Source organism: Methylobacterium aerolatum, assembly GCF_022179085.1.
Lineage (GTDB): Bacteria > Pseudomonadota > Alphaproteobacteria > Rhizobiales > Beijerinckiaceae > Methylobacterium > Methylobacterium aerolatum.
Genome location: NZ_BPQE01000009.1, coordinates 1 through 111862, shown reverse-complemented (window position 1 = coordinate 111862; position 111862 = coordinate 1). Strand labels below are relative to the sequence as shown.

Below are 111862 nucleotides of genomic sequence, written 5' to 3'. Positions count from 1 at the left end.
TCGAGGTACTCGTCCACCCGCTGCACCGGGGGCATGAACACCCGGATCACCCCGTCCCGGGGCTCGATGGCCAGCGCCGTGCGCACCGCGACGCCGGTGACGCCGGAGCCGTTGGCGACCGGCTTCGCGCCGTCCGTGAGGGAACCCCGCTCCTCCAGCGGGTCCTGCGGCTGGTAATAGGGGTAGTGCTCCGGCGGCACGTAGGGCAGCGAGGACAGGGGCAGCCGGAAGCCGAGGGGCGAATCGCCCGGCACGAGGAAGGCGTGGCCGCGGCCGAACTCCCACCCTTCCGAGATCCAGACGCGATCCGCATCGCCGTCCTGGCCGGTGGGCAGGCTCGCCAGCGGCAGCACGTAGCCCACCGCCTCGCCGAGGCCGCGCTCGTAGACGCGCTTGATCCGCGCATCGAACTCCACGGAGCCCGACTGCGCCGCGCCCGGCGTGACGTTGACGGGCAGCTCCTCGCGCTTCTTCTCCCAGACGTCGCCGTCCTCGAAGGCGGGGAAGACGTAGTGCGCGAGGCCGAGGCGCGTGGCGAGCGCCTCGGTGAAGGCCTTGGCCTGGGTGATCGTCGCCGAGCCGGTGCCCGCCTCCGGGGCGATCAGGGCGGGATCGCGCCAGATGGGCTTCCCGTCCTTGCGCCAGTACAGGGCGAAGGCCCAGCGGGGCAGGCTCTCGCCGGGGTACCACTTGCCCTGGCCGTAATGGAGCAGGCCCCCCGGCCCGAATTTCTCGCGCAGGCGGCGGATCAGTTGGTCGGCCAAGCCGCGCTTGGTCGGCCCGACCGCCGCGATGTTCCACTCCGGCGCCTCGAAGTCGTCCACCGAGACGAAGGTCGGCTCGCCGCCCATGGTGAGCCGCACGTCCTGGGCGGCGAGGTCTTCGTCCACCTTCTCCCCGAGGCGGTCCATCGCGGTCCAGACGTCCTCCGCGAAGGGCTTCGTCACCCGCGGCGCCTCGGCCACGCGGGTGAGGCCCATCGCGAAGTCGAACTGCGTCTTGGCGGGCTCAAGCGGCCCCGAGATCGGCGCGGCCGAGCGGTAATGCGGCGTGGCGGCGAGCGGGATATGGCCCTCGCCGGTGAGCAGGCCCGAGGTGGCGTCCATGCCGACCCAGCCGGCGCCGGGAATGTAGACCTCCGCCCAGGCATGGAGGTCGGTGAAGTCGGCCGAGGCGCCCGCGGGGCCGTCCACGGCGGTGGTGTCGGGCACGAGCTGGATCAGGTAGCCGGACACGAACCGGGCCGCGAGGCCGATCCGGCGCAGCACCTGCACGAGGAGCCACGCCGAATCGCGGCAGGACCCGCTCTTCAGCGTGAGCGTCTCCGCCGGGGTCTGCACCCCCGGCTCCATCCGCACGCCGTAGGCGATCTCCCGGGCGATCATCCCGTTCAGGGCCACGAGGAACAGGACGGTGTTGGTCTCCTCCGGGAGCCTTCCGAGCAGCGCCTCGATCTCCGGCCCCCCCGCGTCCACGGGGGCGAGGTAGGGGGCGAGTTCCTCCCGCAGGTCCGGGTCGTAGGCGAATCCCCGCGTCTGCGCGTAATCCTCCACGAAGAAGTCGAAGGGGTTGATCACCGCCATCTCGGCGGTGAGATCGACCTCGATCTTCAACTCGTCGGTCTTCTCGGGGAAGACGAGGCGGGCGAGCCAGTTGCCGCTCGGATCCTGCTGCCAGTTGATGAAGTGATTCGGCGGGCTGACCGTCAGGGCGTAGGCCGGCACCTGCGTGCGGGCGTGGGGCGCCGGCCGCAGGCGGATCACCTGGGGCCCGAGGCTGATCGGCCGGTCGTAGCGGTAGTGCGTGACGTGGTGCAGGGCGACTTTGATCGACACGTCGACTCCGTCGGAAGGATCGCATGGGCGCGGACCGGCCCCGGTTATGGGGCAAGGGCCGGGAGCAAAGCAATTTTCGTGCGGCGGGGCGGTGGCAGGAACTTTGCCCCCCGGCTCCGCTTGATCGCAGGGGGAAGCCGGCGCGCCGGTTCCCGGGACCGCCGCCGATGAAGATCTTCCAGTGCCAAGCCTGCGACCAGCCGGTGACCTTCGAGGCGACGGCCTGCGAAAGCTGTGAGCGTCGTCTCGGCTACGTGTGCCTCCGCCACGAGGTCTCCGCCCTCGAGCCGGCGGGCTTCTCCGGCCATCCCCTGATGGGCGGCGCCCCGGTCTTCCACGCCTATGCCGATCAGGGTCGGCGCTATCGCCTGTGCCAGAACGCCGTGTCGGGCGGCTGCAACTGGCTGGTGCCGGAAGAGGACGGCGACATCTTCTGCACCTGCTGCCGCCACAACCGGGTCGTGCCCGACCTGACCCTGCCGTGGAACCTGACCCGCTGGCGGCAGATCGAGGCGGCCAAGCACCGGTTGTTCTACTCGCTCCTGCGCCTCGAACTGCCGCTGGCCACCCGCGCGCAGTACACGGACGGGCTCGCCTTCGACTTCCTGGTCGATCCCTCGGAGACCTCCGGCGGCGGGCCGCCGGTGCTGACGGGCCACATCAACGGCCTGATCACCATGAACATCGCGGAGGCCGACGACGTGGAGCGGGAGCGCCGCCGGATCCTGTTCGGCGAGCATTACCGCACCCTCCTCGGGCACTTCCGCCACGAGATCGGGCACTACTTCTGGTACTTGCTGGTGATGAACAGCCCGTACCAGGGCTCATTCCGGGCGCTGTTCGGGGACGAGAGCCTGAACTATGTGCAGGCCCTCCAGGCCCACTATGCCGGCGGCGCCCCCGCCGACTGGGAGGAGAGCTACGTCTCGGCCTACGCCACCGCCCACCCCTGGGAGGATTTCGCCGAGACCTTCGCCCACTACCTGCACATCGTCGATACGATCGAGACCGCCTCGACCTTCGAGTTGCACGTGCGCCCGCGCCTGCGCCGCCCCGTCGGTTCGCTGCCCCAGGCCCCGACGGTGATCGACTTCGATCCCTACGACACGCAGGATCTGGACAGGCTGATCGAGGCGTGGCTCCCCCTCACCTACGCGGTGAACTCGCTCTCCAGCAGCATGGGCCAGCCGGCGCTCTACCCCTTCACCCTCACCCCGGCGGTGATCGCCAAGCTCGCCTTCGTCCACGAGCGCATCTACGCCGCCCGCGTCGGCGTGGTGCCCCATCCCGGCGAGGCCGAGGCGGACATCCTCCGCGCGGTGATCACCGGGCTGCGGCGGAAGGTGGCCGCGCCGGTGGTGTGAGGGGGTGGACGGTCGCCGGAAAGCCTCGCGAAAGGATGTGCGCCCCCTCTCCCGGCAGGGGATCGTTGCGAACCTTCTTCCCGCCCTCGACCTCATCCTGGGGTGCCGGAGCGCAGCGGAGGCCTCGAAGGAGGGCTCCAGGGATCGGGGACGCCGACCGAATTCCACCACGATCCCCGCAGGCGGGGGTGGGGGGTGGACGGGGTCTTTCGGCTCTTCGACCCTGCCGGTCCGCCTGCAAGCCCCTACCCCCGCCGCCCCTCGGCGAAGGCCCGAAACGCCTCCAGCGTCTCGGCGCTGACATGGTGCTCGATGCCCTCCGCGTCGCGGCGGGCGGTCTCGGGGCTGACGCCGAGCGCGCAGAGGAACCGCTCCACGATCCGGTGGCGCTCCCGCGCCTCGCCCGCCAGCCGCTTGCCGGCCTCCGTGAGGAACACCCCGCGGTAGGGCCGCTGCTGCACCAGCCCCTCGTCGCACAGGCGCCTCAGCATCTTGGCGACGGTGGGCTGGGCGACGCCGAGGCGGGCGGCGATGTCCACCTGCCGGGCCTCGCCGCCGTCGCCGATCAGGTCGTCGATCAGCTCGACGTAGTCCTCGACCAACTCCAGCCGCCGCGCCTCCCGGGCCTGCCGGAAGCTCTCGACATGCCGCTCCGGGTCGACGAGGGCGGTCTCGCTCCGCTCCGAGGCTTCCGGTTCCTGCATCCGCGCGGCCTCCTCCGGGGCATCGAAGCCCGTCTCTAGAGCCTTGCCCGTCGGCGTTGCAATGACCTCCCCGTCACCGACCTTGCCACGAGCCTCGGCTTTTCTATATAGCAGGAGCTATATTCGAGGGACGGGGTGGGATGGCGTCAGGAGAGGTGGTCCCGGCGGAAGTCCGCGAGTCCGGAGGCCTCAGTCGCACGACGGAGGACGGGATCCGCGCCGTGCTCGACGGGCGCGCGAACGGGCGGACCCGGTTCCTGCTGTTCGTGGGGCCGGCGGTCACCGCCTCCATCGCCTACATGGACCCCGGCAACTTCGCGACGAACATCCAGGCCGGCGCCCGCTACGGCTATACCCTGCTCTGGGTGGTGCTGGCGGCCAACCTCACGGCGATGCTGTTCCAGGCCCTCTCCGCCCGCCTCGGGATCGTGACGGGCAGGAACCTCGCCGAGCATTTTCGCGATGCGCTGCCCCGCCGCTGGCGGCTCGCCGCCTGGGGCGTCAGCGAGGTCGCCGCCATGGCCACCGACCTCGCGGAGTTCCTGGGCGGCGCCATCGGCCTGTCCCTCCTCGTCGGGATGCCGCTGATGGCGGGGATGGCGGTGACGGCGGTCGTCACCTACGCGATCCTGCTTCTGGAGAACCGGGGCTTCCGCCCGCTGGAGATCGCGGTGGGCGCGATGGTCGGCACGATCGGCCTCTGCTACGCGGTGGAACTGGCGATCGCCCCCGTCGCCTGGGGCGAGGCGGCCAAGGGGCTCGTCACCCCAAAAATCCCCGATGCCGAGGCGCTGACCATCGCGGTGGGCATCATCGGCGCGACGGTGATGCCCCACGCCCTGTTCCTGCATTCCGGCCTGACCCAAGGGCGGGGCGCTCCGCGCAACGAGGCCGACCGGCGGCTCCTCGTGCGCTTCTCGGATCGGGAGGTGATCGTCGCCCTGGCGCTTGCCGGCCTCGTCAACATGGCGATGGTGATCATGGCGGCCTCCGCCTTCCACCTCGGCCACAGCGAGGTGGCCGAGATCCAGGAGGCCTACAAGACCCTGACGCCGCTGCTCGGCCCGGCGGCGGGGGCGGCCTTCCTCGTCTCCCTGATCGCCTCGGGCCTGTCCTCCTCGGTGGTGGGGACGCTCGCCGGGCAGATGGTGATGCAGGGTTTTACGGGGTGGCGCATCCCCCTCCTCGTCCGCCGCCTCGTGACCATGGCGCCCGCCTTCGCCGTGGTGGCGATCGGCGTGGACCCGACCCGCGCGCTGGTGCTGAGCCAGGTGGTGCTGTCGCTGGCCCTGCCGGTGCCGATGATCGGCCTCGTGGTGTTCACGGGCCGCCGCAGCCTCATGGGCGCCTTCGCCAACGGGCCGTGGACCAAGGCCGCCGCCTTCGCCGGGGCCGGCGTGGTGTTGGCGCTGAACCTCGTGCTGCTGGCGCAGGCCTTCGGCGTGCCGGTGCCGGGGTTGGGGGAGTAGGGGCCCGCCACTCACCGCCGTCCCTGCTCTCGCAGCAACGGGGAAAACGTCGCCTCACCCCGCCTTCACCACCACCTCCACCAGATTCGCCCCGCCGGAGGCGATCCCCGCCTCGATCGCCGGGGCGATATCGGCGGCCTTCGTGACCCTCCGGGCGGGGACGCCCATCGAGGCGGCGAGCGCCAGGAAATCGATGCGCGGGTCGGTGAGGTCCATGGCGATGAAGCGGTTGGCGCGGGCCGAGGCGTAGTGCGACTGGCCCTTCATGTAGTTCTTCAGGATGTTGTACTCGGCGTTGTTGATCACCACGAAGGTGACAGGCAGCTTCTCGTGGGCGGCGGTCCAGAGGGCCTGCGGCGAGTAGAGCGCCGCGCCGTCGCCCACCACGCAGACCACCGGTTCCCGGTCGATCCCCAGCGAGAACCCCACCGCGGCGGGCATCCCCCAGCCGAGCACGCCGCCGCGCATCGCCGCGTATTGGTGGGGCGAGGAGCTGTCGAGGAAGGTGCGCAGGCGCGTGAGCGTGGCGGGCGCCTCGTCGATGATCGGGGTCTGCGCCCCCACCGCCTTGGCGACCTCGCGGGCGGCGACGAGGGGGTCGATCACCGGATCCTCGAAGGCCGCATCGGCGGCGGCGTGGAGCTTGCGGCGGCGCTCGGCCTGCTCGGCCACCGCCACCTCCCGGAGCTTGGCGAAGTCGTGGGCCTTGTCGGTGAGGCGGGGCGCCAGCAGCGGCAGCAGGGCATCGAGGGAAGCGCGGATGTCGCCCACCGTGGAGAGGGCGGTGGCGTAGGTCCGGCCGAGGTCGCGCACGTCCGCCGAGAGCTGGAACACGGCCGTGCCCGGCGGCACCGCCGAGCCCTCGGAATAGAGCACGGTGATGAGCGACTTGCCCCCGAGCGCGAAAACGGCCTCGTAGCGGCCGAGGATCGCGGCGATGGAATCGGCCCGCGTCGGCAGGTTGCCCGCCCAGAGCGGGTGGCTCGTCGGGAAGGGGATGTGCGCCGGCCAGGAGGAGCCGTAGACCGGGGCGGAGAGCAGGTCGGCCAGCGCCACGGCCTGCGCGGAGGCGTCCGACGAGTCGATCTCGTCCCCGGCGATGATCGCGAGCCGCCCCGGCGCCACGGCGGCGAGTTTTTGGGCCAGGAGGTCGAGGGAGCCCGCGACCGCCCGCTGGTCGATGGTGGAGGTCTCGCCGGCCGGCACGTCGGTCAGCGCGTCCATCACGTCCATGGGGAGCGACAGGAAGACGGGGCCGGAGGGCGCGGCGGCGCAATCGTGGAAGGCCCGGCGGAGCAGGATCGGGATCTGGTCCGGGCTCGTCACCTCGCGCGCCCACTTCATCACCGGGTCGGCGATGGCCACGAGGTCGCCCATCAGCAGCGGGTCGGTGAGCGCGTGGCGCAGGTCCTGCTGCCCGGCGGTGACGACCAGCGGCGTGCCCGAGACCTGCGAGTTCACGAGGCTGCCCATGCCGTGGCCCAGCCCCCCGGCGGTGTGCAGGTTGAGGAAGGCCGAGCGCCGCGCCCCCTGCGCATAGCCGTCGGCCATCGCCACGGCGGTCGCCTCCTGCAGGGCCAGCACGTAGCTCACATCGTGCGCCTCGGTCAGCGCGTCGATGAGGGGCAACTCGGTGGTGCCGGGATTGCCGAAGATGTAGCGCACCCCCTCCGAGCGCAGCACCTCCACCAGAAGCTCCGCGCCCCGGCGCCGCCCGGCGGCCTCGACGGTGGTGATGGTCATCGTGGATCCCCTGTCTCTCCACGAGGCTAGCCAGGGGATCCCAAAGGGCAAGCCCTTCGGTGGGGTCCAGGGGTAAAGCCCCTGGGACGACGCGGGGCGCCGCCCTGCACCCGCCAGAGGGCCCAGCCCTCCGGACACCCTATCCTACCGCCGCAGCACGTCGATGAAGTCGCGCACGAAGGGGGGGAGCGCGGAGAGGTCGCGCAGACACAGGGTCAGGTCCCGGCGTGCCCAGGGGTCGGAGAGGGGGACGACCGTGATCCCGAGGGTCCGGGCGGCCCGGAGCGCCGTGCTCTCGGGCAGGATCGCCAGCCCGACGCGCGCCTCCACGAGGCGGCACACGGCCTCGAAGCCGCGCAGCTGCGCCCGCAGGCGCATCGGCCGTCCCAGGCGGGCGGCCTTCTCCACGAGGAAGCGGCTGATGGCGCTGCGGCGGTCGAGGCCCACGAGTTCCCGCTCCAGTACGTCGGCGAAGGCCACCGCGCCCCGCCCCGCCAGGGGATCGCCCCGGGCGGCCACGAGGGCGAAACGGTCCTCGCGGAACGGGATGGTCGCCAGCGCCCCCGTATCCACCGTGCCCGAGAGGATGCCGAAATCCGCCGCCCCCTCCGCCACCAGCCCGACGATCTCGTCCGACGTGCGTTCCTCGATCTCGACGGCGATGCCCGGATGCGAGGCGAGGAAGTCCGCCAGGGGGCCGGGCAGGAATTCGATCAGCGCGTGGGTGTTGGCCACCACCCGGATCTGCCCCGCCGCGCCGCCGGAATAGGCCGCCATCTCCTCCCGCAGGCGCTCGGTCCCCGTGATCACGCTGCGGGCGTGGGCGAGCAGCGCCCGCCCGGCGGGGGTCGGGCTCACGCCGTGGCGGGTCCGGGTCAGGAGCGGCGCGCCCAGGCTCTCCTCCATGCCCCGGATCCGGGCCGAGGCGGCGGCCAGCGCCAGGTGCGCCCGCTCCGCCCCGTGGGTGATCGAGCCCGCCTCCACCACGTGGCGGAACAGGCCGAGATCGACGAGATCGAAGCGGATCATGGCCGGGCGGGCCCGGTCAGAACGGGCTGACGGGGAAGAAGCGCAGGTACAGCTCGGTGTACTTCCCGTCGTCCCACACCCGCTGCAGGGCGTCGTCGAGGGCGCGGGCCAGGGCCGCGTCCTCCTGGCGGGTGACGAGGCCGATGCCCTCGCCGAAATAGCGGTTCTCGAGGTAGTCGCCGCCGATCAGGGCGCAGCAATTCTCCGCCTCCTGACCGCCCACGTACAGGGCGAGGTTCAGCCCGTCGGCGAAGAGGTAGTCGATGTCGCCGCGCTTGAGGGCGCCCTCGGCGGCGGCGAGGTCGGCGAAATCCCGGAGCACCGCCTTGGGGAAGAACGTGCCGAGGTAGGCGGCATGCGCGCTGCCCGCGATGACGCCGACGCTCCGCCCCGCGAGCGCGGCGGCGGAGGGGACCGGCAGGCCCCGGTCGGCCCGGGCCGCGAACCGGGCGGGCCAGCGGAAATACGGCCGCGTCGCCAGGAATTTCTGGCGCAGGGCGGCGGTGAGCGGGATGGCGGCGGCGACCACGTCGCCCTGCTTCGCCTCGAGGGAATCGAGGAGGGTGTCGAAGCGGCGCGCCTGCACGGTGCAGGGGATGGCGAGCTTCTCGCAGACCGCCCGCGCGAGCTCCACCACGAAGCCCGTGGGCGTGCCGTCCGGGCCGGCGAAGTGCAGGGGCGGGAACTCGTCGTCGGTCAGGAAGCGGACCGCCCGGCCGGTCTGGGGCGCCTCGATCCGCTCGCCCCGGCTGCGCGGATTCCAGAAATCCGGCACCGCGACGGCGGGAGTGTCGGCGGGGGCCTGTCCCGTCGCGGCGGCGGCGGGGGGGAGGGCGACGGCGAGCAGGAGGCCGAGGCCCGCGAGGGTCCGCCCGGCGGCGCCCACAGGCCATCCGGCGGCCGATCTTGACCGGAATGGGCGGAGGATGCTCCGTCCGGAGCGGGCAGGCGGCGGCGCGATCACCGCCCTCCCCTAGCACGGCTCGCGCGTCCTGCGGGAGCGGAACCTTCGGTGTCATCCCCGGTGACGGGCTCCCGTTTCGCCTCGCGATTCTTCCCCGATATCGCCTTCCTCACGGAGCACGGCGTCCCGCTCCGGCGTCTCGCCCAGGCGATCGTGCTGGCGCGGCGCTCGGGGACCGACGCGGCGAGCGCCCTCCTGCGGGCCGGCCTGACGGACGAGGACACCTACTACCGAGCCCTCGCCACCCGCCTCGGCCTGCCCTTCCTCGACGGTGCGATCCCCCTCGACCCGGCCTCGGCCTATCCCGAGTGCCTGCGGGACGGGGTGGCGTCGCTGGCCCCCGGCCACGGCGCCGCGGTGGTCCTCGCTCCGCGGGGCCGCGACATCGGCGACCTCCTCGACGAGGAGGCCGCACACGGGCCCGCCGCCCTCGCCGGTTGGGCGATCACCACCCCGACCCGCCTGCGCCTCGCGGTCTACGGGACGATGCCCGCCCACGTCGCCGCGCACGCGGCCGGGGAGCGGGACGGCCCCGCTCCGGAACGGGCCTTCGCCCGGCGGCCCGCCAGCCACCGCCTGCTCGCCCTCGCCGTCGCCCTCTCCGCCGCCCTCGCCGTGGTCGCGGCGCTGCCCGAGACGGCGATCCTGCCCAGCGTGGTGGCCGCGCAGGTCCTGTGCCTCGCCGCGATGGTGTTTCGCCTGGGCGCCCTCGTCATCCCGCCGCCGGAGGTGGAGGCGCCCCCGCTCCCGGACGCCGCCCTGCCGGTCTACACGGTGCTCGTCGCCCTGCACCGTGAGGCGGCCGTCCTGAGGCGCCTCCTGCCGGCGCTGGCGGCCCTCGACTATCCGGTGGCCAAGCTCGACATCAAGCTGCTGATCGAGGCCGACGACGCCGAGACCGCCGCCGCGCTGGCGGCGATCCCCCTGCCCGCCCGGTTCGAGGTCGTCACCGTGCCGCCGGGAGACCCGCGCACGAAGCCCCGCGCCCTCAACGCCGCCCTCCCCCTGGCCCGCGGCGATCTCCTCGTGGTCTACGACGCGGAGGACGTCCCCGAGCCCGACCAGCTGCGCCGGGCGGCGTCCGTCTTCGCCCGGGCGCCCTCCGCGACGGCCTGCCTCCAGGGGCGCCTCGTGATCGACAACCACGAGGGCTGGCTCCCCCGCCTCTTCGCCCTCGAATACGCCGGCCTGTTCGACGTGGTGAACCCGGCCCTCGCGGCGCTGGGAATGCCGATCCCCCTCGGGGGGACCTCCATGCACCTGCGCACCGAGGTGCTGCGCCGCCTCGGGGGCTGGAACGCGTGGTCGGTCACCGAGGATGCCGAACTCGGCCTCCGGCTGGCGCTGGCGGGCTACCGGATGGGCGATCTGCCGAGCGCGACCTTCGAGGAGGCGCCCCTCGGCGCCCGGTCGTGGCTGCGGCAGCGCTGCCGCTGGATGAAGGGCTTCCTCCAGATCAGCCTCGACCACGGCCGCCGCCCCCTCGCGACCCTCTCCCGCCTCGGCCCGTTGCGCAGCCTCTGCGCGGTGGCGCTGGTGCCGGGCGCGGTCCTGTCCGCCCTCGCCTATCCGGTCTGCTTCCTCGCGACGGCCTGGGTCTTCCTCCGGGGCGGGATCGAGGCTTCGCCCTCCCTATTGGAAAACGTCGCGACGGGGCTGGCGGTGACCGTCTTCCTCGTGGGCCTCGTCTGCCTCGTGGGGCCGATGGTCCAGGGCTGCTGGAGGCGGCGGTGGTTCGATCTCCTGCCGTTCTTCGTCCTGCTCCCGTTCTACTGCCTGTTCCTCGGCGCCGCCGCCGGGTGCGCGCTGGTGGAGTTCGTGCGGGCGCCCTACCGGTGGAACAAGACCGAGCACGGCCTCTCGCGGACGACGCGCAGCGGCTGGCTGACCCCCGTCGGGCCCGGGTGACCCGCGCTCGGCCGCCCCGGCCCTGCGGCGGCGGCCCGCCCGGCGCGGATCCGACGGAGGGCGCCGAGGTCCAAATGGCCGCGGCGGCGCGATCCGGCGCAACGGATCGCCCCCCTTCGCCGTTGAGGGAACATGAGCGAGCCCAGCGCCACCGTCGCGATCCTGATCGGCACGCCGGAGGGCGCACGCCTCCTCGCGGCGTCGAGCGAGCGCGAGGCCGCCCGCGTCGCGGAGCTCTTCCTCCTGCGCCTGCCCGCCAAGGCCCTCCCCGCCCCGCTCTGGGTCCAGTGCGCCGACCGGGCGCTCGGCCACCGAATCACCACCTACCTCGCCGACTTCCAGGACGAGCGGGTGCGTGAGCGGGATGCGATGCCGGTGTTCCCCGGGCGCGGGGCCTGACAGGGCGTTTCCCGTAACACCCCGAATCGCGGGAAATGCCCTAGTTCGTTGTTTCCGGACTATTTTTTCAAGCCGAACCGGTATCCGCTCCGTCGGACAATGGTCTACAGGCGAGCCTTCACCACACGGAAACGGATAGGCCCGCGTGACATCCCCTTCGGACAGTCCGATCCGGACGCTCCTGCGTCTGATGGCGGACCTGCGCGATCCCGTGCGCGGCTGCGCCTGGGACGTGGCCCAGACCTACGCCACCATCGCCCCCTACACGATCGAGGAGGCCTACGAGGTCGCCGACGCCGTGGCGCGGGGCGACTCCGACGACCTGCGCGACGAACTGGGCGACCTGCTGCTGCAGGTGGTGTTCCACGCCCGCATGGCCGAGGAGGAGGGCGCCTTCGCCTTCGACGACGTGGCCCGCGCCATCGTCGCCAAGCTAATCCGCCGCCATCCGCACGTCTTCGCCGCCGACGGCTCCCTGCTGCCCGAGGGCTCGCCCCGCCGCGACCCGGCGCAGGTCGAGGCGCAGTGGGCGGCGATCAAGGCCGAGGAGCGCGCTGCCAAGGAGAGGGCGGGCAAGGAAACGGCCAAGGGGCCAGGTCGGGGGACGGACAAGCCCGTTCCCGGGCCCGATCCGCTCGGCGGTGTCGCCCTGGCCCTTCCGGCGCTGACCCGGGCGGAGAAGGTCTCCCGCCGGGCGGCCGCCTACGGGTTCGACTGGGACGACGCCGCCCAGGTGATCGACAAGGTCCGCGAGGAGACCGACGAGGTCGCCGAGGCCCTGGAACGGGGGGAGAAGGAACCCCTCGCCGAGGAGATCGGCGACCTCCTGTTCTCCATCGCCAACCTCGCCCGCCATGCCGGCATCGACCCCGAGGCGGCGCTCCGCGACGGCACCCTGAAGTTCGAGCGCCGCTTCCGCTCCATGGCGGAGGCGCTGCGCGCGCAAGGCGGCGACCTCGGCCGCTCGGACCTCGCCGCGATGGAGGCGGCCTGGGCCGCGGTGAAGCGGACGGAGAAGGGCTGAGCCCGCCTCACGCCGCGATCCCGTCGAGAAGCAGCAGAACCAGCGGCAGGGCCGCGCCCGCCAGGACCGTCTGGAGGGCGATGATGCCCGCCATGAGCGGGGCATCGCCGCCGAGTTGGCGGGCCATGATGTAGGAGGACGAGGCGGTCGGCAGCGCCTGGAACAGCAGGGCCGTGGCTGCGGCGGGGCCCCGCAGGCCCAGGGCGAGGCAGGCCAGCACCGTCGCGAGGGGCATCAGCCCGAACTTGACGGCCGAGCTGACGGCGAGGGGCCTGATCCAGGTTCGCGCCGTCCCGAAATCGAGGGCTGCGCCGACGCAGAGCAGGCCGAGCGGCAGGGAGGCTTGGCCCAGCGCCTTGAGCACCGGCTCGATCCCGACCGGCAGGGGCAGGCCCGTGCCCTGGAGGACGATGCCGACGACGCTCGCCATGACGAGGGGATTGAGGACCAGCTGGCGGGCGACGGCCACGGGCGCGAGCCGCCCGGCGGAGCCGAACCGGGCGAAGACGAGGACGCAGAGGATGTTGACGGTGGGCACGATGGCCGCGTTCGCCACCGCCGCCAGGGCGAGGCCCTGGGCTCCGAACAGGCCCACCGCCGCCGAGACCCCAACGTAGTTGTTGAAGCGGATCCCGCCCTGGAACACCGAGGTGAAGGCCGCCCCGTCGAGCGCGAGGCGCGGCCGGAGCGCCAGCAACAGCAGGGCCACGGCCACCGTCGAGGCGACGAGCACGACGGCCAGCCCGAGGACCGGCACTCCGTCGAGGCGGGCGGTGGCGAGCCCGTCCACGAACAGGCTCGGCAGCAGCACGTAGTAGCCGAGCCGTTCCGCCTGCGGCCAGAAGCTCTCGGCCAGGAACCCCGCCCGCCGCAGCGCGGCGCCGAGCCCGATCAGCAGGGCGATCGGCAGCAGGGCGAGGAGCAGCGCGCCGGTCACGGGCGGGCCTGCGGGCGGAGAGGGAAAACTGAGGGGCGCATGGATCCGGGGCCGGTGCGGGGCTCCCCCTCATAGGACCGGCGAGCATGGCTGCAAATGCGGGTCATTTCCTGTGGCGCGTCAGTCGGTGTTCCGCGCCCGGAAGCCGGAGAGCTGGCGTTCCAGCATCCCGCCAAGCAGGTCTTCCATCTTCGCAATGTCGAGTCGGCCTTCCCTCCATGCGGCGTCGGCGGCATCGAGGGCGTCGAAATAGGGCTTCCGGTTGTCGACGATCTGATCGGGGATGGTGGGCATGCCGGGCAGCAGAATCTTCGCTGCGATCGACAGCACCACATACGATGCGATGCGGGACGTGCGCCCGTTGCCATCCGCGAAGGGATGAATCCAGTTGAGCCGCCACATCACGTAGGCGGCGAGATGCAGTGGAGTCGCCCGCTCCCATCGTTCGTTCACGTAGTCGCAGAGGTCTTCCACGTGTTCGGGAACGAGATGCGCGCCGGGCGGGACGTGCCGACTGCCGTTGATTTCCACATCACCGGGCCGGAAGTTGCCGGCGTAGAGGCTGATTCCGCGCAGCGCTTCCCGGTGGAGGCTGAGGATCAGCGAGGGCCCCAGCCTGAACGGCCCCTCCCGCTCAAGCGCATCCTGAATGGCCGCGATACCGGCATCGTACTGGCGAAGGCCGTTGAGGGCTTCGGCTTCCGCCCTCGCCTGCGGATCCCGGATGAGGTCGGGTTCGAGGGCGCGACTGTCGCGCCGCTCACCCTCGCCCGTGCTCACCCTGTTCCTTCGCGAGCTTGTCGGCCTGACGGTCCACCATCTCGCGCGTGATGAGCCCGTTCTCGAAATGCGTGTTGCCGTAGGCGAAGCTCCGGCGCTGCGCCTCGCGATGCTGGGGCGAGGGCTGGGCCCGCCGGGCGGCTTCCAGAAGCTGTGTCAGCGCATCCGTCATCGATCGAATCCGAGCCGCGTCACCGCATTCTAACCCGGGCGTCCGCCTCAGGTCACGCTGCCGTACAGGTCGTACGCCTCGGCCCGGTCGATCTTCACCGAGACGATCTCCCCCACCCGCACCGGGCGGCGGAAGCTGGCGTGGACGGTGCCGTCGATCTCCGGGGCGTCGGCCTTGGAGCGGCCCTTGGCGATGTTGCCCTCCACCGCATCGACGATCACCGGCATGCGCTTGCCGACCTTGGCCTTCTGCAGGCGGAGCGAGATGGCGTTCTGCGTCTCCATCAGGCGGCGCTTGCGCTCGGCCTTCACCTCCGGCGGCACCGGCCCGCTGAGCGCATTGGCGGTGGCACCCGCCACGGGCTCGAACTCGAAGCAGCCGACCCGGTCGAGCTTGGCCTCCTTCAGCCACTCCAGCAGTTCCTCGAACTCCGCCTCGGTCTCCCCGGGGAAGCCGACGATGAAGGTCGAGCGGATGGCGAGATCCGGGCAGGCGGCGCGCCAGGACCTGATGCGATCGAGCTGCTTCTCCTGGTTGCCGGGGCGGCGCATCCGCTTGAGCACCGTGGGGCTCGCGTGCTGGAGCGGCATGTCGAGATAGGGGAGAACCTTCCCCTCGGCCATGAGCGGGATGACCTCGTCCACGTGCGGGTAGGGATAGACGTAGTGGAGCCGCACCCAGGCCCCGAGGTCGCCGAGTTCCCCCGCGAGGTCGGCGAAGCGGGCCCGGACCTGCCGGTCCCGCCAGGGGCTCTCGGCGTAGCGGATGTCGAGGCCGTAGGCGCTCGTGTCCTGCGAAACGACGAGGAGTTCCTTCACCCCGGCCTTCACCAGCTTCTCGGCCTCGCGCAGCACGTCGGCCGCCGGGCGGCTCACGAGGTCGCCGCGGAGCGACGGGATGATGCAGAAGCTGCACCGGTTGTGGCAGCCCTCGGCGATCTTCAGGTAGGCGTAGTGCCGGGGCGTCAGCTTGATGCCCTGGGGCGGCACGAGGTCCACGAAGGGGTCGTGGGCCGGGGGCGCCGCCTCGTGCACCGCCGCCACCACCGATTCGTAGGCCTGCGGGCCGGTGACGGCGAGGAGGTCCGGATACTTCTCGCGGATCTCCTCCGGCTGCGCGCCCATGCATCCGGTGACGATGACGCGGCCGTTCTCGGCCATGGCCTCGCCGATGGCGGCGAGCGATTCGGCCTTGGCGGAATCGAGGAAGCCGCAGGTGTTCACGATGACGAGGTCCGCCCCGTCGTGCTTGCGGGCGAGTTCGTAGCCTTCGGCGCGCAGGTGCGTCAGGATCCGCTCGGAATCCACCAGCGCCTTGGGGCAGCCGAGGGAGACGAAGGAGATCTTCGGGGCGCCGGCGGGCGTGCCGGTGAGCGCGCTCTGGGCTTCGGGCGAGGCGGTCTGGGTCATGAGGTCGGCATCGGATGCGGCGGCGCCCGCGCCGCGGTGGCGCGTCGAGGACGCTGGCAGTCTTCGGGATTGGCACCGATATAGCCGGTTCGGGCCGCCAGTGCGAGCCTGCCTGTTTTCGACCCGCACGGCGGCCTGCCCTTCCCCCGCGGCATCGCCTGTGCGAGGGCACCCGCTTGCCGCCGCGACACCAAGGCTTGAGCTCGGTTCATGTGGTTCCGCGACCTGCCCCCCCTCGACGCGATCGCCGCCGCCGCGCGGCTGCGTGTCCTGCCGGGGCTCGCCCTCCTCGACAGCGCCATGCGCCACGACGCGCTGGGCCGCCTGTCGCTCGTCGCCGCCGACCCCTTCGCCCGGTTCCGCTTCCGCGACGGCCAAGCGACCCTCGACGGGCGTCCTGTCCCCGGCGGGCCCTTCGAGGCCCTGCGCGCCTGCCTCGCGCCCTATCGCCTCGCCGCCGACCCGGCCCACCCCTTCCCTGGCGGGGCCATCGGCTACATCGCCTACGAGTGCGGCGGTGCCCTGGAGCGGGTGACGCCCCCCGCCCGCCGGGCCGGGCTGACCGACGACATCGCCCTTAATGTCTACGACACGGTGCTGGTCCTCGACCACGCGGCCGGCACGGCGAGGCTCATCTCCACCGGCTTCCCCGAAACAGCGCCGGCGGCCCGCGAGGCGCGGGCGCAGGCCCGGCTGGCGCAGTTCGCGGACCTCATGCGCGACGCGCCTCCGGCGGATCCCGCCCCGGCCTGCGGCGACCTCACATGGCGGTCGAACTTCTCACGCCAAGATTATGAAAAGGCTGTCGAAACGGTCAAGAATTACATCCGCGCGGGTGACATCTACCAAGCGAACATCGCCCAGCGATTCGAGGCCGGCCTGCCGGAGGGGTTCGACCCCTTCGCCCTTTACCGGCGCCTGCGCGGGACCAACCCCGCCACCTTCGGTGCCTACCAAGAGTTCGACGGGCTGACGGTGGCCTCCTCCTCGCCGGAGCGGTTCGTGCGGCTCGACGGGCGCCACGTCGAGACCCGGCCGATCAAGGGCACCGCCAAGCGGCTGCCCGACCCGGCGGAGGACCGGGCGGCGGCCGAGGGCCTCGCAGCGTCGTCCAAGGACCGGGCGGAGAACGTGATGATCGTCGATCTCCTGCGCAACGACCTGTCGCGGGTCTGCGAGCCCGGCAGCGTCGCCGTGCCGGTGCTGTGCGGGCTGGAGACCTATGCGGGCGTCCATCACCTCGTCTCGGTGGTGACGGGCACCCTGCGGGAAGGGCTCGACGGGCTCGACCTCCTGGAGCGCACCTTCCCCGGCGGCTCGATCACCGGTGCGCCGAAGATCCGCGCCATGGACATCATCAGCGAGATCGAGGGCGACGCCCGGGAAATCTATTGCGGCGCCATCGGCCGGATCGGCTTCGACGGCGACCTCGATACCTCCATCGCCATCCGCACCGTGTTCATGGACGACCGGAGAGCCGTGCTCCAGGCGGGCGGCGGCGTCACCCTGCTCTCCGAGCCGGGGCCGGAATACGACGAGACGCTGGCCAAGGCCGAGCGGGTGTTCGAGGCGTTCCGATGATCCTCTCTCACGCCGTCATCGCGAGCGCAGGGAAGCGATCCAGGGTCGAGGGACGCGGCGAGACCTCGTGGTGTCCCGGATCGCCTCGCGACGCTCGCAAGGACGGGGGGGCCGCATGATCCTCGTCCTCGACAACTACGATTCCTTCGTCTTCAACGTGGTCCGCTACTTCGAGGAGCTGGGCGAGGCCGTCCGCGTCGTGCGCAACGACGCGCTGGACGTCGGCGGCATCCGGGCGATTGCGCCCGACGCGCTGGTGATCTCCCCCGGCCCCTGCTCGCCCGCCGAGGCGGGGGTGTCCCTGCCCGCGATCCGCGAGCTGTCGGGGAGCCTGCCGATCCTCGGCGTCTGCCTCGGGCACCAAGCCATCGGCGCGGCCTTCGGCGGCAAGGTCGAGCGGGCGCGGCGGCCCCTGCACGGGCAGGCGACGCCCATCGCCCACGACGGCGAGCGCCTCTTCGCCGGCCTGCCCGCGCCGATGCCGGTGGCGCGCTACCATTCCCTGGTGGTGACGCCCCAGCCCGGCATGGCGGACCATCTCACCGTCGATGCCGTCTCCGACGAGGGCGAGGTCATGGCCCTCTCCCACCGGCGGCACCCCACCTACGGCGTGCAGTTCCACCCCGAATCGGTGCTGACCGAGAACGGCCACGCCGTGTTCGCCAACTTCCTCGATCTGACCCGCGCGTGGCGGCAGGGAGCGCGCGATGCTGTGGCGTGACGGCCGGGTGCAGGAAGGCACCACGGCGCCCTTCGACCATGTCGACCGGGGCCTGACGCTGGGCGACGGGCTGTTCGACACCGCCCTCTCCATCGGCGGGCGGATCGCCTTCGAGGCGGACCATGTCGACCGCCTCGTCGCCTCGGCCGACGGCCTCGGCATCCCCGCCGACCCGGACACGGTCCGCAGCGCGATGCGAGAGATCGCCGAGCGCGGGCCGCGGCTGGCGATCCGCACCACGCTCACCCGCGGCGCGGGGCCCCGGGGCCTGAAGCCGCCGGACCTGCCGCGCGCGACCCTCTTCGTCACCGCCGCCCCGACCGGGCGGGCCATCGCCTTCGCCCCCCTGCGGCTCCGGCCCACCGCCATCGCCCGCAACGACACCTCCCCGGCCGCGCGGATCAAGACGCTCGGCTACCTCGACGCCGTCCTCGCGGCGGGCGAGGCGGCGCGGGCCGGGTTCGACGAGGCGCTGTTTTGCAACACGCGGGGCGCGGTGGCCTGCGCGGGGACGGGGAACGTGTTCTGCGTGATGCCCCCGCCATCGCGAGCGCAGCGAAGCGACCCGGGACAGCGGGACGACTCCGACGATGGCGCTGCTGGATTGCTTCGCTCCACCCGCCATGACGGAGAGGGGCCCCTTACGCTCCTCACCCCGCCGCTGACCGACGGTGTCCTCCCCGGCATCACCCGGGGGCAACTCCTGGCTCTCGCCCCGGCCTGCGGCCTCACCGTCGAGGAGCGCTCCCTGACGCCGGAGGACCTGCGCGGCGCGCAGGCGGTGTTCGTGACCAACTCGCTCCGTCTCCTCGCCCCCGTGACGGCCGTGGGGGAGACCGCCTACGACAGCGCCGGCCATCCCGCCTTCCCGGCCCTGCGCGAGGCCGTGCGCGGGGCGGTGGCGAGAGCCTGCGGCGTCCCGCCCGAGGAGGTCGCGTGAACGACCATCATATGCGAGACGGACGGGGCCGGGCCGCCCTGCGCTGGCTCCTGGCAGCGGTCTACGCCTTCATCGGCGTGGTCCATCTCGTGGCCACGGACGCGATGCTGCCGCTCATGCCCGACTGGGTGCCCGAGCCGCGCCTCGTCATCCAGGCGACGGGCCTGTGCGAGCTCGCCGGGGCGCTCGGGCTGCTGATCCCGGCGACCCGGAGGGCGGCGGCGGTCGGCCTCGCCCTCTACGCGGTCTGCGTCTACCCAGCGAACCTGAAGCACGCCTTCGACCACATCCACATCGACGGCATTCCGGACTCGTGGTGGTACCACGGGCCCCGGCTCGCGTTTCAGCCGGTCTTCGTCTGGGCCGCCCTCTGGGCGGGCGGGCTGATCGACTGGCCGTTCCGGTCCGACGCCGACCGGAGCCGGCGCTCTTGACCGACAGGAGCGATGGCGCGATCTTCCGGGAGTGGCCGGGCGGCCTTTCGACCGCCCGGCCCGTGTGACTGAATCAGCCGAGCGAGACGCGGAGGACCAGGTGCCAGCTGGTCCCCCGCACTCGGCGGAATAGCACACACACGCGGATGCGTGGAACGAACCACATCATCATCGTGCTCCTTCGGTGACCGAGCGAGGCCGTCGCCCGCAGGCGCCCGGCGGCTGACCGGGCACGGGGCCTGTGCACACCCTGGCGTGTCCGCACGATCACGCAGCCTGATTCGCATGCCGGCAAAGGGCTCTCAATCGGCGCCCGGCCTTGTGGCCGCGTGGAGGGCGGCTCCATTCACAGACAATCATCCTCCATGCACCCTATGCGTGAAACCCTGAACCGGCTGGGGATTGGACCGTGTGGCGACGGCCAATCGCGCACCTCGGCTTGACCCGTATCCCTTCCCCTTGGCATTGAACGAAGCGGGAACATCCAGGGCCGAGGCGATGCAAGCGGAGGATGCCCTCCGGAAGATCATCCACATCGACATGGATGCGTTCTACGCCTCCGTGGAGCAGCGCGACGACCCCGCCTTGCGCGGCAAGCCCCTGGCGGTGGGCGGGTCGCGGGAGCGGGGTGTCGTCATGGCGGCGAGCTACGAGGCCCGGCCCTTCGGCGTGCGCTCGGCCATGCCGGCGGCCACCGCCCGGCGGCTCTGCCCCGACCTCGTCTTCGTGAAGCCGCGCTTCGAGGCGTACCGGGCGGTCTCGGAGCAGATCCGCGCGATCTTCGCCCGGCACACCGAGATCATCGAGCCGGTGGCCCTGGACGAGGCCTATCTCGACGTCACGGAGAATTTGTTGGGACTGCCGACCGCGACGGCGGTGGCGAAGGCGATCCGCGCGGAGATCCTGGAAAGTACCGGCCTCGTGGCCTCGGCGGGGGTGTCCTACAACAAGTTCCTGGCCAAGGTCGCCTCGGACCACCGCAAGCCGAACGCGCTCTTCGTCATCACGCCCGCCATGGGGCCGGACTTCGTGGCCGCCCTGCCCATCGGGCGCTTCCACGGCGTCGGTCCCGTCACCGAGGCGAAGATGAAGCGCCTCGGCATCCACACCGGCGCGGATCTCCGGGCCTGGGACCTCGACCGGCTCACGGCCACCTTCGGCTCGGCGGCGAGCTACTACCACGCCGTCGCACGGGGCATCGACGGGAGGCCGGTGCGGGCGCACCGGATCCGCAAGTCGATCGGCGCAGAGACCACCTTCTCCGACGACACCGCCGCCTACGACGTGCTGGCCGAACGCCTCGCGCCGATGATCGAGAAGGTCTGGCGCAGCGCCGAGGCGAAATCCATGCGCGGGCGCACGGTGACTTTAAAGCTGAAATTCTCGGATTTCACCCTCGTCACCCGCGCCCGGTCCCTGCCCGCCCCGGTGGCCGACCGGGAGAGCCTGGAGCGGATCGGGCTCGACCTGCTGCGGGGCCTGCTGCCGCTGCGGCGGACGGCCCGGCTGATCGGCATCGCGCTCTCCGGCTTCGCGGCGGACGAGGCCGGGGAGCCGGCCCAGCTCGGGCTCGGGTTGTAGGTGCGGGGGAGGCCCGCCTCCCCCGACCCGGCTCCTACTTGTTCTTGCGAGGCCGGTGGTTCGGATCGACGCCGCCCTCCGGCGTGGTCTCGTTCTCGACATCGCCCTCGAAGGTGGAATCGGCCTCCAAGTCCTCCGGGTCCGCCCCGGCCATGCCCTTCGAGGTGCCGATTCCGGGATTGCCCTTGAGATCGGCGTCGGTCGGTGTCGTGGTCTTCGGGTGCTTGTCGGACATGTCGCCTCCTGTGAACCGGGGCAACGCCGGGGCATCGCGCCGGTCCCGGCCCTGCGGCGGTTGGCCTCTTAGGCGAGGTCGGCCGTCTTGAGCCGCCCGATCCCGGCAGCCTCCATTCGCGCCCAGGCCGCCGCCACGGAGCCGCCGGCCGACGAGGGGATGTCGATGCCCGCCACCGCATCCTCCACCACGAGCACCTCGAACCCGGCCTCCCGGGCATCGAGGGCGCTCCAGAGGACGCAGAAATCCGTCGCGAGGCCGCAGAGGACGACCCGGCGAATGCCGCGCTCCCGCAACGCCCCGGCCAAGCCGGTGCGGGTCGTCCGGTCGCCTTCGAGGAAGGCGGAGTAGCTGTCGATGCCAGGTTGCAGGCCCTTGCGGATGACGAGGGCCGCGCGATGGGTCTCCAACGCCGGGGCGAAGGCCGCCCCCGGAGTGCCCTGCACACAATGGTCCGGCCAGAGGGCCTGATCACCGTGGGCGAGCCTCGCCGTTTCGAAGGGCGCTCGGCCGGGATGGCTCGTGGCGAAGGAGACGTGCCCCGGCGGGTGCCAGTCCTGGGTCAGCGCGACGTGGCGGAACCGGCCTTGAAGTCCGTTGATCGGCCGGACGACGGCATCGCCGTCCGGCACGGGCAGGGCTCCGCCGGGGAGGAAATCGACCTGCACGTCGACGACGAGGAGCAGGTCGGTGGGCCCCGGCGTCACCGGATCGGCCTTACGGCACCATCACCGTGGAGCCGGTGGTCTCGCGGCCGGCGAGGTCGCGGTGGACCTCCACGGCCTCGGAGAGCGGGCGCACGGCATTGACCGCGATCTTCACCGCGCCGGAGCGCACGGCGTTGAACAGGCTCGCGGCGGCCTCCTCCAGCACCGGGCGCTGGCTCGAGAAGGTCATCAGCGTCGGCCGGGTGACGAACAGCGAGCCCTTGGCCGCGAGCAGGCCGAGGTCGAGCCCGGAGATCGGTCCCGAGGCCGAGCCGAAGCTCGCGAGCAGGCCCGTGGGGGCGAGGCTGTCCAGCGAGCCCATCAGGGTCGCCTGTCCGACGCCGTCATAGACCACCGGCACGCCCTTGCCGTTCGTCAGCTCGCGGACGCGCTTGGCGACGTCCTCGGTGCGGTAGAGGATGACGTGGTCGCAGCCGTTCTGCCGCGCCAGCTCCGCCTTCTCCTCGCTGCCCGCGGTGCCGATCACCGTGGCGCCGAGATGCTTCGCCCACTGGCAGGCGATGAGGCCGACGCCGCCGGCCGCCGCGTGCCACAGGATCGTGTCGCCGGGCTTCACCTTGTAGGTGCGGTGCAGGAGGTACTCGGCGGTGAGGCCCTTGAGCATCATCGCGGCGGCGGTCTGCGCGTCGATGCCCTCGGGCATCGGGACGGCGGCGGAGGCGGCGATCACCGGCTCCTCGGCGTAGCAGCCGTCGGCCACGGAGCCGTAGGCCACCCGGTCGCCGACCTTGAACTGCGCCACGCCCTCGCCGACGGCGGTCACGGTGCCCGCGCCCTCCTTGCCGGGGGTGAAGGGCATGTGCGGCGACTTGTAGGCGCCGGAGCGGAAGTAGATGTCGATGAAGTTGACGCCGATCGCCTCCTGGCGAACCCGGATCTGGCCCGCGCCCGGCTCGGCCAGGGCGACGTCCTCCAGCTTCATCACCTCGGGGCCGCCGTACTCGTAGACCCGGATCGCCTTCGGCATCGTTCTCTCCCGTGATGTCCCGCCCCGCTCCGCAGCGAGATAGACCGGGCCGGGCGGGATGCAATCGGAAAATCAAGGATCCCAAAGGACGAGTCCTTCGGTGGGGGCCAGGGGCCAAGCCCCTGGATGACGCAGGGCTCCGCCCTGCACCCGCCAAAAGGATCCGGTCCTTTGGAAACCCCCTACAACCCCAGCATCAGCGATAGGTTCTGCACCGCCGCGCCGGAGGCGCCCTTGCCGAGGTTGTCGAGGCGGGCGACCAGCACCGCCTGCCCGTGCTCGGCCGAGCCGAAGACCCGCAGTTCCAGCCGGTCGGTGTCGTTGAGCGCCTCGGGCTCGATCTTCTCCTGGTGGGCGCCGGTGCCCGCGCCCTCCACCACCTGCACCAGGGGCTGGCCCCGGTACCAGTCCACCAGGGCGGCCTCCAGATCGGTCGCTCTGGGGCGGCCCGGCAGGTCCGCGAGGTGGAGCGGGATGCTCACCAGCATCCCCTGCCGGAAATTGCCGACGGAGGGCACGAAGATCGGGCGGCGGGCAAGGCCGCTGTAGCTCTGCAATTCGGGCAGGTGCTTGTGGCCGAAGCCGAGGCCGTACAGCAGGAAGGGCGCGGCGCGGCCCGCCTCGTAATCCTCGATCATCGCCTTGCCGCCGCCGCTGAAGCCGCTGACCGCGTTGACGCTGATCGCGTGGTCGGCCGGAACCAGCCCGCCCTCCACGAGGGGGCGCAGCAGCGCGATCCCGCCGGTGGGGTAGCAGCCGGGGTTGGCGACGCGCCGCGCCTGCGCCACCGCCTCGGCCTGGCCGGGCGCCATCTCCGGGAAGCCGTAGGTCCAGCCGGGCGCGATCCGGTGGGCAGTGCTGGCGTCGAGGATCTTGGGGCCGCCGCCGGTCAGGCCGTCGGCGAGTGCCACGGTCTCCTTGGCGGCCGCGTCCGGCAGGCACAGGACCACGAGGTCCACCTGCGCCAGGAGATCGCGCTTGGCGGCGGGGTCCTTGCGGTGCTCGGGGGCGATGCTCACGAGGCGCACGCGGCCCTCGCGCTCCAGGCGCTCGCGGATGCCGAGGCCGGTGGTGCCCGCCTCGCCGTCGATGAACACGCTCGGCCGTGCCGTGTCGTCTGCGCTCGCCATGGTCGCTCCGCATGCCGGATCGAGGGTCCGGCCTGTCGCCGGGCAGGTGGGGGAAGGGCGCGGCTCCTGTCAACGCCCCACGCGGCGTCCCTCGCGTGCCCCAGCCATCCACAGGCGGCCGATCGGTCGCGGGAACACGCGCGGGAGCCCTGCTTTGACGGCCTAATCGCACTGACACATGAAGGAGTTGAGACGATGGCCGGGACCGCGAAGAAGACCGATCCGAAGCTCTGGGAGAAGGTGAAGGAGAAGGTCACCAAGTCCGATAAGGGCGGCAAGCCCGGTCAGTGGTCGGCCCGTAAGGCCCAGATGGCCAGCACCGAGTACAAGAAGGAAGGTGGCGGCTACGAGGGCAAGAAGTCCAAGGACAACCACCTGAAGCAGTGGACCGACGAGGAGTGGGGCACCAAGTCGGGCAAGGAGAGCGGCAAGACCGGCGAGCGCTACCTGCCGAAGAAGGCCCGCGAAAAGCTCACGGACAAGGAATACGCCGAGTCGACCGCCAAGAAGCGCGCCGACACCAAGAAGGGCAAGCAGTTCTCGAAGCAGCCGAAGGCGGCGGCCGAGAAGTCGGCCAAGGCGCGCAAGGAGAGCAAGACGTCGGACAAGAAGGCGCCGACCAAGGCCGAGCTGATGAAGAAGGCCAAGGCGCAGGACATCTCGGGCCGGTCGAAGATGTCGAAGGCCGAGTTGGCCAAGGCCGTGCACGCCTAAAGGGAGCGTAGCGGCAACGCCTCTCCTTCATCATTGCCAGTGTCGGCAAAGCAATCCAGGGATCCGCTCCATTCGGGAAACGTCCCGCTGCCCTGGATTGCTTCGCCCCGCTCGCAACGCCGGCGAGAGCCTGAGCCATTCGTAGACGGGGACGGCGCACCGACGGCGCTCGTCATGACGGCCACGATGCTCTACCGAGCGGAGAGAGTGCCGACGCCCCGATGATCCTCGAAGACCGCCTCGCCCATCTGCCCCATCGCAAGCGCCGCGACCTCGCGCGGGCCGTACAAATTCTGTTCGACGAGTTCGAAGCCTTCCAGACGGGCAAGATTTCCGACAAGAAGAAGCGTGGCCGTATCGTCCGAGTCGTGCTCTACGGCTCGCACGCCCGCGGCAGTTGGGTCGAGGACCGGGACTCGGGTTACTTCTCCGATTACGACCTGCTGGTCGTCGTGAACCACGACGATCTGGTCGATGAGCTCGACCTATGGGAGCCGGTGCGGGACCGTTTCATCCAGATCGCGCTGCTCAAGTCGTTCTACACGGCGTCGGTGAGTCTCATCGTCCACAGCCATCAGGACGTGAACGACCAGATGGCCCGGGGGCGGCCGTTCTTCGTAGATATTTTTCGCGACGGCATCACGCTCTACGAGGCGACGGGCTTTCCCCTGGCCGCGCCGGGGGCCTTGACGCCGGAGATGCGCCACAAAGAGGCATGGCTCCACTTCGAGACGTGGTTTTCGGGAGCGGACCGTTTCTTCATCACGGGCCAGGAACAGATTCCGAAGGGCCGTCAGGACCTCGGCTGGCGGAAGAGTGCGGCCTTTTCGCTGCATCAGGCCGTCGAAGGCTATTATCACTGCACGCTGCTCGTGCTGACGCTCTACAGCCCCCAACTCCACGCCCTGCGCGAATTGCGCCGGATGGCCGAGGGGGCCGACCGGCGGCTGGTGGAGGCATGGCCGCGCAATACTCGCCGGTTGCGCAAGCCGTTCAACCTCTTGCACGACGCCTACGTGAAGGCCCGCTACTCACGGCACTACACGATCACCGCCGAGGAGCTTGACTGGCTCGCCGAGCGCATCGGCGCGCTCCAGCGGATCGTGCGGAAGGTGTGCCTGGAGCACCTCGGCCCCCGGCCCGCAGGCGCGTCCCCTCTCCCCGTCTTGCGGGGAGAGGGCTGAGCCCCCCTCGCAGGGGGGCGAAGCGAGGCGGCAGCCGACGGTGAGGGGGCTCGCAGAACGAGTCTCATCCGGCCTGCCCCCTCACCCCCGGCTGCCGCCTCGCCGCGCCGACGACGGTCGTCGCGGCTCTCTCCCAGAAGGCGGGAAGAGGGGGAAGCGAACACGAAAAAGGGCGGCGCCTGCCGGCACCGCCCTCTCTCTCCGAGCATGAAGCCCGAACTTAGCGCTTCGAGAACTGGAAGCTGCGGCGGGCCTTGGCGCGGCCGTACTTCTTGCGCTCGACGACGCGGGCGTCGCGGGTGAGGAAGCCTTCGCGCTTCAGCGGGCCGCGCAGCTCCGGCTCGTAGTAGGTCAGGGCCTTGGACAGGCCGTGGCGCACGGCGCCCGCCTGGCCGGAGAGCCCGCCGCCGGCCACCGTGACGGTGATGTCGTACTGGTCGACGCGGCCGGCGATCTCCAGCGGCTGGCGCAGGATCATGCGCAGCACCGGACGGGCGAAGTAGGTCTCGACCGGGCGCTTGTTGATGACGACCTTGCCGGAGCCCGGCTTGATCCAGACGCGGGCGACCGCGTCCTTGCGCTTGCCGGTGGCGTAGGCGCGGCCCTGAGCGTCCAGCTTCTGGACGTGGACGGGCGCCTCGTCGGCGGAGTCGAACGAGCCGGTGTTGGCCCGGTTCAGGTCGGCGAGGGACTGAAGGGTCGCCATGATCACGCGCTCACGTTCTTGCGGTTGAGGGCGCCGACGTCGAACGTCTGCGGCTGCTGGGCCTCATGCGGATGCTCGGCGCCCTTGTAGACGCGCAGGTTGCCGAGGATCTGGCGGAAGAGCGGACCACGGGGGAGCATCCGCTCCACGGCCTTCTCCACGACGCGCTCCGGGAAGCGCCCCTCGAGGATGAACTTGGCCGTGCGCTCCTTGATGCCGCCCGGATAGCCGGTGTGGTAGAAGTAGCTCTTCTGATTGTACTTGCGGCCGGTGAACTTCACCTTCTCCGCGTTGATGACGATCACGTTGTCGCCGCAGTCGACGTGGGGCGTGTAGGCGGCCTTGTGCTTGCCGCGCAGGCGCATCGCCACGATCGAGGCGAGGCGGCCGACCACGAGGCCTTCCGCGTCGATCACGATCCACTTCTTGTCGACCTCGGCGGGCTTCAGCGAGGTGGTCTTCATAGCCTAATCCCGTCAGGTGCCGGAAAAGCAAGCCGCCGCGTGCGGACACGCGGCGGCGATGGCGGCTCAATAGCCGCGCCGCACCGCCGGGTCAACCACAAAAGACGATCCGCAGCGCCGAAAAGGCGTGTCCTGAGAGAGGGTTCGGCAATACGGTATCTCAATACCGCATGAGCGCCCGCGATGCGTCGGGGCGCGGCGACGGTGCCGGTCAGGACCGCGGCCCGCGCCGGTCGGCGATGGTGAGCTTCTGCACGCCGCCCTTGGCCAGCACGGGCTTGCGGGCGCTGAGGATGCGGGAGTTGACGCCCGTCCAGCCGATCTCGCCGGAGAGGCGGCCGTACTCGATCTTCGGGCAGCGGTTCATCACCACCGTCACGCCCCTGGCCTCGGCGCGGGCCGCCGCCGCGTCGTCGCGCACGCCGAGCTGCATCCAGATCGTGGCGGGCAGGGGATCCAGCGCCAGCGCCTCGTCCACCAGGGGACCGGCGGCGGCGGAGTTGCGGAAGATCTCCACCATGTCGAGCCCTTCGCTGCCCCCTCGGTCGCCCCCTTCGCTGCTCCCTTGGCCTTTCCGCGCGGCCTGGGCCTCGGCCAGCGTCGCGACCACCCGCTGCCCGAGGAGGTCCTGCCCGGCGAGACCCGGATTGACCGGGGTGACGGCGTAGCCCCGGGCGAGGAGGTACTTCAGCACGATCCAGCTCGGCCGGGCCGGGTTGGCGGAGGCGCCGACCAGGGCGATGTGCCGGGTGCGGTCGAGGATCGCGCGGATCGCGGCATCGGGGTAGCGCGCGTGCCGGGCAGCGAGGTCGTCCGGAATCTCGGTCATGGTCGGGGCATCCGCGGAAGCAGGCGGGCCGGGGCTACGCCCCACCCGCACCCCCGTCAACGCGCGCGCCCGGTCCCGGGGATCCCCTTACCCCTCGCGCACGCCGGGCTTCACGCCGGGCTCGAAGGTGAAGATCACGCCGACCTGTTCCAGGGCCCGGCGGACGGCCATCACCGTGTCGTGCCGGGGGCGGACGACGGACTGCGCGTCCTCCAGCCTGACGACGGTGGAGATCGAGACGCCCGCGAGCTTGGCGAGTTCCTCCTTGGACAGGCCGGTCATGCCCCGGGCGGCGCGCACCTGCGCGGCGGTGAGGGCGCGGTCCGCCGTGTCGGTGGCGGCCGGATCGTCGAGGGCCACCAAGCCCTGCCCGCCGTACCGGCTCTGGCCGGGGATGTTGAGGCAGATGCCGACCCATTCCCGCACCGAGCCGTCCTTGTTGAGGACCGGCGCCGCCCGCGAGTTGAACCAGCGGTAGATCCCGTCCGCGCAGTGGATCCGGTACTCGGTGTTGTAGGCCGAGGCGTGCTGCACGGCGGTCATCCAGGCGGCCTGGGTGCGGGCCTTGTCCTCCCGGTGCACGGCATCGAGCCAGCCGAGGCCCCGGGTCTGGTCGAAGGTCTGGCCGGTCAGGGCCATCCACTGGGAGCACTCGCTCAACTCGCCGAGGGCGGTCGTCGTCCAGAAGGCGGCGGCGGTGACGGTCACGAGGGCGTTGAGGCGGTCATGGCGCTGCAGGACGGACTGCATCGCCTCGTGGCGGCTGGTCGCGTCGAACACCACCCCCATCCCGTGGCTCGCCCTACCGTCCGGCCCGAGGGCCACCTCGCCCCGGTGCTGGATCCAGCGCTGGGTCCGGTCCGGACGGATGATGCGGAACTCGCGGTGGATCGGCTGACCGCCGGAGAGCACCGCGAACTGGTCGCCGTGCACCGCCCGGTCCTCCGGGTGGATCATGTCGAGCAACAGGGCCGCCGGAAGCTCGCTCGCCGGCTCCAGGCCGAGGATCCGGTAGAGGCCGGGCGTCGCGTCGAGATGGCCGGAGCGCAGGTCGGCGGACCAGAAGCCCACCTCCCCCGTATCCTCGATGATCTTGAGGAAGTTGCGGGAGGAGAAGAACCGCGAGGCCGTGCCCTTGCCGGAGGACGGATCCGCCTGGAGGCGCATGAGCGTGCGGGTGGGCATGGGCGGAGTCCGGGTTCCGGCGTTCTGTAACCGTTCGTCAGGGCGACACGCGAGGCGAGCCGCCGAAAATGACCGGTCCTGACGCATCTCACGCGTCTTATCGCGGCCGATCCATCCGTTCTTGTCAACCGCACGTTGGATAAGCCGACTTATGAAGTGAATCGTTTGAAATCGGCGCTACCGGCAACCTTTCTCGCCCGCGACATCGAGTCGCGCGGAGGGCTCCGGCGAATCCGGGTGGGACGGGCGTGGTCGCGTCGGGGAGCGGGAATCGCCCTACCGGTGAACGGGCGGACGACGATGCGCGGGCCGCTGGTGGCGCCACCGGAGATAGGCATAGCGAACGCGGCCGATGTAGGTCGTCAGCCGTGAGCGATGGGCCCGCCGGTAGGCGAGCCGCGCGCGCAGGCCCTGGTTCGGCCGGGCCGACCGTCGCCGGACGATCCTCGGCGCGGCCGCGACCGTGGACCGGATGCCCGGCTGGCCGGTGGGCTGGGTGGAGGCCACCACGGTGATGGGTCCCTCCCCGACAGGCCGTGCCCTGACGGGCCGCGATGCGAGGAGGCCCGTATCCGACGGCCTCTCCACGACGGGTCTCTGGGCCACGACCCGTGCCGCCCCGGCGCTCGCCACGGCGGCGCCTGCCGCCACGGATCCTGCCGCCACGGACCCTGCCGCGACGCCACCGGCCGTCGCCGGACCCGTCGCCGCCGTGGCGGTGCCCGGCGCCGCGCGCGGAATGCGGACGCTCGCGGTGGCGGTCCTGTCGATGGGGGCGACCGCCGCCTGACGGATGGGAGCGAAGCGGGCCGTGGCCGGCTTCGCGTTCAGGACGGCGATGGGATCGACGGTGGCGACCCGGCCTCGGCTCCGGGTCTCGCCGCCGCAGCCGACGCACATGGTGCCGGACAGGCGGCCCCAGGCCTTCTGCTCCTGCGCGAGGGTGCGCCGGTCCCGCTCGTCGGAGAGTTCGATCGACTGGCCGAGGAGGTTCCCGCGATCCGCCTTGTCGGGGCGCCGGACCCGGTTCACGGGATCCGGGACCTCGATGCGCGGCAGCCGGACCTCCCGGGGCGGATCGACCTTGAACGCGTCGGTGCCGTAGACGCCGGGGCTCGGCGCCGCCGAGGTCGGCGCCTCGGAAGGAGCCGCCTCGCCCGTCTGCGCCCGCCCGGCCGATGGCCAGACCGCGCCGGCCATCGCGACGACCACGAGGGCTGGCCTCACTGAAGAACGCGACATCGTCGTCTCCCGGTTTCGTCGAGGGGGCTCGACCCCACGGGACCCTGCGTCTCTCTTGCGAGTGATGCGGCCGGATCGGAGGTGGCGCAACCCGAGCACCGGACTCGCGCGCCGTTGAAAAGTACTCAAGTGGGACGGGGCGGTCGAGACTCTTTCGAGAGTCCGGCGGAATAATTGGAAATCGCCCTTAAGATCAGTCCGGCCAGGCTTCCGAGCCGGATTTCCGGTCCGCGGCGGCCCGGGTCGAGCGGTGTTCCACATGCCGCGCCGGTGCCTGCTCTCGGCGAATTCGGTCCGCGCGGGACCGGGCCTCCCGATGGCCGGGTTCCTGCAACCTGTGCGAGATATTCGTGGGAAAACTCCCGCGTTAATTGACTGCCCGGTCCTGCGCCGCAACTCTCGGCTGAATGCAGCCGGGGCGCGACAGATGGGCCGGAGGCAAGTCGCCGGACGAGCGCGGCCGGGTCCATCGGGCGGGGCGAGGGCCCGCCGGAGCAGGGGGCGCGGCGCGCTCCTCCCGTTCGGACTCCTGGCCGTCCCGGTTCTGATCCTCGCGCTCCTGTCCGGCGGGAAGGACCCGTCGGTCCCGCCCGCTCCGGCATCCCGCGACGCGGTCCCGACCGCGCAACCTGTCGCACTGCGATCCGCGTCCCCGGACCCCGCGCCCGCTCCGCTCGTTCCGGCGGCCTTCGCCGCGCCCGCGCCCGTCGTCCCGGTCCGCATGGGAAGTCCGGCGCCCATCGCGCGGGCAGCCGGCGAAGTCCGGTATATCGCGGGACGCGGGGTCCCGCTCCGGGCCGAGCCGCAGGACGGGGGCGCGATCCTCGACCGGTACGGGCCCGGTCAATCCGTCGAGGTGCTGGGCCGGAGCGGCCCCTGGACCCATGTGCGGCACACGCTCACGCGGCGGGAGGGATGGGTCCAGGCCAGGCGCCTGCGCGACGCGCCGCCCGAGCCGGAGGCCGGTAGCGGGGCCGCGCCGGAGACGCGGGCGGCGAAGGCCGCTCCGGCCGCGGATGCCGCCGCCATCGCCAAGCTGCTGATCGCGCGATCCATCGCCGCCTATCCCGGCCCCTGCGCCTGTCCGTATCAGAGCGCCCGCAACGGCTCGTCCTGCGGCAAGCGCGCGGCCTATCTCCGGCCCGGCGGCTATGCGCCGCTCTGCTATGCGAAAGATATCACGCCCGGGATGATCGCGGCCTACCGGGCGGAGCGTTGAGGGCGATCGGCGGGAGGGCGTACCATCCGCGTGGCGGATGGGCAGTTCGGGACGGGCCCGTTGGAGATGGTGGAGACGACAGGGATCGAACCTGTGACCTTTCCCATGTCAAGGGAATGCACTACCGCTGTGCTACGTCTCCGTTCCGACCGTCGCCTGCGGCGACGCGACCGGGCCGGCCGCCGTTCGGTGCCGGTGGGCGGGGGCTATAGCCGGTGATGCCGGGGGGCGCAAGCGGGAACCTGCGAACCGGATCGGGCCGGCGGGATGCGGGCCGGTCGTATTGTGGAGGCCCGCCCGCTCCTATAAGTCCGCGCCTCGGCGCCGCCGCCCGGGCGAGGGCGCCTTCCGCCCTGCGCCAAAGCCCCGCCGAAGGCCGGCCGTCGATGGCCGATCCCCGCTCCGGCGCGGCGCGGACGAGGTGAAGATCGGAGCATGCGGTTTCACATCGATCACGACGACGGCCAGTCCATCCGCTGCTGGATCGTGCCCGACAACCCCCTCGCCATCAGCCGCATGGTCGTGGTCGGCGAAGGGCGGCGCATCGCCGAGATTCCCGCCTCCTTGGTCGATGAAGCCTTCCGGCAGAGCGGCTGGCACTCGACCGGCCAATGCACCTTCCAACTCACCGAGGCGGAGGTGCCCGGCCTCTCGACCCTGCGCGACCTCGAACTCTACGACGCCGACACCAACGTGCGGATCTACCGGCGCTCGCCGCAGACGGAGTGCGTGGAGCAGCGGGTTCTGCTCATCAACACCGGCATCGAGCCGGAATCGACGCTCCAGGCCGTCCTCTTCCCCCATTTCCGGCACAGCTATTTCGGCCTGCACCGCCTCTCCGACGAGATCGCCACCAGCATCCTCGCCACGCGGATGATGCCCTCGTGCTTCATGTCCGGCGCCGTCACCGTGCCGCGCTACGAGGGCTTCATGACCCCGGACCAGATGCTCACGGGCATCCTGCTCCACGAGCCGATCGTGGAGATGGCGAGCCGGATGCTCTGGCTGAAGGCCCGGGCGGAGGAGGCCGCGGATCCGGACCGTGCGTGGCGCCTCGGGGGCCTCACCGAGGCGGTGCGCTTCACCGCCGCCTGCGACCTCACGGACCCGCGCAGCCTGAAGCACTACTTCCGCATGTTGCCGGAGCCGGCCTACCGCCTGCTGTACAACCCCCTCACCCGCCAGCTCGGCACCCGGATGCCGGAGGACCCGCTCTTCCCCGGCCACTCGATCGCCGCCATCGAGGTGCTCGCGCGGATCGGCATCGTCGGGCACCACGGGCGCTTCGAGGCCTTCGCCTCGGCCCTGATGGACCGCCTCGGCCTCAGCGGGCCGACGCCGCCCGCGCCGCTCGCCTCCCCCGAGACCCTGGCGCTCGCCGACCGGCTCCGCGGCGTCAAGGCGGTGCAGGAGATGCTGGTCTTCGACGTGGCGCTCTCCGATGCGGTGAAGGACACGATCGACAAGAGCTGGAAGGCCTGAGCGATGGCGCTCCGGGTCCTGCCCGACCGGTCCCTCCGGCAGGAGGCGGACGGCCTCCACCTCGACCTGTCGGGCCTCGGGGGACGCTGGATCGACCTGATCCTCTCGACCGATCCCGCCCTCGCCGTGCCGGGCTTCGCCCTCAGCTTCCTCGACGCGGAGGGGCGACCGGGGGCCCTCCTCGCGGAAGAAGCGCGGCGGGGCGGCGTCTTCGCCTGGACCGGCCGGGTGCCGCCCGAGGCGGCGGCCCTGCGCATCGCCACCCGCCTCGGGCGGGGTCCCCTCCCCCTGGAGGCCGTCCGGCTCCGGCGCCTCGGCCGCCTCGCGCTCCTCGGACGCGCCGCCCGGCGGGATCCGGGGCTCGCTCTGTCCGCCCTGTCCTGGCGGGTCCAGGGTAAGAAGGTCCGCGCCCGGGGGTTCGTGGAACGGGCCCTGCACCGCCGCCGGGATGGCGGCTACCCAGCCTGGGCCCGCGCCCACCGGCGGGATGCCGCGGAGCGGGCGGCGATCCAGGCCCTCGTCGCGTCCTGGCCGGATCCAGCGGTCGTCTCCGTCCTGATGCCGGTCCACAACCCGGCGCCGAAGGTCCTGCGGGCCGCCATCGCCTCCCTGCGCGCCCAGCTCTATCCCCATTGGGAGTTGTGCGCCGTCGACGACGCCTCGACCGATCCGGCCGTGACCGCCCTCCTCGCCCGCGAGGCGGCGGCGGATCCGCGGATCCGGGTCGTCCGCCGGCCGGAGAACGGTCACATCGCCCGGGCCACCAACGATGCCCTGGCGCAGGCGAAGGGCCCCTGGTGCGTCTTCCTCGACCACGACGACGTCCTCGCCGAGGATGCCCTGTTCGAGGTCGCCCGCGCGGCGCGGGAGGATCCCGGCCTCGTCCTCATCTACAGCGACGAGGACAAGATCGACGGGCGCGGCCGCCGGTTCGAGCCGCATTTCAAGGCGGATTTCGACCGGGAGCTGCTGTACGCCCAGAACTACATCAACCACCTCACGGCCGTGCGCACGGACGCCCTCCGGCACCTCGGCGGCCTGCGGCCGGGCTTCGAGGGCAGCCAGGACCACGATCTGCTCCTGCGGCTGACCGCCGGGCTCGATCCGGCCAGGATCCGCCATATCCCGCGGATCCTCTACCACTGGCGGGCCGCCGGGGGGTCCGGCACCTTCTCCGACCGGGCCCTCGCCCAGGCGGAGGCGGCGCGGCTGCGCGCCCTCGCCGAGGTCGTCGCCGGCTCGGGGGCCCGCGCCGAGCGCGGACCGGAGGGCTTCAACCGCCTCGTCCACCCCCTGCCCGCGCCCCCGCCCCCGGTCTCGGTGATCATCCCCACCCGCGACCGGGCCGACCTCCTGGCCGTGACCCTCGACGGGCTCCTCGCCCGGACCGACTATCCGGCGATCGAGGTGGTCGTCGTCGACAACGACAGCCGCGAGCCGGCCACGGCGGCCCTCTTCGCCTCCCTCGCCGGGGACGGCAGGGTGCGGGTCCTCCCCGTCCCCGGCCCCTTCAACTTCTCCGACCTGTCGAACCGCGGCGCGGCGGCGGCGACCGGCCCGGTTCTCCTGTTCCTGAACAACGACATCGAGGTCATCGGGCCGGACTGGCTCACCGAGCTGGTGCGGCAGGCGGTGAGGCCGGAGATCGGCGCGGTGGGCGCGAAGCTCCTCTACCCGGATCGGACGATCCAGCATGGCGGGATCGTCCTCGGCATCGACGGCGTCGCCGGGCACAGCCATCTCGGCGTGCCGGATTCGGAGCCCGGCTACTTCGCCCGCATGAGGATCGCCCACGAGGTCTCGGCGGTGACCGGCGCCTGCCTCGCCATGCGGGCCGAGGTGTTCGCGCAGGTCGGCGGGTTCGACGCGCAGGCGCTGAAGGTGGCCTTCAACGACGTCGATCTCTGCCTGAAGGTCCGCGCGGCCGGCTACCGGATCGTCTGGACGCCCTTCGCCAGCCTCATCCACCACGAATCGAAGAGCCGCGGCCCGGAGGACACGCCCGAGAAGAAGGCCCGGTTCGAGGGCGAGACGCGCGTGATGCTTGGCCGCTGGGGAGGGGAATTGCGGGCCGATCCCTACTACAACCCGAACCTGTCGCGGCTCTCGGCCCATTACCGCGTGTGACGCGGAGACGGTTCGCCGCGGTGCATTCACCTCCGCCCGAGCTTGTGTGGGCGGCGCGGTTGGCGAACAATCGTTCATCCCGCGGGTTGGACGGCTGAACAGTCGAACGGGCGGCTTCGCCCGAACTCGCGAACACATTGTCGCGTATGCCGCGGTGCGCACAGCGAATGCGGGTCCGCCATGCTTGCAGCAGCGGTTGCGGCCGGGCACGAGTTGCATCAAGAGGCATCCGGTCGGAATCGCGACGGGCGACGAGGGCAGCAGCCGGCGAATGAGCGCGAATTCTTCCCTTTCCTCGAGCACGGGCCTCGAGCGTGACGCACAACGCGCGATGGCCGACCACCGGGTCGCGCCGAGCGAGATCGCCATCGGCGTCGTGATCGGCCGCACGTCCGAGTATTTCGACTTCTTCGTCTTCGGCATCGCCTGCGTGCTGGTGTTCCCGAAGGTGTTCTTCCCCTTCGTCGATGCGCAGACCGGCACGCTCTACGCCTTCGGCATCTTCGCCCTCGCCTTCGCGGCCCGGCCCTTCGGCACGGCGCTGTTCATGGCGATCGACCGGCGCCACGGGCGCGGGGTGAAGCTCACCACCGCCCTGTTCCTGCTCGGCGGCTCCACCGCCGCGATCAGCTTCCTGCCCCGCTACGATTCGATCGGCATCTCGGCGGTCTACCTGCTGGCGGGCCTGCGCATCCTGCAGGGCCTGGCGCTGGGCGGCGCCTGGGACGGGCTCGCCTCGCTGCTCGCCCTCAACGCGCCGAAGGACCGGCGCGGCTGGTACGCGAGCCTGCCGCAGCTCGGCGCGCCGATCGGCTTCATGGTCGCGAGCGCCCTGTTCTCCTTCTTCATCGTCAACCTCGCGCCCGACGACTTCATCGACTGGGGCTGGCGCTTCCCCTTCTACTGCGCCTTCACCATCAACGTGGTGGCCCTCTTCGCCCGCCTGCGCCTCGTGGCGACGGACGAGTTCGTGCGGATGATGGATGCCGACAGGCTCCGCCCGGTGCCGGTGCTGGATCTGTTCCGCAGCCACCTCAAGGAGGTGCTGCTCGGCGCCTTCGTGCCGCTCTCGGCCTTCGCCCTGTTCCACCTCGTGACGATCTTCCCGATCGCGTGGCTGACCCTCAACACCGACCGGTCGCCGGGCGAGTTCCTGATGGTGCAGTTCTCGGGGGCGATCATCTGCGCGGGCGCCGTCGCCGCCTCCGGCCTCATCGCCGACCAGATCGGCCGCCGCGCCTGCCTGATGATGAGCGCGGGCCTGATCGGCCTCTTCGCCCTGGGCTCGATCGGGGCGCCGCTGCTCTTCGGCGAGAGCGCCATCGGCCAGACCATCTACGTGACCACGGGCTTCATGCTGCTGGGCCTCGCCTACGGCCAATCCTCGGGCGCCGTCACCGCCCGCCTCGGCAAGCAGTACCGCTACACCGGCGCGGCGCTGACCTCGGACTTCGCGTGGCTGTTCGGCGCGGGTTTCGCGCCCCTCGTGGCCCTCTACCTCTCGGAGAAGTTCGGCCTCGCCGTGGTAGGGGTCTACCTCCTCTCCGGCGCGGTCTGCTCGTTGGCGGCCCTGTTCATCGACCGGTCGGAGCTGCGGCAGGTGTGACGGAGCGGACGTCGCGTGGGGGAGCCGGCGGCGCGGTCGCGCCGCGGATGTCGCGGGGCCGGATCTCCCGGCCGCCAAGGCCGCAGCCGCGGCATGGGATGATGAGACGAGAGCAGTGAGTGTGTCGACCCTTCCACCGGACCGGAATGAGGCCGCTGCCGGTGCGGCCGTGCTTCGGGGTGCCGTGCCCCGGCCGGAGGCCCCGCGCGGCCTCGGGCGCCGCCTGAGGCCGCTCCTCGCCCTGCCGGCGCTGGCGCTGCTCGGCGGCTGCAACATGGTGGTGATGCAGCCGGGCGGCTTCGTGGCGGAGCAGCAGCGCAACCTCGTCCTGGCCTCGACGGGGCTGATGCTCCTGATCATCGTGCCGGTGATCGCCGTGACGCTGTTCTTCGCGTGGCACTACCGGGCCACCAACGAGAAGGCGATCTACGATCCGGACTGGCACCACTCGACCCAGCTCGAGGTGCTGATCTGGACCGCGCCGCTGCTCATCATCATCGCGCTGGGCGCCCTCACCTGGATCGGCACCCACACCCTCGACCCGTTCCGGCCGCTGACCCGCATCGACGCCAAGCGCGAGATCCCGGCGGGAGTCGAGCCGCTTCAGGTCGAAGTGGTGGCGATGGATTGGAAGTGGCTGTTCATCTACCCGCAATACGGGATCGCCACGGTCAACGACCTCGCCCTGCCGGTGGACCGGCCGGTCGCCTTCAAGATCACCGCCACCGACGTGATGAACACGTTCTACGTGCCGACGCTCGCGGGCATGATCTACGCCATGCCCGGCATGGAGACGAGGCTCCACGCCGTCATCAACAAGGTCGGCGATTCCGAGGGGCGCTCGGCCCATTACAGCGGCGCCGGCTTCTCGAACATGTTCTTCAAGTTCCGCGGCCTCGCGGAGAAGGACTTCGACGGCTGGGTGGCTAAGGCGAAGGCTGACGGGTCCGACCTGAGTCAGGAGGCTTACCTGAAGCTCACCGAGCCGACGGAATCCGAGCCCGCCCGCTACTTCAAGTCCTATGCGGACGGCCTCTACGGCAAGATCCTCGGCCTGTGCCCCAAGCCCGGCCAGATGTGCGTCTCCGAGATGATGGCCATCGACGCCCGGGGCGGCCAGTCCGGCCCCGAGGCCGAGGAGGCCTACAAACGGCTGCGCTACGACAACCACTTCGCCCGGGAGGGTCACGAGGCCCCCGGCGCGACGGGGCCGGCCACCGACCGGGGCGCCCACGGGCAGACCCAGCCGGAGGGCATGAAACCCCGGCCCGACATGGGCAACCCCGACTCGCGCGGCCCCGAGCCCGGGAAAGCTCAACCGGACGCGGGCGGTGCGCCGTCCAAGGACGGGGCGAAGGACGGTGCGGTCGCGCCGAAGCAAATCGGTCAGTAGCGGCACTCAACCAGTGACGAAGTGAACCAGTGAGGCGGGCCGGCGCGAGGGATATCTATCATCCGACGCGACGGTCGCCTTCGAACCTTCTGAACGGTCGGATTCAATGTTCGATAACGTCAATCTCCAGCAGCTGATCTTCGGTCGGTTCACCCTCGACCAGATCCCGTATCACGAGCCGATCCTCATCGGCACCTTCGCCGCCGTGGCGGTGGTGGGTGTCGCCGTGCTCGCCACGATCACCTATTTCCGCTTCTGGGGCCCGCTGTGGCGGGACTGGGTCACGTCGATCGACCACAAGAAGATCGGCATCATGTACTGCATCTTCGCGATGATCATGCTGCTGCGCGGCTTCGCCGACGCGCTCATGATGCGCTCGCAGCAGGCCATCGCCTTCGGCGACCAGCAGGGCTACCTGCCGCCGCACCACTACGATCAGATCTTCACCGCCCACGGCATGATCATGATCTTCTTCGTGGCGATGCCCTTCGTCACGGGGTTGATGAACTTCGCCGTGCCGCTGCAGATCGGCGCCCGCGACGTGGCCTTCCCGTTCCTGAACAACTTCAGCTTCTGGATGACCGTCTCCGGCGGCCTGCTGGTGATGACCTCGCTCTTCGTGGGCGAGTTCTCCCGGGCGACCTGGCTCGCCTACCCGCCCCTGTCCGGGGCGGCGATGAGCCCCGGCGTCGGCGTCGACTACTACATCTGGGCCCTGCAGATCGCGGGCGTCGGGACGACGCTGTCCGGCATCAACCTGATCGCGACCATCGTGAAGATGCGCGCGCCGGGCATGACCATGATGAAGCTGCCGATCTTCGTCTGGTCCTCGCTGTGCACCAACATCCTGATCGTGGCCGCCTTCCCGATCCTCACCGCCGTCCTCGTGCTCCTGTCGCTCGACCGCTACCTCGGGCTGCACTTCTTCACGAACGACCTCGGCGGCAACACGATGTTGTACTTCAACCTCATCTGGATCTGGGGTCACCCTGAAGTCTACATCCTGATCCTGCCGGCCTTCGGCGTGTTCTCGGAGGTTACCTCGACCTTCTGCGGCAAGCGGCTGTTCGGCTATACCTCGATGGTCTACGCGCTGGTGGTCATCACCATCCTCGCCTACCTCGTGTGGCTGCACCACTTCTTCACCATGGGCTCGGGCGCCGACGTGAACTCGTTCTTCGGGATCACGACGATGATCATCTCGATCCCCACGGGGGCGAAGATCTTCAACTGGATGTTCACGATGTACCGGGGCCGCATCCGGTTCGACGTGCCGATGATGTGGGTGGTCGCGTTCATCGTCACCTTCGTCATCGGCGGTATGACCGGCGTGCTGCTGGCCGTGCCCCCGGCCGACTTCGTGCTCCACAACTCGCTGTTCCTGATCGCGCACTTCCACAACGTGATCATCGGCGGCGTGCTGTTCGGCATGTTCGCGGGCGTGACCTTCTGGTTCCCCAAGGCCTTCGGCTTCAAGCTCGACGAGTTCTGGGGGAAGATGGCCCTCTACCTCTGGGTGTCGGGCTTCTACGTCGCCTTCATGCCGCTCTACGTGCTCGGCCTGATGGGCGTGACCCGCCGGATGCAGCATTTCGACGATCCGTCGCTGCAGCCGTGGTTCATCGTCGCCGCCTTCGGCGCCCTGCTGATCGCCGCCGGCATCGCCTGCCAGGTCATCATGTTCGTCGTCTCGATCCGCCGTCGCGAGGAACTGCGCGACCACACGGGCGACCCGTGGGGCGGCCGGACGCTCGAATGGTCCACCTCCTCGCCGCCGCCGGACTACAACTTCGCCTTCACGCCGGTGGTGCACGATTCCGACGCGTGGTGGGACATGAAGGCCCGCGGCTTCAGCCGTCCGCTCACCGGCTACCAGCCGATCCACATGCCGAAGAACACGGCCTCGGGGGCGATCCTCGCCCTCCTGAGCTTCATCTGCGGCTTCGCGCTGGTCTGGTACGTCTGGTGGCTCGCCGCGCTGTCCTTCGTGGCCCTCGTCGCGACCGCCATCGTCCACACCTTCAACTACGACCGCGACTACTACATCCCCGCCGAGGCCGTCTCGCGGGAAGAGGCGAAGCGGACGCGCGAACTGGAGCTGGCGTGATCCGATGATGCACACCGACACCGCACCCCCCGGGACGGCTGCGCCGGTCTTCTTCGTCACCGACGAGGAGGGCCACCACAGCGAAGGCTCGACGATGCTCGGGTTCTGGCTGTACCTGATGAGCGACTGCCTGATCTTCGCGACGCTGTTCGCGACGTACGGCGTGCTCGGGCGCAACTACGCGGCGGGTCCGGCGCCCAAGGACCTGTTCGACCTGACCGGCATCGCGGTGAACACCGCGATGCTGCTGTTCTCCTCCATCACCTACGGCTTCGCCATGCTGGAGATGGACAAGGACAACCAGCGCAGGACCCAGATGTGGCTGGCCGTGACCGGCCTGTTCGGCGTCGCCTTCGTGGCGCTGGAGATCCGGGAGTTCGTCCACCTGTTCCACGAGGGTGCGCCGCCCTGGCGCAGCGCGTTCCTGTCCTCCTTCTACACCCTCGTCTCGACCCACGGGCTGCACGTCTCCTTCGGCATCCTCTGGCTCGTGACGCTGATGGTGCAGGTGCAGAAGTACGGGCTCGTCGCGGCCAACAAGCGCCGCCTGATGTGCCTGTCGATGTTCTGGCACTTCCTCGACCTGATCTGGATCGGGGTGTTCACCGTCGTCTACCTGATGGGAGTGCTCGAATGAGCGCCGAGACCGGCCACCTCGCCCCGGGCCACGCGGCCCACGGGCACGGATCGCACGACCACGGGCACGTCCACACCGAAGGGGGGCACGGCTCCGTCAAGTCCTACGTGACGGGCTTCGTCCTCTCGGTCATCCTGACCGTGATCCCCTTCTGGCTGGTGATGGGCAACGTGCTCGACAACAGCCTCGTCACCACGCTGGTCATCCTGGCGCTCGGCGGCGTGCAGATGGTGGTGCACGTCGTCTACTTCCTGCACATGAGCACGAAGTCGGAGGGCGGCTGGACCTTCATGGCGCTGATCTTCACGATCACGCTCGTGGTCATCATGCTCTCGGGCTCGGTGTGGGTGATGTACCACATGAACCGGAACATGATGCCGATGTCCGGCCACGAGATGATGAACAAGATGCGGTGACCGCCCCGGTCCCGCGCCCGGCGGAGGGGGATGCCCCCTCCCCGCTCCGACGGATCGTGTTCGGCCTCGGCGCCGCCCTCGTCTGCCTCGTCCTCGTCGGGCTGGGCACGTGGCAGGTCCAGCGCCGCGCCTGGAAGCTCGATCTCATCGCCACGACGGAGGCGCGCGTCCACGCGGCCCCCGTCCCGGCACCCTCCCCGCCCGTCTGGGCCGGGATCGGCCCCGGCGACGCCTACCGCCACGTGACGCTGTCGGGTCGGTTCCTCCACGACCGGGAGACGCTGGTTCAGGCGGTGACCGATTACGGCGCCGGCTTCTGGGTGATCACGCCGCTTCGCCGGGACGACGGCACCCTCGTCCTCGTGAACCGCGGCTTCGTGCCGGGGGACCGCAGGGAGCCGGCCGCCCGCGAGGCGGGGCAGGTCGAGGGCCCGGTGACGGTCACGGGGCTCCTGCGCCTCACCGAGCCCCATGGCGCCTTCCTCCGCTCCAACGCTCCCGCGCAGAACCGCTGGTACTCCCGGGACGTGACGGCCATCGCCGCCGCCCGGGGGCTCGCGGAGGTCGCCCCCTACTTCGTCGATGCGGATGCGGCGCCCAATCCCGGCGGCTGGCCGGTGGGCGGGCTGACGGTGGTGTCCTTCCCCAACAACCACCTCGTCTACGCCGTCACATGGTACGGTCTGGCGCTGATGCTGGCCGCCTTCGGCCTGTTCCGACTGGCCGGGCGCCCGGCCGGACCCTCGACGGGGGGGCCGACGAGAGGACAATCTTTGGGGGAGTAGCCCGCGCCCGAGGCGCGGCTATAATGGCATGACAAGAACCGACACGAGTCACGCCATGACCTCCCGCATCCCGGATTTCGCCGCTCTGCCGCTCTCGGGCGACCCGCTGGCGATCCCGACCCCCCCCGCGGTCGAGCCCTGGATGACGCCGGAGGGGATCCCGGTGAAGGGGCATTACGGCCCCGAGGACCGCGAGGGCATCGAGTTCCTCGACACGTGGCCCGGCCTGCCGCCCTTCCTGCGCGGCCCCTACCCGACGATGTACGTCACCCAACCCTGGACGATCCGGCAATATGCCGGCTTCTCCACGGCCGAGGATTCGAACGCCTTCTACCGGCGCAACCTCGCGGCGGGACAGAAGGGCCTCTCGGTGGCCTTCGACCTCGCCACCCACCGGGGCTACGATTCGGACCATCCCCGCGTCTCCGGCGATGTCGGTATGGCGGGCGTGGCGATCGATTCGATCTACGACATGCGCACGCTCTTCTCCGGCATCCCGCTGGACGAGATGACCGTGTCGATGACCATGAACGGCGCGGTGCTGCCGATCCTCGCCCTCTACATCGTCGCCGCCGAGGAGCAGGGCGTGCCGCCCCACAAGCTCGCGGGCACGATCCAGAACGACATTTTGAAGGAGTTCATGGTCCGCAACACCTACATCTACCCGCCGAAGGGGTCGATGCGGATCATCTCGGACATCTTCGCCTATACGTCGAAGAACATGCCGAAGTTCAACTCGATCTCGATTTCCGGCTACCACATGCAGGAGGCCGGGGCGACGAACGACCTCGAACTCGCCTACACGCTGGCCGACGGCGTCGAGTACATCAAGGCGGGCCTCGCGGCCGGCTTGACCATCGACCAGTTCGCCCCGCGCCTGTCGTTCTTCTGGGCGATCTCGACCAACTTCTTCATGGAGGTCGCCAAGATGCGGGCGGCCCGCCTGATCTGGGCGAAGCTCGTGAAGGAGTTCGATCCGAAGTCGGACAAGTCGCTGGCCCTGCGCACCCATTCGCAGACCAGCGGCTGGTCGCTCACCGCGCAGGACGTGTTCACCAACGTCACCCGCACCAACATCGAGGCGATGGCGGCGACCCAAGGGGGCACCCAGTCGCTCCACACCAACGCGCTGGACGAGGCGCTGGCCCTGCCCACCGACTTCTCGGCCCGCATCGCCCGCAACACGCAGCTCTTCCTCCAGCAGGAGAGCGGCACCACCCGGATCGTCGATCCGTGGGGCGGCTCCTACTACGTGGAGAAGCTCACCGCCGACATGGTGGCCCGGGCCTGGGAGCACATCCGCGAGGTCGACGGCCTCGGCGGCATGGCCAAGGCCATCGAGGCGGGCATCCCCAAGCTGCGCATCGAGGAGGCCGCCGCCCGCGCCCAGGCGCGGATCGATTCCGGCCGCCAGACCATCGTGGGCGTGAACAAGTTCCGGGCCGACGACGAGATGGCCATCGACCTGCTGCGGGTCGACAACGGCAACGTCCGCCGCCTCCAGATCGACAAGCTCAAGCGCCTGCGCTCCGAGCGCGACGAGGCCGACGTGACGGCTCGGCTCGAGGCCCTCACCAAGGCGGCCGAGGGCAGCGAGAACCTGCTCGAACTCGCCGTCGATGCGGCCCGGGCGAAGGCGACGGTGGGCGAGATCTCCGAGGCCCTGGAGAAGGCCTGGGGCCGCCACCGGGCCGAGATCCGCTCGATCTCCGGGGTGTACAAGCGCGAGGTGGGAACGATGTCGCCGGTGGTCGAGGAAGTCCGCACCCTGGTCGAGGCCTTCGAGGAGGCGGACGGGCGCCGCCCGCGCATCCTCGTCGCCAAGATGGGTCAGGACGGGCACGACCGTGGCCAGAAGGTCATCGCCTCGGCCTTCGCCGACCTCGGCTTCGACGTGGATATCGGGCCGCTCTTCGCCACCCCGGCCGAGGCCGCCCGGCAGGCGGTGGAGAACGACGTGCACATCGTCGGCGTCTCCTCCCTCGCGGCGGGCCACCTGACGCTGGTGCCCGAACTGAAGGCGGCGCTCGCCGAGCAGGGCCGGGACGACGTGATGATCGCGGTGGGCGGCGTCATCCCGCCGGGCGACTACGACGCCCTGCGCGCGGCGGGCGCCTCGGCGATCTTCCCGCCGGGCACGGTCATCGCCGAGGCGGCGGTGCACCTGATCCGCGAGCTGAACGGGCGGCTTGGTTACGAGACGCGCGAGGCGGCGGAGTGAACATCCCCTCTCCCCGCTTGCGGGGAGAGGGCCGAGCCCCCCTCGTCGGCGGCGAGGCAAGGCGGCAGCCGGGGGAGAGGGGGAGAGCCGGAGGAGTCTCGCCCGGGAAGCCCCCTCACCGCCGCTCCGGCTTCGCCTGCGCGTCCCGTTCGCACGACAGGGTGCAAACGGGCTTCTCCCCGCAGGCGGGGAGAGGGGATACGGCGGCCCTCGCGTGCGAAAGGGCGAATGCTGGCCCGTAACCACCCTCAAGGATCGTTCAGGAAACATCCGTCATCACGGGTGACGCCGTCCCTGCGGCCGGGCACAAGAGCCCCGATCCATCAGGCCGAACGCCCGGAGGCCCGTGCCCATGACGCTGACGACGATCGAGACGACGCCGTTCCCCGACCAGAAGCCCGGCACCTCGGGCCTGCGCAAGAAGGTGCCGGTGTTCCGGCAGCGGCACTACGTCGAGAACTTCGTCCAGGCGATCTTCGACTCGATCCCCGACAGGGAGGGCAAGACCCTCGTGCTCGGCGGCGACGGGCGCTTCCTCAACCGCGAGGTGGTGCAGACCATCCTGAAGCTCGCCGCGGGCAACGGGTTCGGGCGGGTGCTCGTCGGGCGCGGCGGCCTGCTCTCCACGCCCGCCGCCTCCTGCGTCATCCGCAAGCACAGGGCGATCGGCGGCATCATCCTCTCGGCGAGCCACAATCCCGGCGGGCCGGAGGGTGATTTCGGCATCAAGTTCAACGCGGCCAACGGCGGCCCGGCGCCCGAATCCCTGACCGACGCCATCTTCGCGCGCGCCAAGGCAATCACGAGGTTCACCCTGGTGGAGGCGCCGGACCTCGACCTCGACACGCTGGGCGAGACGCGCCTCGGCGCCATGGCGGTGGAGGTGATCGACCCGGTCGCCGACTATGCCGAGCTGATGCGGGAACTCATCGACTTCGCGGCGGTCTCCAAGCTCTTCGCCTCCGGCTTCCGCATGCGCTTCGATGCGATGAGCGCCGTGACCGGCCCCTACGCTACGGCGATCCTCGAGGGCATGCTCGGCGCGCCGCAGGGCACGGTGGTCAACGCCGTGCCGAAGGAAGATTTCGGCGGCCACCACCCGGACCCGAACCCGGTCCATTGCCACGACCTCTACGACCTGATGCAGGGGCCCGACGCCCCCGATTTCGGCGCCGCCTCGGACGGCGACGGCGACCGCAACATGATCGTGGCGCCCGGCCTGTTCGTGACGCCGAGCGACAGCCTCGCCCTGCTCACCGCCCACGCCCACCGGGCACCGGGCTATGCGGGCGGCCTGAAGGGCGTCGCCCGCTCCATGCCCACGAGCCGCGCCGCCGACCGGGTCGCGGCCTCGCTGAACATCCCCGCCTACGAGACGCCCACCGGCTGGAAATTTTTTGGGAATCTTCTCGACGCGGGCCTCATCACCCTGTGCGGCGAGGAGAGCGCGGGCACCGGCTCGAACCATGTCCGCGAGAAGGACGGCCTCTGGGCGGTCCTGCTCTGGCTCAACATCCTCGCCGCCACGGGCGAGCGGGCCGACGCCCTGGTGCGCGCCCACTGGCAGCGTTTCGGGCGCGACTACTACGCCCGCCACGACTACGAGGAGGTCGATGCCGACGCGGCCAACGGCCTGATGCAGGCGCTGCGCGAGAAGCTGCCTGGCCTGCCGGGCACGCGGATCGGCGACCTCACCGTCTCGGCGGCCGACGAGTTCGCCTATCGCGACCCGGTGGACGGCTCCCTCACCGAGCGCCAGGGCCTGCGCATCGCCTTCGCGGAGGATGCGCGGGTGGTGTTCCGCCTCTCCGGCACCGGCACCGCCGGGGCGACGCTCCGCGTCTACCTGGAGCGCTACGAGAACGACCCCGCCCGCCTCGACCGGCCGGTGGCCGAGGTGCTGGCCCCCGTCGTCGTCGCCGCGCAAGCCATCGCCGAGATCGCGCCGCGCACCGGCCGGGCCGAGCCGAGCGTGGTGACGTAGGCGGATTTCGGACCCGCCGCCCGCTCCGTCTTTGTGAGCGGCAGCGAAGCAATCCAGGGTGAGCGGGCCGTTTCCAAAGGCGACGCAGCCCCCAATCGCTTCACTTTGGCTCGCAAGGACGATTGAGTTCGCAAGGCAGCGATGGGTCCCGAATGGCGCCCGTATCGCCCCTGCGTCCTTTTAATCCCGCCTCTGACGGAAAATTTAATATCGCCGCCCAGGTTGAGTCCTAGATGACGGATCGACGACACCGGCTCCCTGAGGCGGGCGTCGGGTACGGGGGCTCAGGCGCGCGATGAACGTCCATGTCCGGCCGGAAATCGGCCGCGAGGCGGAACTCCTGCGGTCGCGGCGGCTATGCAAGATCGCCGCCTCGCCCCTGTCCTACGTGCGCGGCTCCACCGCCCGGTTCTACGAGTGGCTGGCGGACTTCCCCCCGGGCACCCTGCCCGAGGGACCGCCGATCTGGATCTGCGGCGATTGCCACCTCGGCAACATCGGGGCCTTGGCCGATTCCGAGGGGCGGGTGCGGATGCAGATCCGCGACCTCGACCAGACGGTGATCGCCAACCCCGCCTACGACCTCGTGCGGCTTACCCTCTCGCTGGTGACGGCGGGCCTCACGGCGCCCCTCTCCGGCATCGCCGTGGCGCGGATGATCGAGGCGATCGCCCTGGGCTACGTCGCGGGCCTCGCCACGCCGGACCGGGAGAGCGAAGACGACGGGGAATCGGCCATCGTCGAGACCACCCGCCGCCAGGCGCTGGGCCGCCGCTGGCGCCATCTGTCGGAGGAGCGCCTGCGCGGCAAGTCTGCCCGCCTGCCCCGGGGCAAGCGCTTCCTCGACCTGTCGGCGGACGAGAGGGCGGCCTTCGAGGCGCTCCTGGGCACGCCCGGCTTCCGCGACCGGGTCCTCGGCCTGGGGCCCGACGGCGGCGGGGAGCTGAGCCTCATCGACGCCGCCTACTGGATCAAGGGCTGCTCGTCCCTGGGCAAGATGCGCCTCGCCGGACTCGTGCGCGTCGCGGGGGCGAAGGACCGGTCCAAGGTGGCGCTGATCGACGTGAAGGAGGCGGTGCCCTACCTCGCCCCGGCGGCCGAGGGCGCGCTCCTTCCCGACGACCTCGCGCAACGCGTGGTGGAGGGTGCCCGCGCCCTGTCCCCGGCGCTGGGCGAGCGGATGATCGCCGGCCGGATCGGGGAGACTCCGGTGATCGTGCGGGAACTGCTGCCGCAGGACCTGAAGATCGTCGCCGAGCAGTTCTCGAAGGACGAGGGGGTGCGGGTGGCCCGCAGCCTCGCGGCGGTGGTCGGCCGGGCGCACGGGCGGCAATTGTCCCCGGAGGATCTGCGCCGCTGGCGGGCCTGCGTCGAGGCCGACGGCTGGCACGAGCGGGCCCCGCACTGGCTCTGGTCCTCCGTCACCGACCTGATGGGCCTGCACCAGAGCGGCTACCTCGCCCATTGCCGGGACGTGGCCCGCGACAAGAGCCTCGCCGCCTACCTCTGAGGTCGATCCCGCCACGATGCTCGTCGATCCCACGATCGAGGTGTTCCTCACGCGCCTCGCGCTCAGCTTCGGTGCGGCCTTCCTCCTCGGCTGGAACCGGGAGGAGGTCGGCCACCCGGCGGGCCTGCGCACCCATGTCCTGCTCTGCGTGGCCGCCTGCACGGCGATGCAGCTCGGCGTCTGGCTGCTGGCCGAGACCGGCACGACCGGAAACGCGCTGTTCCGCCTCGACCTGATGCGCCTGGCCCAGGGCGTCCTCGCGGGCATCGGCTTCATCGGCGCGGGCACGATCCTGAAGCAGGGCAGCATCGTCCGGGGCGTCACCACGGCGGCGACGGTCTGGCTGGTGACGGTGATCGGCCTGTGCTTCGGGGCCGGGGCGTGGCGACTCGGCCTCTGCGCGACGGGCCTGACCCTCGTCACCCTCCAGGGGCTCGGCTGGGTCGAGACCGCGCTCAAGCAGCGCAGCTACGGCACGGTGACGGTGGAGTTCGATCCCCGCGAGATCTCCCATGCCGCCCTCCTCGGCCGCCTCGAGGCGATGGGGCTCGGCATCCGCTCCCGCTGCCTAGAGGAAGCCGCCGGGACAGCGCGGCTGCGCTGCGTCGGCGCCTTTCGCGGCGAGGAGACGGCGTGGTCCCTCCGGCTCGTCGAGGGCCTGCGCGCGGCGCCCGGCGTCGGGCGGGTGTCCTGGGAGGAGATGGGCTGACAGTTGACCCGATGCCCTGTCTCCCGTATGGAACCGGCCGTCGACGGGGCTCCTCAACGGGGCCCCGCGGCGTTTTTGCACGCGCACCCGTGGGCCGGCCTCGTGCCGCCCTGTCGTCCCGGGCCCCGAGGCTCCGGGAAGAGGAGGGCGCGTTCCTCCTATCTCGTCACGAGAGGACGCGAAGTCATGTCGAAGCGGATTCAGGCCAAGCACAAGCTCGACCGCCGCATGGGCCAGAACATCTGGGGCCGCCCGAAGAGCCCCGTGAACCGCCGCGAGTACGGCCCCGGCCAGCACGGCCAGCGCCGTAAGGGCAAGATGAGCGACTTCGGCACGCAGCTGCGCGCCAAGCAGAAGCTCAAGGGCTACTACGGCAACATCACCGAGAAGCAGTTCCGCCGCTACTACGCCGAGGCGATTCGCCTGCGCGGCGACTCGGGCGAGAACCTGATCGGCCTGCTCGAGCGCCGCCTCGACGCCGTGGTGTACCGCTCCAAGTTCGTCGCCACCCCCTTCGCCGCCCGCCAGTTCGTGAACCACGGGCACATCAAGGTGAACGGCGTGCGCGTCAACATCCCGAGCTATCAGGTGAAGGCCGGCGACCTCATCGAGGTCAAGGAATCCTCCCGCCAGCTCGAGATCGTCATCGTGGCGAGCCAGCTCGCCGAGCGCGACGTGCCGGACTACATCGAGGTCGATCACGCCAAGATGACCGCCCGCGTCACCCGCGTGCCGGGCCTCTCCGAGGTTCCGTACCCGGTGCAGATGGAGCCGAACCTCGTGATCGAGTTCTACTCGCGCTGAGGTCCTTCCCAGCCTGACGGATACAGGGGGCTGCCTTCGGGCGGCCCCTTTTGCTTTGGCGAGCCGGCCCTCTCGATCCGGCATTGCGAATGTATCTGCAAAAGCACTACATCTTTGGTTGAGGGACGGGCCGGATCGAGGCCGATGGTTTCGATTGGGATGAGGGTAATCGGGACAAGTGCCGTAAGCACGGCCTGTCGATCCCTGAAATCGAGGCGGCTTTCGCAGGCGTCCTATGGGTCGGTCCGGACTCTTATCCAATCAGGGAGGTTCGCTTCCGTGCAGTCGGAAGGACCCTGGAGGGGCGGTATGTCTTCGTGGTGTTCACGTGGCGTCGCCGGAGCGGGTTGCAACTCATCCGACCGTTGAGTGCCCGATACATGCACAGGAAGGAGATCGACCATTATGAAAATGCCGTTTCCGGTTCTGGACAGCGATAAGGCTGCCGAGGAGTTCGTGGCTTCTGCCGATCTGGCCGACTACGACTTCTCGGACATGGTGCCTGTGCGCTTCGAACTGCGGCGCAAGGATAAGTCCGTGAGTTTGCGCCTGCCCGAGAGTCTCCTCGATGCGGTGCGCGCTCGCGCCGAGCAGGCGGGGATGCCAACCCAGCGATTCATGCGTTTGGCGATCGAACGGGCGTTGCAGGAGCCGCCGCACCGGTCGTGAAGCCGCCCCCTCGACCGACGGTACCGGACCGCCGCACCGCCGTGACGGAGGCCCTCGCCCGCCTTGCCCCGCGCCTGCCGGCGTTCGAATCGGGGGCGGTGGTGGACCGGGCGCTGGCGAGCCCCGGCCTGCGCAAGGCCGCGCCGGAGACGGCCGCGCGCCTCGCCCTGATCGCCTATGCCCGGCACGTCTTCACCGATTACGACGACCTCCTCGCGGAGGGATACGACCGGGACAGCGCCAGGCACTTCATCCTCGACGACCTCAACCAGACCCTGGACGGCTGGGGGGCCAAGCCCATCCCGGAGGAGGAAGGCGAGGAGCCGGGCGAGGACGAGATCGACGCAACCGGCGCGTGAAGGCGCGATGGCGCGCACGGGGCGGGTCGCCCCCCGCCGCCCGATGGGGTAGGACCCGCCGCGACGCCGCCCCGGCGCGGCTGAGGGAACCCCGACACCATGAAGATCAGCGCACGCAACGTTCTCAAGGGCACGGTCGTCTCGATCGAGAAGGGCGCCACCACGGCGCATGTGAAGATCGAGATCAGCCCCGGCCAGGTCGTCACGGCCGCCATCACCAACGAGGCGGTCGAGAGCCTCAAGCTCGTCACCGGCGGCCCGGCCTATGTCGTGGTGAAGGCCTCCGACGTGATGGTCGCCGTCGACTGATTTTTGTCCATCCGACCGCCCCGTCTCCGAATGGAGCGGGGCGGATGCGCACAATCCGGGGTAGACTGGCGCCCGGACGCCCGGGGAGTTCGCGACGTGAAGACCGTGCTCGGCATCGAGACCACCTGCGATGAGACCGCCGCCGCGGTGGTCTCCGTCGATCCCGACGGGATGCCGCAGATCCGCTCGAACGAGGTGTTGAGCCAGATCGCCGAGCACGCCGTCTATGGCGGCGTCGTCCCCGAGATCGCCGCCCGCGCCCATGTGGAGGTGCTGGACCGCCTCGTGGCCCGCGCACTGGAGCGGGCGGGGACGTCGCTCGCCGACCTCGACGGCATCGCCGTGGCGGCGGGGCCGGGGCTGATCGGCGGGGTGCTCGTCGGCCTCGTCACGGCCAAGACCCTGTCGCTCGTCGCCAACAAGCCGCTGCTCGCAGTGAACCACCTGGAGGCGCACGCGCTCACCGCCCGGCTGACGGACGGGCTCGACTTCCCCTACCTGCTGTTGCTGGCCTCTGGCGGCCACACCCAGCTCGTCGCCGTGCGCGGGGTCGGCGATTACGTGCGCCTCGGCGGCACCATCGACGACGCCATCGGCGAGGCCTTCGACAAGGCGGCCAAGCTCCTGGGGCTCGGCTATCCCGGCGGCCCGGCGGTGGAGCGCATGGCGGAGGACGGCGACCCCGAGCGCTTCGCCCTGCCCCGGCCGATGCTCGGGCGGCGGACCGCGGATTTCTCCCTCTCCGGCCTCAAGACCGCCCTGCGGATCGAGGCCGAGCGCATCGCGCCGCTGGCCGAGCGCGACGTGGCCGACCTCTGCGCCGGCTTCCAGGCCGCCGTGGTGGACGTGGTGATCGACCGGGCGCGGGTGGCCCTGCGCGGCTTCTCGGACGTGGCGGGGCGGCCCACCGCCCTCGTCGCCGCCGGCGGCGTCGCGGCCAACGGCGCCATCCGCCGGGCCCTCGCCGCCCTCGCCGGCGAGGCCGGGCTCGCCTTCGTGGCCCCGCCCCTCGCCCTCTGCGGCGACAACGGCGCGATGATTGCCTGGGCGGGGCTGGAGCGCCTGCGGCTCGGCCTCGTGGACGACCTCACCGCGCCGGCCCGGCCCCGCTGGTCCCTCGCGGTGGAGTCGGCGCCCGTGACCGCCGCATGAGCGCGGCGCCCGTCTCCGACCGGCGCGCCGTGTGGCGCGACCTCGCGGAGCGCCGCCTGCCGGAGGCCGCGCGGAGCCGCCCGGACTGGCCGGTGCGCCTCGACCATTGCTTCGCCCGCATCCTGCTCGACCATGCCTGCGGCGGCCCCTGGCGCGACCACGTCAGGCCGCCCGCCCACGCGAACATGCCCGCCGACCGGCTGGAGGCGGCCATCGCGCTCGGCGAGAGGGTCCTCGCCGGTGAGGCCGACCTCGCCGCCCTCAACCGGCGCTCCCTGGCGTGGCGGGGGAAGCTGCGGGTGGCCCCCCCGCCGACGACTCTCGAAGGCGACGGGTTTCGGCTGCGCCGCTGGAAGCCGGACGATGAGACCGCCTTCGCGGCGCTCAACGCCGATCCGGAGGTGATGGCTTATTGTCCTGCGCCCTTCCCCGAAGATGTGAGCCGGGCTCAAGCCAGGTTCCTCGACGGATCGTTCGCTGAGAACGGGTTCGGGCCGTGGGCGGTCGAGTGGACCGGGCGCTTCGTCGGCTTCGTCGGTGCCGCGCGACTGCGTCACCCCCTCCCCCTTCCGGGCGGCCGGGAGCGCGACTCGCCCGTCGAGTTGATGTGGCGGCTGGCCCGGGATGCCTGGGGACAGGGGCTTGCGACCCGTGGCGCCCGGCTGGCCCTGGCGGACGTTTCGACTCGCTGCGGCGTCGGTGCGGTGATCGCCTTCACGGCCGAGGGCAATCGGCGTTCGCGGAAGGTGATGGAGCGCCTCGGCATGAGCTTTTCCGGAACGTTCGACCATCCTGCGGTGCCGGTGGGGCCGCTGAAGGCGCACGTCCTGTACAGACTGGATCTGCCCGCATGAGCACGTCCGTGAACGTCGTCGGCGGCGGGGCCTGGGGCACGGCGCTCGCCAACGCGGCCGCCGCCGCCGGCCATCCCGTCACCCTGTGGCTGCGCGATGCGGAGGCCGCCGCGCGGATGCAGGCGCAGCGGGAGAATGCGCGCTACCTGCCCGGCGTGCCGCTGCACGGGTCCGTCCGGGCGACGGCGGGGGCGGAGGACCTCGCGGGGGCACGGGCCACCCTCCTCGTCGTGCCGGCCCAGACCCTGCGCGGGGTGCTCGGGCAACTCGCCGGGCCGCTGGCCGGCGCGGGGCCTGTGATCCTCTGCGCCAAGGGCATCGAGCGCGGCAGCGACAGCTTCCTGAGTGCGGTGGCCGCCGAGGTGCTGCCCGCCGGGACGCCGGTGGCGGTGCTCTCCGGCCCGAGCTTCGCGGCGGACGTGTCCCGGGGGTTGCCCACCGCCGTGACGCTCGCCTGCACGGATGCGGCCCTCGCGGCCTCGCTCTCGGCCCTGCTTTCGGGGCCGACCTTCCGGCTCTACCACACCGACGACGTGCGCGGCGTCGAGATCGGCGGGGCGGGCAAGAACGTGCTCGCCATCGCCTGCGGGATCGTCGCCGGACGGGGCCTGGGCGAGAGCGCCCGCGCCGCCCTCATCGCCCGGGCCTTCGCGGAGCTGATGCGCTTCGCCCGGGCCTTCGGCGGGCGGCCGGAGACGCTGATGGGCCTGTCGGGCCTCGGCGACCTCGTGCTGACGGCGGGCTCGCCGCAATCGCGCAACTTCGCCTTCGGCCAGCGCCTCGGCGCCGGGGCGAGCCCGGAGGAGGCCTCCGGCGGCAAGCTCGCCGAGGGCGCCTTCACGGCGGCGGCGCTGACGGGCCTCGCGAAGGCACGGAGCGTCGAGATGCCGGTGGCCGAGGCGGTCGCCGCCCTGGTGGCGGGGCAGACCGATGTGGATACGGTCGCCGCGAGGCTTCTCGCCCGCCCGCTACGCGGCGAAATGGATTGAAGAAACCAGGGATCCCAAAGGACGAGTCCTGTGGTGGGGTCCAGGGGCAAAGCCCCTGGCATCGCAGGGCGCCGCCCTGCTGCACCCGCCAGAGGGCTCGGCCCGCTGGACACCCATGACGTTCGTGAGACCCCGATGGCGTACTGGTTGTTCAAGTCCGAACCCGCGACGTGGTCCTGGGAGCAGCAGGTCGCGGCCGGTGAGGCCGGCACCTTCTGGAACGGCGTGCGCAACCACCTCGCCAAGAAGCAGCTGATGGCCATGCAGGTCGGCGAGCAGGGGTTCTTCTACCACTCGAACGAGGGCAAGGCGGTGGTCGGCGTGGTGGAGGTGATCCGTCCCTACTACCCCGACCATACCGACGAGACGGGCCGCTTCGGCATGGTCGACGTCAAGGCCGTCGAACCGATGACGATCCCCGTCACCCTCGACGCGATCAAGGCCGAGGCGGCGCTCAAGGATATGGTGCTCGTCAACAACTCGCGGCTTTCGGTGCAGCCGGTGAGTGCGGAGGAATGGGCCCTGGTGCGGGCGATGGGGGGATTGGGCTGAGGCCATCCTCATCATGACCAGTTTATGGTGCCAGGACGGGTACGAAGGGGAGCGCGCTCCATGCCTCATGCCGTTCATGCCACGACCGTCGCCAGCATTTCGGACCTGAAGAAGAACCCGATGGGCACGGTGGCCGCCGGGGACGGATGTCCCGTCGCGATCCTCAATCGCAACGAGCCGGCCTTCAATTGCATCCCGGCCGGGCCTATGAGGCGTTGCTGGAGCGGCTCGAGGACCTGGAACTGAACGCCCTCGACGATGCCAGGGAGGGGCAGGCGATCCGCCGGGTCTCCCTCGATGAGCTATGAGCTCGCCTTCCTCGATGAGGCGCTGAAGGAGTGGCGCACGCTCGGTGCCACGATACGAGACCAGTTCAAGGCAAGGCTCATCGAGCGGCTCGAGAACCCGAAAATTCCTTCCGTCCACCTGCACGGGACGAAGGAGCGCTACAAGATCAAGCTTCGCGGTGCGGGCTACCGGCTGGTCCATGAAGTGCGGGACGGCGAACTGCTTGTCCTCGTCGTGGCGGTCGGCCGCAGGGATCGCGACGCGGTCTACAAGGCGGCCCACAGCAGGGCTCGGGATTGACGGGGCGAGGCCTCAGGCCCCCCGCCGCCCCTCGCGCCACAGCCACGCGGCCGTCAGCAGCAGGAGGAGCGTCGCCAGGGCGCCGGTGAGGGTCAGGGCTTCCTGGCCGCCCCCGAGGGCGCGGACGAGGAGCGGCCCCGCGATCTGCCCGGCCGCAAAGGCGGCGGTCATCCGCGAGAGCAAGGGGGTCGGGTCGTCGGGGCGCACCTCGCGGGCGAGCTGCAGCCCGGCCATGGTGGCCACCATGAAGGTCCCGCCCACCAGCACCGCCGAGGCCGTCACCGCCCACAGGGTCCGTGAGACCAGGGGCAAGGCCGTGCCCAGCGCCATGACGCCCTGCACCGTCGCCCAGAGGCGCAGGCGCGACACGCGCGGCAGCCATCCCGCCACGCCCGCCACCGAGAGGGCGGCGGCCAGGCCGAAGACCGGCCAGGCGAGGCCGAAGACCAGGGGATCGGGCGTCATCGCCCGGGCCATGGCCGGCAGGAACGTCGCCGGCACGATGTAGCCGAAGCCGAAGGTGCCGTAGCACAGGATCAGGCCCGCGGTGCCCCGGCCCGGCGCCCGCGCGGTGGCCGCCGCCTCCCGCTCCGCCGGGTCGGTGGGCGTCGTGCCCTGCCCCCGCGGCAGCAATAGGACGGCCAGGGCGCCCAGCGCCGCCAGGAGGCCGAGTTCGACCCAGAGGGTCCGGGCCGGCTGGCGCCCGCCGAGCCATGCGAGGGCTCCGGCCAGCGCGATGCCGGCCCCGACGCCCGTGAAGATCCAGGCGCCCCGCTGGGGTCTCCCCCGCCGGGCCAGTTCCGGGAGGCACCACCCGCTGGCGCAGATGAGCGACCACGCGCTGAACAGGCCCGCGAAGGCTCTCAGGGAGGCGCCGAGGAGATCCGATGCGCCTCCGTCGGCCAGGGCCATCGCCAGGGTCGTCGCCGCCACGCCGAGGAGGCTCGCGGCCAACCCCCGCCAGGGATGGCCCGCGAAGAGCGACGCCGTGAGCGCCCCGGCGAGATAGCCGACATAGTTCGCCGCAGCCCACTCCGCCCCGATGGCGGCCGTGAGGGTGCCGTCGCGCATCATCAGCGGCATCAGGGGCGTGAAGGCGAAGCGGCCGATCCCCATGGCCACGGCCAGCGCGATCACGCCCGCGCCGACCACCGGCCAGGCGGCAGGACGCACGGGGGCGGACGGACGGTCGATCGGTCTCATGGCCGGGCCACTCCAGTACCGGCCGCCCGGTCGGGGACAAGGAATTTGTCGGAGTGCGGCCCGAGATGCGGCTGCCACCGGTACGCCGACCGGGCCGTCATGGTTTCAACGGGCGAGCGTCTTTGCGGGCGGGACGGCGGCCTGACCGAGGCGCGGGGGCGTGAACGGACGGCCGCCGTCCCCGGATCGCCCCGCCCGCTGCGTCGCCCGCGCCCGCACCGGTGCGGCGTGCCTCAGGCGGCCCGGCGCGAGGTCCGCTTCGGCTCCGGGGCGGTCGCGGGCTCCTCGTCCGTGACGGGGGGCAGCGTGTCCATCGCCCGCGCGGCGGGCAGGGTGACGATGACCTCCGTGCCCTCGCGGGGGCGCGAGCGGAGCTGGAACTGCCCGCCGTGCAGTTCCACGAGGCCCTTCACGATCGGCAGGCCCAGCCCGGAGCCCTGCTCGGCCGTCTTGATGGCGAGCGCTCCCCGGCCGAAGGAGGACATCACGGTCCCGAGTTCGTCCTCGGGGATGCCGGGGCCGCTGTCCCGCACCGAGAGGTATTGGCCGCCGAGCGGCGTCCAGCCCACCGTCAGCCAGATCTCGCCGCCGGGCGGGGTGAACTTCACCGCGTTCGAGAGAAGGTTCAGCACGATCTGGCGCAGCGCCCGCTCGTCCGCCCAGAGGCGGGGCAGGGAGCTGTCCACCGAGGCGTGGACGATCTGGTTCTTCGCCTTGGCCCTGAGGGCCATCATGTGGCGGCACTCCTCCACCACGCCGGCCAGCAGCACCGGCTCCTCGTTCAGCTCGTAGCGCCCCGCCTCGATCCGCGACAGGTCGAGGATCTCGTTGATGAGGTTGAGGAGGTGCATCCCGCTGTCGTGGATGTCGTTCGAGTATTCCCGGTAGGAGGGCGCGGCGTGGGCGCCGAACACCTCGTTCTTCATCACCTCCGAGAAGCCGAGGATGGCGTTGAGCGGGGTGCGCAGCTCGTGGCTCATGGTGGCGAGGAAGCGCGACTTGGCGAGGTTCGCCTCCTCCGCCCGGCGGCGGGCCTCGTCCGAATTGGCCTTGGCCTGCTCCAGTTCGCCGAACACGGCGTCCTTCTCCGCCCGGGAGTGCAGGGCGCCCACCGTCGAGGCGTAGAGGCGCCGCGACAGGCCGAGGAAGAAGACCTGCGTGCCCGCGGCCATGGCGACCAGCATCACCGTGTCCACGCCGCTGGAAAAGGTCAGCAGGCAGAGCGTGGCGGCGCAGAGCGGCAGGAGGGCCGCCACCGCCGCCGCCGGCACCGTCGCGGCGAGCATCGTCGCCACCGCCGCCGCGATGACGAGGCCGAACAGGGCGAAGGTCCAGCCGCCCGTCGCGCCGAGCCCGATCATCGCCGACCAGACGAGGCTCTGCAGGGCCTCGCCCCCCGCGAAGCGCCAGCGCCACCGGACGAGATCGACCTGATCCGGGTCGGCGCCGAGGAAGCGGCGGCTGATCATGGAGTTCAGCGTGATCACCAGGAACACGCACAGCGCCCAGGTCCCGGCCACGGCCACGGGCACCCAGGCGGTAGCGGCGGCGGCGAGCGCCATGGCGAAGACGCCGAGGGGGATGCCGGATCCGGCCCGGTACTGCGCGTAGTGCCGGAGCAACTCGTGGTCGAAGGCGCGTTCCAGGCCGGTGCGCGAGGTCAGCCGCTCCCGGGCGGAGCGGATCTCGCGGGCGACACCGAGGCGGCGGGCGGCCTCCTGCGTCGAGGGGCCACGCCCGCGCTGAACCATCTCGACGGTGAGATCGGACATGCGCGACAATCGACGACTTGATACAATTTGCAGTGGTTGCGTTCGGAGAATGCTGCGAAAGTCTTAAGAAGCGACTGCCACGACAGGTCGAATTGTCGCCACTCCGTTCGCGTAATCCCGGGAGTCACCGGTGCGGGTGCGCTGGCACACAGCCCGGACTCCGTGGCAGCCCTTAGCTGCCTCCGGGCGGCGGTGCGGCGCCCTCCCGTTCCACGCCAACCCTCCCCGCGCGGGAATCCCTCCTTGCGCGAGGATCTGTGAGAGCCCCGCCATGCCATCGATTCTGATCAACGGCGTGCCGCATGCCGTCGAGGCCGACCCCGAGACGCCCCTGCTCTGGGTGCTGCGCGACCACCTGACGATGACGGGCACGAAGTACGGCTGCGGCATCGGCCAGTGCGGCGCGTGCACCGTGCATCTCGATGGCCAGCCGGTGCGCGCCTGCCAGACCCGCCTCGGCGACGTCGGCACGGCCAAGGTCTCGACGATCGAGGGGGTCTCGGGCCCCGTGGCCGAGGCGGTGCGCGCCGCGTGGCGCAAGCTCGACGTGGTCCAGTGCGGCTATTGCCAGTCGGGCCAGATCATGTCGGCCATCGGCCTGCTCTCGGGCAACGCCAAGCCGAGCGACGCCGAGATCGACGGGGCGATGGACGGCAACATCTGCCGCTGCGGCACCTACCAGCGCATCCGCGCCGCCATTCACGAGGCGGCGAGCCAGCTCGCCTGAGCCATTCCCCGGCGCCATCTGCGGCGTCTTCCGGGCGGAGGGGAAGCCTCCCGCCTCCGTCCCCCGATTCCCTTCACGGTCCTGACCGGAGCATCGCCGCCATGCTGACCATCCGTCGACCGACCCCGTCCGCCCCGCGCCCCAGCCGCCGCGGTTTCCTCGCCGGGGCGGGGGCCATCGTCGTCGCCTTCCGGCTGGACACCGGCCCCGCCCGAGCGGCGGGGCTCGATCCGGCCTCGATCAAGGCGCAGCCCAACGCCTTCGTGCGGATCGGCGCCGACGACACCGTGACCGTGGTGATCAAGCACCTCGACATGGGCCAGGGCAACACGACGGGGCTCGCCACCATCCTCGCGGACGAACTCGGCGCCGACTGGGCGCAGGTGCGCACGGCGTTCGCGCCCGCCGACGCGGCCCTCTACAACAACCTGCTGATGGGCCCGATCCAGGGCACCGGCGGCTCCACGGCGGTGGCCAATTCCTGGGTGCAGCTGCGCAAGGCCGGCGCGGCGGCCCGGGAGATGCTGGTGGCGGCGGCCGCCTTCCAGTGGCGGGTGCCGGTGGCCGAGATCACTGTGGCCGACGGCATCGTCCGCCACGGCCCCTCCGGCCGGCAGGCCCGGTTCGGCGACCTCGCCGCCTCGGCGGCCACCCTCCCCGTCCCCGCCGAGCCCCGGCTGAAGGACCCGAGCGAGTGGCGCCTCATCGGCCAGAAGGTCCCGCGCCTCGATTCGAAGGCCAAGACCGACGGCTCGGCGGTCTACGCCCTCGACATCCGACGGCCGGGTCAGGTGACGGCGGTGATCGCCCGCGCGCCCCGCTTCGGAGGGGTCGTCAGGAGCTTCGACGCCGCCGCCGCCCGTCGGGTGCCGGGCGTCCTCGACGTGGTGCAGGTGCCCTCCGGCGTGGCGGTGGTCGCCAGGGACACGTGGTCGGCGATGCAGGGCCGGAAGGCCCTCACCGTCGAGTGGGACGACTCCGCCGCCGAGACCCGCTCGTCGGAGGCGATCCTCGCCGAGTACCGCGAGAAGGCGAAGGCGCCGGGCCTCACCGCCTCCCGTCGCGGCGACCCGGCGGCGGCGCTGAAGGGCGCGGCCACGGTGATCGAGGCCGAGTTCACCTTCCCCTACCTCGCCCACGCGGCGATGGAGCCCCTCAACGCCACGATCGAGAAGGCGGCCGACGGCACCTACGACGTCCATGCCGGGTTCCAGTTCCAGACGGTGGAGCAGGCGGTGATGGCCGCCGTGCTCGGCGTGACGCCGGACAAGGTCCGGCTCCATACGACCTGGGCGGGCGGCTCCTTCGGCCGCCGGGCGACCCCCTCCGCCGACTACGCCGCCGAGACGGCCGCCGTGTTCAAGGCGTATGGCGAGAAGGCCCCGGTCCACCTCGTCTGGACCCGCGAGGACGACATGACCGGCGGCTACTACCGCCCGAGCGTCCTCCACACGGTCCGGGCCGGGATCGACGCCAAGGGGTCGATCGTCGGCTGGGACCATGTGATGGTCGGCAAGTCGATCATGATCGGCTCGCCCTTCGAGGCGATGATCGTGAAGGACGGCATCGACGCCACCACCGTCGAGGGCGCCTCCGACACGCCCTACGCGCTGCCCGCCTACCGCTTCGGCGTCCATAACGGCCGCGAGGGCGTGCCGGTGCTGTGGTGGCGCTCCGTCGGCCATAGCCACACCGCCCACGTGATGGAGGTGATGATCGACGACCTCGCCCACGCGGCGGGCGCCGACCCCGTGGCCTATCGTCTCTCGCTGTTGGCCAACGCGCCCCGCCTCGCGGGCGTCTTGAAGCTCGCCGCCGACAAGGCGGGCTGGGGCGCCGCCCAGGAGAAGGGCCGGGGCCTCGGAGTCGCCGTGCACGAATCCTTCGGATCCTACGTCGCCATGGTGGCGCAGGTGGGCGTCGCGGACGGGCACGTGAAGGCCGAGCGGATCGTCGCGGCGGTGGATGTGGGCGTGGCGGTGAACCCGGACGTGATCCGGGCTCAGGTCGAGGGTGCGGTGGGCTTCGCCCTCTCCGCGGTGCTGCGCAACCGGATCACCCTCAAGGACGGCCAGGTGCAGGAGGCGAATTTCGACGCCTACGAGCCCACCCGGATCAGCGAGATGCCGAAGGTCGAGGTCCACATCGTGCCGAGCACGGCGGCGCCCACCGGCATCGGCGAGCCCGGCGTGCCGGTGCTGGCGCCGGCCATCGCCAACGCGGTCTTCGCCGCCACGGGCCAGCGCCTGCGCTCCCTGCCGCTGGACCTCTCGGGCGCGAAGGGCGCGTGAGAAATCGCACGGCTTTCCGCCGAGCGTGGGCGTAAGCCAGGGTCAGCCTTCCCCCAAGGCAACGAGACCCGACTTCGAACGGCGCGGCGCGACACCGCGCCGTTTTTTTATGGGCGCGCCACCGTCCTTGCGAGCGAAGGCGAAGCAATCCAGGGACGCGCGTCGTTCGGGGAGGGCCCGCTGCGCTGGCTTGCTTCGCTACGCTCGCAATGAGGGAGCGCCATATCTCCGGGATGCCCTCCTTCGACGACACCGCCGCCGCCTTGCGCGCCTGCCGCCTTTGCCGGGATGCGCCGCTCTACGGCCCTCCCCTGCCGCAGGAGCCGAGGCCGATCGTCCAGGGCTCGACGGGTGCGCGGCTGTGCGTGGCGAGCCAAGCGCCGGGCACGCGGGCGCACCGGACGGGAATGCCGTTCATGGATCCCTCGGGCGTCCGGCTGCGGACGTGGCTCGGGCTCGACGAGGCGCAGTTCTACGATTCCAGGAAAATCGCCATCGTGCCGATGGGGTCGTGCTTTCCCGGCCTCGACGCCAAGGGCGGCGACAAGCCGCCCCGCCGGGAATGCGCCGAGCGCTGGCGGGCGGAGCTGTTCGCCGGCCTGCCGCACCTCGACCTGATCCTGGTGATCGGCTCCTACGCGCAGGCCTGGCATCTCGGGACGCTTCCGGGGGGCCTCACCGGCACCGTGCGCAACTGGCGCGCGATCCTGGCCGAGCCCCGCCGCCCACGGGTGCTGCCCCTGCCCCATCCGTCCTGGCGCAACAACGGCTGGCTCAAGCGCGAACCATGGTTCGAGGCGGAATTGCTGCCGGTTTTGCGCGCGGAGGTCGCGCGGGTCCTCTCCGATTGAACGCCCCGTCATTGCTTCGCTCACGCTCGCAATGACGGAGAGGGTTTTGCTAAAGCCTTCGCAAAACCGATCAAGGGGAGGTCGTCCATGCGGCTCTACGAGCATCCGCTCTCGTCCTACGCGCAGAAGGTCAAGATCGCGCTGCGCGAGAAGGGCGTGGCCTTCACCGCCGAGATGCCGGAGAGCTTCGGCACCGGGAGCCAGGACGGCCCCTTCGCCGCCGCCAACCCCCGCACCGAGGTGCCGGTGCTGTTCGATGGCGATGGCGCGATCTTCGAGTCGACGGTGATCCTGGAATACCTCGAGGATCGCTTCCCCGAGCCGCCCCTCCTGCCCCGCGATCCCGCCGCGCGGGCCTTCGCGCGGATGACGGAGGAGGTCTGCGACACGCAGTACGAGGCGGTGAACTGGGGTTTTGGGGAGATCCTGTGGTTCAAGCGCGCCACCGGCGACCTCGCCGAGCATCTGCGCGCCGAGGCCACCGCCCAGACGCGGGTGCTCCAGAAGTGGCTTGCCGGACGTCTCGGGGAGGCGGCGTGGTTCGGCGGCGAGCGCTTCGGCTGGGCGGATGCGGCGGTCGCCCCGATCCTCAACCGATCCGTGCATTACGGCCTCGGCCCCGAAGCAGGCAGCCCGTTGGCGGAGTGGCACGGCCGGGTGAAGGTACGCCCCTCGGTGGCGCAGACCTTCGCCGAGTTCGACGCCGCCGCGGCGCAGATGGCGGCGGCCTCCGAGTTGTACACGACGGGCGGGCGCCGCCGGGAGTACCGGGATCACCGCCTCGAATGGATGGTGAAGTCCGGCGGGGTCGAGGTGGTGCTGGCCGGACTGCGGGACGGGAACATCCGGTTTCCGTGGCCGGGCGGGGCGATGTGAGCCGTCTTCGCCGCCTATGGAGGGTTAGAAGGAGAGAAAACCCCTCGCCCCGCTTGCGGGGAGAGGGGGGATCCCGCCGCGGACGTCGGCGCAGAGGGTCGACGCACCGCCATTGACACCCCCACCCGCCCCATGGTGTCCGTGCGCCCATGAGCCAGACCGACCCCCGTGACCGCCTGATCGTCGCCCTCGATGTGCCCGGCGTGGCCGAGGCCGAGGCGCTGATCGACCGGCTCGGCGACGCGGCGACCTTCTACAAGATCGGGTACCGGCTGGCCTATGCCGGCGGCCTCGCCCTGGCCGAGCGCCTCGTGGCGCGGGGCGACAGGGTCTTCCTCGACCTCAAGCTGCACGACATCGGCAACACCATCGAGGAGGGGGTCCGCGCGGTGTCCGGCCTCGGGGCGACGTTCCTGACCGTCCACGCCTATCCGCAGACCATGCGGGCGGCGGTGAGGGGGCGCGGCAACGGGCTGAGGATCCTCGCCGTGACGGTGCTCACCTCCTACGACGACGCCGACGCGGCCGAAGCGGGCTACGCCCTGCCCGTCGCGGACCTCGTCGCCCAGCGCGCCGCCCAGGCGGCGGAGATCGGCATCGACGGGCTCGTCTGCTCGGCGGCGGAGGCGGAGGGCGTGCGCCGGATCGTCGGGCCGGACCGGCTGATCGTCACCCCCGGCATCCGCCCGGCGGGCGCCGAGGCCGGCGACCAGAAGCGGGTGATGACTCCCGGCGACGCCAAGCGGGCGGGGATCGACCACATCGTCGTCGGGCGACCGATCACCGGCGCCGCCGACCCGCGGGCCGTGGCGCGGGCCATCGTCGCCGAGATGGCCTGAGGCGACCCCTCGCCCTACCTTCCGCCGGGCGCGGCTGCGCGCGCCGGGACGGGAGACACCTGATCGATGGCCAAGGGGTATTGGATCGCGCGGGTCGATGTCCGCGATGCCGAGGCGTACAAGGCGTACGTGGCGGCCAACGGCGCGGCTTTCGCGGCGTTCGGCGGGCGCTTCCTGATCCGCGGCGGGCGCTACGAGGCGGTGATGGGGCCGGCCCGCGAGCGCAACGTCGTCATCGAATTCCCGTCCTACGAGGATGCCCTCGCCTGCTGGTACTCGGATGCGTACCAAGCCGCCAAGGCCAAGCAGCGCGGCGGCGTCGAGGCGGAGATCCTGGTGATCGAGGGGTACGACGGACCGCAGCCCTCCACCTCCGAACCCGCGCCGCCCTCGACGCCCGCCTCGGAATAGGCGCCGGCCTCAGCCCCGTCCCGGGGCGAGGCCGCGCAGGAGGAAGTCGATCATCGCCCGCAGGGGCGGGACCGGCGGCAGCATCGGCTGGCCGACATGCAGCGGGTGGGTGTAGCGGATGATGCCGACATGGATGCACCCCGCCACCATGGCGGGGTCCGCGGCCTCGAACTCCCCCGTGCGCACGCCCTCGCGGATGATCCGCTCGAACACGGCGGTGACCCCCGCCACATGGTGGCGGCAGACCTCCCAGCTCTCGCCCATCCCCGCCTCGACCATCTCGTGGATGCGGGGATAACGCTCATAGCGCTCCAGGCAGTGGCGGTGGAGGGATTCGATCGCCGTGACGAGGCGCTCGGTGGGAGTGAGGCCCGGACGGTCGGCGATGCCCGCCACGAGGGCCTCGACCTCGCCGATCAGGCGCTTGAGCACCGCCTCGTTGATCGCCTTCTTCGAGTCGAAGAAGCGATAGACGTTGGCCGGGCTCATCTTGAGCGACCGGGCGATGTCGGCGACGGTGGTCTTCTGGTAGCCGATCTCGTGAAAGAACTCGCTGGCCGTGGCCATGATGCGGCAGCGCGTGGTCTGTCCACTCTCTCCGGCGAGAATCTGCGTCGAATCGTCGGGATGCATGCGCCCTAGTAATGCCCTCCCCTGAAGAGGGGAAGGCAAATGCTTTCATTGCAAGCGGCCCGCGGACCGGGGCCGATCATACGTTCTAGCTCGCCTACGAGCCGAATTGCGAGCCCAGGCGTTCCAGATACTCGGCGAGGTCCACGCCGCCGATGCGCTTGCCGTAATCGAAGCGCATGCCCTGGCGGATATCGACGCTGGCATTCGGAGTCGTGAGGGTGAAGGGCCGGACGCAGATCCAGGCACCGTCCCGGCGGTGCTCGAAGTATCCCAGAATTTCGTGCTTGGGCATTGTCCCCTCCCCGTCGTCGCAGAAATACAACGGTCCAGGTTTTTTTCGGTTCTCTCCCTGCGGCTCCGTGTCATGGTTTTTTTTGCCCGCCCCGTCCGCACGGGGCGGGCAGGACGTCAGCCCTCCGGCTTGGCGGCGTTGACCATGGCCGGCGGCGTGACCTCGGGCAGTTCCATCTTCTGGAGGAGGTCGGGCCGGGTCCGGCGCGTCATGGGGGGCAGGGCCTGGGTCTGCCCCGTGGCCAGGGCGCGCTCCACCGCCTCCAGCACGCGGATGTCGCACAGGCCCTCCTCGCCGTCGGGCTCCGGCAACCGGTCGTGGAGGATGCAGTCGGAGAAATAGCGGGTCTGGCCGCCGAACTGATCGACGCTCGGGAAGGTCAGCCGCTCGGCCTCCCCGCCCCGGGTCAGGGTTCCGCCGAGTCCCTTCCCGAACAGGAAGGCGGGCTGGAGATGCAGGTCGCCCCGGGTGCCGGTGACGCGGTAGGCATCGACGGCGTCGGACTCGTAGGAGACGGTGAACTGGGCGAGCCGCCCGCTCGGGAAGCGCAGGGTGACGGAGACGGTGCCGTCGAAGGGGAAGGGGCTGTCCGCCCGGCGGCTGCCCAGCGCCGAGACCTCCACGGGCTCCTCCCCGAAGAGGTTGCGGGCGGCGTTGATCGGGTAGGTGCCCATGTCGGGGACGGGGCCGGCCCAGTAGCCCTGCTTGGCGCGGTGGTTGCCCGCCTCGACCCGCTGCCCGAAGGTGGCGGTGAACATCCGCGGTTCGCCGATCTGCCCGGCGCGGATGCGGGCGATGGCGTCCAGCGTCGCCGGCTCGAAATGCAGGCGGTAGGCGATCATCAGCTTGGCGCCCGAGGCCTGCGCGGAGGCGTTGATCGCCTCGCACTCGGCGACGCTCACCGCCATCGGCTTCTCGAGGAGAACGTGGCACCCGGCCTCCAGGGCCGGCACGGCGTAGTCCCGGTGCATCCCGTTCGGCAGGGCGAGGTAGACCGCATCGAACAGGTCGGAGGCCAACGCCTCCTCGTACCGGTCGTAGGAGAAGGCGGTCAGCCCGTAGGTGTCGGCGAGCGCCTTCGCCTTCTCCGGGTCGCCGGTGACGATCGCCGTCATCTCGGAATTGCCGGTCTGCGCCACGCCCGGCATGAACGCCGCCTGCGAGATCCAACCGCCGCCGACCACCGCGTAGCGCACCTTGCGCCCGTCCACCCGTCTCGCCTGCATGCCCATCTCCGCTGCGGTGCGAAGGCGAAACGCGGAACCGGGGCGGATGATCCGTCGCGCCGTGAGAGCACGGCGATGCGATGGAGGGTGGATGGGCGCGGGAGAATTCGGCCAAGCTGTGAGGGGCTTGGCTGGGGTCGCCGAATGTCGCAGCGCCGCCGCGGTTCCCCGACCGGGACGCCGCTTTCGGTCGCGTCCCCTGTTCCGGGGCCGAACCCTATGTGCTGCGACGCAACGGGCGCCCCCGCCCGCTCTCTCCCCTCTCACGAAGGATCGACATGGCTGTGTTTCACTGGATCGGCCGCATCGTCGCCGGGGCGGGCCACCTCGCCAAGGTCGCCGTCCTCGGCGTCGTGGCACTGTTCTCCGCCTCGCTGGACATGGTCCTCGGGCTCGTCGCCCGCTTGTATGACCGCTTCGATACGGGCTTCTCCGATCTCGCCGCCGAGTCCCGGGCGCGGAAGGGGGCGAAGGGGCGGGTGGCGGCCCCGGCCGAGTGAGTCGGCGACCTGACGGCCCCTGCCCCGCCGTCACGGCCTCGCTCGCGCGGCCGTGACGGCGAAGGCCCTACTTCAGCGCCCCGGTCTGGGCATGGAAGTCCGGCCCGTTGATCGTCCTCGTCACATGGCCGGCGCGGATCAGGTAGTCGCCGAAATGCTCGCCGGCCTGCTTGGCCTTCGCGAACTCGGCGAAGAGCGGATCCAGGGTCGAGACCACCTCGGCCGGCGAGGCGTCCTCCCGGTAGAGCTTGCCGAGGCGCGAGCCGTCGAAGGCGGCGCCGAGATAGAGGTGGTAGCGCTCGGGACCCCGGCCCACGAGGCCGATCTCGGCGATGAAGGGCCGGGCGCAGCCGTTGGGACATCCGGTGGAGCGGATGGTGATCTCCTCGTCCTGCAACCCGTGCTTGGCGAGGCTCGCCTCCAGGTCGTCCATCAGGCCCGGCAGGAAGCGCTCGCTCTCGGCGAGCGCCAGGCCGCAGGTCGGCATGGCGACGCAGGCGATGGAGTTGCGCCGCAGCGCCCCCGCCCCCTTGGTCATGCCGTACTCGTCCACGATCGCCTCGATGGCCGCGCGTCGGGCCTCCGGCACGTTGGCGATGATGACGTTTTGGTTAGCGGTGAGGCGGAAGTCGCCCTCGTGCTCCTCGGCCACCCGGCGCAGGCCGGAGAGGAAGCGCGGGCCGTCCTCGTAATCCTTGATCCGGCCGGAGGGGACGTAGAGGGTCAGGTGATGGCGGCCGTCGTCGCCCTCGGTCCAGCCGAAGCGGTCGCCGTTGCCGGTGAAGGTGAAGGGCTTCACCGCCCCGAGCTTCTTGCCGATCCGCTTCTCCACCTCGGCGCGGAAGGCGTCGAGGCCGTAGCGCTCGATCGTGTACTTGAGCCGGGCGTTCTTGCGGTTGGTGCGGTTGCCCCAGTCGCGCTGGACGGTCATCACCGCCTCGGCGACCTTCACCGCGTCCTCCGGCTTGCAGAAGCCCATCACGTCGGCGGTGCGGGGGAAGGTGTCGGGCTCGCCGTGGGTCATGCCCATGCCGCCGCCGACCGTGACGTTCCAGCCGGTGACCGCGTTCTTCTTGTCGAGGATCGCGATGAAGCCGAGATCGTGGGCGAAGATATCGACCTCGTTCGACGGCGGCACGGCGATGACCGTCTTGAACTTCCGCGGCAGGTAGGTGCGGCCGTAGATCGGCTCCACCTCCGGCCCGTCCTCGCCGCCGACGACCCGCTCGCCGTCGAGCCAGATCTCGCGCCACGCATTGGTCTTCGGCAGGAGCGAATCGGAGATGTCCTTGGCGAGCTGGTAGGCGGCCTTGTGCGCCTTCACCTGGGCCGGGTTCGTAGCGGCCATGACGTTGCGGTTCACGTCGCCGCAGGCGGCGATGGTGTCGAGCAGCGCCGCGTCGATGGCGGCCATGGTCCGCTTCAGGTTCGACTTGATGACGCCGTGGTACTGGAAGGTCTGGCGCGTCGTCGCGCGCAGGGCGTTGCCCGCGTAGGTCCGGGCGATGTCGTCGAGGACCAGCCACTGCTTCGGGCTGACCACGCCCCCCGCGATGCGCAGGCGGATCATGAAGCTGTAGGCCTTGTCGAGCTTCTTCTTGCTCCGCTCCGGCCGCAGGTCGCGGTCGTCCTGCAGGTACATCCCGTGGAACTTCACGAGCTGCCCGTCATCCTCGGAGATGGCGCCGGTGGCGTGGGCCAGAAGCCCGTCCGCGAGGGTGCCGCGCAGGTAGCCGCTGGCGATCTTGATGTGCTCGTTGGCCGCGAGCTTGGCCTCGCGGGCCGCCTCCGCGTCGGTGATCGGGCGGGAGGTCGGCGGCGTGTCGTACACGCGCTTGGTGAGGGTGGGGGTGCCGTCGGTCATGGTGGTCCCGATATGCTGTGTCGGCGGTGACCGTCCGATCCTTCCTCCTCATCCCGAGGTGCCGCAGCGAAGGGGAGGTCTCCTTCGAGGCCCGCTGGTGCGGGCGCCTCAGGAGGAAGGCGCGGATCGGACGATGGTCACGAGTGACGGTCGGTTCGTGTCAGTACACGTCCTGCTGGTATCGCTTGGCCCGCTCAAGCCCCGCGACGTGCGACTCGGCGTCAGCCGCCGAGAGGCCCTTCACGGTCTCGAAGGCCCGGACCACGGCGGCGCGCACGTCCTTGGCCATCTTCTTCGCGTCGCCGCAGACGTAGAAATGGGCGCCGCCCTCCAGCCACTCCACCAGTTCGGCGGCGTGCTGGTCGATGCGGTCCTGGACGTAGATCTTCTCCGGCTGGTCACGGGAGAAGGCTACGTCGATCTTGGTGAGCGACCGGTCCTCCAGGGCCTCCTGCCATTCGAGCTGGTACAGGAAGTCGTGGGTGAAGTGGCGGTCGCCGAAGAACAGCCAGGAGCGGCCGGGAGCTTCCACCGCCCGGCGCTCCTGCACGAAGGCGCGGAACGGGGCGACGCCGGTGCCGGGGCCGACCATGATGATGTCGGTGGCGGGGTCCGCGGGCAGGCGGAAGTGCTTGTTCGGCTTCAGCCGGACCCGCAGCTTGGCGCCGTCCTTGATCCGGTCGGCCACGTGGACCGAGGCCACGCCGGAGCGCGCCCGGCCAAAGGTCTCGTAGCGCACCGCCACGATGGCGAGGTGCACCTCGTCCCCCACCTCCTTGCGCGAGGAGGCGATGGAGTAGGCCCGCGGCGGCAGGGGCCGGGTGATGGTGCCGAAATGCTCCGCCGTGAGCGTGGCGGGGAACCGCTCGATCAGGTCGATGAGGTTGCGGCCCTCGACCCAGGCGCGGGCCTCGCCGCCCGCCGCGAAGGCGCTCGCCTCGTCCGAGCCCGTCGCCTTGGCGAAGCGCTCGATCGTGGCCGGCGAGAGCGTGGTGATGTCACGCTCGGTCAGCAGCGACCGGCGCAGGGCCTCGTCGCCCGACAGGCCGGTGGCGGCCAGGATCTCGTCGACGAGCTGCGGATCGTTCTCGGGATAGAGCTCCAGGGAATCGCCCGGCTCGTAGGCCGGAGCGCCGTCCTCGAAGGCGAGGGCGAGGTGGATCGTCTCCTTGTCGGAGCGGGAGGAGTTGAGGTTCACGTGCTCTACCACCTCGACCACGACGGGGTCGCGGCTCGGCTCGGCCTCCTCGTCCCCGCCGGCGCGGGCGAAGTCCACCGCCACCACGTTGTCCTGGGCCGCGGCGGGCGCCAGCGCCTTGAGGGTGCCCTTGATCCACTCGGCGGCGGGCGTCTCGAAATCGAGGTCGAGGTCGGCGCGCTCGGCGGCGCGCTTGCCCCCCAGCGCCTCGAACCGGGCGTCGAGCGCCTTCCCGATGGCGCAGAATTCCGCGTACGAGGTGTCGCCGAGCGACAGCACGGCGAATTCCACGCCCTCCAGGCGCGGGGCGCCCTCGCCCATCAGCTCGCCGTAGGCCCGCACCGCGCGGGCCGGGGGCTCACCCTCGCCCCAGGTGGCGGCGATGGCCACGAGCTTGCCCGCCTTCGGCAGGGTCGCCACGTCGAGGTCGGCGAAGTCCACCACCTTCGGCTTGAAGCCCTGCTTGCGGGCGAGCTTGGCGACGTCGCCCGCGAGCTTCTCCGAATTTCCGGATTCGCTCGCGTAGATGACCGTCAGCGGCTCGGACGCCTTGGGCGCCTGGGCGGGCGCGGCCTGGGGCTGGCCCCCGGCGGCGTCGAGGCCGGCCAGGAAGCCGGCGAGCCATGCCCGTTGGGTCGGGCTCGCGTTGCCGAGGACGGCGTCGAGGCTGGCGCGTTCGCCGTCTCCGAAGGGAGCGGTGCGCGGGAGGAGAGCAGAGCGAGACATCGGGGAACCATGTCGTCGGGCACGCGGCCCATGTCAACCGGAACGTTCGTTTTGCAGAACGACGCGACGGTAGCAAACGGCTATCGCGCAATCGTTCTGAAAGAGAAGATTAATCTCCGACCGCAGCGAGGGCCGGGGCCAGCTCGGGCAGGTGGCGCGTCGCCTTGGGCGGCGCGGGCAGGGGCAAGGCCGTGGTCGACTTCACCTTTTCCATGGCGAAGCGCGAGGTCACGTTCTTGAGGGGCAGCACCGCGATCAGGCGCTTGTAGAAGGTGTCGTAGGCCTGCATGTCCGCGACGACGACACGCAGCATGTAATCCACGTCCCCCGCCATCCGGTAGAATTCCAGCACCTCCGGCATGGCCGACACGGTGTCGGCGAAGCGCTGCAACCACTCCTGCGAGTGGTCGGCCGTCTCGATCGAGACGAAGACCGTCAGGCCGAGGCCGAGCTTCACCGGGTCGAGCACGGCGACGCGCCGGTCGATCACCCCGTCGGATTCCAGGCGCTGGATGCGCTTCCAGCAGGGAGTCTGCGACAGGCCGACCTTCTCGCCAATGGCGGCGATGGAGAGGGTCGCGTCCCGCTGGAGCAGGGCGAGGATCTTCAGGTCGATGGCGTCCAAGGGGGACCTCCGCGGTCTCGACACCCCTTCTCCGCGGAGAAGGAATTTGCGGCCATATAGGCGAGTGGCACCAATTTCGAGAATATTTTTTTAATTTACGTCGGTGAGCGTGGCCTTGCCGCGTGCGGTGGCACACATCGCCACCGGCCTTTCGCGGGGAGGAATCGGCCCCCTCGCCTTGACTTCGTTCGATATAGCGAACATTTCGACCCCTCGACAACCGGCGTGGCCCCCTCATGTCCACAGGGTCGGCGCAGGAGCCCACAGCATGTCCCTCACGGACCCCACCACGGCGGCCGACGACCTCGGCCGGAGCCTCGCGCCCCTCGACCTTCAGGACCGCCTGACCCTGATCGCCCGCGAGGTTCCCGGACGGCTGGTCTTCACCACGAGCCTCGGGATCGAGGATCAGGTGCTCACCCACGCCCTCGCCATGGCCAAGCTCGCCGGCGCCCGCGGGGATGACGGCCGGGTGGAGATCGCCACCCTCGATACGGGCCGCCTGTTCCCCGAGACCTACGACACCTGGGTCGAGACCGAGGCCGCCTACGGCATCCGCATCCTCGCCTACGTGCCCGAGCGGGCCGCCGAGGAAGCCTTCGTCCGCGCGGAGGGCATCAACGGCTTCCGCCGCTCCGTGGCGGCGCGTCAGGCCTGCTGCGGCTTCCGCAAGGTCGAGCCGCTCGGCCGGGCGCTCCACGGCGCCGCCGGCTGGCTCACCGGCCTGCGGGCCGGGCAGTCCGCCAATCGCGCCGCGACGCCGCTGGCCGCCTGGGACGCCGAGCGCGGCCTCGTGAAGCTCAATCCGCTGGCGGATTGGACCCGCGAGCGGATCGACCTCTTCGTCCGCGACAACTTCGTTCCCTACAACACCCTGCACGACAAGGGCTTTCCCTCCATCGGCTGCGCGCCCTGCACCCGCGCGGTGAAGGTCGGCGAGCCGGAGCGCGCCGGGCGCTGGTGGTGGGAGCAGGAAGACAAGAAGGAATGCGGGCTGCATGTCGGCCGCCCCGGGGCCGCGGTGCAGCCGGGCCGGGAAGCCGCCGTGTTCGAGCCCACCCCCGAAACCCGCCAGCCGGAGTACGCCCGATGAGCGCCGCGACGGCCGCCCTGCGGCCAGAGACGACCCAAGCCCCCTCCCCCGCCCGCCTGAGCCACCTCAAGCGGCTGGAGGCCGAGGCCATCCACATCTTCCGGGAGACGGTCGCCGAGACCGAGAACCCGGTGATGCTCTATTCCATCGGCAAGGATTCCTCCGTCCTGCTGCATCTGGCGCTGAAGGCCTTCGCGCCGGGCAAGCTGCCCTTCCCGCTCCTCCACGTCGACACGACGTGGAAGTTCAAGGAGATGATCGCCTTCCGCGATGCGCGGGCGAAGGAGCTCGGCCTCGACCTCCTGGTCCACACCAACCAGGACGGGCTCGCCCGCGGCATCGGGCCGGTGAGCCACGGCTCCGAGGTCCACACCGACGTGATGAAGACGCAGGCCCTGCGGCAGGCGCTGGACCAGCACAAGTTCGACGCGGCCTTCGGCGGCGCCCGCCGGGACGAGGAGGCGAGCCGCGCCAAGGAGCGCATCGTCTCCCTGCGCACCGCCCAGCACCGCTGGGATCCCAAGCGCCAGCGGGCCGAGCCCTGGCACCTGTACAATCTCCGCAAGAAGCGCGGCGAGTCGCTGCGCGTCTTCCCGCTGTCCAACTGGACCGAGCTCGATATCTGGCTCTACATCGAGCAGGAGAACATCCCGATCGTGCCGCTCTACTTCGCGGCGCCGCGCCCCGTGGTGGAGCGCGACGGGCAACTCCTCATGGTCGATGACGACCGCCTGCCCCTGAACCCCGGCGAGGCCCCGCAGCAGCGCGTCGTCCGCTTCCGGACGCTCGGCTGCTACCCGCTGACCGGCGCGGTGGAGAGCGAGGCCGCCAGCCTGCCGGAGATCATCGCCGAGACGCTGGCCGCCCGCACCTCGGAGCGGCAGGGCCGGGTGATCGACAAGGACGGCGCGGGCGCCATGGAGCGCAAGAAGCAGGAGGGCTACTTCTGATGACCATCCACCCGCCCAAGACGGCCTTCGAGGCGTCCACCGTCGCGCAGGACTACGCCGCGTTCCTGGCGACGCACCGCGACAAGGAAGTGCTGCGCTTCATCGCCTGCGGCTCGGTGGACGACGGCAAGTCGACCCTGATCGGCCGCCTGCTGCACGACACCAAGCAGATCTTCGACGACCAGATCACCGCCCTGCGGCGCGATTCGCGCAAGCACGGGACGCAGGGGCAGGAGATGGACCTCGCGCTCCTCGTCGACGGCCTCCAGGCCGAGCGGGAGCAGGGCATCACCATCGACGTCGCCTACCGCTTCTTCTCGACGGACAAGCGCTCCTTCATCGTGGCCGACACGCCCGGCCACGAGCAGTACACCCGCAACATGGCCACCGGCGCCTCCACGGCGGACGTGGCGGTGATCCTCGTGGATGCCCGCCAGGGCCTCACCCGCCAGACCCGTCGCCACGCCCTGCTGGTCTCGAATCTCGGGATCCGCCGGGTGGTGCTGGCCGTCAACAAGATGGACCTGATCGGCTGGTCGCAGGACCGCTTCGCCGAGATCGTGGCGGGCTTCTCGGACTTCGCCGCCGGGCTGAACTTCGCCGAGATCCGGCCGATCCCCCTCTCGGCCAAGAACGGCGACAACGTGGTCGAGCCGGGGGTGAACACGCCCTGGCATACGGGCGGGACCCTGCTGTCCTTCCTGGAGACCGTGCCGGTGCGCGAGGAGGCGCTGAACGCCCCGTTCCGCATGGCCGTGCAGTGGGTCAATCGGCCGAATTCCGACTTCCGGGGCTACAGCGGGCGCATTGCCAGCGGCACCGTGCGCCCCGGCGACCGCGTGAGCGTGCAACCGGGCGGGCGCGAAGCCACCGTGGAGCGGATCTACACCGCCGACGGCGATCTGCCCGAGGCCGGGGCCGACCTCTCCGTGACCCTGGTGCTGGCCGAGCAGATCGACGCCTCCCGCGGCCAGGTGATCGCGGCCGAGGGCGCGCCGCTCCTGACACTCGAGACGCTCGACGCCCGCCTGTTCTGGGCGGCGGAGACCGAGCTGGCCCCCGGCGCGAGCCTGCTCGCCAAGGTCGGCACCGTGACGGTGACGGCGACGGTGGAGCGGATCGTCTCGCGCATCGACCCGGAGACGGGCAGGCCCGGTCCGGCGGAGCGCCTCGCGGCCAACGACATCGCCGACGTGCGCCTGACCCTCGACCGCCCCGTGGCGGTGGATGCCTACGCCGACAACCGCGAGACCGGGAGCTTCATCCTGATCGACCGGGAGACCACCGACACGGCGGCGCTCGGCCTCGTCCTGGCGCCGAAGGCGGGCGGCGGGGATGGCGGGCGGGCGGCGACCCCGGTGGACGGGGCGGCCGAGGCGGCGCCCGCCCCGGGCGGCCTCCTCGGTAGCCTGAAGAGGCTCTTCGGTCGCTGAGGAATCTGCACGCCTTGCGTGAACGGTTCGGCCGTGACGGCGTTTCTGCGCCACGGTCGAGCCGCCCTCAATTCGGGGCGGCGCCGGATCGCAAGGAAAAGACGATGACGAAGTCCTTCATCGGGCTCGCGGCTGCCCTGGCCCTCGGCGGCCTCGGAGCCATCACCTCCGCGCAGGCCGCGCCGCTCCAGGCCGGTTCGGCGACGACGCTCGCCGGCAGCGCCCCCGTCGAGACCGTGGCCTTCGGCTGCGGCCCGGGCTGGACCCGCGGCCCGTACGGCCGCTGCCGCCCCGGCTACGGTTACGGCTACCGTCCGCGCCCGTTCTACGGCCGCCGCTGCTTCATCCGTCCGACGCCCTACGGGCCCCGGCGTATCTGCCGCTACTGACGTCGGCGTTTCGAAGGGACCGGGTCCTTTCGCGGGTGCAGGGCGGCGTCCTGCTCGTCGGGGCTCCCGCCCCGACACCCCCCGCCAAGGGGGCGTCACGCCCCGCGTCACGCTCCTTGGAGGCCCCATGCCTCCGCCAGCAGGCGGTAGGAGTCGTGCCGGGCCGCGCGGTCCGGCACGGCCGTGACGATCATCAGCTCATCCGCCTGGACCGATTCGGCGAGCGCCGCGAGCCTGGCCCGCAGGGTTTCCGGCGCGCCGACATGGAGCCTGTCCCGGCCCTGTTCGATCCGCGCCCGCTCGGCGGGCGTGTAGGGATAGTCCAGCGCCTCGGCGAGGCTCGGTAGGGGCCGGTATTCGCCGCGCTCCCGGCGCAGCGTCGAGAGCCGGGCGCTCGCGGCCAGCCGTTCGGCCTCCGCGTCCGTCGGGGCGCAGATCGCCGCCACCGCGAGGATCGCGTGCGGCTTGGGCCCGAGGCGCGAGGGCTCGAACCGTTGCCGGTAGGCCCGCATCGGCCCCTCCGCCGGCATCCCCGCGAAGTGCTGGGCGAAGCCGAAGCCCGCGCCGATCTGCGCCGCCACCTGCGCGCTGTAATCCGACGAGCCGAGGAGGAAGAGCGGCGGAAGGGGCACGCCCGCCGGGCTCGCCACGATGGACCGGAACGGGTGGCCCTCGGGGAAGCCCTGGTCCCAGAACAGCAATTCCTGCAGCCGGTCGAGGAAGTCGTCGCCGCCGTTGCCGGAGGGGGCCTCCCGCCGCCGCAGGGCGCGGGCGGTGATCCCGTCCGTGCCGGGCGCCCGGCCGAGGCCGAGGTCGATCCGGCCGGGAAAGAGGGCCTCCAGCATCCGGAACCGCTCGGCCACCATCAGCGGCGCGTGGTTCGGCAGCATGATCCCGCCCGAGCCGACCCGCAGGCGCGTCGTGGCGGCGGCGATTTGGCCGATCATGATCTCTGGAGCCGGGCTCGCCACGTTCGGCAGGGCGTGGTGCTCCGCGAGCCAGTAGCGCCGGTAGCCGAGGGTATCGACGTGCCGGGCGAGCGCCAGGGTGTCGTGCAGGGCCTGGGCGGGGGTGGAATCGGCCGAGACGAAGGAGAGGTCGAGGACGGACAGGGGGATCATGTCCGTGAGATGGGGGCGCGGGCGGCGATGCGGGAGGGCTCGCGGGGTTACGACGCCGCCTCGTCCGATTCTCCGCCCGCCGCGTAAAATCGTTCGAAGTCCCTTCCCCCGTAAAAGACGTTGCCGACGAGCACCCGTCCTTGGTCGATCGTGGAGGCGAGCACCGCCGAACGTTCGAACGCGATGGTCCGTCGTCCGACCTCCAGATCGTCGCGGGGCCGACCGCCAGAGGGGGCATCGCCGAGCCCGGCTCATGGCCCCGTGAGCGATCAGTGAACGGGCCGAGGTGCCGGGCGGTCAACCCGAAATGCGATGCCGTGCACGATGCTTGCCGGCTCACGGCCCCGGGACTAGGGTCCGGCCGTTTCCAACGGAGCACGCAGCGACCATGGCCTTCCTCGCCGACGTCCTTTCGCGGGTGAAGCCCTCCGCGACCATCCAGATGACCCAGAAGGCGCGGGAGCTGAAGGCGTCGGGCGTCGACGTGATCTCGCTCTCGGTGGGCGAGCCGGATTTCGACACGCCGGAGCACATCAAGCAGGCCGGCATCGACGCGATCAACCGCAACGAGACCCGCTACCCGCCGGTCTCGGGCATCGTGCCCCTGCGCGAGGCGATCGCGAAGAAGTTCAAGCGCGACAACGGGCTCGACTACAAGCCGAGCCAGACCATCGTCGCCACGGGCGGCAAGCACATCCTGTACAACGCGCTGCTCGCCACGCTGAACCCCGGCGACGAGGTGGTGATCACGCGGCCCTACTGGGTGTCCTACCCGGAGATGGTGGGCCTGTGCGGCGGCACGGCGGTCTTCGCCGACACGCGCATGGAGGAGGGCTTCAAGCTCCAGCCCGCCGAGCTGGAGCGCGTGCTGACGCCCAAGACCAAGTGGATCATCCTCAACTCGCCGTCGAATCCCTCGGGCGCCGCCTATTCGCGCAGCGAGATGAAGGCGCTGACCGACGTGCTCCTGCGCTACCCGGACGTGCACGTCCTCACCGACGACATCTACGAGCACCTGACCTACGGCGATTTCGAGTTCGTGACCCCGGCCCAGGTCGAGCCCGCCCTCTACGAGCGGACGCTGACCATGAACGGCGTCTCGAAGGGCTACGCCATGACCGGCTGGCGCATCGGCTTCGCCGCCGGCCCGGAGACGCTCATCAAGGCGATGGACTTCGTGCAGGGCCAGCAGACCTCCGGCGCCACCACCGTGGCGCAATGGGCGGCGGTGGCGGCGCTCGAAGGCCCGCAGGACCACATCGCCCGGTTCCGCAAGGCGTTCCAGGCGCGCCGGGACCTCGTCGTGTCGATGCTGAACCAGGCCAAGGGCCTGTCCTGCCCGACGCCGGAGGGAGCCTTCTACGTCTACCCGTCCTGCGCGGAGCTGATCGGCCGCCGCACCGAGGGCGGCAAGGTGATCGAGACCGACGAGGACTTCGTCACCGAGCTGCTGATGGCCGAGGGCGTGGCGGCGGTGCACGGCTCGGCCTTCGGGCTCGGCCCGAACCTGCGCATCTCCTACGCCACCTCCGACACGGTGCTGGAGGAAGCCTGCCGCCGCATCCAACGCTTCTGCGGCTCGCTGCGCTGAACTCCGAGGATCCCGAAGGACGTGTCCTCCGGTGGGGTCCAGGGACGAAGCCCCTGGATATCCCGACTGCGGCGCCGGGTCCGCGCAGGATCGGTTGCCGGCTCCGCCGCCGTCCCTTACACGGGCCTTCCCCGCGGCCGATGCGCCTGAAGGTTTCGCGAGCCCGCTCGGGCCTGCATGGTAGCGGGGTCGGCAGTGACGGGACGGTCCGGACCAGTTCTCTGGATCGCACCTGTGAGGCTTAGTGGGCCGAGCGGCTGCAGGAGTGTCGGAGGCGCGGGGAACAGGAACCGCGGATCAGGCGCAGGGCCCACACGAGATGCCGCCGCTCAGCTGCGGCCTGTCCCGAAGCGGGGCAGGGCTCGGGCAGGCCGGTTCCCGCTTCATTCACGCAAACCTGCAACTGTGCAGTAAGGCCGGGGATCCGGCCCCGCGTGATTTGAGTTTTTTCGGGTTCCACACATGCGTGCCCTGCTCACTAGCGGGATCAAGGCGATCCTGGCCATTGCCGCCCTCTCCACCGCCGCGCATTGGGCGCTGCGACTCCAGCGTGAGCCGGGCACGTCGGTGCGGCCGGTCCTCGCCAGCGTCGCCGAGCCGGAGACCACGGGCTCCGTGGCGCCGCGCCGGATGGACGCCGCCCCGGCGTCCACGGTCCAGCAGGCGGCGGCGATGCCGTCCGAACCGGTGCGGGCCGCGCCCTCTCTCGACCAGTCGGGCCTCTCCGCGCTGATCGCCGGGGCCGCCGCGACGGCCAAGCCCAAGCCGGCCGCGACGGCGGCCAAGCCGGTCGCCAAGATCGCTATTCCCGCCAAGGTCGCAGGTCCCGCCAAGGTGGCCGTCGCCGCCAAGGTCGCCGTCTCCGCGAAGCCTGCGGACGCAGCCAAGGCGTCCCCGGCGAAGGGCCCGGCGACCGCGAAGGTGGCGGCCGCCAAGCCGACGCCGCCGAAGCCGGTTCCGACCAAGGTTGCGGCCCTGGAGAAGGCCGACGCCGGGGCCAAGGTCGCCAAGCACTGAGGGGCGCCAAGTCGGGCTCGCCTGGCGGTCCCGGAACCGGAACAGGTTAACGCCCGCTCAACGGGCGGCGGTCGCCACCCACGGCCACCGCATGGTTCGGTTGCGTCGCGGCCCCTATCTTGGCCGTGCCGGACCGGTCACGATGGCGTCCAGCCTCGCGGGTTTCCGCCCCCCTCCGAACCGCTCCGATGGCCCCGATCGCCACCACCGTGCCCACCGACGCGACCAGGCCCGAGGCCGGTGCGGCCGATGCTGCGCGCCGCCGCCGCCTCTTCGGCATCGCTCTCATGTGCGGGGCGGTGGCGTTCTTCGCGGGGCTCGATGCCTGCGCCAAGACCCTGGCGCGGGCCGGGGTCGATCCGCTGGTGACCACCTTCATGCGCTACGCCGCCAGCGTCGCCATGATCTCCCTGTTCGTGAACCCCGTGCGGACCCCGAGCGTGGTGCGCAGCCGCCGCCTCGGCCTGCAGATCGTGCGCTCCCTGCTGCTCTTCGCCTCGACGGCGCTGAACTTCGTCGCCCTGCGCTACCTGCAGATGGCCGAGACGATCTCCATCCAGTTCGCCGCGCCGCTCACCGTCGCGCTGCTGGCCGGCCCGCTCCTCGGGGAGTGGTCGTCCCGGGCCCGCCTCTTGGCGATCGGCGTCGGCTTCGTCGGCGTGCTGGTGATCGTGCAGCCGGGCGTCGGCGCCGTGCATCCGGCGACGCTGCTCTGCGTCGGCAACGTGATCGTCTACGCCTTCTACGCGATCATCACGCGCAAGCTCGCGGCCTACGATTCGACCGCGACCACGATGTTCTACACCGGCCTCGCCGGCGTCGCGCTGATGGCGCCGCTCCTGCCCTGGATCTGGACCAGCCCGGCCGACTGGCACCACTGGGTTCTGCTGCTGGCGGTGGCCCTGTTCGGCACGCTGGGCCACTGGCTGCTGGTGATGGCCCATGCCCGTGCCCCGGCGAACGTGCTGGCGCCGTTCATCTACACCCAGCTCCTGTGGTCGGTGACGCTGGGTTTCCTGCTCTTCGGCGACCTGCCGGGCCGCTGGACCATCCTCGGCGCGATGATCGTCGTCGGCTCCGGCCTGTATCTCCTGGCCCAGGACACCCTCCGCCGGGAGGCATAATCCCGGGGATTCCCAAGGGCGTCACGCCCTTGGGTGGGGTGTCGGGGCGAGGCCCCGACCGCAGGGCCCTGCCCTGCACCCGCCAGAGGGCTCGCCCTCTGGATACCCCGTTCTCAGCGGTGGTGCCGGCGGTGCGTCCGGCGGTAGCCCTTCCGGGAGCGCATGTCGGTGCGGTAGGCGCGGCGGCCCGGATCGATCCCGAGTGCGCCGTTGACGGTGCCGACCGCGCCGCCCACGGCTCCGCCGACCACGCCGCCGATGGGGCCGCCGACGCGATCGCCCTCGGCCGCGCCGCGCTGCACGCCGCCGACGAGGCCCTGGGCCGAGGCGGGCAGGGCCAGGGTGAGGGATCCGGCGGCCAGCGCCGCGGCGAGAAGGGCCGTCTTGAGGGTGTGGGTCATGGGGGTTCCTCCGGAAGCGTAGCCGGTGGCCGGCTCACCCTGCGAACGGCCAATTCCACTTTTCGTTGCACGCGTCCGGTGCAAGGCCGGGGGATGAAACGGCCCGCCTCCTTCGTGCGGGGCAGGATGGGCCGCCCGCCCTCCCCGCTGGAAACCGCCGGGGGCTGCTGCTAGAGAGGCGCGATGCACGCGTTCCGCATTTCGCGCTCCGCCCGGAGCGCCCGGCGAATTACGAGCCCGGTCGCCGCCTGAGGGCCCGCACGCGTCCGCGCGGCCGGGCCCCGCGGCAGGCCGGGATCCGACAAACCCGCCCGCCGGCCCGCGCCGGCCAGAACGCCCGACCTTGCGAGACCCGATGACCACCCCCGACACGAACGCGCCCGCCGCGCAGGCCCGCGACTATTCCAAGACCCTGTTCCTGCCGAGCACCGAGTTTCCGATGCGCGCCGGGCTCCCGACCCGCGAGCCGCTGCTCTTGGAGCGCTGGGCCCGGACCGGCCTCTATGAAAAGATCCGGCAGGCGGCGGCGGGGCGGCCGAAATTCGTGCTGCACGACGGCCCGCCCTACGCCAACGGCAACATCCACATCGGCACGGCGCTGAACAAGATCCTGAAGGACGTGATCGTCCGCAGCCAGGGGGCTCTGGGCAAGGACGCCAACTACGTCCCCGGCTGGGACTGCCACGGCCTGCCGATCGAGTGGAAGATCGAGGAGCAGTACCGCGCCAAGGGTCGCAACAAGGACGACGTGCCGGTGATCGAGTTCCGGCAGGAATGCCGGACGTTTGCCGCCCACTGGCTCGACGTGCAGCGCGAGGAGTTCAAGCGGCTCGGCGTCACCGGCGACTGGGACCATCCCTACGCCACCATGGCCTTCCCGGCCGAGGCCGCCATCGCCGACGAACTCATGAAGTTCGCCGTCACCGGCCAGCTCTACCGCGGCTCGAAGCCGGTGATGTGGTCGGTGGTGGAGAAGACGGCGCTCGCCGAGGCCGAGGTCGAGTACGAGGAGCACGTCTCCGATACGATCTTTTGTGCGTTTCCGATCACGCAGGGCGGTGAGGCGCTCCAGGGTGCCCGCGTCGTGATCTGGACCACGACGCCCTGGACGATGCCCGGCAACCGGGCCGTCGCCTACTCCAAGAAGATCTCCTACGGCCTGTACGAGGTCACCGGCGCACCGGAGGACAACTGGGCCAAGCCCGGCGAAACCTACATCCTGGCCGACTCCCTCGCGGCGACGGTGTTCAAGGCGGCCCGCGTCGAGGCCTACGAGCGCGTCGGGGACGTCACCGCCGAGACGCTGGCGGGCCTGACCCTCGCCCATCCCCTGGCGGGTCTCGGCTACGCGTTCGACGTTCCGCTGCTCGACGGCGATCACGTCACCGACGAATCCGGCACCGGCTTCGTCCACACGGCGCCGAGCCACGGCCGCGAGGATTTCGAGCTCTGGATGGCCTCGGGCCGCCGGCTGGCCGAGCGCGGCATCGACACGACGATCCCCTACACGGTGGATGCCGACGGCACGCTCACCAAGGCGGCGCCGGGCTTCACGGGGCGCCGCGTCTACACGGAGAAGGGCGAGAAGGGCGACGCCAACAAGGCGGTGATCGCCGCGCTCACCGAGGCGGGGGCGCTGGTCGCCCGCGGGGTGCTGCGCCACCAGTACCCGCATTCCTGGCGCTCGAAGAAGCCGGTGATCTTCCGCAACACGCCGCAATGGTTCATCGCCATGGACCGGCCGGTGGATTCGCTCGGCAACCGGACGCTCCGCGAGGTCGCCACGCAGGCGATCAACGACACGCAATGGGTGCCGCCACAGGGCAAGAACCGCATCGACGGCATGGTCGGCAACCGGCCGGACTGGGTGGTCTCGCGCCAGCGCGCCTGGGGCGTGCCGATCACCGTGTTCGTCCATAAGGAGACCGGCGAGGTGCTGAGGGACGGGGCCGTCAACGCCCGCATCCACGATGCCTTCGCCGCCGAGGGGGCGGATGCGTGGTTCGCGCCCGACGCGGCCTCCCGCTTCCTCGCCCCGGAGCACGACCCGGCCGCCTACGAGCAGGTGATGGACGTGCTCGACGTGTGGTTCGATTCGGGCTCGACCCACGCCTTCGTGCTGGACGATCCGGAACAGTTTCCCGGCCTGTCGGGCGTGACGCGCGTCCGCGACGGCGGCCAGGACAAGGTGATGTACCTCGAAGGCTCGGACCAGCACCGCGGCTGGTTCCAGTCCTCCCTGCTCGAATCCGCCGGCACCCGCGGCCGGGCGCCCTACGACGTGGTGCTGACCCACGGCTTCGTCCTCGACGGCAAGGGCCTGAAGATGTCGAAGTCGAAGGGCAACGTCGTCGCGCCGCAGAGCGTCATCAAGGATTCGGGCGCCGACATCCTGCGCCTGTGGGTGGCGGCCTCCGACTATACCGACGACCTGCGCATCGGCCCGGAGATCATCAAGACGTTTGCGGAGACCTACCGCAAGCTGCGCAACTCCCTGCGCTGGATGTTGGGTTCTCTCGCCCACCGGGTGCCGAACGACGACGTCGAGTTCCACAACATGCCGGAGCTGGAGCGGTTCATCCTGCACCGGCTGGCCGAGCTCGACGGCGAGATCCGCGAGGCCTACGCCACCTACGACACCAAGCGGGTCGTGGCGCTGCTCAACGGGTTCATGACCGGCGACCTGTCGTCCTTCTACTTCGACGTGCGCAAGGACGCGCTCTACTGCGATCCGATCTCCTCGGTGACGCGGCGGGCCGCCCTGCAGGTGATCGACGAGACCTTCCGCCGGGTGGTGGTCTGGCTCGCCCCGGTCCTGGCCTTCACGGCGGAGGAGGCGTGGCTCGACCGGTACTCCTCCGAGGACGGCTCGGTCCATCTCCAGACCCTGCCCGAGACGCCCTCCTCCTGGCGCGATGAAGCGCTGGCGGCCAAGTGGCAGAAGATCCGGCGTGTTCGCCGGGTGGTGACGGGCGCGCTGGAGATCGAGCGTGCGGCCAAGCGCATCGGCGCGAGCCTGGAGGCGGCACCGGTGGTGCACATCGCCGACGCGGACCTGCGCGTGGCGGTGGAATCGCTGGGGCTTACCGCCTTCGCGGATACCTGCATCACCTCCGCGATCACGGTGAGCGAGGGCGACGGCCCAGCCGAGGCCTTCCGCCTCGACGAGGTGCGCGGCGTCGCGGTGGTGCCCACCCCGGCCGAGGGGCGCAAATGCGCCCGCTCCTGGCGGGTCACCCCCGAAGTCGGCGCCGACGCGGAGTTCCCCGACGTCACCCCCCGCGACGCCCAGGCCCTACGGGAATGGGATGCGGCGCATCCGGAGGCGAGCGCCGCGTGAGGATAAACGGTCAAGGTGATGGACTCCCCCCCTCTCCCCGCTTGCGGGGAGAGGGGGGCGCCGACGACGGGGTCGTCGCGGCCCTCTCCCCGCAAGCGAGGAGAGGGAATTCTCACCCATGACCCCCGCCCGCGCCGGCCTCCTGGCCCTCCTCCTCACCCTCGTCCTCGATCAGGCCTCGAAGCTCTGGCTCTATCTCGGCACGGACCTCGTGCTGACGCAGCCCTGGCGATACGGCCCCAACCTCGACCTCGTGGTGGTGTGGAACCGGGGCGTGTCCTACGGGATGTTCCAGCAGGACAGTCCGCTCGGCCGCTGGCTGCTGGTGGGGCTCTCCCTCGTGGCGGCGCTGGGCCTCGGCTGGTGGATGACGCGGGCCCCCACGCGCCTGCTGGGCACGGCGCTCGGACTCGTCGTCGGCGGGGCGCTGGGCAACGCCATCGACCGGACCGTGTACGGGGCGGTGTTCGACTTCGTGCACCTCCATGCGGGCGCATGGTCCTGGTACGTGTTCAACATCGCCGACGCGGCGATCGTGGCCGGGGTGATCGGCCTGATACTCGATTCCTTCCGCCCGGCGGCCAAGGCCCCATCCCCAGCCGGGGAGCGGGACGGGGCCGCGCCGCGCCCGTGATCCGCGCTACACACAGGCCCCGTCCGCCGGGGGGGCTGGTCCGGCGTGGCCAAGACGCCATACGATCGCCGGAAACCGGCGTCACGCCGGACCCTGTCCGATCAGGCCGCGTGGGCGGCCGTCGTCCCGCCGGTTCCCGCCCGGCCACCCGTGAGGCAGCATGAGCGCGCACCGCAGGCTTCGACTCCTCCCTGTCCTGGCCCTCTCGCCCCTCGTCGTCCTGGCGGCAGCCGCTCCGGCCGAGGCTCAGCAGGGCGAGATCATGCGCGACGCGCTTTCGGGCATCGGCCTCCTGGAGAAGCAGCAGGCCCCGATCGACTACCACGAGCGGGCGCCGCTGGTGATGCCGCCCAAGCTCGACGGCAAGGCCCTGCCGCCGCCGCGGGCCCGGACCAAGAGTGCCGCTTGGCCGAAGGATCCCGAGATCGTCGCCGCTGACCGCGAGCGCGAGGCCGACGAGCGCCGGGCGAACAAGGGCAACCAGGTTCAGGGCCGCTACAACGACAACAACGCCACGGTCTCCGTCGATGAGATGCGCGGCGGCCGCCGGGCCGGGGCTAACCTCACCACCACCGCCGAGGACAAGCCCGGCGACAACGCCCGCCGCTCCTCGTGGCTCGATCCGCTGGAGCTGTTCAAGGGCAAGGGCGAGGAGGCCGCGCCCGCGAGCGTCGAACCGCCGCGGGAGAGCCTCACCGAGCCGCCCACCGGATACCGCAAGGCGCCGAAGCGGGTCGTGAACACCTCGAACGAGCCGGTCAAGAGCGCCAACGCCGACCGTGAGGAGGCCGATCCGGGCACGTACCTGCGGTCCCAGCAGCGGCGCTGAGGCGCGCAGGCCTGCGCGCGGGGACGGGGCCCGCCGGCAGGGCATGACGTGACAACGACTTAGGTCGTCCCCATTTGCCATGCGGTCCGGCATGGTTCTAGATCGAGGCCCCGTCGGCGCGCTCCGGGCCGGATGCGCGTCCCGCGGGCGGGATTCATGAGGGCTGCGGCGACCCGGGGACGAGGGACGGCGCATCGCACTCGACACTTGTCCAGGCACGGCTCTTGCCGCGCCCGGACCGGGAAAGCCCCGAAGTCCGATCCCCCCGCGCGGGCCGGATCGCCGAGGCTGGGGCTGACGAAGGACACGCGGTATGCATCGGTTCAGGACGGCGACGCCCACCCTTTCCCCCCGGATGCGGGAGGCGCGCTACGAGGCGACCGCCGGCCGGGGAGAGGCCGCTCCCTTCGGGCGCTCCGAGGCCGGTGGCCCGGAGGTCTCGTCCTTCACCCTCGACAATGCCCTCGACGTGGTGGTGGTGCCCGATCACCGGGCGCCCGTGGCGACCCACATGATCTGGTACCGCAACGGGTCGGCGGACGATCCGATCGGCCAGTCCGGCATCGCGCACTTCCTCGAGCACCTGATGTTCAAGGGCACCGAGAAGCACCCGGTGGGCGCCTTCTCGAAGGCGGTGTCCGGCCTCGGCGGCCAGGAGAACGCGTTCACGAGCTACGACTACACCGCCTACTTCCAGCGCGTCGCCCGCGACCATCTCGGCACGATGATGGGCTTCGAGGCGGACCGGATGCACGGCCTCGTCCTCGACGACGCGGTGGTGGCGCCCGAGCGCGACGTGGTGCTGGAGGAGCGCCGGATGCGGGTCGAGACCGACCCCTCCGCCCAGCTCTCGGAGGCCATGGCCGCCTCCCTCTTCGTCCACCACCCCTACGGCATCCCGATCATCGGCTGGATGCACGAGATCGAGTCCCTCGACCGCACCCACGCCCTCGACTACTACAACCGCTTCTACACGCCGGAGAACGCGATCCTGGTGGTCGCCGGCGACGTCACGCCCGACGAGGTCCGGCGGCTCGCCGAGGATACCTACGGCCGCGTGCCGTCCCGGGGTGCCCGCCCCGAGCGCCGCCGCCCCCGGGAGCCCGAGCCGAAGGCCCTCCGGCGCATCGCGGTGGCCGACCCGAAGGTCGAGCAGCCGACGCTCCAGCGCCTCTACCTCGCCCCGTCCTGCATCACCGCCCGCGACGGCGGTTGCCACGACCTCGAACTCCTGGCCGAGGTGCTCGGCGGCGGCTCGACCTCCTACCTCTACCGCAAGCTGGTGCTGGAGCAGGGCATCGCCGTGAATGCCGGCGCGTGGTACATGGGCTCGGCCATCGACGACACCCGCTTCTCGGTCTACGCCATCCCCGCCGAGGGGGTGAGCCTGGAGCAGCTGGAGGCGGCCCTCGACAAGGCGCTCGCCCGCGCCTCCTCCGAGGCCCTGTCCGCCGACGCGATCGAGCGGGCCAAGACCCGCCTCGTGGCCGAGACGGTCTACTCCTCCGACAGCCAGACCTCGCTGGCCCGCATCTACGGCTCGGCGCTGGCCATCGGCGAGTCCATCGAGGATGTGCGCCGCTGGCCCATCGACATCGAGGCGGTGTCGCAGGAGCGCCTGAAGGCGGCCTGCGAGCGCTGGCTCACCCCCGCCCGCTCGGTCACCGGCTACCTCACCAAGGCCCGGGACCCCGACGCCCCGGTCGCGATGGCCGCCGAGTAGGTCCCTGCGGACCGCTCGCCCCGCCCGCGCCGAAACGAGAACAGACGAGGCCGCTATGAACTCTGCCGTGAGCCTGGCCGAGACCGACCCACAGACCGTCACGAGCCCGGCGACGGCGTTGCCCGTCGTGGCCGTGCCCGGCGTCGAGGCGTGGCACGTGGAGTCCCACGTGGTGCCGATGATCGCCCTGTCCTTCACCTTCGAGGGCGGCGCCGCCCAGGATCCCGAGGGGAAGGCCGGCTGCGCCCAGATGCTCGCCCGCCTGCTCGACGAGGGCGCGGGCGACCTGACCTCCGACGCCTTCCAGGAGCGCCTCGCGGCGCGGGCGATCGAACTGTCCTTCCACGCCGGGCCGGATGCCGTCGGCGGCTCGCTCAAGATGCTCCTGAAGCATGCCGACGAGGCGATCGACCTCCTCGCCCTGGCGCTGGCCAAGCCCCGTCTCGACCCCGACGCCATCGAGCGCGTGCGGGCGCAGGTGATCGCCGGGCTGCGCTACCAGCAGAACGATCCGGGCGTGATGGCCTCCCGGCGCTTCTTCAAGGAAGCCTATGCCGGCCACCCCTACGCCCGGCCCTCTTCGGGCACGATCGAGAGCGTTGCCGCCATCACCCGCGACGACCTCGTCGCCATGCACGCCCGGATCGTCGGGCGGGGCCGGATCAAGGTCGCGGCGGTGGGCGCCATCGGCGCCGAGGCCCTGGCGGAGGCCCTCACCCGGGCCTTCGGCGCCCTGCCCGAGGCCGGTGCGCTGAAGGCCGTGCCGCGCACCGAGATCCAGGCGCTGGGCCAGCGGATCGTGGTCGATCTCGACGTGCCGCAATCGGTGATCCGCTTCGGCATGGCGGGCGTGCCCTGGCGCGATCCGGACTTCATCCCCGCCTATGTCCTCAACCACATCCTCGGCGGCGGCGCCTTCACCTCCCGCCTGTTCCAGGAGGTGCGCGAGAAGCGCGGCCTCGCCTACTCGGTGGGCACCTCGATGGTCAGCCACCGCGCGGCGGCGATGATCTGGGGCTACACCGCCACCAAGAACGAGCGCGTGGGCGAGGCCCTGTCGGTGATCGGCGACGAGATCGGCCGCCTCATCGCGGAAGGCCCGTCCGACGAGGAGCTGCAGAAGGCCAAGGACTACCTCACCGGCTCCTACGCGCTCGGCTTCGACACCTCGACCAAGATCGCCCACCAGTTGGTGCAGATCGCCTTCGAGGACCTGGGGATGGACTACATCGCCCGCCGCAACGCCATGGTGGAGGCCGTGACCCAGGCCGACATCCGCCGCGCCGCCGCCCGCACCTTCGCCGACGGCAAGATGCTCATCGTCGCGGCCGGGCGGCCGGTGGGGCTCTGAGTTACCAGGGGCGGGCCGTCACGAGACGAAGCAGCGCCACACGCCTTTTCCGTCATTGCGAGCGACACCGAAGCAATCCAGGTCAGCGCCACGGTCGAAGACGGCCCGCATCCCCAGATGGTTTCGATCCCGCTCGCCATGACGGGTGGCACTCTCCGCACACCAGCCCTGCACTCGCAACCCTGGCGGCTCTGCCTACCTGAGGGGTATCCCAGGACAGGCCCGAGACCATGCAACTCACCGGCATCCATCACCTGACGGCGGTCACCGCCCGCGCCGCGGAGAACCTCGCGTTCTACACCCGCGTGCTCGGCCTGCGCCTCGTGAAGAAGACGGTGAACCAGGACGACGTCTCGGCCTACCACCTCTTCTACGCCGACGGGCTCGCGAGCCCTGGCAGCGACATCACCTTCTTCGATTGGCCGGCGGCCCCCGAGCGGCGCGGCGCCAACAGCATCAGCCTCACCCACCTGCGGGTGGCGGGCGGGCTGGAGGCGTGGTGCGAGCGTCTGGATCGCGCCGGCGTGCGCCGGGGCGAGCCGGAGACCCGTGACGGGCGGGCGACCCTCGCCTTCGAGGATCCGGAGGGCCAGCGCCTCGCCCTCGTCGACGACGGTGGCGCGGGCGAAGCGCACCCGTGGGACCGCTCGCCGGTGCCGGCGGCGGAGCAGATCCGCGGTCTCGGACCGATCCGCCTGTCCGTCCCGCAGCCCGAGCGCACCGCCGCCGTGCTGAGCGAGGTGCTCGGGATGCGCCGGGAGCGCGCCTTCGACGCGCCGGAGGGACGGATCGAGGTTTTCGCGATGGGGCCCGGCGGACCGGCGGCGGAGATCCAGCTCCACGCCGACGCCTCGGCCCCGGCGCGGGCCGGTGCGGGCGGCGTGCATCATGTGGCCTTCCGCATCCCGGATGCCGATTACGGAGCCTGGGCCGAGCGGCTGCGCAGCCGCCGGATGCCGTCGAGCGGCCCCGTCGACCGCTACTATTTCCGCAGCCTCTATTTTCGCGAGCCGAACGGCATCCTGTTCGAGATCGCGACCGACGGCCCCGGCTTCGCCTCCGACGAGCCATTGGAGACCCTGGGCGAGCGCCTCGCCCTGCCGCCCTTCCTCGAACCGCGCCGGGCGGAGATCGAGGCGGGACTAAAGCCGCTGGGGATCGCCGGGGAAATTTAAGAAATTCGAACGATTCCAGGGCCTTCCTTTCCGGGTGGGTGTGGCGCTGCGCGCCTTGACGCGTATGCCGCAGCGCGGGAAAAGCCGCCCCAATCGAGTCGATATCCCATCCGAGCCTGTGGGGACTGATGCTGCGATGAGCAAGTTTTACGAAGAACGGGTGCTGTCGGTGCACCACTGGACCGACAACCTGTTCTCGTTCCGCACGACCCGCGACCCCGCCTTCCGCTTCCGTAACGGCGAGTTCACGATGATCGGCCTGGAGGTCGAGGGGCGGCCGCTGCTGCGCGCCTACTCGGTGGTCTCGGCCAACTACGAGGACGAGCTGGAGTTCTTCTCGATCAAGGTCCAGGACGGGCCGCTGACGAGCAAGCTCCAGCACCTGAAGGTCGGCGACCCGATCATCGTCGGCAAGAAGCCCACCGGCACCCTGGTGCTCGACAACCTCATGCCGGGCCGGCACCTCTACCTCCTCGGCACGGGCACGGGGCTCGCCCCCTTCCTGTCGATCATCAAGGATCCCGAGACCTACGACCGCTTCGAGAAGGTCGTGCTGGTCCACGGCTGTCGGCAGGTTCAGGAACTTGCCTACGGTGAGACGATCACCCGGGACCTGCCGAACCACGAGTTCCTGGGCGAGATGATCTCGAACCAGCTGATCTACTATCCCACCGTGACCCGCGAGCCCTTCCGCAACCGTGGCCGGATCACCGACCTGATGGTCTCCGGCAAGCTGTTCGAGGATATCGGCCTGCCGCCGATGGCCATCGAGGCCGACCGCTTCATGCTCTGCGGCTCGCCGGACATGATCCGCGACACCCGTGAGTTGCTGACGAGCCGCGGCTACGAAGAGGGCAACCACGGCGAGGCCGGCCACTACGTGATCGAGAAGGCCTTCGTCGAGAAGTAAGGGGTGTCCAGAGGGCAGGGCCCTCTGGCGGGTGCAGGGCGGAGCCCCGCGTCTCCCAGGGGCGTCGCCCCTGGACCCCTCCCAAGGACTCGTCCTTGGGGATCCCGTTACCGGGTGCGCGGGGCCGGTTGGTTCTGTGATCCTTCCGCGAAGGGGCCGCCGCCGGCGCTGAAGAGCTTGCGCAGGAAGCCCGGCGCGATGGCCGAGAGCGGGTTCACCGTCACGTCCGGGTTCGTCAGGCGGCCCGAGACCCGGAAGTTCACCGCGAACAGCCCCTCGTTGTTGCCGCCGCCGAGCAGCGGGCCGACGATGGGCAATTGCGCGGCGACGTTGTTCAGGCCGTAGAGCGGCACGAAGGTGCCGTTGATGTCGGTGCGCTCCTTCGCGGGATCGAGCCAGCCCGAGAGGGTGAAGCCCAGCGCCGGGTTCGAGATCGCCGCGTCGGTGAAATCCACCCGGCTGCCGCTACGCACGAAGTTCGCCCGCATCCGGTCGAAGGTGACCGAGCCGGTCGCCTGCCCCGCGGCCGCCGCGCCCTTGCGGCCCTTCGGCGCCTCCTCGGCGGGTTCCGCCGGACCCTGCGCCATGATGCTCGACAGGGCCGGTTCGTTGCGCAGGACGAAGTCGCGGATGTGGACCACGCCCGCCTGGGGCCCGTCGTTGAGGTTGATCCCGGCCGCCAGCGAGCCGCCATACATGCGCCGGTAGATGTCCACGAACCGGAGCGTCGCGCCCGCGTCGGCGGATTCGACGCTGAGCGTCGGGACGCCACGTTCGCCGCGCGACACGCTCGCGGCCAGCGGCGCGCTGCGGAAGCGGCCGGAGATCGTGGCGGCCCTCAGGTCGTGCCCGCGCAGGGAGAGCTTGAGGCTGGCGTTGGTCAGCGCCTCGTCGTTGAAGCCCGTGATGATCGGCACCTGGATGTCGGCATCGATGTCCTTCGGGTTCGCCTCCTTGCCGCCCTTCCCGTCCGGGCCGGTGAGCGACTTGAGGAAGGGGCGGGCATCCACCACCGCGCCGCGGACCACCACCTTGTAGCCGCCGCCAGTCCTGTCGAGGGTCACCCGCAGGTCGTCCCCCGGCGAGAGCTTGACGTTCGTCAGCTCCGCCCGTTCGAGGCCCCCCTCCCCGATCACCGCGCTGCCCCGGGCGGTGACCGCGCCGGCATCCAGGGCGATGTCCCGGAGGTCGTATCCGCCGTCCCGTCCGCCCTCACGCTCGGTGAGGGTGAAGGTGAGCTTGCCCGGCTTGCCGGCCGCCTTGGTGAAGCCCGGCAGCAGCCCGTCGATCCCCGCCCTGGCGAGGTCGGCCTCGATCCGCACCGGCGGCTTGCCGGCGCCTGGCTTGCCCACCGCGATCACCGCCCGCACGGGGATCGTGCCGGAGAGTTGCGGCGCGGTCGGCAGGCCCTTCCGGGCCCGCAGGGCGTCGTCGAGGGCGAGCGAGACGATCGCCTCGCCCGGTGCGCCGACCTTGGGCTGGTGCATGTCGACGGTGAGGGGCGCCCCGCCCACCCGTCCGTCGCCCTTCAGCGCGAAGCTGCCCTTGTCGTAGGACACGGCGAACCGGCCCGCCTCCAGCCGGTCCTTGCCGACCACCTTGTCGACGGAGAGGTCCGCGAGGGTCCCGGTCAGGGTGATCGGGATGTCGGGCAGGTCGGGGATGTGCTTGAGGTCGAGGGGGAAATCCACCCGCAGGTCGGCGGTGCCCTTGATCGTCGCCGGATCGAGATCGACGCTCACCAGCCCCTTGAAGAGCTTGGAGGACAGGACGCTCGCCAGCCCGTCCGCCCCGCCCGAGAGGCGCAGGCCGATCTGCGCCACCACATGGTCCGGGGCCGATTGGGGAATCACGAAGCTGCCGTCCGTGAGGGCGAGGCTGCGCCCGTCCGGACCCTTCACCTCCGCCGTGACCCCCCGCACCGTCGTGGTCCGCCCGGTGATCAGGCCGGTGACGCTGCCCTTCACCACGGGCGGCGCCTCGGAGGAGACGTCGATCGCCGCGTTCGAGATCTTGAAGGCGATGGCGAGGCCCTTGTCGGGCAGCGGCGCGCCCTTGGTCGCTTCCGCGATCTCGCTGCCGGTCATGACGACCTTCATGTCGGCCGAGTCGACCCGGCCGCCGCGCAACTGGTCCACGAGGTAGTAGCGCACGCCCGGCGCGATGTGCTCCGGCCACAGGCGCAGGAAGGTGCGCACCTCGCCCTCGCTCGCCTGGATGCGCAGGTTGATGCCGCCGTCGTCGGCCTCGGTGCCGATCGTGCCGGTGATGTGACCCTTCACGCCGGGGCCGCTGAGGGCGAAATCGTCCAGCACGATGCCGCCGTTGCGCCCCGTGAGATGCGTGTCCAGGGTGTCGAGGCGGACCGGCACGTCCTTGGGCGTGGCCCCGCGCAGGAGGCCGTTGCGGCCGGAGAGGCTCGCCGTCCAGGCGGTGTCCGAGCCGGCGGGGGACTGCGCCCAGGAGCCCGTCAGGTGCAGGGCGTTGCCGCCGCCGGCGTAGTCGAGGCCCGTCAGCGCCATGGTGCGGGCGGTCTCGTCCCAGCTGAGCGTCGCCGTCAGGTCGTCGATCGTGACCGGGTTGAAGTCCTTCTCCTCGATCAGGAACATCCCGTCGCCGGTACGGACCCTGGCGGTCATGCCCGTGACCCGCCCGTTGACGAGGCCCACGTCGGCGCTGGCCGAGAGCTTCAGGTCCGTGCTGAACGGCAGGGCCGATTGGCCCGTGAGCAGCAACAGGTCGGTGAGGGGGAGGTCGTCGAGGGTGATGCGGCCCGAGCGGGCGCCCTCGCCGTTCTCGTGCAGGCTGCCGCCGAAGCGCCACTCCCCGTGCGGCCCGTCGAGGCGGAGCTCGAAGCTCCGCAGGCCGGTGACGGGATCCCGGCCGAACAGGCCGTTCACCCGGGCGAAGACCGCCCGCTCGCGCCCGTCCTCGTCGATCAGCCGCATCTTCGCGTCGGTGATCCGGGCGCGGTCGAGGGCGCCGACCACGCCGCCGGGATCGAGCACCACGCCGAAGATCGAGGCCAGCGCCGCCGAGAGGGGGGAGACGTTGCCCCGCGCCGCATCCACGCTCGGCGGCGTGTGCGGCTCCACCAGGACGGCCGGGGCGTCGGGCGCCTGGGTCGCCTCGGAGGCGGCGAAGGCGATGGAGCCGTCCTTGTGGACGAGGGCGGTGGTCTGCGTGTCGCGGAACTCGATGGAGCGCGGCTTCAGGCTGAAATGCAGGAGCCCCCAGAGGTCGAGGCTCACCAGGGCGAGCGGGGCGCGCACCACCAGGGCGCCCTGCGGGTTGCGGATGTCGAGCCCGGTGAAGCGGAGCGCCAGGGTGTTCTCACGGTCGAGTTCGAGGCTCGAGCCGCGGATGGCGATGGACCAGCCGGGGCCGATCCGCTCCGCCACCGCCTGGGCGACGCGGGCGGAGAGCCCGTCGATCCGCATCGGCCCGTTGGACAGGCGGATCGCCGCGACGCCGAGGACGCCGCCGAGGACGACCACCGTCGCGAGCAACCCGCACAGGCAGCGCCAGCCCCAGCGCCGCCTGGCGCTGCCCACCCGGCGCTCCGTGATCTTCAGGTCCGCCATCGAGCGCCTTGGTCCGGGTGTTCTCGTCCGCTGGTGCCCATGCGGACGGGATGTCCGACATGCGGTGAATCGGGGCGCGGCCCGCCTTTACAGCGGCGGCGCACCGGGCTTGGCTGTGGGCGCGGCGGCGCCGCGATCGGCGCTCACCCACACCATCAATCGGCCGAAAGGAAGGCACGCATGACCCTGCGCGAAGGCGAACCCGCCCCCGATTTCGATCTCCCGACCTCCGCGGAGGGGCGCGTCAGCCTCGCCGCCCTCAAGGGGTTCAAGGTAGTATTGTATTTCTACCCGAAAGACGACACCAGCGGTTGTACTCTGGAGGCACAGAACTTTAACACGCTTCTCGCCGAATTTGCAGAAACGGAGGCTAAAATCGTCGGCGTTTCGCCGGATCCTGTGAAAAGCCACGATAAGTTCTGCGGAAAGTACGGCCTGTCCTTTCCTCTCGCCTCCGACGAGGGCAAGACGGTGCTGGGCCGTTACGGCGTGTGGGTGGAGAAGAGCATGTACGGCCGCAAGTACATGGGCGTGGAGCGCACGACCGTCCTGATCGACCGCGAGGGCCGGATCGCGCGGGTCTGGCCCAAGGTGAAGGTGCCCGGCCACGCCGAGGAGGTCCTGGACGCCGCCCGCGCCCTCCCCTGACGGGCTGTCGCAGGCGCCGTCCCGCCCGAGTCTGTCCCGATCGAGGCCGCCCGGCGCAGGCAGGGAAACTTAACCTTACTGCGCTCCAATAGAAGTCTCGAAGGGCGGTCCCCCGTGATGACTGAAGCCAACCTCCCGCAGCACCCGGCCGGCGCCTTCCGGCACCCCCGGTCCTGGCTTGCGGCGGGCCTGGGCGTCAGCCTGGCCTGGGCCGGCACGGCGACCTACCTCGTCCTCTTCCACGATCAGGCCCTCTCCCGGATCCTCGCCGGGCAGATGGCCATGCGCAACGCCTACGAGGCGCGGATCGCGGGGCTGCGGGACCGGATCGACGGGGCGGCGACCGAGCGGACCGAATCCGCCTCCGCCCTGACCGCCCGCCTGGAGAACGCCCTCGCGCGGCAGGCCGAGCTGGAGCGGCGGCAGGCGGCCCTGGCGGGCCTGGTGAACGCCGCCGACGCGCCGTCGGCGGCCACGGCCGGCTTCCGCGATCCCCTCGCCGGCTACGGCCTGCGCGAGATGCAGCCCGTGGCGCCCGCTCCCGGCCGCCGCGGCGCCCTCGACGGCGCGGACCCCGCGGACGGTCTCGGCCGCCTCGAGGCGCGCCTCGCCGGGCTGGAGGCCGCGCAGGGCTCCGCCCTCGGCCGGATCGCGGCGGGCGCCCAGACGGGCATCGCCCGGCTGCGCTCCGTCGTCGTCCAGGCGGGCCTCGATCCGGCGCGGCTCCTGCCGACGACGGCCGGCGCCCGCGTCGGCGGCCCCCTCGTGGCGCTCGATGCCACGGCGCTGGCCCGGCAGGGTTTCGACGGCGGCCTCGCCGTGGCGGGCCGTCTCGTTGGGGACCGGCAGCAGTTCAAGCGCCTCGTGGCCGACCTGCCCCTGAGGCAGCCGTTGGCGGGCGCGCTCTCCGTGTCGAGCACCTTCGGCCCCCGCCTCGACCCCTTCACCCGTGGCCTCGCGCTCCATACCGGCATCGACCTGAAAGGCGAGTACGGTGAGCTGGCGCGGGCGACGGCGCCGGGCGTCGTCACCGAGGCCGAGTGGTCCGGCGGCTACGGCAACATGGTGGAGATCGATCACGGGCACGGTCTCGTCACGCGATTCGGCCACCTGTCCCGCATCGCCGTCCGCCCCGGCCAGCGAATCGCTGCGGGCGACCCCGTGGGCACGGTGGGCTCCACCGGCCGCTCGACGGGCACCCACCTGCATTACGAGACCCGGATCGACGGGGAACCCGTGGACCCCCAGCGCTTCCTCGATGCCGGACGCGCCCTCCCCGGCCTGGGGATGGCCGGGGGCTGACCGGCCGGGACGCGGCCGGGCGACCGAGGGCGCCGGAAACCGATCCGGGGAACTCGACGGCGGCCCCGCGATGCGCGACACCTGGGGGCAGAGCACATCCATTCCGCGAGCCGTCTGCCCTTGCCCCATTTCGAAGATTTCTACGCCGCCAAGCTCCGGGGTTCGCTGGGCGTCACCGACGCCGAGTCGGTGCTGGACCTGCGCGGCGCCAACCGGGCGACGGCCGAGGCGTCGCTGCGGGACATGCTGGAGCGCAGCCGCTTCGCCAAGGGCAAGACCGTCGCCGTGCGGCTCGATCCGCCGCCCGAGGGGGGCGGGGAGACCCTGTTCCAGCCGGCCGGGCGCCTGCTCCTCGACGCCAAGCGCCGGGGCCTCGTCGAGCGCCTGCAGACCTTGCCCGCCCAGGACGGGCTCGGCTTCTATGTCGCCCTCTGCGGGCGGGTCGAGCGCGCCGGCGGCTGAACGGAACGGCCGCGCCGCGCGTTGAGCGCGTATCTCCGGTTCTCAGGCCATGCCGTTGTCCCTGTCCGCCTCCCCCCTTCCCGGCGGGCGCAACACCGTCGAGCGTCTTGCCCGGTACGGCTACGGCGCGCGGGGCGTCGTCTACGGCCTCGTCGGAATCCTCGCCCTCCTCGCGGCCTTCGGCGGCGGGCGGCCCGGCGACAGCCACGATGCCCTCCGCACGGTTCTCGTCGGCCCCTTCGGCGCCCCCCTCGTCGGCCTCATCGCCCTCGGCCTCCTGGCCTTCGCCCTGTGGCGGGCCGTGGAGGCCATCACCGATGCCGACCGCCGGGGGACCTCCCTGAAGGGCCTCGCCACCCGGGGCGCCCACCTCGTAAGCGGCGTGCTCTATCTCGGCCTGGCCGGGACGGCGGCCTCCCTCTGCCTCGGCCTCGGCCTGTCCGGCGGGGACGGGATGCACGACGGCACCGCGTGGCTCCTGCGCAAGCCGATGGGCCGCTGGCTCGTGGCGCTGGCGGGCCTCGCCGTGGCCGGGGCGGCGGTGGCCTACCTCCTGCGGGCGTGGAAGGGCGACACCACCAAGCGCCTCGCCCTCGATGCGGAGGCGCGGCGGCGCTGGGCGGAGCCCACCGGGCGGTTCGGCTACGCCGCCAGGGGGCTCGCCTTCCTCATCCTCGGGGGCTTCCTGGCGGCGGCGGCGTGGCACCAGAGTTCGGCGGAGGCCAAGGGGCTCGGCGACGCCTTCGTGCTGCTGCGCGCCCAGCCCTACGGCACGGCCCTGCTCGCCCTGGTGGCCGCGGGCCACGCGGCCTTCGGCGCCTTCGGCCTGATCCAGGCCCGCTACCGCCACATCGACGCCCCCGACGTCGATCGGATCGACGACGAGGCCGTGGCTGCCGCGAAGAGCCTGGGGTAATCAAGGTTTCCAAAGGACTAGTCCTCTGGTGCGGTCCAAGGGCGATGCCCCTGGGTACGGCAGGTCGCTGCCCTACACCCGCCAGAGGGCCCGGCCCTCCGGACACCCTGATTCGATCAGAGGTCGCCCAGCGCGAGCTGGCCCTGGTTGCGGGGCTTCTTCGGGGCGGCAGCCTTGAGGGGCTTGGCGGCGGGCTTGCGCGCCCTCGGCTCGCCGCGCAGGCGGGCCACGGCCCGGTCGCGGGCGACGGCCTCCGGCGCGTGCGGATCGTCGGTGAGCCACTTGCCGCGCTTGATCACCTCGTTGACCCGGCCCTGGTTCACGCCGACCTTGAAGGCGATCTCCTGCTGGGTCATGCCGGTGGAGCCGTGGAGCTCCAGAATCTGCCGGGCGAGGTCCGGCGTCATCTTCTGGCCGGTGAGGCGGCGGGCGGGCTTGACCGTGCGGGTCGCGCGGTCGCGCTCGCGCAGGCGCTCCAGCAGCGCCAGCGCCATGTTCATGCCGTGCTCGCGCAGGGCCTCTTCGAATTCCTTGAGGGTCGCCATCGGCGCCGTCCTCCGCCGCCCGCCCGTTCCAGGGAGAGAACGTGCCGGGAACGGCGAGGTTGCGCAAGCGAGGCCGTGGCGCGGCGGCGCAGGCGGCGGCCGCACGGGCCAGTCATCCACCGCTAAACGCCCCGGCCCTGGCCTCCGGGCGCTCCCCGGTCTACTCACGGGGCCGCCCGCCCGAGGAAAGAGTGGGGCGGCGAGCGCGAGAGCATGACGACCGCCTGGATCCCCCTCCTCGCCGTGCCCCTGTCCGCCGCCCTGTCGGCGGGGCTCGTCCTCCGGCTGATGCCGCTCCTGCGGCGCTACGCGCTGGCCCGCCCGAACACCCGCTCCAGCCACGTCGTGCCGACGCCCCAGGGTGGCGGGATCGCGGTGGTGACGGCGCTCGTCACCGTCTCGGGTCTGCTGGCGGGCGCCCCCGAGATCGGCCCACGGGACGCCTGGACCTGGCTCGCGGGCGGCACCCTGGCGCTCGCCGCCCTCGGCGCCGTGGACGACCTGCGCCCGCTGCCCGCCCTGCCCCGGCTGGCCGTGCAACTCCTCGTCGTCGGCCTGCTGGTCTCCCGCCTCGACGGGCGGATCGTGCCGGAAATCCCCCTCTGGCTGGAGCGGGGGCTGGCGACGCTCGCCGGCCTGTGGTTCGTGAACCTGACGAACTTCATGGACGGGCTCGACTGGATGACGGTCGCGGAGATCGTCCCCGTCTCCGCCGCCCTGGTGCTGCTCGGCCTCGCGGGCGCCCTGCCCCTCCTGCCGACCCTGGTCGCCGCCGCCCTCCTCGGGGCGATGCTCGGCTTCGCGCCCTTCAACCGGCCGGTGGCGGGGCTCTTCCTCGGGGATGTCGGCTCCCTGCCGATCGGCCTCGTGACCGCGTGGCTCCTGTGCCAGCTCGCGCTGGCGGGCGGCCTCGCGGCGGCGATCCTGCTGCCGCTGGTCTACCTCGCCGACGCGAGCTTGACGCTCGCCGCCCGGGCCGCCCGGCGCGAGCGGGTCTGGGAGGCCCATCGCGGCCACTTCTACCAGCGCGCGACGGTGAACGGGCTGACGGTGACGGGCGTCGTCGGGCGGGTCTTCCTCGTGAATGCCGCCCTCGCCGTCCTCGCCGCGGCCACGGTGCTGCGCCCGTCCTGGCCGGTCTCCCTGGCTGCCCTGGCCCTCGGCGGGCTTCTCGTGGCGGGATTGCTGCGTCGCTTCGCCCGGCCGCCCTCCCCCGTGGCCGGACTGACCGGAGAGAGCCGATGACGGGTCTGGTGGCGCTCACCGGGTCGACCGGATTCATCGGGCGGCACCTGCTGGCCGCCCTCACCGCCCGGGGCTACCGGGTGCGGGTGCTCCTGCGCCGGCCGGTGGAGGTGCCGCCCGGCGCGGCGAGCGCGGTGGTGGGCGACCTCACCCGGCCGATCAACATGGCCGCCGCCCTCGCGGACGTGGACGCGGTGGTCCATTCCGCCGGGCTCGCCCACGCCATGTCCGGCGCGCCGGAGGACGATTACCGCACCCTCAACACCCAGGCGACGGCCCGCCTCGCGGAGGCCGCCGAGCGGGCGCGGGTGCGCCGCTTCGTGTTCCTGTCCTCGATCCGCGCCCAGACAGGGGCGACCGCGCCGGGTGTCGTGACCGAGGCGGACGCACCCCGCCCCACTGACGCCTACGGCCGCTCGAAGCGCGAGGCCGAGGAGGCGCTCGCCGCGACGGGGCTCGACTGGGCGGCCCTGCGGCCGGTCCTGGTCTACGGGCCAGGGGCGAAGGGCAACCTGGAGGCGCTCCTCAAGCTCGCCCGCTCCCCCGCGCCGCTGCCCCTCGGCGGCCTGCGGGCCACGCGCTCGCTGATCTCCCTGGAGAGCCTGTCGGCCGCCGTGGACGTGCTCCTGCGGGCGCCGGGGCCGCTCAAGGCCCCCTTCATCGCCGCCGACCCGGATCCGCTGACCTTGGCCGAGATGATCGCGGCCCTGCGCTCCGGCCTCGGGCGCGGGCCGGGGCTTCTCCCCGTGCCGGAAGCCCTGCTCGGCCTCGCCTGCCGCCTCACCGGCCGCCAGGAGCTGTTCGAGCGGGTGGCGGGTGGCCTCGTCGCCCGCGCCGACGGGCTCGTTGCCCTGGGGTGGCGTCCCGCCATGCCGACGCGGGAGGGCTTGGCGCGGCTGGCCTCCCAGTCCTGACCGACGCCTCCGTCATCGCGAACGCAGTGAAGCGACCCAGGGCAGCGGGACGGCTCAGGACGTGGCGGATCCCTGGATTGCTTCGCTTCGCTCGCAAAGACGGTTGCGGAAGCTCGGACCCCTCACCCCAATGCCGCTGGCTCGGCGGCGGCGGCGGGAATCGCCTGCGACGGTGGTGCCGCCGCGTCCGCCTTCGCCGCCCCGCGCTCGCGGAAATGCGGCACCGCCTCCTCGAACACCGTGTCAGCCGCCGCCCGGTCGCCGACCTCCACCGCCGCCCGCAGGCGCGCGAGCCATCCGTCGAGGCGCGGGCGGTCGGCGAAGATCGGCTGGGCGGCCATCACGCCGTCGATCCCCGGCAGCCCGACCCGGGGCTCCTCGCGGGCGAAGAGGATCTCGTTGAGGCGCTCGCCGGGGCGGGCGCCGGTATAGGCGATCTCGATCTCGGCGCCGGGCTCGAAGCCCGCCAGCCGGATCATCCGCTCGGCCAGCTCCGCGATCCGCACCGGCTGGCCCATCTTCAGCACGTAGACGGCAGCCTGCTCGCCGCCATCGGCCCGCGCCTCGCCGTCGGCATGGGAGGCGGCGGTGAGCACGAGGTCGCAGGCTTCCCGCACGGTCATGAAGTAGCGGACCATGTCCGGGTGGGTCACCGTCACCGGGCCGCCCCGGGCGATCTGCGCCTTGAACACCGGCACCACCGAGCCCGCCGAGCCCAAGACGTTGCCGAACCGCACGGCGATGAGCCGGGTCGGGTGGCCCGGCAACCGGGCTTGGTCGGCGTCGAGCGACTGGGCGATCATCTCCGCGAAGCGCTTGGTGACGCCGAGCTGCGAGACCGGCTCGATCGCCTTGTCGGTGGAGATCATCACCAGGGCGCGGGCACCCGCCGCCACCGCCGCCTCGGCGACGTTGAGGGAGCCGAACACGTTGGTCTTGATGCCCTCCTGCCAGTCCCGTTCGAGGAAGGGCACCTGCTTCAGGGCGGCGGCGTGCATCACGTAGTCCGGCCGGAAGGCCGCGATCACCGCCGAGGTCCGCTCCCGCTCGCGGATGTCGGCGATGACGCCCGTCACCTCGGCCTGGGCCGCCAGGATCGCCGGATGGCTGAGGATGCCGTGGAGCGCGGGCTCCGAGGAATCCAGCACCAGCACGGCGCTCGCGCCGAAGGCCACCGCCCGCAGGCAGATCTCCGACCCGATCGAGCCGCCGCCTCCCGTCACCACCACCCGGCGGCCGGTGAGGAAGCGCTCCAGGCGCGGCCGGTCGATGGCCACCGTCGGCCGCAGCAGCAGGTCCTCGATCTCCAGGGGGGCCAGCTCCGGCCCCTGCGTCCCCTCCCCGAGCCCGACCACGCGGGCAAGGGGCAGGCCGAGGCGCCGGGCACGGGCGAGGAGGTCGTCGGGCGTCGCCTCCGGCGCCAGCGCGCTCGGCGCCGCCACCAGGCGCCGGATCGGCTCGCCCCGGGAGCCCAGATCCATCACCACCCGCTCCAGATCCTCGAACCCGCCGAGGACAGGCACGCCGCGCATGTACTGCCCGGCCTCGTTCCCCTTCGGCGACAGGATGCCCCGGGGCGAGAGCTTCCGCACCGCGCCGGTCTCGATCGCCCGCAGCAGCACGTCGATGTCGGAGCCCCGGCCGAGCAGCAGGGTCGGCACCGTGGCGGCCCTGGCGTTGGTTTGGCGCGAGCGCGCGTATTTCAGGTAGCGGAAGGCCAGCCGCGTCCCGCCGAGCAGGAAGATCTGCAACACCCAATAGAGCAGGATCGCGATCTTGCCGAAGAAGTAGAAGCCGTAGAGGTCGGCCGAAACCAGCACCCAATCGACCACGAGGAGGGCGAGGGCCAGCACGCTCGCGGCGCGCACGATCCCGGCGAGGTCCGGCAGGGAGGCGAAGCGCCACTTGGTCCGGTAAAGCCGGAACCGGGCGTAGACCACCCCGGCCACCACGAGGAACGGCGGCAGCAGCAGGGGCAGGGCGTGCAGGCGCTCGGCGAGCGCCGCCCCATGGAAGCGGAACAGGAAGGTCAGCACCACGGCCGCGACGGTCGCCGCAAGGTCGTGGGCCACCATCACCGCGGTCTTGGCATGGGTCTTGGCGAGGCGCTGCTGCATCGGATCGGCGGGGGTATCCGCCGGGGCGGGGGCAGTGTCAACGGAGGGGTGTCGTGGGCCTCTCTCCCCGCCTGCGGGGAGAGGGCTGAGCCCCCCTTGTCGGGGGCGAAGCGAGGCGGCAGCCGATGGTGAGGGGGGCGCACCGAAAGAGTCTTATCCGGCCAGCCCCCTCACCATCGCTCCGGCTCCGCCTCTCGCTCCCCGTTTGCACGGCGAGGTGCAAACGGGCCTCTCCCCGCAAGTCGGGGAGAGGGGGGGCCTTCCAAGCCGCTCCAGGGCGTCTCGGAGGATGCCTCACCCCCTACCCCGGCGCGAAATGCCCCCGGTAGCGCGCGCCGATCCGCTCCACCGGCAGGGCGACGAAGACGTCCGTGGTGCCGAACTGGCGGTCCACCACGGCGCCGTCGCCGAAGGTGGCGCCGAGGCGGAGGTAGCCCTTGATCAGGGGCGGCAGGGCCAGGAGCGCCGCCTTCGGGTCCACGGCCTCCTTGGCGAGGCGGTCCATCCGCACCGCCCGCTCCGGCAGGGCGCGGGCGCGCCACGGCTCGGGGGCGCGGGCGTGGTGGTGGAGGAAGGACAGGGGCAGGGCCAGCCGGTCCGGATCGGTCCCCTCCAGGGAGGCGCAGCCGATCAGCGCGTCGATCCGGTGGTGGAGGACGTAGGCGTAGATGCCCTGCCACAGCAGTTCCACCGTCCGCTTGCCGCGATAAGGCTTGAGCACGCAGGAGCGCCCGAGTTCGAGGAGGCGCCGCTGCCCCTGCGCGGCGAGGACGGGGGAGAGGTCGTACTCGCCCTCGGAGTAGAAGCCGTGGTGCCGCTCGGCCACCTCGCCCCGCAGGAGCCGGTAGGTCCCGACCACCTTCGGCCGCGGCGCCCGGAAGGGCGTCTTGGCGGGCCTCACGGCGTCGTGGTCGAGGACGAGGAGGTGGTCGCAGAGGGAGTCGTAGGCGTCGCAATCGCGGCGGGACAGGGCGGCGAGCCCCGTCGGCACCGCCGCCATCTCCTCGTAGAACACCTTGAACCGCAGCCGCTGCGCCCGCCGGATCTCCGACCGGCGGGTGGCGAGACGGACCTCCAGGGGGCCGATGCGGCCGAGGGTGCGGCCAGCGAGGCCGTCGCGCGCCACCTCCGGCAAGCGGATCGGGTCGGCCTCGGCCAGCACGCCGGCGATGGCGGCAGGCGTGGGCGAACGGCGGGTCAGCTTCGCCAGCGGAGCGGCGACGCCCCACTGCACGCCCTTCTGGAGGCCGGCGCCCAGGGCCGCGTAGGCCTCGCGGTGAAACGGATTGCCGGCCATCGCCCCCTCGCATCGCGCGCCCGCGCCGGGCCTCCGCGTGGCCCGACATCAGCACGACGTCGCCACGGCTTTATGACACCGGCGGCCGATAAGCGAACGCCCCGGCCGGGGGGCCGGGGCGTCGCCGGGAGCGGGGCGCGGTTAGGCGGCCTTCTGCACGCCGTCCGCCACCTGGCCCTCGATCACCGGGGCGGAGGTGCGGCCCTTCGTGGCGATCTCGATGCGGCGGGGCTTCTTGGCCTCGGGCACCTCGCGCACGAGGTCGACGTGAAGCAGCCCGTTCTCCAGGATGGCGCCCGTCACCTGAACGTGGTCGGCCAGCTGAAACCGGCGCTCGAAGGCGCGGGCGGCGATGCCCTGGTGCAGGAATTCCGCGCGCTTCTCGGCCTCGGCCTTGCGCTCGCCGCGCAGGGTCAGGGCGTTCTCCCGGACCTCGATGGCGAGGTCTTCCTCGGTGAAGCCCGCCACCGCGACGGTGATGCGGTAGGCGTTCTCGGCCGTCCGCTCGATGTTGTAGGGCGGGTAGCTCGGTGCGGTCTCGGCGCTCGCGAACTGGTCGAGGGCGGAGAACAGGCGGTCGAAGCCGACGGTGGAACGGTACAGGGGGGTCAAATCGAACTGACGCATGACATATCCTCGGTAAAGAGCAACATGCAGGTGCGGTCCGCCGCAAAGGGCCGGACCCGTCTCGTGTGCCGCCTGACGGCCGGCACGAAACGGATATCGGGGTGGACGATCGGGGTCGCAAGACCCTTCCCGGATGCGGGTGAACGGATTTTTTGGCAGGTTCCGGCGGGCTTCGCCGCGTGAGGATGCCCGTGGGGCCGGTGGCAGGGAGACGGGCGTGAGGCGCGGCGACGGATCGTCCGGGGGACAGGCCCCGATGTTCACCCTGCGGGACACGCCGGACAATCCGGCGCCCCCCGGCGGCACCCTGGCGGCCGTGGGCACCCGGGACGATTGCACCCTGCGCGCCGCCCGCTGGATGCCGACGACCCGGACCTGCCGCGGCACCGTCACCCTGCTCCAGGGACGGGCCGAATTCATCGAGAAGTACTACGAGACGATCACGGACCTCCGCGCCCGGGGCTACGCGGTGGTGGCCTTCGACTGGCGCGGCCAGGGCGAGTCCGACCGGCGCGTCGACGACCCGCGCAAGGGGCACGTCGCCCGGTTCGACGATTACCGCCGCGACCTCCTCGCCGTCGTGGAGACGGTGGTGCGCCCGCACATGCCGGAGCCGCATCTGTGCCTCGCCCACTCCATGGGCGGCTGCGTCGCCCTCACCGGGGCCATCGACGGCTGGCTGCCGTTCCAGCGGCTCGTGACCGTGGCGCCGATGCTCTCGATCCGCATGATCCGCTTCCCGGCGGCGGCCTCACTCCTCGCCCGGACCCTGCATCGCCTCGGCTTCGGCGCCCGGTCCATTCCCTTCGGCAAGCCGGTCTCCATCGCGACCAACCCCTATCCCGGCAACCGCCTGTGCCGCGATCCGAAGCGCTACGCCCGCAACGCGGCGGCGGCCCGGCAGGTGGGGGCCGGGGCGGTGGGCGACCCGACCATCGCGTGGCTGGCGGAGGCGTTCCGGGCCATGGCGCGCCTGCGCGACCCCCGCCTCCCGCCGCTGATCGCCCTGCCGACCCTCGTCGTCGCGGCCGGGGCCGATCCGGTCTGCGGCACGCCGGTCACCGAGCGCTTCGTCGCGCGGATGCGGGCCGGGCACCTGATCGTCCTGGCCGACGCCCGCCATGAGATCCTCACGGAGCGCGACGCGATCCGTCAGGATTTCTGGGCCGCCTTCGAGGCCTTCATGCCGGGCTCGCCCCTCCCCTCCCACGACGAGGTGGCGCGGCACGCGGCGCCGGTGCCGGTGTAGCGGTCAGCCCGCCAGGCCGGGGTCGATGTCGCGGGGGCGGACGAAGTGCTCCAGCCGCCCCTTGCCCGGGCCGATCCCGGCCCAGGACTCGGCCTCGAACGCGATCGCCGCGAAGGCCGCCGTGGGGTATTCCATGGCGAGCAGGGCGCGCAGGCCCTTGGGGCCCGCGCCCACCAGCGAGGCGGCGAGGTCGCCCATCCCCGGATTGTGACCGACCACGAGGAGCGTCCCGGCCTCCGGCGGCGCGGCCCGCACGGCGGTGAGGATGTCCCGGGCGGCGGCCTCGTAGATGGCCTCCACCGTCTGGTCCGGCACGGCTCCGAGGGCCTCCTTCACGAGCGCCCAGGTCTCCCGGGTCCGCGTCGCGGGCGAGACGAGGGCGAGGTCGGGCACCAGCCCCTCCTCCGCAAGCCGCGCCCCGACGGCCGGCGCCGCCCGGCGACCGCGCTTGTTGAGCGGCCGTTCGAGATCGCGGACGCCCGGCGGGCGGTCGGACTTGGCGTGGCGCAGGAGGATGAGGCGGCGCATGATGGTCCCTTGGCTGGCGCGAAGCGGTAGCGGCGGCGTTTCGCGCCTACCCCTTCCGCCCCTCGCGCCGGGTCATGAAGGCGAGCTTCTCGAAGAGGCTCACGTCCTGCTCGTTTTTCAGCAGCGCCCCGTGCAGCGGCGGGATGAGCTTGCGGCCGTCCTGCTCGCGCAGGGTCTCGGGGGAGATGTCCTCGGAGACGAGGAGCTTCAGCCAGTCGAGGAGTTCCGAGGTCGAGGGCTTCTTCTTGAGGCCCGGCACCTCGCGGGTCTCCAGAAACACCCGGAGCGCCTCCTCCACGAGGCGGCCCTTGATGCCGGGATAGTGCACCTCGACGATGGCGCGCAGCGTGTCGGCGTCGGGGAAGCGGATGTAGTGGAAGAAGCAGCGGCGCAGGAACGCGTCCGGCAATTCCTTCTCGTTGTTCGAGGTGATGATCACCACCGGCCGCCGCACGGCCTTCACCGTCTCCCCTGTCTCGTAGACGTGGAACTCCATCCGGTCGAGTTCGGTGAGCAGGTCGTTGGGGAACTCGATGTCGGCCTTGTCGACCTCGTCGATCAGCAGGACCGGCCGCTCGGGGGCGGTGAAGGCCTCCCACAGCTTGCCCCGGCGGATGTAGTTCCCGATCTCCGAGACCTTCGGGTCGCCGAGCTGGGAGTCGCGCAGGCGCGAGACCGCATCGTACTCGTAGAGGCCCTGCTGCGCCTTGGTGGTGGACTTCACGTTCCACACGATCAGCGGCGCGTTCAGCCCCTTGGCGATCTCCTCCGCCAGCACGGTCTTGCCGGTGCCGGGCTCGCCCTTCACCAGGAGCGGGCGCTCCAGGGTCACGGCGGCGTTCACTGCCGCCGTCAGGTCGGGGGTGGCGACGTAGGTGTCGGTGCCGGAAAAGCGCATCGCGGTCTCGGAAGGCGGGCCTGGGGTCACGGTTAGCGCGGGGCGCGGCCGGGCCGCAAGCACGACGCCGTTCCCGATCCCTCGCCCTCATCCTGAGGCGGCGCCAAGCAGCGGCGGCTTCGGAGAAGACCTCCAGAGCGCGCGGCGTTCCCTGGAGCCCTCCTTCGACGCGGCTTCGCCGCACCTCGGGATGAGGGGGGTCGAGGGGACGGAGGGGCTTCCCGGCCGGACACGCAGGACGAGGCCGTCGATTTGAGTCCCGTTCTATGTCCGGGAGCGTCCCTCAGCCCTTCTCGTGCCACACGCAGTTACGGGCCAGGATCTCGAGGTTCACGTCGGATTTCTGCGGCTGCGGCAGGGTCTTGCCGTCCATGGCGAGGTCGATCTTGATCTCGACCTGCCCCTTGGTCTCGTTCGAGCGCCGGGAGAAGTAGCAGTACTGCTGGTAGGGCTGCTCGGCGTTGTCCTTGAAATTCCAGCCGGTGACGATCTGCCCGTCGAGGTAGGGCACCTGCTTGAACACCGTGAAGGTGGTGTTGACCTGCGCCTTGGAGGCGGGGGCCGCCTGCTCGCCGAGCTGCGCCTTGGACGGCGTCGGGACGCCGTTGCCGAGCTTGGGCAGGCCCTCGAGCTTGAGGGTGTTGTCGGTGAGGGTCACCTCGCCCTTGGTCTTGAGCGTCACGTCCGACAGGGCGGCCTGCATCGCCGAGGCGATCTTCTCGGCGGCGGTGTCGAACTGGTTCATCGTCGCCCAGCCATAGGCCGCCGCGCCGATCCCCGCCCCGGTGAGGCAGAGGAAGGCGCCGAGCCCGGTGGCGCGGAGGAGGAAGGCCCGGGCGGAGACGTACTTCGCGTCCGCCCTCAGGCGGGTGTTCACCTGCTGCGCGAGGGCGATGTTCTCAGGGGTCCCGGAGGCGACGTAGTTCATGCGCCGGCTCCAGCGGCAGGAAGGTTCGGGTTCGGCAGGGACGGCTGGGCCGTCGCCGGGCGGCTCATCGGGATGACGGCGGCGGGAGGCGGCGGCGCTTGGGGCGCGGCCTGCGGCGTGATCTGCGGTGTCGGCCGCGCCACGGCGGGGTCGGCGCGCAGGGCCTCGGTGATCGCGTCGAGCATGAAGGGCGCCGCCTCCGGGTTCACGGCGGCGCCGAGGTCGTCCTCATCCATGAAGGTCCGTCGGGTCGAGACTGCGCAGAGCGCCAGGATCGTCGAGGCGAAGGCGGCGCACAGGGCCGGGAGGAACACGAAGATCCGCAGGAACGCGTGGACCTGCTGCTCCGAGACGTCGATCGGATCGACGCCGTAGACCATGGCCGTGAAGGAGTGCAGCTGCGAGCGGTTCACGGCGTTGCGATAGGCCTGCTCGGCGTCGGCGACCCGGCGGTCGGCGGCGCCCCGGTCGAGGGCGGCGCGGGCCTTGCGGGCTTCCTCGAGGTCCTTCACCAGCGCCGTGCGGTCGGCATTGGCCTTGGTGACGCCCGCAGAGAGGGCCGCCACGCGGGGGTCGGCGACGCATTTCAGGTTCTGGTAGCGCACGCCCTTCGAGTTGGTGCCGAACACCTTCTCGCAGCGCTGCGCCGGAAGGCCGGCGAGCTGCTGGGCGTTGTCGCCGGCCCGCTTCTCGATCTGGTCGAGTTCGGCCGTGTACGAGGCCACGCGGTCGTCGGCCGCCTTGATGCGGTCCTCGATGGTGGCGCGGTCGGCCTGGGCGTCCTTCAGGGTGGTCTTGGTGCGGGCCGCATCCATCAGGCGGGGATGGAACATCATCTCGCCGAGCTGGGAGACCGACTTGGTGGTGACGCCCGCCGCGAAGATGATGCCGAGGATCGCGAGCCCCCGGATGAAATAGGAGCGCTGCGTGCGGGCCAGGATGCCGAGCGGCACCCGGCACAGCTCCACCGCGGCGTAGACCAGCGGCGCCAGGAGCATGAAGTAGAAGGCGTGCCAGTCCCCGTCGCTGTAGACGCCCGCGAACAGCCACGCCCCGGCGAGCGAGGCGCCGATGACCATGAACTCGACGAGGTAGGCGATGGCGACGTAGCCCCACTTGATGCGGTAGCCCTTCTCCACGTGCCGCTGATGACGCCACCGGTCGGACTCGATCTTCCATTCCCGCTTCTCGCGGGCGATCTCGCGGCTCGGCGGTGCCTTCGAAGCACGCCCTGACGTCGAGAAAAGCGACTTCAACGAATTCATCGGTCTCGCCACACGCAGGGCACGGTGTCACCGAGCGCAGTACACCTCTTAATAATTTTCGTAGGCAGGCATTGTGCCGATTTTGCGCCATGCTTTGTTTCTTGGGGGAAACCTTCGCCCGTCGGGCGGAAATGCCTCACGGAGCGGACGCGGAGGGCTTGCCGATCCACCCGCCCGTCTGTGCGCGCGAAGCGAGGCGATCCAGGGATGCGCCGGCGCCTCCGAACGTCCCGCTGCCCAGGCTTGCTTCGCCGACGCGCGCCGAGACGGGCGGCGCTGTCGCGGCTCCGAAGGGGGCCGCTCTCGCATCGGCAGGAGTCGATGCGGCAAGGCCCCGTCATCTCGCCGACGGGCCGGCGCGATTCGGGGCAATCCCTTAATCTTCGGTTGAGCTTGACGGCTTTCGTCCAGTTCAGGGTGGTCTTCGCGTGCCATTCGGCACGATGGCGTCCGGTTTACGGTTGCCGGGGCGGAACACAGCGCCCATGATCGCGCGCCGCTCCGGCTCCGACGACAACACGAGGTTCGATCCGCCGCCGATGCCAGAGGTCCATGCCGGCTCCTACAAGGAAGCAATCCTGTTCCTCGTCACGGCGGGAATCGTCGTCCCGCTGTTCCATCGGTTGCGCATTTCGCCGGTGCTCGGCTTCATCGGCGCGGGGGCCCTGCTCGGGCCCTTCGGCCTCGGGCGCTTCGCGGAGCAGTGGCCCTCGTTCCACCTCTTCACCATCGGCAACCGCACGGAGATCTCGCACCTCGCCGAATTCGGCGTGATCTTCCTGATGTTCATGATCGGCATCGAGCTGTCCTGGGAACGTCTGCGGACGCTCCGCCGCCTCGTCTTCGGACTGGGCGCCCTGCAGGTCGGCTGCTCCACCCTGATTCTCGGCACGATCCTCTACGGGCTCGACGTGCCGTTGACCGGCGCGGTGATCGTCGGCGTCGGTCTCGCCCTGTCCTCCACGGCGGTGGTGCTGCCCGTGCTGGCCGAGCAGCGGCGGCTCAACACGCCGACGGGCCGGGCGAGCTTCGCGATGCTCCTGTTCCAGGACCTCGCCGTGGCGCCGGTCCTGTTCGCCATCGCCGTGCTCGGGCGCGACACGGGGGGCGACAAGGGTCTCGCCCTGCTCTTCGCCATCGGGCAGGCGGCGGTGGCCCTGGTGCTGATCGTGGTGGCCGGGCGCCTCGCCCTGCGCCCGCTGTTCCAGCTCGTCGCCCGCACCCGCTCCAACGAGCTGTTCATGGCGGCCTGCCTCCTCGTGATCGTGGGGACCGCCCTCACCGCCGCCGCGAGCGGCCTCTCGATGACGCTGGGCGCCTTCGTCGCCGGCCTGCTGCTGGCCGAGACCGAGTACCGCCGGGCCATCGAGGCGACGATCGACCCGTTCAAGGGCCTCCTTCTCGGGGTGTTCTTCGTCTCCGTGGGCATGAACCTCGATCCGGCGCAGCTCATGGCCTCGCCCGGCGCGATCCTCGGCCTGTCGCTGGCCCTCGTGCTGATCAAGGCCGCCGTGGTCGTCATGGCCGCGCCGGTCTTCGGCCTGTCGCGGGGCGTGGCGCTGGAGGCCGCGTTGCTCCTCGGGCCCGGGGGCGAGTTCGCCTTCGTGCTGATCGGCGGCGCCATGGCCACCGGCCTCGTGCCGGAAGAGGTCGGCGGCGCCGCGCTGATCGTCACCACCGTGACCATGATCCTCATCCCCGGACTGGCCAGCCTCGGCCGCGGGATGGGCCGCCACGCCGCCGCGGCGGCCAAGGGCCAGATCGTGGCGGAGCCCCTGCCCGAGAAGGTGGAGAACCGGGTCATCGTCGCGGGCTTCGGGCGGGTCGGGCGGCAGGTCGGCGAGATGCTGGCCCGCCACAAGATCCCCTACATCGCCCTCGATTCCGACGCCGCGCGGGTGGCCGAGCAGCGCCGGACCGGCGCGCCCGTCTATTTCGGCGATTCCGGCAACGTCGAGATCCTGCGCTACAGCGGCATCGAGAGCGCCCGCGCCCTCGTCGTGACCCTCGATACCCCGCGCTCCGTGGAGGCGGCGGTGACCGCCGCGCGCAGCGTGCGCCCCGATCTGACCATCGTCGCCCGCGCCCGCGACGCGCGGCACGCCGCCTCGCTCTACGAGATCGGGGTCGACGACGCGGTGCCGGAGACGATCGAGGCCTCCCTGCAGCTGTCCGAGGCGGTCCTCGTGGATGTCGGCGTTCCGATGGGCCTCGTCATCGCCTCGATCCACGAGCGCCGGGACGAGTACCGCACGCTGCTCAAGAAGCGCGAATCCGAGGCGAAGCCCGTGTTCCGCGCCCGCCGCACGGTCGGGAAGGCCCTGCCGCGGGCTGCAGAGCCCGAGAAGCGCGAGGCGCCCGCGCGCGCCGAGAAGGCGGCGAGCTGACCGGCGCCCTTGTCGGCGTCCTTGCCGCCGCCCTTGCCGCCGCCCCTGTGGGCGCTCCCCTGCCGCCGGCGTCGGCGGCGCGTCAGACCGGCGGAGGAGCCGTCTCGGCCGGGGGAGCGGACCGCCGGGGCGAGCGGGGACGGGCCACCGGCTCGAACCCCTCGGCGAAGCTGCAACGGTAGGTGATCTCGTCTGGCGCGCCGAGGCCGGTCACGAGGGGGACCGTCACCGTGTCCCCCTGGAAGCGCCAGCCGCGGGCGCCCTTGTCCCAGTAGAGCCAGACGGTGCCGGGAAAGCCCCGGAGGCTGAACACCGCGGCCTTGCGCGACAGGGCCTGGACCGCGCGCGGCGCATACATCCCCCGGTCCCGGTATGCCGCCCGAGTCGCCTCCGGCTGCCGATCCATGAAGGTGTTGCGCACCACCTGAATCGTCGCGCCCGGCTTCGCGAGAAACCGTTTGAACTCGGGTAAGCTACGCAGGATGACCGCCACGGCAGGTCTCCTTGGACTCCGGCCCCGCCCGCAGGATTGCTGGCGTCGTTGCCGTTCCGAAGAAGGTGGGGTGATTCCCGTGACGGTTTAAGTGACTGCGCGAGTCTCCTGGGGGTAGATATCAACAGGATTCCGGGTTTATGCCCAGATTCCGAATCTAGAACGAGAGTCGAGCGCGCTGCGCCCGGAGATTAACTCTTCCTCCGAGCGACGCAACACTTAAGGCCAAGCCGGGAAGACTCTGCGGCGTCGCGGGGTGATTCGCGCAGGATTCGACGGCGCCGGAATGGTGCGGCGCGGCGTGACGGGACCCTCCACGGCCGCCGGGTCGGCGCCGAATGATCGGCGGGTGACTTGACCCCTGCCCCGCCCTCGCGCGTTGTCGGCCCATGCTGCTTCAGTTCTTCACCGCCCTGCGCGAGGCGAAGGTTCCCGTCACCCTCAAGGAGTACCTCGCGCTCCATCGCCCCGAGGAGCACGAGGTACTCCTTG

102 protein-coding genes and 1 tRNA gene (1 of these 103 cut by a window edge) are annotated in these 111862 nt (G+C 71.3%); 64 read left to right on the top strand and 39 right to left on the bottom strand.

Annotated elements, in window-relative coordinates; all coding sequences use genetic code 11:
• Positions 1 to 1835, bottom strand: partial view of a transglutaminase family protein gene (locus tag MFF06_RS06615; protein ID WP_238202250.1) — the 5' portion only. Its footprint begins 1429 nt before the window's first position; only the first 1835 of its 3264 coding nucleotides appear in the window; the start codon lies at positions 1833 to 1835; the stop codon falls past the left edge of the window.
• 167 nt (positions 1836 to 2002) lie between these two features.
• Here MFF06_RS06615 and MFF06_RS06610 point away from each other — a divergent pair, with 167 nt between their 5' ends.
• Complete coding sequence (locus MFF06_RS06610; RefSeq protein WP_238202249.1) at positions 2003 to 3199, top strand: zinc-binding metallopeptidase family protein; 1197 nt, start codon at positions 2003 to 2005, stop codon at positions 3197 to 3199.
• Positions 3200 to 3444: 245 nt separating this feature from the next.
• Here MFF06_RS06610 and mntR read toward each other — a convergent pair whose 3' ends face one another.
• Positions 3445 to 3903, bottom strand: coding sequence for a manganese-binding transcriptional regulator MntR (mntR, locus tag MFF06_RS06605; protein ID WP_238202247.1), 459 nt, complete (start codon positions 3901 to 3903; stop codon positions 3445 to 3447).
• A 140-nt stretch (positions 3904 to 4043) separates the two neighbouring features.
• On the opposite strand from mntR, the gene MFF06_RS06600 reads away from it, so the two are divergent.
• Positions 4044 to 5372, top strand: a complete 1329-nt coding sequence (locus MFF06_RS06600; RefSeq protein WP_238202244.1) for an Nramp family divalent metal transporter — start codon at positions 4044 to 4046, stop codon at positions 5370 to 5372.
• A gap of 54 nt (positions 5373 to 5426) precedes the next feature.
• Here MFF06_RS06600 and MFF06_RS06595 read toward each other — a convergent pair whose 3' ends face one another.
• From MFF06_RS06595 to MFF06_RS06585, 3 genes are all read right to left on the bottom strand, one after another.
• Entirely contained in the window at positions 5427 to 7115 is a 1689-nt protein-coding gene (locus tag MFF06_RS06595; RefSeq protein ID WP_238202242.1) for a thiamine pyrophosphate-binding protein, read from the bottom strand.
• Between the two features lie 144 nt (positions 7116 to 7259).
• Entirely contained in the window at positions 7260 to 8144 is an 885-nt protein-coding gene (locus MFF06_RS06590) for a LysR substrate-binding domain-containing protein (RefSeq protein ID WP_238202239.1), read from the bottom strand.
• Positions 8145 to 8160: 16 nt separating this feature from the next.
• On the bottom strand, positions 8161 to 8991 hold the full coding sequence (locus tag MFF06_RS06585) for a transporter substrate-binding domain-containing protein (RefSeq protein ID WP_238202331.1): 831 nt from the start codon (positions 8989 to 8991) through the stop codon (positions 8161 to 8163).
• 177 nt (positions 8992 to 9168) lie between these two features.
• Here MFF06_RS06585 and MFF06_RS06580 point away from each other — a divergent pair, with 177 nt between their 5' ends.
• The 3 genes from MFF06_RS06580 (at position 9169) to mazG (ending at position 12439) form a co-directional block, all read left to right on the top strand.
• The gene (locus MFF06_RS06580) at positions 9169 to 11016 is read left to right on the top strand and encodes a glycosyltransferase family 2 protein (RefSeq protein WP_238202237.1); all 1848 of its coding nucleotides are present in this window, start codon (positions 9169 to 9171) and stop codon (positions 11014 to 11016) included.
• Positions 11017 to 11148: 132 nt separating this feature from the next.
• Complete coding sequence (locus MFF06_RS06575) at positions 11149 to 11415, top strand: hypothetical protein (protein WP_238202235.1); 267 nt, start codon at positions 11149 to 11151, stop codon at positions 11413 to 11415.
• Between the two features lie 145 nt (positions 11416 to 11560).
• On the top strand, positions 11561 to 12439 hold the full coding sequence (gene mazG, locus MFF06_RS06570) for a nucleoside triphosphate pyrophosphohydrolase (protein WP_283207249.1): 879 nt from the start codon (positions 11561 to 11563) through the stop codon (positions 12437 to 12439).
• Positions 12440 to 12446: 7 nt separating this feature from the next.
• Here the strand turns inward: mazG and MFF06_RS06565 are convergent, their stop codons facing one another.
• The 4 genes from MFF06_RS06565 to rimO all read right to left on the bottom strand — a co-directional run bounded on the left by MFF06_RS06565 (position 12447) and on the right by rimO (position 15737).
• A complete protein-coding gene (locus tag MFF06_RS06565; protein ID WP_238202233.1) occupies positions 12447 to 13376 on the bottom strand; it encodes an AEC family transporter in 930 nt (309 codons plus the stop codon).
• Between the two features lie 120 nt (positions 13377 to 13496).
• On the bottom strand, positions 13497 to 14156 hold the full coding sequence (locus MFF06_RS06560; RefSeq protein ID WP_238202231.1) for a Fic family protein: 660 nt from the start codon (positions 14154 to 14156) through the stop codon (positions 13497 to 13499).
• Positions 14137 to 14328 carry a hypothetical protein gene (locus MFF06_RS06555; protein WP_238202229.1) on the bottom strand — a complete coding sequence of 64 codons (192 nt, stop codon included), beginning with the start codon at positions 14326 to 14328 and terminating at the stop codon, positions 14137 to 14139. The genes MFF06_RS06560 and MFF06_RS06555 overlap by 20 nt, the downstream gene beginning before the upstream one ends.
• A 47-nt stretch (positions 14329 to 14375) precedes the next feature.
• Complete coding sequence (gene rimO, locus MFF06_RS06550; RefSeq protein ID WP_238202227.1) at positions 14376 to 15737, bottom strand: 30S ribosomal protein S12 methylthiotransferase RimO; 1362 nt, start codon at positions 15735 to 15737, stop codon at positions 14376 to 14378.
• A gap of 210 nt (positions 15738 to 15947) precedes the next feature.
• Here rimO and pabB point away from each other — a divergent pair, with 210 nt between their 5' ends.
• From pabB to dinB, 5 genes are all read left to right on the top strand, one after another.
• Positions 15948 to 17318, top strand: a complete 1371-nt coding sequence (pabB, locus tag MFF06_RS06545) for an aminodeoxychorismate synthase component I (RefSeq protein ID WP_238202225.1) — start codon at positions 15948 to 15950, stop codon at positions 17316 to 17318.
• 115 nt (positions 17319 to 17433) lie between these two features.
• Complete coding sequence (locus MFF06_RS06540; RefSeq protein WP_238202223.1) at positions 17434 to 18039, top strand: anthranilate synthase component II; 606 nt, start codon at positions 17434 to 17436, stop codon at positions 18037 to 18039.
• A complete protein-coding gene (locus tag MFF06_RS06535; protein ID WP_238202222.1) occupies positions 18026 to 18979 on the top strand; it encodes an aminotransferase class IV in 954 nt (317 codons plus the stop codon). Before MFF06_RS06540 ends, MFF06_RS06535 begins: the two co-directional genes overlap by 14 nt.
• 11 nt (positions 18980 to 18990) lie before the next feature.
• Positions 18991 to 19413: a DoxX family protein gene (locus MFF06_RS06530; protein WP_238202327.1), complete on the top strand. Its 423-nt coding sequence runs from the start codon at positions 18991 to 18993 to the stop codon at positions 19411 to 19413.
• Positions 19414 to 19911: 498 nt separating this feature from the next.
• On the top strand, positions 19912 to 20994 hold the full coding sequence (gene dinB / locus MFF06_RS06525; protein ID WP_238202221.1) for a DNA polymerase IV: 1083 nt from the start codon (positions 19912 to 19914) through the stop codon (positions 20992 to 20994).
• A 34-nt stretch (positions 20995 to 21028) separates the two neighbouring features.
• On the opposite strand, the gene MFF06_RS06520 is transcribed toward dinB, so the two are convergent.
• From MFF06_RS06520 to argC, 4 genes are all read right to left on the bottom strand, one after another.
• Positions 21029 to 21229 carry a hypothetical protein gene (locus MFF06_RS06520; protein WP_238202220.1) on the bottom strand — a complete coding sequence of 67 codons (201 nt, stop codon included), beginning with the start codon at positions 21227 to 21229 and terminating at the stop codon, positions 21029 to 21031.
• Positions 21230 to 21297: 68 nt separating this feature from the next.
• A complete protein-coding gene (locus MFF06_RS06515) occupies positions 21298 to 21936 on the bottom strand; it encodes a nicotinamidase (RefSeq protein WP_238202219.1) in 639 nt (212 codons plus the stop codon).
• Between the two features lie 10 nt (positions 21937 to 21946).
• Positions 21947 to 22924 carry a quinone oxidoreductase family protein gene (locus MFF06_RS06510; RefSeq protein WP_238202218.1) on the bottom strand — a complete coding sequence of 326 codons (978 nt, stop codon included), beginning with the start codon at positions 22922 to 22924 and terminating at the stop codon, positions 21947 to 21949.
• A gap of 182 nt (positions 22925 to 23106) precedes the next feature.
• The gene (argC, locus tag MFF06_RS06505; protein WP_238202217.1) at positions 23107 to 24054 is read right to left on the bottom strand and encodes an N-acetyl-gamma-glutamyl-phosphate reductase; all 948 of its coding nucleotides are present in this window, start codon (positions 24052 to 24054) and stop codon (positions 23107 to 23109) included.
• 195 nt (positions 24055 to 24249) lie between these two features.
• On the opposite strand from argC, the gene MFF06_RS06500 reads away from it, so the two are divergent.
• The gene (locus MFF06_RS06500; RefSeq protein ID WP_238202215.1) at positions 24250 to 24768 is read left to right on the top strand and encodes a hypothetical protein; all 519 of its coding nucleotides are present in this window, start codon (positions 24250 to 24252) and stop codon (positions 24766 to 24768) included.
• A 221-nt stretch (positions 24769 to 24989) separates the two neighbouring features.
• Complete coding sequence (locus MFF06_RS06495) at positions 24990 to 25952, top strand: nucleotidyltransferase and HEPN domain-containing protein (RefSeq protein ID WP_238202213.1); 963 nt, start codon at positions 24990 to 24992, stop codon at positions 25950 to 25952.
• 220 nt (positions 25953 to 26172) lie between these two features.
• Here MFF06_RS06495 and rpsI read toward each other — a convergent pair whose 3' ends face one another.
• The 5 genes from rpsI to MFF06_RS06470 form a co-directional block, all read right to left on the bottom strand.
• Positions 26173 to 26658: a 30S ribosomal protein S9 gene (gene rpsI / locus MFF06_RS06490; RefSeq protein WP_238202211.1), complete on the bottom strand. Its 486-nt coding sequence runs from the start codon at positions 26656 to 26658 to the stop codon at positions 26173 to 26175.
• Between the two features lie 2 nt (positions 26659 to 26660).
• Positions 26661 to 27122, bottom strand: coding sequence for a 50S ribosomal protein L13 (gene rplM / locus MFF06_RS06485; RefSeq protein WP_238202209.1), 462 nt, complete (start codon positions 27120 to 27122; stop codon positions 26661 to 26663).
• 211 nt (positions 27123 to 27333) lie between these two features.
• Positions 27334 to 27951, bottom strand: coding sequence for a CoA-binding protein (locus tag MFF06_RS06480; protein WP_238202208.1), 618 nt, complete (start codon positions 27949 to 27951; stop codon positions 27334 to 27336).
• An 87-nt stretch (positions 27952 to 28038) separates the two neighbouring features.
• Entirely contained in the window at positions 28039 to 29136 is a 1098-nt protein-coding gene (locus MFF06_RS06475; RefSeq protein ID WP_238202207.1) for a PAS domain-containing protein, read from the bottom strand.
• Positions 29137 to 29412: 276 nt separating this feature from the next.
• The gene (locus MFF06_RS06470; protein WP_238202206.1) at positions 29413 to 30378 is read right to left on the bottom strand and encodes a hypothetical protein; all 966 of its coding nucleotides are present in this window, start codon (positions 30376 to 30378) and stop codon (positions 29413 to 29415) included.
• Between the two features lie 721 nt (positions 30379 to 31099).
• On the opposite strand from MFF06_RS06470, the gene MFF06_RS06465 reads away from it, so the two are divergent.
• The gene (locus MFF06_RS06465) at positions 31100 to 31597 is read left to right on the top strand and encodes an SH3 domain-containing protein (RefSeq protein ID WP_238202205.1); all 498 of its coding nucleotides are present in this window, start codon (positions 31100 to 31102) and stop codon (positions 31595 to 31597) included.
• Positions 31598 to 31664: 67 nt separating this feature from the next.
• On the opposite strand, the gene MFF06_RS06460 is transcribed toward MFF06_RS06465, so the two are convergent.
• Positions 31665 to 31739 (bottom strand) — tRNA-Val (locus MFF06_RS06460).
• 293 nt (positions 31740 to 32032) lie between these two features.
• On the opposite strand from MFF06_RS06460, the gene MFF06_RS06455 reads away from it, so the two are divergent.
• The 22 genes from MFF06_RS06455 to MFF06_RS06345 all read left to right on the top strand — a co-directional run bounded on the left by MFF06_RS06455 (position 32033) and on the right by MFF06_RS06345 (position 54850).
• Entirely contained in the window at positions 32033 to 33079 is a 1047-nt protein-coding gene (locus tag MFF06_RS06455; RefSeq protein ID WP_238202204.1) for a hypothetical protein, read from the top strand.
• Between the two features lie 3 nt (positions 33080 to 33082).
• The gene (locus tag MFF06_RS06450) at positions 33083 to 35206 is read left to right on the top strand and encodes a glycosyltransferase family 2 protein (protein ID WP_238202202.1); all 2124 of its coding nucleotides are present in this window, start codon (positions 33083 to 33085) and stop codon (positions 35204 to 35206) included.
• A 271-nt stretch (positions 35207 to 35477) separates the two neighbouring features.
• On the top strand, positions 35478 to 36812 hold the full coding sequence (locus MFF06_RS06445; protein WP_238202201.1) for an MFS transporter: 1335 nt from the start codon (positions 35478 to 35480) through the stop codon (positions 36810 to 36812).
• Positions 36813 to 37086: 274 nt separating this feature from the next.
• A complete protein-coding gene (cyoA, locus tag MFF06_RS06440) occupies positions 37087 to 38205 on the top strand; it encodes a ubiquinol oxidase subunit II (protein WP_238202325.1) in 1119 nt (372 codons plus the stop codon).
• A gap of 106 nt (positions 38206 to 38311) precedes the next feature.
• Positions 38312 to 40312: a cytochrome o ubiquinol oxidase subunit I gene (gene cyoB / locus MFF06_RS06435; RefSeq protein ID WP_238202199.1), complete on the top strand. Its 2001-nt coding sequence runs from the start codon at positions 38312 to 38314 to the stop codon at positions 40310 to 40312.
• 4 nt (positions 40313 to 40316) lie between these two features.
• Positions 40317 to 40949: a cytochrome o ubiquinol oxidase subunit III gene (gene cyoC / locus MFF06_RS06430; protein WP_238202197.1), complete on the top strand. Its 633-nt coding sequence runs from the start codon at positions 40317 to 40319 to the stop codon at positions 40947 to 40949.
• The gene (gene cyoD / locus MFF06_RS06425; RefSeq protein WP_238202195.1) at positions 40946 to 41365 is read left to right on the top strand and encodes a cytochrome o ubiquinol oxidase subunit IV; all 420 of its coding nucleotides are present in this window, start codon (positions 40946 to 40948) and stop codon (positions 41363 to 41365) included. Before cyoC ends, cyoD begins: the two co-directional genes overlap by 4 nt.
• Positions 41362 to 42150: an SURF1 family protein gene (locus tag MFF06_RS06420; protein ID WP_370876640.1), complete on the top strand. Its 789-nt coding sequence runs from the start codon at positions 41362 to 41364 to the stop codon at positions 42148 to 42150. Before cyoD ends, MFF06_RS06420 begins: the two co-directional genes overlap by 4 nt.
• 55 nt (positions 42151 to 42205) lie before the next feature.
• Positions 42206 to 44371, top strand: coding sequence for a methylmalonyl-CoA mutase (gene scpA, locus MFF06_RS06415; protein WP_238202192.1), 2166 nt, complete (start codon positions 42206 to 42208; stop codon positions 44369 to 44371).
• Between the two features lie 352 nt (positions 44372 to 44723).
• A complete protein-coding gene (locus MFF06_RS06410; RefSeq protein ID WP_238202190.1) occupies positions 44724 to 46355 on the top strand; it encodes an alpha-D-glucose phosphate-specific phosphoglucomutase in 1632 nt (543 codons plus the stop codon).
• 295 nt (positions 46356 to 46650) lie between these two features.
• Positions 46651 to 47865 carry a DUF2252 family protein gene (locus MFF06_RS06405; RefSeq protein WP_238202188.1) on the top strand — a complete coding sequence of 405 codons (1215 nt, stop codon included), beginning with the start codon at positions 46651 to 46653 and terminating at the stop codon, positions 47863 to 47865.
• 16 nt (positions 47866 to 47881) lie between these two features.
• The gene (locus MFF06_RS06400) at positions 47882 to 48574 is read left to right on the top strand and encodes an MgtC/SapB family protein (protein ID WP_238202186.1); all 693 of its coding nucleotides are present in this window, start codon (positions 47882 to 47884) and stop codon (positions 48572 to 48574) included.
• 186 nt (positions 48575 to 48760) lie between these two features.
• Complete coding sequence (gene rpsD / locus MFF06_RS06395) at positions 48761 to 49378, top strand: 30S ribosomal protein S4 (protein ID WP_238202185.1); 618 nt, start codon at positions 48761 to 48763, stop codon at positions 49376 to 49378.
• Between the two features lie 134 nt (positions 49379 to 49512).
• Complete coding sequence (locus tag MFF06_RS06390; protein ID WP_238202322.1) at positions 49513 to 49818, top strand: BrnT family toxin; 306 nt, start codon at positions 49513 to 49515, stop codon at positions 49816 to 49818.
• Positions 49784 to 50047 carry a CopG family antitoxin gene (locus MFF06_RS06385; protein WP_238202184.1) on the top strand — a complete coding sequence of 88 codons (264 nt, stop codon included), beginning with the start codon at positions 49784 to 49786 and terminating at the stop codon, positions 50045 to 50047. Before MFF06_RS06390 ends, MFF06_RS06385 begins: the two co-directional genes overlap by 35 nt.
• Positions 50044 to 50406 (top strand): DUF2293 domain-containing protein, encoded by a 363-nt coding sequence (locus MFF06_RS06380; protein WP_238202183.1) that lies wholly within the window; start codon positions 50044 to 50046, stop codon positions 50404 to 50406. Before MFF06_RS06385 ends, MFF06_RS06380 begins: the two co-directional genes overlap by 4 nt.
• 99 nt (positions 50407 to 50505) lie before the next feature.
• Positions 50506 to 50715, top strand: a complete 210-nt coding sequence (locus tag MFF06_RS06375; protein ID WP_238202182.1) for a TOBE domain-containing protein — start codon at positions 50506 to 50508, stop codon at positions 50713 to 50715.
• A gap of 96 nt (positions 50716 to 50811) precedes the next feature.
• Positions 50812 to 51867, top strand: a complete 1056-nt coding sequence (gene tsaD, locus MFF06_RS06370; RefSeq protein WP_238202181.1) for a tRNA (adenosine(37)-N6)-threonylcarbamoyltransferase complex transferase subunit TsaD — start codon at positions 50812 to 50814, stop codon at positions 51865 to 51867.
• Positions 51864 to 52721: a GNAT family N-acetyltransferase gene (locus tag MFF06_RS06365; RefSeq protein ID WP_238202180.1), complete on the top strand. Its 858-nt coding sequence runs from the start codon at positions 51864 to 51866 to the stop codon at positions 52719 to 52721. Before tsaD ends, MFF06_RS06365 begins: the two co-directional genes overlap by 4 nt.
• Entirely contained in the window at positions 52718 to 53710 is a 993-nt protein-coding gene (locus MFF06_RS06360) for an NAD(P)H-dependent glycerol-3-phosphate dehydrogenase (protein WP_238202179.1), read from the top strand. Before MFF06_RS06365 ends, MFF06_RS06360 begins: the two co-directional genes overlap by 4 nt.
• A 135-nt stretch (positions 53711 to 53845) precedes the next feature.
• Positions 53846 to 54262 carry an EVE domain-containing protein gene (locus MFF06_RS06355; RefSeq protein WP_238202178.1) on the top strand — a complete coding sequence of 139 codons (417 nt, stop codon included), beginning with the start codon at positions 53846 to 53848 and terminating at the stop codon, positions 54260 to 54262.
• Between the two features lie 297 nt (positions 54263 to 54559).
• Complete coding sequence (locus MFF06_RS06345) at positions 54560 to 54850, top strand: type II toxin-antitoxin system RelE family toxin (RefSeq protein WP_238202177.1); 291 nt, start codon at positions 54560 to 54562, stop codon at positions 54848 to 54850.
• A 12-nt stretch (positions 54851 to 54862) separates the two neighbouring features.
• Here the strand turns inward: MFF06_RS06345 and MFF06_RS06340 are convergent, their stop codons facing one another.
• Both MFF06_RS06340 and MFF06_RS06335 read right to left on the bottom strand, forming a co-directional pair.
• Entirely contained in the window at positions 54863 to 56053 is a 1191-nt protein-coding gene (locus tag MFF06_RS06340) for a YbfB/YjiJ family MFS transporter (protein ID WP_238202176.1), read from the bottom strand.
• 233 nt (positions 56054 to 56286) lie between these two features.
• Positions 56287 to 57825 (bottom strand): sensor histidine kinase, encoded by a 1539-nt coding sequence (locus MFF06_RS06335; protein ID WP_238202175.1) that lies wholly within the window; start codon positions 57823 to 57825, stop codon positions 56287 to 56289.
• A gap of 271 nt (positions 57826 to 58096) precedes the next feature.
• Between MFF06_RS06335 and MFF06_RS06330 the strand changes: the two genes are divergently transcribed.
• The 6 genes from MFF06_RS06330 (at position 58097) to MFF06_RS06305 (ending at position 63820) form a co-directional block, all read left to right on the top strand.
• Positions 58097 to 58552, top strand: a complete 456-nt coding sequence (locus MFF06_RS06330) for a (2Fe-2S)-binding protein (protein WP_238202174.1) — start codon at positions 58097 to 58099, stop codon at positions 58550 to 58552.
• Between the two features lie 101 nt (positions 58553 to 58653).
• A complete protein-coding gene (locus tag MFF06_RS06325) occupies positions 58654 to 60843 on the top strand; it encodes a xanthine dehydrogenase family protein molybdopterin-binding subunit (RefSeq protein ID WP_238202173.1) in 2190 nt (729 codons plus the stop codon).
• Between the two features lie 233 nt (positions 60844 to 61076).
• The gene (locus tag MFF06_RS06320; protein WP_238202172.1) at positions 61077 to 61694 is read left to right on the top strand and encodes a uracil-DNA glycosylase family protein; all 618 of its coding nucleotides are present in this window, start codon (positions 61077 to 61079) and stop codon (positions 61692 to 61694) included.
• 87 nt (positions 61695 to 61781) lie between these two features.
• Positions 61782 to 62570: a glutathione S-transferase family protein gene (locus MFF06_RS06315; RefSeq protein WP_238202171.1), complete on the top strand. Its 789-nt coding sequence runs from the start codon at positions 61782 to 61784 to the stop codon at positions 62568 to 62570.
• Between the two features lie 149 nt (positions 62571 to 62719).
• On the top strand, positions 62720 to 63409 hold the full coding sequence (gene pyrF, locus MFF06_RS06310) for an orotidine-5'-phosphate decarboxylase (RefSeq protein WP_238202170.1): 690 nt from the start codon (positions 62720 to 62722) through the stop codon (positions 63407 to 63409).
• Positions 63410 to 63475: 66 nt separating this feature from the next.
• Entirely contained in the window at positions 63476 to 63820 is a 345-nt protein-coding gene (locus tag MFF06_RS06305; protein ID WP_238202169.1) for a DUF1330 domain-containing protein, read from the top strand.
• Between the two features lie 9 nt (positions 63821 to 63829).
• Here the strand turns inward: MFF06_RS06305 and MFF06_RS06300 are convergent, their stop codons facing one another.
• The 3 genes from MFF06_RS06300 to MFF06_RS06290 form a co-directional block, all read right to left on the bottom strand.
• Entirely contained in the window at positions 63830 to 64453 is a 624-nt protein-coding gene (locus MFF06_RS06300) for a TetR/AcrR family transcriptional regulator (protein WP_238202168.1), read from the bottom strand.
• A 94-nt stretch (positions 64454 to 64547) separates the two neighbouring features.
• Complete coding sequence (locus MFF06_RS06295; RefSeq protein ID WP_238202167.1) at positions 64548 to 64745, bottom strand: hypothetical protein; 198 nt, start codon at positions 64743 to 64745, stop codon at positions 64548 to 64550.
• 116 nt (positions 64746 to 64861) lie between these two features.
• Positions 64862 to 65971 carry a Gfo/Idh/MocA family protein gene (locus MFF06_RS06290; protein WP_238202166.1) on the bottom strand — a complete coding sequence of 370 codons (1110 nt, stop codon included), beginning with the start codon at positions 65969 to 65971 and terminating at the stop codon, positions 64862 to 64864.
• A 278-nt stretch (positions 65972 to 66249) separates the two neighbouring features.
• Between MFF06_RS06290 and MFF06_RS06285 the strand changes: the two genes are divergently transcribed.
• A complete protein-coding gene (locus MFF06_RS06285; protein ID WP_238202165.1) occupies positions 66250 to 66471 on the top strand; it encodes a hypothetical protein in 222 nt (73 codons plus the stop codon).
• 67 nt (positions 66472 to 66538) lie between these two features.
• Here the strand turns inward: MFF06_RS06285 and MFF06_RS06280 are convergent, their stop codons facing one another.
• The 3 genes from MFF06_RS06280 to MFF06_RS06270 all read right to left on the bottom strand — a co-directional run bounded on the left by MFF06_RS06280 (position 66539) and on the right by MFF06_RS06270 (position 70884).
• On the bottom strand, positions 66539 to 68335 hold the full coding sequence (locus MFF06_RS06280; RefSeq protein WP_238202164.1) for an NADPH-dependent assimilatory sulfite reductase hemoprotein subunit: 1797 nt from the start codon (positions 68333 to 68335) through the stop codon (positions 66539 to 66541).
• 160 nt (positions 68336 to 68495) lie between these two features.
• On the bottom strand, positions 68496 to 70259 hold the full coding sequence (locus MFF06_RS06275; RefSeq protein ID WP_238202163.1) for a diflavin oxidoreductase: 1764 nt from the start codon (positions 70257 to 70259) through the stop codon (positions 68496 to 68498).
• A 109-nt stretch (positions 70260 to 70368) separates the two neighbouring features.
• Positions 70369 to 70884, bottom strand: coding sequence for an Lrp/AsnC family transcriptional regulator (locus tag MFF06_RS06270; RefSeq protein ID WP_238202162.1), 516 nt, complete (start codon positions 70882 to 70884; stop codon positions 70369 to 70371).
• A 268-nt stretch (positions 70885 to 71152) separates the two neighbouring features.
• Between MFF06_RS06270 and MFF06_RS06265 the strand changes: the two genes are divergently transcribed.
• The 4 genes from MFF06_RS06265 to MFF06_RS06250 all read left to right on the top strand — a co-directional run bounded on the left by MFF06_RS06265 (position 71153) and on the right by MFF06_RS06250 (position 74749).
• Entirely contained in the window at positions 71153 to 71977 is an 825-nt protein-coding gene (locus MFF06_RS06265) for a phosphoadenylyl-sulfate reductase (RefSeq protein WP_238202161.1), read from the top strand.
• Positions 71974 to 72927: a sulfate adenylyltransferase subunit CysD gene (gene cysD / locus MFF06_RS06260; protein WP_238202160.1), complete on the top strand. Its 954-nt coding sequence runs from the start codon at positions 71974 to 71976 to the stop codon at positions 72925 to 72927. Before MFF06_RS06265 ends, cysD begins: the two co-directional genes overlap by 4 nt.
• Positions 72927 to 74360, top strand: a complete 1434-nt coding sequence (cysN, locus tag MFF06_RS06255; RefSeq protein WP_238202159.1) for a sulfate adenylyltransferase subunit CysN — start codon at positions 72927 to 72929, stop codon at positions 74358 to 74360. Before cysD ends, cysN begins: the two co-directional genes overlap by 1 nt.
• A gap of 104 nt (positions 74361 to 74464) precedes the next feature.
• Positions 74465 to 74749 carry a GCG_CRPN prefix-to-repeats domain-containing protein gene (locus tag MFF06_RS06250; protein WP_238202158.1) on the top strand — a complete coding sequence of 95 codons (285 nt, stop codon included), beginning with the start codon at positions 74465 to 74467 and terminating at the stop codon, positions 74747 to 74749.
• Between the two features lie 107 nt (positions 74750 to 74856).
• Here the strand turns inward: MFF06_RS06250 and MFF06_RS06245 are convergent, their stop codons facing one another.
• The gene (locus MFF06_RS06245) at positions 74857 to 75870 is read right to left on the bottom strand and encodes an LLM class flavin-dependent oxidoreductase (RefSeq protein WP_238202157.1); all 1014 of its coding nucleotides are present in this window, start codon (positions 75868 to 75870) and stop codon (positions 74857 to 74859) included.
• Positions 75871 to 76258: 388 nt separating this feature from the next.
• Between MFF06_RS06245 and MFF06_RS06240 the strand changes: the two genes are divergently transcribed.
• The 3 genes from MFF06_RS06240 (at position 76259) to MFF06_RS06230 (ending at position 79602) form a co-directional block, all read left to right on the top strand.
• Entirely contained in the window at positions 76259 to 77461 is a 1203-nt protein-coding gene (locus MFF06_RS06240; protein WP_238202156.1) for a pyridoxal phosphate-dependent aminotransferase, read from the top strand.
• A gap of 462 nt (positions 77462 to 77923) precedes the next feature.
• Positions 77924 to 78478, top strand: coding sequence for a hypothetical protein (locus MFF06_RS22750; RefSeq protein WP_306421653.1), 555 nt, complete (start codon positions 77924 to 77926; stop codon positions 78476 to 78478).
• A gap of 188 nt (positions 78479 to 78666) precedes the next feature.
• Positions 78667 to 79602 (top strand): DMT family transporter, encoded by a 936-nt coding sequence (locus MFF06_RS06230; RefSeq protein ID WP_238202155.1) that lies wholly within the window; start codon positions 78667 to 78669, stop codon positions 79600 to 79602.
• Between the two features lie 113 nt (positions 79603 to 79715).
• Here MFF06_RS06230 and MFF06_RS06225 read toward each other — a convergent pair whose 3' ends face one another.
• The gene (locus tag MFF06_RS06225; protein ID WP_238202154.1) at positions 79716 to 80003 is read right to left on the bottom strand and encodes a hypothetical protein; all 288 of its coding nucleotides are present in this window, start codon (positions 80001 to 80003) and stop codon (positions 79716 to 79718) included.
• 355 nt (positions 80004 to 80358) lie between these two features.
• Between MFF06_RS06225 and ileS the strand changes: the two genes are divergently transcribed.
• From ileS to MFF06_RS06190, 7 genes are all read left to right on the top strand, one after another.
• Positions 80359 to 83343 carry an isoleucine--tRNA ligase gene (gene ileS, locus MFF06_RS06220; RefSeq protein WP_238202153.1) on the top strand — a complete coding sequence of 995 codons (2985 nt, stop codon included), beginning with the start codon at positions 80359 to 80361 and terminating at the stop codon, positions 83341 to 83343.
• 118 nt (positions 83344 to 83461) lie between these two features.
• Positions 83462 to 83977, top strand: coding sequence for a signal peptidase II (lspA, locus tag MFF06_RS06215; protein ID WP_238202152.1), 516 nt, complete (start codon positions 83462 to 83464; stop codon positions 83975 to 83977).
• A 160-nt stretch (positions 83978 to 84137) separates the two neighbouring features.
• Entirely contained in the window at positions 84138 to 84806 is a 669-nt protein-coding gene (locus MFF06_RS06210; RefSeq protein WP_238202151.1) for a hypothetical protein, read from the top strand.
• Positions 84807 to 85119: 313 nt separating this feature from the next.
• Positions 85120 to 86529, top strand: coding sequence for a M16 family metallopeptidase (locus MFF06_RS06205; RefSeq protein WP_370876641.1), 1410 nt, complete (start codon positions 85120 to 85122; stop codon positions 86527 to 86529).
• 55 nt (positions 86530 to 86584) lie between these two features.
• Positions 86585 to 87880, top strand: a complete 1296-nt coding sequence (locus tag MFF06_RS06200; protein ID WP_238202150.1) for a M16 family metallopeptidase — start codon at positions 86585 to 86587, stop codon at positions 87878 to 87880.
• A 230-nt stretch (positions 87881 to 88110) separates the two neighbouring features.
• Positions 88111 to 89055 carry a ring-cleaving dioxygenase gene (locus MFF06_RS06195; RefSeq protein ID WP_238202149.1) on the top strand — a complete coding sequence of 315 codons (945 nt, stop codon included), beginning with the start codon at positions 88111 to 88113 and terminating at the stop codon, positions 89053 to 89055.
• Between the two features lie 136 nt (positions 89056 to 89191).
• Positions 89192 to 89965 carry a ferredoxin--NADP reductase gene (locus tag MFF06_RS06190; RefSeq protein ID WP_238202148.1) on the top strand — a complete coding sequence of 258 codons (774 nt, stop codon included), beginning with the start codon at positions 89192 to 89194 and terminating at the stop codon, positions 89963 to 89965.
• A gap of 107 nt (positions 89966 to 90072) precedes the next feature.
• Here the strand turns inward: MFF06_RS06190 and MFF06_RS06185 are convergent, their stop codons facing one another.
• Positions 90073 to 93549, bottom strand: a complete 3477-nt coding sequence (locus tag MFF06_RS06185) for a hypothetical protein (RefSeq protein ID WP_238202147.1) — start codon at positions 93547 to 93549, stop codon at positions 90073 to 90075.
• 180 nt (positions 93550 to 93729) lie between these two features.
• On the opposite strand from MFF06_RS06185, the gene MFF06_RS06180 reads away from it, so the two are divergent.
• The 4 genes from MFF06_RS06180 to MFF06_RS06165 all read left to right on the top strand — a co-directional run bounded on the left by MFF06_RS06180 (position 93730) and on the right by MFF06_RS06165 (position 96877).
• Positions 93730 to 94197, top strand: a complete 468-nt coding sequence (locus MFF06_RS06180) for a peroxiredoxin (protein ID WP_238202146.1) — start codon at positions 93730 to 93732, stop codon at positions 94195 to 94197.
• 117 nt (positions 94198 to 94314) lie between these two features.
• Positions 94315 to 95499 (top strand): M23 family metallopeptidase, encoded by a 1185-nt coding sequence (locus MFF06_RS06175; protein WP_238202145.1) that lies wholly within the window; start codon positions 94315 to 94317, stop codon positions 95497 to 95499.
• A gap of 120 nt (positions 95500 to 95619) precedes the next feature.
• Complete coding sequence (locus MFF06_RS06170; protein ID WP_238202144.1) at positions 95620 to 95961, top strand: hypothetical protein; 342 nt, start codon at positions 95620 to 95622, stop codon at positions 95959 to 95961.
• A gap of 49 nt (positions 95962 to 96010) precedes the next feature.
• On the top strand, positions 96011 to 96877 hold the full coding sequence (locus tag MFF06_RS06165; protein WP_238202143.1) for a DUF1206 domain-containing protein: 867 nt from the start codon (positions 96011 to 96013) through the stop codon (positions 96875 to 96877).
• A 116-nt stretch (positions 96878 to 96993) separates the two neighbouring features.
• On the opposite strand, the gene MFF06_RS06160 is transcribed toward MFF06_RS06165, so the two are convergent.
• The gene (locus MFF06_RS06160) at positions 96994 to 97422 is read right to left on the bottom strand and encodes an RNA polymerase subunit sigma-70 (RefSeq protein ID WP_238202142.1); all 429 of its coding nucleotides are present in this window, start codon (positions 97420 to 97422) and stop codon (positions 96994 to 96996) included.
• Between the two features lie 213 nt (positions 97423 to 97635).
• Here MFF06_RS06160 and MFF06_RS06155 point away from each other — a divergent pair, with 213 nt between their 5' ends.
• Positions 97636 to 98667, top strand: a complete 1032-nt coding sequence (locus tag MFF06_RS06155) for an MraY family glycosyltransferase (RefSeq protein ID WP_238202141.1) — start codon at positions 97636 to 97638, stop codon at positions 98665 to 98667.
• Positions 98664 to 99581 (top strand): NAD-dependent epimerase/dehydratase family protein, encoded by a 918-nt coding sequence (locus tag MFF06_RS06150; protein WP_238202140.1) that lies wholly within the window; start codon positions 98664 to 98666, stop codon positions 99579 to 99581. The genes MFF06_RS06155 and MFF06_RS06150 overlap by 4 nt, the downstream gene beginning before the upstream one ends.
• A 122-nt stretch (positions 99582 to 99703) precedes the next feature.
• Here MFF06_RS06150 and MFF06_RS06145 read toward each other — a convergent pair whose 3' ends face one another.
• The 3 genes from MFF06_RS06145 to MFF06_RS06135 form a co-directional block, all read right to left on the bottom strand.
• Positions 99704 to 101698, bottom strand: coding sequence for an SDR family NAD(P)-dependent oxidoreductase (locus MFF06_RS06145; RefSeq protein ID WP_238202139.1), 1995 nt, complete (start codon positions 101696 to 101698; stop codon positions 99704 to 99706).
• A gap of 301 nt (positions 101699 to 101999) precedes the next feature.
• Positions 102000 to 102995 (bottom strand): l-ornithine N(alpha)-acyltransferase, encoded by a 996-nt coding sequence (gene olsB / locus MFF06_RS06140; RefSeq protein ID WP_238202138.1) that lies wholly within the window; start codon positions 102993 to 102995, stop codon positions 102000 to 102002.
• Positions 102996 to 103136: 141 nt separating this feature from the next.
• Positions 103137 to 103622, bottom strand: coding sequence for an Hsp20 family protein (locus MFF06_RS06135; protein WP_238202137.1), 486 nt, complete (start codon positions 103620 to 103622; stop codon positions 103137 to 103139).
• Between the two features lie 256 nt (positions 103623 to 103878).
• On the opposite strand from MFF06_RS06135, the gene MFF06_RS06130 reads away from it, so the two are divergent.
• Complete coding sequence (locus MFF06_RS06130; protein ID WP_238202136.1) at positions 103879 to 104871, top strand: alpha/beta fold hydrolase; 993 nt, start codon at positions 103879 to 103881, stop codon at positions 104869 to 104871.
• A gap of 3 nt (positions 104872 to 104874) precedes the next feature.
• Here the strand turns inward: MFF06_RS06130 and MFF06_RS06125 are convergent, their stop codons facing one another.
• The 4 genes from MFF06_RS06125 to MFF06_RS06110 all read right to left on the bottom strand — a co-directional run bounded on the left by MFF06_RS06125 (position 104875) and on the right by MFF06_RS06110 (position 108490).
• The gene (locus MFF06_RS06125; protein WP_238202135.1) at positions 104875 to 105399 is read right to left on the bottom strand and encodes a SixA phosphatase family protein; all 525 of its coding nucleotides are present in this window, start codon (positions 105397 to 105399) and stop codon (positions 104875 to 104877) included.
• 46 nt (positions 105400 to 105445) lie between these two features.
• Positions 105446 to 106297: an AAA family ATPase gene (locus MFF06_RS06120; protein ID WP_238202134.1), complete on the bottom strand. Its 852-nt coding sequence runs from the start codon at positions 106295 to 106297 to the stop codon at positions 105446 to 105448.
• 283 nt (positions 106298 to 106580) lie between these two features.
• Positions 106581 to 107225 (bottom strand): hypothetical protein, encoded by a 645-nt coding sequence (locus MFF06_RS06115; protein WP_238202133.1) that lies wholly within the window; start codon positions 107223 to 107225, stop codon positions 106581 to 106583.
• The gene (locus tag MFF06_RS06110) at positions 107222 to 108490 is read right to left on the bottom strand and encodes an ATPase (RefSeq protein ID WP_238202132.1); all 1269 of its coding nucleotides are present in this window, start codon (positions 108488 to 108490) and stop codon (positions 107222 to 107224) included. The genes MFF06_RS06115 and MFF06_RS06110 overlap by 4 nt, the downstream gene beginning before the upstream one ends.
• A gap of 539 nt (positions 108491 to 109029) precedes the next feature.
• Between MFF06_RS06110 and MFF06_RS06105 the strand changes: the two genes are divergently transcribed.
• Positions 109030 to 110877 carry a cation:proton antiporter domain-containing protein gene (locus tag MFF06_RS06105; RefSeq protein WP_238202320.1) on the top strand — a complete coding sequence of 616 codons (1848 nt, stop codon included), beginning with the start codon at positions 109030 to 109032 and terminating at the stop codon, positions 110875 to 110877.
• A gap of 82 nt (positions 110878 to 110959) precedes the next feature.
• Here MFF06_RS06105 and MFF06_RS06100 read toward each other — a convergent pair whose 3' ends face one another.
• Positions 110960 to 111370, bottom strand: a complete 411-nt coding sequence (locus tag MFF06_RS06100; RefSeq protein ID WP_238202131.1) for a hypothetical protein — start codon at positions 111368 to 111370, stop codon at positions 110960 to 110962.
• Positions 111371 to 111862: the final 492 nt, after the last annotated feature.

What these genes read in the sequence shown, in the direction of transcription:
- MFF06_RS06610 (WP_238202249.1), top strand. Translation starts at nt 2,003, where the DNA reads ATGAAGATCTTCCAGTGCCAAGCCTGCGACCAGCCGGTGACCTTCGAG.
- mntR (WP_238202247.1), bottom strand. Translation starts at nt 3,903, where the DNA reads ATGCAGGAACCGGAAGCCTCGGAGCGGAGCGAGACCGCCCTCGTCGAC.
- MFF06_RS06600 (WP_238202244.1), top strand. Translation starts at nt 4,044, where the DNA reads ATGGCGTCAGGAGAGGTGGTCCCGGCGGAAGTCCGCGAGTCCGGAGGC.
- MFF06_RS06595 (WP_238202242.1), bottom strand. Translation starts at nt 7,115, where the DNA reads ATGACCATCACCACCGTCGAGGCCGCCGGGCGGCGCCGGGGCGCGGAG.
- MFF06_RS06590 (WP_238202239.1), bottom strand. Translation starts at nt 8,144, where the DNA reads ATGATCCGCTTCGATCTCGTCGATCTCGGCCTGTTCCGCCACGTGGTG.
- MFF06_RS06575 (WP_238202235.1), top strand. Translation starts at nt 11,149, where the DNA reads ATGAGCGAGCCCAGCGCCACCGTCGCGATCCTGATCGGCACGCCGGAG.
- MFF06_RS06555 (WP_238202229.1), bottom strand. Translation starts at nt 14,328, where the DNA reads ATGACGGATGCGCTGACACAGCTTCTGGAAGCCGCCCGGCGGGCCCAG.
- rimO (WP_238202227.1), bottom strand. Translation starts at nt 15,737, where the DNA reads ATGACCCAGACCGCCTCGCCCGAAGCCCAGAGCGCGCTCACCGGCACG.
- pabB (WP_238202225.1), top strand. Translation starts at nt 15,948, where the DNA reads ATGTGGTTCCGCGACCTGCCCCCCCTCGACGCGATCGCCGCCGCCGCG.
- MFF06_RS06540 (WP_238202223.1), top strand. Translation starts at nt 17,434, where the DNA reads ATGATCCTCGTCCTCGACAACTACGATTCCTTCGTCTTCAACGTGGTC.
- MFF06_RS06535 (WP_238202222.1), top strand. Translation starts at nt 18,026, where the DNA reads ATGCTGTGGCGTGACGGCCGGGTGCAGGAAGGCACCACGGCGCCCTTC.
- MFF06_RS06530 (WP_238202327.1), top strand. Translation starts at nt 18,991, where the DNA reads ATGCGAGACGGACGGGGCCGGGCCGCCCTGCGCTGGCTCCTGGCAGCG.
- dinB (WP_238202221.1), top strand. Translation starts at nt 19,912, where the DNA reads ATGCAAGCGGAGGATGCCCTCCGGAAGATCATCCACATCGACATGGAT.
- MFF06_RS06520 (WP_238202220.1), bottom strand. Translation starts at nt 21,229, where the DNA reads ATGTCCGACAAGCACCCGAAGACCACGACACCGACCGACGCCGATCTC.
- MFF06_RS06510 (WP_238202218.1), bottom strand. Translation starts at nt 22,924, where the DNA reads ATGCCGAAGGCGATCCGGGTCTACGAGTACGGCGGCCCCGAGGTGATG.
- argC (WP_238202217.1), bottom strand. Translation starts at nt 24,054, where the DNA reads ATGGCGAGCGCAGACGACACGGCACGGCCGAGCGTGTTCATCGACGGC.
- MFF06_RS06500 (WP_238202215.1), top strand. Translation starts at nt 24,250, where the DNA reads ATGGCCGGGACCGCGAAGAAGACCGATCCGAAGCTCTGGGAGAAGGTG.
- MFF06_RS06495 (WP_238202213.1), top strand. Translation starts at nt 24,990, where the DNA reads ATGATCCTCGAAGACCGCCTCGCCCATCTGCCCCATCGCAAGCGCCGC.
- rpsI (WP_238202211.1), bottom strand. Translation starts at nt 26,658, where the DNA reads ATGGCGACCCTTCAGTCCCTCGCCGACCTGAACCGGGCCAACACCGGC.
- rplM (WP_238202209.1), bottom strand. Translation starts at nt 27,122, where the DNA reads ATGAAGACCACCTCGCTGAAGCCCGCCGAGGTCGACAAGAAGTGGATC.
- MFF06_RS06480 (WP_238202208.1), bottom strand. Translation starts at nt 27,951, where the DNA reads ATGACCGAGATTCCGGACGACCTCGCTGCCCGGCACGCGCGCTACCCC.
- MFF06_RS06475 (WP_238202207.1), bottom strand. Translation starts at nt 29,136, where the DNA reads ATGCCCACCCGCACGCTCATGCGCCTCCAGGCGGATCCGTCCTCCGGC.
- MFF06_RS06470 (WP_238202206.1), bottom strand. Translation starts at nt 30,378, where the DNA reads ATGTCGCGTTCTTCAGTGAGGCCAGCCCTCGTGGTCGTCGCGATGGCC.
- MFF06_RS06465 (WP_238202205.1), top strand. Translation starts at nt 31,100, where the DNA reads ATGGGAAGTCCGGCGCCCATCGCGCGGGCAGCCGGCGAAGTCCGGTAT.
- MFF06_RS06455 (WP_238202204.1), top strand. Translation starts at nt 32,033, where the DNA reads ATGCGGTTTCACATCGATCACGACGACGGCCAGTCCATCCGCTGCTGG.
- MFF06_RS06450 (WP_238202202.1), top strand. Translation starts at nt 33,083, where the DNA reads ATGGCGCTCCGGGTCCTGCCCGACCGGTCCCTCCGGCAGGAGGCGGAC.
- MFF06_RS06445 (WP_238202201.1), top strand. Translation starts at nt 35,478, where the DNA reads ATGAGCGCGAATTCTTCCCTTTCCTCGAGCACGGGCCTCGAGCGTGAC.
- cyoA (WP_238202325.1), top strand. Translation starts at nt 37,087, where the DNA reads ATGGTGGTGATGCAGCCGGGCGGCTTCGTGGCGGAGCAGCAGCGCAAC.
- cyoB (WP_238202199.1), top strand. Translation starts at nt 38,312, where the DNA reads ATGTTCGATAACGTCAATCTCCAGCAGCTGATCTTCGGTCGGTTCACC.
- cyoC (WP_238202197.1), top strand. Translation starts at nt 40,317, where the DNA reads ATGATGCACACCGACACCGCACCCCCCGGGACGGCTGCGCCGGTCTTC.
- cyoD (WP_238202195.1), top strand. Translation starts at nt 40,946, where the DNA reads ATGAGCGCCGAGACCGGCCACCTCGCCCCGGGCCACGCGGCCCACGGG.
- scpA (WP_238202192.1), top strand. Translation starts at nt 42,206, where the DNA reads ATGACCTCCCGCATCCCGGATTTCGCCGCTCTGCCGCTCTCGGGCGAC.
- MFF06_RS06410 (WP_238202190.1), top strand. Translation starts at nt 44,724, where the DNA reads ATGACGCTGACGACGATCGAGACGACGCCGTTCCCCGACCAGAAGCCC.
- MFF06_RS06405 (WP_238202188.1), top strand. Translation starts at nt 46,651, where the DNA reads ATGAACGTCCATGTCCGGCCGGAAATCGGCCGCGAGGCGGAACTCCTG.
- MFF06_RS06400 (WP_238202186.1), top strand. Translation starts at nt 47,882, where the DNA reads ATGCTCGTCGATCCCACGATCGAGGTGTTCCTCACGCGCCTCGCGCTC.
- rpsD (WP_238202185.1), top strand. Translation starts at nt 48,761, where the DNA reads ATGTCGAAGCGGATTCAGGCCAAGCACAAGCTCGACCGCCGCATGGGC.
- MFF06_RS06385 (WP_238202184.1), top strand. Translation starts at nt 49,784, where the DNA reads ATGAAAATGCCGTTTCCGGTTCTGGACAGCGATAAGGCTGCCGAGGAG.
- MFF06_RS06375 (WP_238202182.1), top strand. Translation starts at nt 50,506, where the DNA reads ATGAAGATCAGCGCACGCAACGTTCTCAAGGGCACGGTCGTCTCGATC.
- MFF06_RS06365 (WP_238202180.1), top strand. Translation starts at nt 51,864, where the DNA reads ATGAGCGCGGCGCCCGTCTCCGACCGGCGCGCCGTGTGGCGCGACCTC.
- MFF06_RS06360 (WP_238202179.1), top strand. Translation starts at nt 52,718, where the DNA reads ATGAGCACGTCCGTGAACGTCGTCGGCGGCGGGGCCTGGGGCACGGCG.
- MFF06_RS06355 (WP_238202178.1), top strand. Translation starts at nt 53,846, where the DNA reads ATGGCGTACTGGTTGTTCAAGTCCGAACCCGCGACGTGGTCCTGGGAG.
- MFF06_RS06345 (WP_238202177.1), top strand. Translation starts at nt 54,560, where the DNA reads ATGAGCTATGAGCTCGCCTTCCTCGATGAGGCGCTGAAGGAGTGGCGC.
- MFF06_RS06340 (WP_238202176.1), bottom strand. Translation starts at nt 56,053, where the DNA reads ATGAGACCGATCGACCGTCCGTCCGCCCCCGTGCGTCCTGCCGCCTGG.
- MFF06_RS06335 (WP_238202175.1), bottom strand. Translation starts at nt 57,825, where the DNA reads ATGTCCGATCTCACCGTCGAGATGGTTCAGCGCGGGCGTGGCCCCTCG.
- MFF06_RS06330 (WP_238202174.1), top strand. Translation starts at nt 58,097, where the DNA reads ATGCCATCGATTCTGATCAACGGCGTGCCGCATGCCGTCGAGGCCGAC.
- MFF06_RS06325 (WP_238202173.1), top strand. Translation starts at nt 58,654, where the DNA reads ATGCTGACCATCCGTCGACCGACCCCGTCCGCCCCGCGCCCCAGCCGC.
- MFF06_RS06320 (WP_238202172.1), top strand. Translation starts at nt 61,077, where the DNA reads ATGCCCTCCTTCGACGACACCGCCGCCGCCTTGCGCGCCTGCCGCCTT.
- MFF06_RS06315 (WP_238202171.1), top strand. Translation starts at nt 61,782, where the DNA reads ATGCGGCTCTACGAGCATCCGCTCTCGTCCTACGCGCAGAAGGTCAAG.
- pyrF (WP_238202170.1), top strand. Translation starts at nt 62,720, where the DNA reads ATGAGCCAGACCGACCCCCGTGACCGCCTGATCGTCGCCCTCGATGTG.
- MFF06_RS06305 (WP_238202169.1), top strand. Translation starts at nt 63,476, where the DNA reads ATGGCCAAGGGGTATTGGATCGCGCGGGTCGATGTCCGCGATGCCGAG.
- MFF06_RS06300 (WP_238202168.1), bottom strand. Translation starts at nt 64,453, where the DNA reads ATGCATCCCGACGATTCGACGCAGATTCTCGCCGGAGAGAGTGGACAG.
- MFF06_RS06295 (WP_238202167.1), bottom strand. Translation starts at nt 64,745, where the DNA reads ATGCCCAAGCACGAAATTCTGGGATACTTCGAGCACCGCCGGGACGGT.
- MFF06_RS06290 (WP_238202166.1), bottom strand. Translation starts at nt 65,971, where the DNA reads ATGCAGGCGAGACGGGTGGACGGGCGCAAGGTGCGCTACGCGGTGGTC.
- MFF06_RS06285 (WP_238202165.1), top strand. Translation starts at nt 66,250, where the DNA reads ATGGCTGTGTTTCACTGGATCGGCCGCATCGTCGCCGGGGCGGGCCAC.
- MFF06_RS06280 (WP_238202164.1), bottom strand. Translation starts at nt 68,335, where the DNA reads ATGACCGACGGCACCCCCACCCTCACCAAGCGCGTGTACGACACGCCG.
- MFF06_RS06275 (WP_238202163.1), bottom strand. Translation starts at nt 70,259, where the DNA reads ATGTCTCGCTCTGCTCTCCTCCCGCGCACCGCTCCCTTCGGAGACGGC.
- MFF06_RS06265 (WP_238202161.1), top strand. Translation starts at nt 71,153, where the DNA reads ATGTCCCTCACGGACCCCACCACGGCGGCCGACGACCTCGGCCGGAGC.
- cysD (WP_238202160.1), top strand. Translation starts at nt 71,974, where the DNA reads ATGAGCGCCGCGACGGCCGCCCTGCGGCCAGAGACGACCCAAGCCCCC.
- cysN (WP_238202159.1), top strand. Translation starts at nt 72,927, where the DNA reads ATGACCATCCACCCGCCCAAGACGGCCTTCGAGGCGTCCACCGTCGCG.
- MFF06_RS06250 (WP_238202158.1), top strand. Translation starts at nt 74,465, where the DNA reads ATGACGAAGTCCTTCATCGGGCTCGCGGCTGCCCTGGCCCTCGGCGGC.
- MFF06_RS06245 (WP_238202157.1), bottom strand. Translation starts at nt 75,870, where the DNA reads ATGATCCCCCTGTCCGTCCTCGACCTCTCCTTCGTCTCGGCCGATTCC.
- MFF06_RS06240 (WP_238202156.1), top strand. Translation starts at nt 76,259, where the DNA reads ATGGCCTTCCTCGCCGACGTCCTTTCGCGGGTGAAGCCCTCCGCGACC.
- MFF06_RS22750 (WP_306421653.1), top strand. Translation starts at nt 77,924, where the DNA reads ATGCGTGCCCTGCTCACTAGCGGGATCAAGGCGATCCTGGCCATTGCC.
- MFF06_RS06230 (WP_238202155.1), top strand. Translation starts at nt 78,667, where the DNA reads ATGGCCCCGATCGCCACCACCGTGCCCACCGACGCGACCAGGCCCGAG.
- MFF06_RS06225 (WP_238202154.1), bottom strand. Translation starts at nt 80,003, where the DNA reads ATGACCCACACCCTCAAGACGGCCCTTCTCGCCGCGGCGCTGGCCGCC.
- ileS (WP_238202153.1), top strand. Translation starts at nt 80,359, where the DNA reads ATGACCACCCCCGACACGAACGCGCCCGCCGCGCAGGCCCGCGACTAT.
- lspA (WP_238202152.1), top strand. Translation starts at nt 83,462, where the DNA reads ATGACCCCCGCCCGCGCCGGCCTCCTGGCCCTCCTCCTCACCCTCGTC.
- MFF06_RS06210 (WP_238202151.1), top strand. Translation starts at nt 84,138, where the DNA reads ATGAGCGCGCACCGCAGGCTTCGACTCCTCCCTGTCCTGGCCCTCTCG.
- MFF06_RS06205 (WP_370876641.1), top strand. Translation starts at nt 85,120, where the DNA reads ATGCATCGGTTCAGGACGGCGACGCCCACCCTTTCCCCCCGGATGCGG.
- MFF06_RS06200 (WP_238202150.1), top strand. Translation starts at nt 86,585, where the DNA reads ATGAACTCTGCCGTGAGCCTGGCCGAGACCGACCCACAGACCGTCACG.
- MFF06_RS06195 (WP_238202149.1), top strand. Translation starts at nt 88,111, where the DNA reads ATGCAACTCACCGGCATCCATCACCTGACGGCGGTCACCGCCCGCGCC.
- MFF06_RS06190 (WP_238202148.1), top strand. Translation starts at nt 89,192, where the DNA reads ATGAGCAAGTTTTACGAAGAACGGGTGCTGTCGGTGCACCACTGGACC.
- MFF06_RS06185 (WP_238202147.1), bottom strand. Translation starts at nt 93,549, where the DNA reads ATGGCGGACCTGAAGATCACGGAGCGCCGGGTGGGCAGCGCCAGGCGG.
- MFF06_RS06180 (WP_238202146.1), top strand. Translation starts at nt 93,730, where the DNA reads ATGACCCTGCGCGAAGGCGAACCCGCCCCCGATTTCGATCTCCCGACC.
- MFF06_RS06175 (WP_238202145.1), top strand. Translation starts at nt 94,315, where the DNA reads ATGACTGAAGCCAACCTCCCGCAGCACCCGGCCGGCGCCTTCCGGCAC.
- MFF06_RS06165 (WP_238202143.1), top strand. Translation starts at nt 96,011, where the DNA reads ATGCCGTTGTCCCTGTCCGCCTCCCCCCTTCCCGGCGGGCGCAACACC.
- MFF06_RS06160 (WP_238202142.1), bottom strand. Translation starts at nt 97,422, where the DNA reads ATGGCGACCCTCAAGGAATTCGAAGAGGCCCTGCGCGAGCACGGCATG.
- MFF06_RS06155 (WP_238202141.1), top strand. Translation starts at nt 97,636, where the DNA reads ATGACGACCGCCTGGATCCCCCTCCTCGCCGTGCCCCTGTCCGCCGCC.
- MFF06_RS06150 (WP_238202140.1), top strand. Translation starts at nt 98,664, where the DNA reads ATGACGGGTCTGGTGGCGCTCACCGGGTCGACCGGATTCATCGGGCGG.
- MFF06_RS06145 (WP_238202139.1), bottom strand. Translation starts at nt 101,698, where the DNA reads ATGCAGCAGCGCCTCGCCAAGACCCATGCCAAGACCGCGGTGATGGTG.
- olsB (WP_238202138.1), bottom strand. Translation starts at nt 102,995, where the DNA reads ATGGCCGGCAATCCGTTTCACCGCGAGGCCTACGCGGCCCTGGGCGCC.
- MFF06_RS06135 (WP_238202137.1), bottom strand. Translation starts at nt 103,622, where the DNA reads ATGCGTCAGTTCGATTTGACCCCCCTGTACCGTTCCACCGTCGGCTTC.
- MFF06_RS06130 (WP_238202136.1), top strand. Translation starts at nt 103,879, where the DNA reads ATGTTCACCCTGCGGGACACGCCGGACAATCCGGCGCCCCCCGGCGGC.
- MFF06_RS06125 (WP_238202135.1), bottom strand. Translation starts at nt 105,399, where the DNA reads ATGCGCCGCCTCATCCTCCTGCGCCACGCCAAGTCCGACCGCCCGCCG.
- MFF06_RS06120 (WP_238202134.1), bottom strand. Translation starts at nt 106,297, where the DNA reads ATGCGCTTTTCCGGCACCGACACCTACGTCGCCACCCCCGACCTGACG.
- MFF06_RS06115 (WP_238202133.1), bottom strand. Translation starts at nt 107,225, where the DNA reads ATGAACTACGTCGCCTCCGGGACCCCTGAGAACATCGCCCTCGCGCAG.
- MFF06_RS06110 (WP_238202132.1), bottom strand. Translation starts at nt 108,490, where the DNA reads ATGAATTCGTTGAAGTCGCTTTTCTCGACGTCAGGGCGTGCTTCGAAG.
- MFF06_RS06105 (WP_238202320.1), top strand. Translation starts at nt 109,030, where the DNA reads ATGCCAGAGGTCCATGCCGGCTCCTACAAGGAAGCAATCCTGTTCCTC.